Consider the following 111140-nt stretch of genomic DNA (forward strand, 5'->3'; position numbering starts at 1 on the left):
AACCTACGGTCGGCATCCTGAACCGCATCGACGGCAAGCGGACCATCACCATCCAGGCCAACGTGGCAAGCGGCCTTCAGGTTGCTGCGGTGCAGGCCGACGTGGCCAAGGCGGTCGGCGAGATGGCGAAACCGGGCGTGGACTGGAAGCTTGCAGGTTCGAACGAGGACAGCGCCGAGGCTGGCGCGTTCCTGGTCAACGCATTTGGCGCCGCGATCTTCCTGATCTTCATCGTGCTGCTTGCCCAGTTCAACAAGTTCACCAGCGTTCTGATGGTGCTGTCCTGCGTGGTCATGGCCATGATCGGCGCGTTGCTGGGCATGCTGGCAACCGGACAGGCTTTCGTCATCGTGATGTCCGGCATCGGCATGATTGCTCTCGCGGGCGTGGTGGTGAACAACAACATCGTGCTGATCGACACCTACGACCGGTTGCGCGAAGAAGGCTGGGACAAGCTGGAAGCGGTGCTGCAGACCTGCCGCGAGCGTGCGCGCCCGGTCGTGCTGACGGCACTGTCGGCTATCCTCGGGGTGCTGCCGATCGCCTTTGGGCTTGGGCTGGAAATCTTCCACCGGGAGACGACGATCAATGCACCCTCGACGCAGTGGTGGATCGCGCTGTCTTCCGCAATCGTGTTCGGCCTGGCCTTTGCGACCGTGCTTACCCTGATAGTGACGCCGTCGATGCTGATGATCTTCACCAGAAGCAAGGACAGTAAATTCTACGCGTACTGGCGACGCCTGTTCCGTCGGGACAAGAAGCAGCCTTCCACAGATGCTACTCTCCCTGCCGCCAAGGGCGATCTGCCGGTTGCCTATCCGAAGGCTGCGGAATAGCGTTTGACATGAATTTTGATAGCGAGGCCGTCCGGGAACAACCGGGCGGCCTTTTGCATTGTGATGGCATGAGTTTCAACAATGCGAGGCTGTCGCCATGCCACTCACGACACTGCTGATCATTATTTTGATCCTGATCCTGATCGGTGCGATTCCGAGCTGGCCATATTCTCGTGGTTGGGGCTACGGGCCGTCCGGCATTGTCGGCGTCATCCTGGTCGTGCTCCTGATCCTGCTGTTCATGGGCAGGATTTGACGCTGTCCTTGGTTGTCTATTCGGCTGCTGCCGGGGCAGGCTGGAAGTCGGCGCGCCGCGCAAGGCCGGACATCAGGCACACGACGACCAGCAAGCCGGAAAGGGTAATGAAGATGGGACCAAATCCGGTCCGTTCCGCTACGAAACCGACCGCCGATGGAGCCACCAGAATCCCGCAATAGCCCATCGTGGTGACCACGCTCATGCCGGTTCCCGACGACATGCCTTCCTGGTTGCCGCCGGCCGAAAAGGCGATCGGAACCATATTGGCAATGCCGAAGCCGCAGAAGGCGAAGGCCGCGATGGCGAGCCATGGCGAAGGCGACAAGCCCGCCACCAGCATTCCGGCAGCAGCGACGAGACTTGAAACGCGCAAGGTGGTGACAGCGCCAAAGCGGTTGCGAACGGCGTCGCCGGCAAAGCGCATGAAAGCCATGACGCCTGAGAAGGCCGCGAAGGCCAAGCCAGCGGTGGCGAGATCGGCCCCAAGCTCCTGCTGCAGATAAAGCGCTGCCCAGTCGAGCACCGCCCCTTCGGGGATCATCGAGAACAGCGCCATCAGGCCGATCAGATAGATCACCGGGTTGCGCGGCAGCGTGAAGTGGTGATGGACGCTGGCGACTGATCTGGGTTCGGCGACGAGGTTACGCAGGGCCAGCATGACGGCAGCGAACGCAACGAGCGTTACTGCTGCAGCATGGGCGAGATGGCCGAAATTCTGGATCGCCAAGCCACCCAATGCACCACCGGCAAAACCGCCGAGGCTCCAGAATCCATGCGAAGACGACATGATGGCGCGCGACAGCTTGCGTTCGACGGCGACAGCGTTGGCGTTCATGGCAACATCCATGCCGCCGATCAGCCCACCGAACAGGATCATGGTGACCGCGGCTACCGGAACGTTCGGCGCCAGCGCTACCAACAGAAGCCCGAACGCGGCGGCTACGCCGAACCAGCGCACCACGGAACGTGAGCCGTACCTTGAAATGAGATGTCCACACCATGTCATGGCGACGACTGCGCCGAGGCCGAACAAAAGAATCAGCAGTCCGAGCGTGAACTTGCTGATGTCGAGACGGATCAGGAAGACTGGAATCTGGGGCGCCCAGCTTCCGGTCAGGAAGCCGTTGACGAAAAACATGGTTGCAACGGCCCAGCGGCCACGAACAGCGCTCGCGACGGAGCTCGCTTCAGTCATCGGATCGAATCTCATGCGGAAACTGGAGAATATCTCCTTTTAAATCGTTTTATCCCGCAGTCAAAGCGCAGCCGGCCGCAAGCGTTTGGGCCAAGGATGGGAGATATGTCAGTGGTCTTTAGGGCGGTTCACTTCGAAGGCGGCTTTCTTGGCATCCGATGCCTCGGTCTGGTGGAGTCCCTGCCACTCGGCATAGGGCATGCCATAGATGATTTCGCGCGACTGTTCCTTGGAGAGATCGACGCCTTTTGCGCCGGCTGCTTCGCGATACCAGTTCGACAGGCAGTTACGGCAGAAGCCGGCCAGGTTCATGAGATCGATGTTCTGCACATCGGTACGCTGGCGCAGGTGTTCGACCAGCCGGCGGAAGGCTGCCGCCTCGAAATCCCGCTGCTGATCCTGGCTGAGTTCGGTCATGGTTGTCTCCTGCGTTATAGCGGTCCGGTCCGGGAACCGAATTGGTGGACCTCGTGTATATCGGGACGCCGGTTGATGGCGTCAACGATCGGGGCAAGCCTGCCGGCCCAGGTGGCGGCGTCGCCGGGTCTTGCGATCAGGTCCTGCCGGATCTCTATCAGCGCGTGGGCAAAGCCGTTGACGATGGCGTGCTTGAACATGGTGTCGCCGCGCAGGGCGCCGTCATAGGGTTCGTTGTCGCCGACGGTGAGAGAGGCGTCCGCAGCTAGCATGTCGATCAGTGGACGGGGTGCCCTGTCGTCGAGATCCCACAGCACGCCGACATGCCAGGGCCGTTGGGTGCCCTGCATCGATGGCGTAAAGGAATGAACCGAGAAGATGAAAGGGGCATGGCCAGAGGCTTCCGCCACGGATGCGACCAAAGCGGCGACGGCGTCGTGATAAGGCCGATAGAAGCGATCGAGCCGCTTTTCGCGCTCTTCCGGTGAGAGCGGATAATTGGCGGGAATGACGGTGCCATCATAAAGCTGGCGAACCAGCGTCGGGTCGTCTTCGCCGCGATTGGGGTCGATCAGCAGGCGCGAAAAGGTCGCCAGCACCGCCGGTGCGCCAAGCAGCGCGGCGAGTTCCCGGGTAACCGTTTCGACGCCGATATCATAGGCGATGTGGCGCTCGAATTCGGCCGGCGGGAGGCCGAGATCGCCATACTCCTCGGGTAAATCGCGTCGGGCATGGTCTGCGACCAGCACAAGGCCTCGCTTGCGATCGCCCTCGATCAGATCGAAAGGGGCGAAAACTGTGGATCGGGTCATGAGCGGGAAGATTGGTCCGTTTTTCGTTCCTGGCAGGGTGCTACCGTCATTCCACGAAGAGGGCGTCCGCGCAATGCCGTGGTTTGGACAAGGTTTTTACCGAAATCTGCCCCAAGGGCGACGAAACACCGCGCCACCCATTTTTAAATCGATTGGAATTCTGTGCGGCGGCGCGTTGACATGCGCCGGCAGTTTGCCGAAAAGGGGCGTCAACAGATGATGAAAACGATGCTGAGGGGATTGAAGAGGGTATGTGCTGGCTCTTTGCGCGCCCGCCGCGTGAGTGCCATGCTGTTGCCGTTTCTCGTCGCACCTTTCGTCACGCTCGCCCTCGCGGTGCCGGCCCATGCCGATTTTCGTGTGTGCAACGCGACGCAGAATCTGGTGGGCGTCGGCATAGGCTACCGTGCCAAGGCCGGCTGGATCACCGAGGGCTGGTGGCACATCGAGGCATCGAGCTGCAAGACGCTGATCGAAGGGCCGCTGTCATCAAGGTTTTACTATCTTTATGCAGAAGACGCCGAGCGTGGCGGCCGCTGGGATGGCCCGATCAGCATGTGCGTCGCTGAAAAGGAATTCAAGATCGCCGGCGTCACTGACTGCGTCGCACGAGGTTTTCAGCGCGCCGGATTCCAGGAATACGACACGGGCGAGCAGGCAAGCTGGATGGTCCAGCTGACCGAGCAGCCGACAACGGATGGCGGCGCCGCCGCCCCAGGAAGCAATAGTCAATGAGACGCAGCCGCAAGGTCAAGATTCTCGCCACCATTGGCCCAGCCTCCTCCGAGGAGGCGATGCTGAGGAAGCTGTTCGAAGCGGGAGCCGATGTCTTCCGCATCAACATGAGCCATGCGGATCATGACCTGATGCGAACCCTGATCGGCCGCATTCGCTCCGTCGAGGCAGCGGTGGGCCGTCCAATCGGCATCCTTGCCGATATCCAGGGGCCGAAACTGCGCGTGGGCAAATTTACCAACGGCAAGGAAACGCTGGCCGTCGGCCAGACATTTAGGCTCGACGACAGCCAGGAACCTGGCGATTCAACGCGTGTCTACCTGCCGCATCCGGAAATCCTGACCTCCGTGGAGCCGGGGCATCGCCTGCTGATCGACGATGGCAAGCTGGAATTGAGAGCCGTCAAGACCGACGGCCATTCGATCGAATGCGTGGTGGTGGCCGGCACCTCGATTTCCGACAAGAAGGGCGTTTCGCTACCCGATACCGAACTTCCGGTCGGAGCCCTGACGGAAAAGGACCGAGCCGACCTCGACGCGGTCCTAGCGGCTGGCGTCGATTGGGTGGCGCTGTCGTTCATCCAGCGTCCGGAAGATCTCGCCGAGGCGCGCAAGATTGCGCGCGGGCGGGCCTTGATCATGTCCAAGATCGAAAAGCCACAAGCGGTCGCCCGCCTTTCCGAAATAATGGATCTGTCTGACGCGCTGATGGTTGCACGCGGCGATCTTGGCGTGGAGATGCCGCTTGAAGCCGTGCCAGGCATCCAGAAGCAGATTACGAGGGCGGCGCGTCGCGCTGGCAAGCCGGTAGTCGTCGCCACGCAGATGCTGGAATCGATGATTTCGGCTCCGGTTCCGACCCGCGCCGAGGTATCCGACGTGGCAACCGCCGTCTTCGAGGGCGCCGACGCCATCATGCTGTCGGCGGAATCGGCGGCTGGCGCCTATCCGGTCGAGGCGGTGTCGACAATGAGCCGCATCGCAGAGCAGGTGGAGCGCGATCCTACCTATCCGGACATCATCAACGCCCAGCGCTCCGCCCCTGAAGCGACGGGTGCAGACGCTATTTCGCTTGCGGCACGTGAGATCGCCGAGACGCTCAAGCTGTCGGCCATCGTTACCTACACGGCATCTGGCGCCACGGGCTTGAGGGCAGCACGCGAACGGCCGCAGGTGCCGATCATTGCGCTGTCGCCGATCCTGAATACCGCGCGGCGGCTGTCACTCGTGTGGGGCACGCATTGCGTCGTTTCTCCCGACGCGGTTGATCTTGACGACATGGTCAACCGGGCCTGCCGCATTGCGCATGAAGAACGCTTCGGCACGGAAGGCGATCGCATCATCATCACGGCCGGCGTGCCGCTGAGAACGCCGGGCTCTACCAACATGCTGCGCATCGCCAACATCGACTAGGGTGCATTTAGGTTCAGGTGATGACGGCCTGCAAATGGCGCGTTTCCGCGCTTCCGGTGCTCACGTACCAATACGTACATTGCGCTCCGGTTCTCGAAACCCGCCAGTTTGGACGCTACGCGCCCATCTTCGATTCCAGCTCCTGACCTGAAACTCAAAACACCCTGGACCACAACCTACGGGCCTTTGCGGCTGTTCGGCGGGGCGGGGTTGTCGACGCACCTGCCTTCGCCGAATCTGTCGCCTGCGATCCGGGCTTCGACAATGCGGGCCATGGCCTGCAGGTCGAGGGGCTTGCCTGAAACTTTCTCGAGTGCCGCCACCGCCAGATCGGGAGCGATCCAGTCCGGCTTGTGGCCGAGGTTTTTTACCCAGACCAATCCGGCACCCGGGATGTCACGCGCAAGACCGGTGGAGTGGATTTCCTCGTAGACGACTGTGTCGTGGTCTCCTGATATGACGACCGTCGGCGCGTTTATCTCATGGTAGCGAGACTGCGCCTTCAGCACATAACGATAGAGGCCCTCGACATCCGTGGCGTTGGCGCGGAACGCGGCCGGGCGTAACACGAGCGGGATCGACGTGGCGGAGAGATAGCCGTCGGGCACCTTGTTGGGAGCGAAGACGCATTCGGTGCTCGACTTCATCTGGAGCGAGCCAACGGGATAGACAAGCGTTTCGGAAAACAGCTGCCCGATAAAGGGGGTCGTCGTCAGGCGGTAGTACCAGGATGTGTCGCCGCCCGGCCAAGGGTGCGTTGCAGCCGACAAAAACACCAGTCCGAGCGTTTTTTGCGGGTAGTCGCGGGCGAAGGTTGCAGTCGTCGCCCCGCCGAAGGAGTGGCCGACGATGATCGCCTGCGCGATGCCCAGCTTTTCCATGAGCTTGGCCAGCGTTCCAGCCTGGGCGGCGGGGTCGTCGTTGCCATGTCCGCGCTCCGACCAGCCGTGCCCCGGTCGGTCGAAGAAGAGCATTTCGGCCCGCCCTTCGAGCAGAGGCCGCAAGGGAAGCATCTGGTCCTTCAGATTGGCGCTGGCGCCGTGGATGAAAACGATGGCGGGCAGATCCGGATTGGCTGGCCGGGGCACGTGGACGTAGTGAATTCGCGCGCCATCAATGTCGATAAAGGCGCCTACGGACGGATTGCGTCGCTCGACAAGCCATGCCCCGCCGCGCGTGACCGCAACGAGCGCGAACAAAATCGCCAGGAACAGGGCAAGCGCGGCATAGACAAGATTCATCGGCGGGTGGCGGTTATCGGAAACAAGGAAGGAAGAATTGGACCGGCGCGGGGAAATTCCGTCGCCGGGGTATCAAATGCTTTCGCCTGCGAGCTCTTCGGAAATGGTCGATACCTGGTCCTGTGCGTTGCGCAGCATGGGATAGATGTCGAGCACGCGCTGCCATGCCCTGAGCGCCGCTTCCTTGCGATCGGTATCCATCATGATCTGGGCGAGGCCGGAGAGCGCGCCGAAATGGCGGGGCTCCAACTGGAGGGTGCGTTCGATGTCGGCCATCGACTTCCCGTAGTTCTTCATCAAGTAGTGGACGGTTGCGCGGCGGTTCCAGCCTTCCGCGTAGGTCGGGTCAAGGGTCACGACCTGGTCGAGGAAATCGAGCGCGACGTCAAATTTCTTTTCATCGACCGCCTTTTGCACCCAGCCCATCATCAGGTCGACGGATGCGCTGCCCGACTGGGACCATTCCTGCCAGATGCGCTGGGATATGTGAGTGGCAATCTTGTCGTTGCGTTCGCGCTTCAACTCGGCAAACAGCCTGTCGAGGCGTTGCGCGTGGGTTTCAACGACGGCGCTGTTCTTGCCCAGCTCGTCGGGCATCGCGTCGTCGGCCATAGCGACGGATGCGGAGGTACCCGCGATAAGCACGACAGCGAGGGCAACGAAAATGCGCATGGCAAGAGTCTAGTCTCGCCATGCGCAAGGTCAAACTGAAATTAGCGTGAGCGCACCGGCCAGCCGGCGATCACAAGAAGACGCGGGAGCAAAAGGCTCCGGCCGCAGCTCAGCCCTGGCGGGCCTTGTAGCGCGGGTCGGTCTTGTTGATGATGTAGATGCGGCCCTTGCGGCGAACCAGGCGGTTATCCCGGTGACGCGCCTTCAACGCCTTGAGCGAGTTCTTGATCTTCATGGTCTTGCCCGTCAATTTGGCCCTTCACGGGCGTAACTGAAAAGCGCGCCCCAGGAGCGCGCTCAATTCGTGACAGGCTCATAAACGAGGACACTTGTTCGTGTCAACCTTCGCTTGGTGTCCAAACCGCAGGTCGCTTAACAGTCAGCCTGCGGACGGAAGCGGGCCAAGGCGGGTGAAATGCCCCATCTTACGCCCTGGCCGGGGTTCGGCCTTGCCATAGAGATGAACCAGCACGTCGGCTTCGGTTAGCAGGACGGGAACCCGGGCAAGGTCGTCGCCGATCAGGTTTTCCATGACGCAATCGCTATGGCGACGGGGATCGCCCAAGGGCAAGCCGGCAACCGCGCGAATGTGCTGCTCGAATTGCGAGACGATGCATGCGGCTTCCGTCCAATGGCCGGAATTGTGGACGCGTGGCGCGATCTCGTTGGCCAGCAGGGCGCCGTCGCCCAAAACGAAGAACTCGACGCCGATGACGCCGACATAATCCAGGGCACCCAAAATTTTTGCCGTGGCATCGCGGGCGGCGTCGGCGGTAGCAGCGGACACGGCCGCCGGTACGGTCGACGAGCGCAGGATGCCGTCGCGGTGGATGTTCTCGGCCGGCACATAGGTCGCGATGTTGCCGTCGGGGGCTCGCGCACCAATCACCGAGATTTCGCGCTCGAAGCCGACCAGCGCTTCCAGGATCAGCGGAACGTTGCCCATCGTTTCGCAAACGCCAGCGAAGCCGCCGCTTTCCATGTTGCGGAACACGCGCTGGCCCTTGCCGTCATAGCCCATGCGGCGGGTCTTCAGGACACCGCTGCCGTTGAAGGTATTGAGCGCGTTGGCGAGATCGCCGTCGTTGTCGACGGGCTGGAATCTCGCCGTGGCTATGCCGATGCCGTTGAGGAACTGTTTTTCGGCGATGCGGTCCTGCGCCACTTCAAGGGCGCGCGCCGGCGGGTAGACCGGCACGGTTGCTGCCAGAATGCTGGCTGCGGCGACGGGGACGTTCTCGAATTCATAGGTGACGACGGCGGAAGCCGCAGCAAGTTCGGCAAGCGCTGCCGGATCGTCATAGGCGGCGGTGATCTGGCGATTGGCGACCTGCGCAGCCGGGCAATCCGCCTGCGGCTCGAGCACCACGGTGCGGTAGCCGAGACGTGCTGCGGCCATCGCCAGCATGCGGCCAAGCTGGCCGCCGCCGATGATGCCGATGGTCGATCCGGCTGCGAACATCAGCGCTGATCCTCCGGTTCCGCGGCAACCTTGGCTGTCTGGACCTCGCGCCAGGCGTCGAGCCGACCGGCCAGCGCCGCATCGTTGAGTGCGAGGACGGCGGCGGCCAAAAGGGCTGCATTGACGGCGCCGGCCTTGCCGATGGCGAGCGTTCCGACCGGAATGCCGGCTGGCATCTGAACGATGGAGAGCAGCGAATCCTGTCCGGACAGCGCCTTCGATTCGACGGGAACGCCGAAAACCGGCAGCGGCGTCATGGCGGCAGTCATGCCGGGAAGATGAGCTGCGCCGCCGGCGCCTGCGATGATCACCTTATAGCCCGCCGCGCGCGCGCCCTTGGCGAAATCGTACAGGCGATCAGGCGTGCGGTGCGCGGAGACGATCAGCCGCTTGTGGGAAATGCCGAGCCCGCCAAGCGTCTCGGCGGCATGCCGCATGGTTTCCCAGTCCGACTGGCTGCCCATGATGATGGCGACATCGGCGCGTTGGTCGCTCAAGGCCTTGCTCCCGTCAACAAAGCGGCGACGTAGCGGAATTCGCTTGCTGCCGCAAGAACGCTCTGTCCGGTAGCGGGAGGATTGCGATTGCCGGCTGCAAGCGGCGCTTTGACGCAACCTCGCTATTGGGCAGCGCTGGTGGAATTGACAGCGCGCCTTGGCAGCAGATAGCGTTGTTGCCGGAACTGGTTCCGAAGACGGATCAAAAGGGAACACGGTTGGCCGAACGATCGGCCCAAGCCGGACTGCCCCCGCAACTGTAACCGTAGAGCCTTCTTCCACGATGCCACTGGCGGTAATGCCGGGAAGGCGGAAGGAAGCGACGACACGGAAGTCAGGAGACCTGCCTGTTCCCGTCACCCATGCATGACCACGGGGTGTGGTCAGGCGCGGCCGTCCGTTGCGGTGACACAAGTGTGTGTTGCCGCGCGCCGGAACGGCCGCAGGGGGATTGTTTGCATTCCAGCCTGCCCCGACCAGCCCGCGGTTCGAAATGAACCTTGGGCGAAGCTTCGCCCCGAGACTTTGGGGACTGGAATGAAGAAGACACTATTTGCCGCAAGCGCATGCGCGCTTGCCTTGACCGGGGGCGCTTTTGCCCAGCAAGCCGAGAGCGAGGCTGCCACCAAGCTCGACCGCATCGTGATCACCACGCCGTTGCGGCGGGCATCGTCGCTCGAACGCTCGACTTCGTCGGTCGCGGTCATCGAGACGAAGGACATCGAGAAATCGCCGGCGGTAGACCTGCCGGCGCTGTTGAAGACTTATGCCGGCGTGACGGTGACATCAAATGGCGGCCTCGGAGCCGATTCCAGCGTGTCGTTGCGCGGCACCAGCGCCAACCAGACGCTTGTTCTGGTCAACGGCGTGAGGGCATCTTCGGCCACTTCCGGCACCTTCAACCTGTCCAGCATTCCGCTGTCGTCGATCGAGCGCATCGAAATCGCGAAAGGCGGCCACTCCGCACAGTACGGCGCCGATGCGATCGGCGGCATCATCAACATCATCACCAGACAAGGCGGCGGTTGCGAAAATGGCAGCAGCACCTGCGGCAGCCTGACGGCCGGCATCATGCATCCCTGGGGAGGCACGCTTTCCGGCGATATCCGGGGAGAGACCGGGAACGGCGGCAGCTATGCCTTCGGCGCCAGCCTGCTCGGCACGCGCGGCTATGATTTTACGCTGCCGACGACCTATGGCCACGAACCGGATGATGACGGGTTTGTCCGGGGAACGGCCAATTTCTCGCTATCCAAGGATCTGGGCTGGGGAACGATCTATACGGACGGCATTTTTGCGCGCGGCAGGAACCAGTACGACCGAGCTGCCGCCAACGAGGCCGACACGACGAATTTCTCCGGTCGTCTCGGTGCCCGTCTCAAGCATTCCGACACGTGGGAATCCACGGTGGAGTTGACTGCGGCGCTGGACAGTTCCTCCAATTTCAGGGGAGCGACCGATGGCGATGATTTCGACACAAGCCGCTATGGCATGTTGGCCTCGACCCAAAAAACGTTCGAGACAGACACCGCGAGCCACATTTTCCAGCTTGGGGCGGAAGCCTATCGCGATTCTGTAGATGGAAGTTCGGTCTCCGGTGTCGACTACTCGAAGAAGCAGCGCGATCTGCAGGCGGTGTTTGGCCAGTATTCCCTCGAATATGACCGGCTGACCTTGGATAGCGGCGTCCGCTACGACCATGACGGACAATTCGGCAGCCAGACGACTTACAATCTCGGCGCAAGCTACGAGTTGCTGGACGGCCTTGTGGCGCGGGCTTCCTACGCCACCGGGTTCCGTGCTCCGACCTTCAACGATCTTTACTATCCCGACCCCTGGACGCCCGGTAATCCGAACTTGCGCCCGGAGCGCTCGCGCTCATACGAGGTCGGCGTCAACTGGCAGGCAGGCGAGGATACAAGCCTCGACGCGGCCCTCTACCAGATAAAGGTCGAAGACCAGATCAACTGGGCCGAGACTTTTCCGGGAAGTTTCATCTGGCAACCCTCCAACGTCGAGAACGTAACCATCACCGGCTTCGAAGCGACGCTGCAACACCGCTTCAGCGACGAATGGTCCGGCAAGGCGTCGGTCGATATCCGCGAGCCGCTCAACGAGAGCCCCGGAACGCATGGCAAGTATGTTGCTTATGGCGAACGCTTCCGGGGAACGGCGGGGCTGACCTATACGCCGAACGAGAAACTGAGCCTGACCGGCGCACTGCTCTACGTAACGTCACGCTTTGCCAATGGCGGCAACACGGTCAAGCTGCCGGCCTATGTGACCGCGGATTTCAGCGCGCAATATGCCTTTGACGAACAGTCCCAACTCAAATTCTCGGCCCAGAACATCTTCGACGAGAAGTATGAGACAAAGGCCGGGTTCCGTTCTCCGGGTCGAACGCTTAGCCTGACTTTTACAAGGTCATTCTAGGAGAGCTGTCGGGCAGGCGATGGAGGCAAGTTTGAACTGCTCAAGGGCTGGATTCATCGGCTGCTCTATCGGAGCTGCCCTCGTCGCGGCGCTGATGGCGCCGCCCGCGCTTGCCGCCGAACCGGCTCCCCGGCGCGTGGTGTCGATGAATGTTTGCACCGACCAGCTTGCCATGCTCATTGCCGGCAAGGGGCAGCTACATTCCGTTTCAGCGCTGGCGCGCGACGCCAATTCCTCGGCGATGGCGAAGGAGGCGCAAGGCTTCGCCATCAACCACGCGCTGGCTGAGGAAATCTTCCTGATGGAGCCTGATCTCGTGCTGGCCGGCACGTTTTCGTCGAGGGCAACGGTCAACCTGTTGCGGGAACTCGGCGTGAAGGTCGAGGAGTTCGCGCCGTCGCGGTCGTTCGAGGATATTCGCGACAGTATCCTGCGTGTCGGCGAACTCTTGCAGCGGCAGGAGCGCGCCGGCGAACTTGCCGGCGAACTGGATGCGGGCCTTGCGGCACTCAAGGCGCAGAAGCCGTCGGGGCGGTCGATCGCGCTTTACGATGCCAATAGCTATACGACCGGCGGGGGTACGTTGGCCAACGAGATCTTCAAGGCCGCCGGTCTCGTCAACATCGCCGAGAAGCTTGGCATTGTCGGCAGCACCAGACTGCCGCTGGAACTTCTGGTCACCGAGCAGCCGGACATGATCGCGACCAGCTTCCGTTCCTATGGCGGAGCGCCGGCGTTGGCGCAGGAGAATTTCGTGCACCCAGCGTTCAAGACGCTTGAGGCGCAGAAGCAGGGTGTCGGCGTGCCGGTGCCGAACATGATCTGCGGGGCACCGTTTACGCTTGAAGCGGCATTCGTGCTGCAACGGGCGGCTTTGCAAGGGCAAGTGCGGCCGTGACGGGAAACTCGTCCTATCGATTGCTGATCGTCTTGCTGGTAGCTGCCACGCTGGTTCTGTTCGTACTGTCGCTGACGGTCGGACCGGCGGGGATAGCGTTCGGCGACAGCATCGCCGCGCTTTTTTCGAGCAAGGCGGATGCCGTTGCCCTGATCATGCGCGAGATCAGGCTGCCGCGCGCGTTGCTCGGCCTGATGATCGGCGCGACGCTCGGGCTTTCAGGCGCGGTGCTGCAAGGCTATTTGCGCAATCCTTTGGCGGAGCCCGGACTGCTCGGCATCAGTTCGATGGCGTCGCTGGGGGCAGTGCTTGCCATCTATACCGGGCTGTCCGCCGCCTTTGCCTTGGCCCTGCCGCTGGCGGCGCTGGCGGGCGCTGTGCTGGCAGTCGTCGTCGTGCAGGCGATGGCAGGGACGCGCGGCAATTCGCTGCTCATCATCCTTGCCGGCATCGCGGTGACCAGTTTTGCCGGCGCAATGACCTCGCTGGCGTTGAACCTTTCGCCCAATCCGTTTGCCACGCTGGAGATCATGTTCTGGATGCTGGGCTCGCTGACGGACCGTTCGATGACCCATGTCAGGCTGGCGGGACCCTTCATGATCCTGGGCTGGGCGATGCTGGGCTCGCTCGGGCGCTCGCTCGATGCGCTGACGCTCGGTTCGGAAACGGCGGCCAGCATGGGCGTCGAATTGCGGCGTGTGCAGTTCCTCGCCGTGTTCGGCACTGCCGCTTGCGTCGGCGCGGCGACCGCGGTGTCGGGGGCGATCGGTTTCGTCGGACTGGTCGTGCCGCATATACTACGGCCGCTGGTCGGCTCGAAGCCGTCGCGCCTGCTTTTGGCCAGTGCGCTTGGCGGCGCCTGCGTGGTGCTTGCCGCCGACATACTGGTACGCCTTATCGCGCCTGAACGCGACCTGAAGCTCGGCGTCCTGACGGCAATCGTCGGAGCGCCCTTCTTCCTTTGGCTGGTATTCCGTGCGCGCCGGAGGCTGACATGACGCTTTTGTCGGTAGCGGGTCTCGCCGTCAGCCTTGGTGGCAAGCAGGTCTTGCGCGAGGTGACCTTTTCCGTCGGTAGCGGGGAATTCGTCGGCCTGATCGGCCCGAACGGCGCCGGCAAGTCGACCCTGTTGCGCTCGGTTCTCGGTCTGCTGCCAACTGACGGTGCGCTCCAGCTCAATGGGCAGGCCATAGCGGCGATGAGCGCGAAGCAGCGCGCCGCCAAGGCCGCCTATCTGGCGCAGGAACGCGAAATCGCCTGGGCGGTGCCGGTCGAAACCGTCGTGGCGCTGGGCCGTTCGCCGAATCGGCCCGGCTTTGCGGCGCTCGGCGATACCGACCGGAGCATAATCGACGAGGCGATGCGGCGCATGGATGTGGAGGCGTTCCGCAATCGCATCGCGACGGAGCTTTCCGGCGGTGAGAAGGCGCGGGTGCTGGCCGCTCGGGCGCTGGCGCAGGATACGCCGCTGCTTTTGGCGGACGAGCCGACCGCCGGGCTCGATCCATCGCACCAGATCGCGCTGATGCGGCTGTTCGGCGATCTGGCGCGCGACGGCAAGAGCGTGGTTGCCTCGCTGCACGACCTTGGCCTCGCGGCGCGCTGGTGCTCGCGCCTTATTCTGCTCGACCGTGGCCGGATTGTTGCGGACGGCTCGCCCGAAAATGTGCTGACACGCGAGACGTTGCGCGCGGTCTATGGCGTCGAGGCGTTTTTCGGAGAGGCGGACGGCGCGCGCATCGTGCATCCGCTCGATCTTGCCGGCCCGCCTCGTGCTGCAACGTAAGCTCTGGCCGCATTCCCGCGTGCAAAGCCGCTGCACACTTTGCTGGAAATGCCCTAGTTTCGGTGGGATGCGACGGCCGGCGGCGTCTTGCGCGTGGCCAGAAATTCGCGGACGCGCTTGCCAAGCGCCGGTCCGTGTGCCGGTTTGAGGCCGTCATCCAACTGGCCTGACAGGTCGAGCGTCGCGCGCTCTCCTATTGCGTCGAAATTGTTTTCCAGCCAGTCGCCGGCGGCGCTGCGGCCAAGGTCGCGCAGATATTCGAGGAAGGCCCATTCGGCGTTGATCTTGGACGAGGCCGAGAGGTCCTTGAAGGCTTCATCGGCGTCGATGCGGTGCATGCGGATGTCGCGGTATTCGCCATGCGGAAGCCGCCCGGCGGCGATCAGTTCCTTGACGAAGGCAATGGCACGGAACTCGCGCAGCAGGCCGGCATTGAAGGTGATCTCGTCGATGCGGTTCTGGATCTCGTTGGCGCTGGTGGGCGTACCCTCGCGCACCACCGGATTGATCTGCACCAAAAGGACGTCTTCCGTCTGAGCGGCCTTGAAGAAGGGAAACAGGGCGGGATTACCGCCGTAACCACCGTCCCAATAGGGGATGCCTTCAATCTCCACGGCACGGAACAGTTGCGGCAGGCAGGCCGAGGCCATCACGGAATCAAGCGTGATTTCCCCGGCGGAGAAGACACGCAACTGGCCGGTCTCGACATTGGTGGCCGAGATGAACAATTGCAGGGCCTTGCAGTTGCGGACATTGCCGAAATCGATCTCCTGCTCGACGGCATCGCGAAGGGGATTGAGGTCAAGCGGATTGGCGACATAGGGCGAGAAAACCCGTGACATGGTGTCGAACCAGACGAAACCCGGCGTGTTTTCGACCGACCAATTGCCCCAGAGCATGTCCCAGGGCGTGCGCTGGACCGGGCTGAAGCGGCCCTTGCGCGCCACTGCGCGCCAGAAGTCGGACAGCTTCTGCCTTGCGCCGTCCACGCCGCCGCGCACGAAGCCGTCGGCAAGCGCAACCGCATTCATGGCACCGGCGCTGGTGCCTGATACAGCAACGATGTCCAGCCGGCCATCCTCGAGAATGCGGTCAAGTACGCCCCACGAAAAAGCGCCGTGCGAGCCGCCGCCTTGCAGCGCGATATTGATCTTCTTGCGCTGGCTGGCCTTGCTGTCGATCGTCATGGCGATGTCTCTTGCGCCTGGCCTATTCGGCGGTCCAACCGCCGTCGACGGAAATGTGGGTTCCGTTGATTTGCGCGGCAGCGGGCGAGCACAGGTAGACGGCGGCAGCGGCGATCTGTTCGACGGTGACGAATTCCTTGGTCGGCTGCTTGTCCAGCATGACCTCGCGAATGACCGTTTCCCGGTCCATCTTGTGCGTTTTCATCTGGTCTGGGATCTGCGCTTCGACCAGCGGCGTCAGAACATAACCCGGACAGATCGCGTTGCAGGTGATCCTGTCGCGCGCCACTTCCAGCGCCACCGTCTTGGTGAGGCCCATGATGCCGTGCTTGGCGGCGATATAGGCAGACTTGAATGGCGAGGCGACAAGGCCATGCGCAGAGGCGATGTTGACGATGCGTCCGCCGCCATTCGCCTTCATCAGCGGAATTGCTGCCGCGATTGTGTGGAAGGCCGAGGACAGGTTGATGGCGATGATGGCGTCCCACTTGCCGACGGGAAAATCTTCGACCGGGGCGACGTGCTGGATGCCGGCATTGTTGACGACGATATCCACCGAACCGAAGCGCTCCGCCGCTTTTGCGACCAGAGCGCGGCACTCATCCGGCTTCGACATGTCGGCCTTGATGTAGGCCGCACCGGCCTTGTGCTTTTTTGCAATCTGCTCGGCGATCGCGTGGTCTTCTGGCGTATCGGAAAAGGAATTGACGACGATATTGCAGCCGTCTGCGGCCATGGCTTCGGCGATGGCCAGCCCGATGCCCGAGGTGGATCCGGTGACGATGGCGGTTTTCCTGACGGCCATGAGGGTAGTCCTTTCGGTATTATGCTGCATTGCAATATATGCAATGTGCACTGCAAAACCAGTGGTATGTCCGTTCCGATGGGGCAAGTTTTGCGGCAGGCCTCGTTCCGTCCGTTCACAAGGCTGTGACATTCTGGTCCGCCGTCCGAACATGGCTAATAAATGTTGACTGGCAAAATCATGTATGACTAGTCCATCCGGTACCTGAAAAAGCCTAGCTTTAGGAGTCGCTCATGAAGTCCGTCCTTTCCACCCTTGCCGGCGTTCTAGCCCTGGCGGCGTTTGCCGTGGCCCCGGCAATGGCGCAGGAAAAAGAGATCATCGTCTACAACGCACAGCACAAGAGCCTTGCCGAGGAATGGGTGAAAGCTTTCACCGAGGAAACCGGGATCAAGGTGACGCTACGCAATGGCGGCGACAGCGAATTCTCGAACCAGATCGTGGCAGAAGGCGCGGCTTCTCCGGCAGATGTGTTCCTGACGGAAAATTCTCCGGCCATGACGCTGGTCGAGCAGGCTGGGCTGTTTGCGCCAGTGAACCCTGACACGCTGGCGCTGGTGCCGAAGGAATACCAGCCGTCCAGCGGCAAATGGCTCGGTATCGCCGCGCGCAGCACCGTGTTCGCCTATGACAAGACCAAGCTCAATGCGGATCAACTGCCGAAGTCGCTGCTTGACCTGGCCGATGCAAGCTGGAAGGGCCGTTGGGGCGCATCGCCTGCCGGCGCTGATTTCCAGGCCATCGTCAGCGCTTTGCTGCAGTTGAAGGGCGAGGAGGCCACCGCCGCCTGGCTGAAGGCGATGAAGGAGAACTTCAAGCCTTTCAAGGGCAACGGCACCGTGATGAAGGCGGTCAATGCCGGCGAGATCGAAGGCGGCGTGATCTACCACTATTACTGGTTCGGCGATCAGGCCAAGACCGGCGAAAACAGCAAGAACGTGGAATTGCATTATTTCAGGAACGAGGATCCGGGTGCATTCGTTTCGGTTTCCGGCGGTGGCGTGCTGGCCTCGAGCAAGCATCCCGAGGAAGCGCAGGCTTTCCTGAAGTGGATCGCAGGCAAGGGCGGCCAGGCGGTTTTGCGTGACGGCACCTCGTTCGAATACGCGGTGGGCAATGGGGAAGCTGCGAATTCGAAGCTGGTTCCGCTGGCCGATCTGCAGGCCCCGAAAATCGACCCAGCAACCTTGAACTCGAAGAAGGTAACCGACCTGATGACGGCGGCTGGCTTGCTTTAGCCGTTAATCCTCCTAAAAAGACTCAAGTTCCGCTCCTGCGGGGTCCCCCGCAGGAGCTTTGTATTTCAGGCACGGCATTTGCCATGACAGAAAGCTCGACCTTGCGTTTGTCGGCCCGGCACAAGAACAGACGGCCTGGCGCTTGATGCAGTCGTCGCCGGATTTCGCTCGTCCAGTCGCACTGGCCTCGCCTGCCGGCCACAGGATGCGGCTGGTCCGGCTCCCGTGGATTGCGCTTGCCGCGATCCTGGTTTCGCTGTTTGCGCTTATCCCGCTAGGTTTCATCATAGCCGTGGCCGTCCAGATCGGCTGGACGACGGTGGTCGAACTGGTGTTTCGACCACGTGTCGGTGACCTGCTGGTCAACACTTTTTTTCTGGTGGCGTTGACGGTTCCGCTGTCGATCGCCCTTTCCGTGGCGCTTGCCTGGCTGACCGAACGCAGCGATTTGCCTGGAGCGCGTTTATGGGCATGGTTGGCGGTTGCGCCGCTGGCGGTTCCGGCTTTCGTCCACAGCTATGCCTGGGTGACCATGGTTCCCGGCGTGCATGGGCTGGGGGCCGGCGTTTTCATCTCCGTCATCGCCTATTTCCCGTTCCTTTACCTACCGGTCTCGGCGGCGCTGCGGCGCCTCGATCCCTCGCTTGAGGATTCCGCCGCCTCGCTTGGCCTGGGGCCGTGGCGGGTGTTTTTTCGCGTCGTGCTGCCGCAACTGCGGCTCGCCATCTGCGGCGGATCACTGCTGGTCGGCCTGCATCTGCTGGCCGAGTACGGGCTTTATGTCTTCATTCGCTTCGACACGTTCACGACGGCGATCGTCGATCAGTTCCAGTCGACCTTCAACGGGCCGGCCGCCAATATGCTGGCGGGCGTGCTGATTGCCTGCTGCCTTGCCCTGCTGGCGCTGGAAATACTGGTGCGCGGAGAGGAGCGCTATGCGCGCGTCGGTTCCGGCGCAGCGCGGCAGGCGCCACGCGCGCGGCTTGGCAGGGCCACGCTGCCCTGTCTGTTGCTGCCGCTTCTGGTTGCCGTGCTGGCGATCGGGGTGCCGTTCGTCACCATCGGGCGCTGGCTTGTGGCCGGAGGCTGGGAGGTCTGGCGGCTGGACGAGATTTCGGCCGCACTTGGCCAGACGATTTTTCTTGCAGTCGCAGGCGCCTTGCTTGCGACCGTCGCGGCGATCCCGATGGCATGGCTTTCCATTCGCAAGCCGGGCCGCCTGCAGCGCGTTCTGGAAGCCACGAATTACACGGTGGGCTCCCTGCCTGGTGTGGTCATCGCGCTTGCGCTTGTGACGCTTACCGTGCGCTTCATGCTTCCCCTCTACCAGACGCTCGTCACTATCCTGATCGCCTACGCGCTGATGTTTTTGCCACGCGCCATCATCAGCCTGCGCGCCTCGATTGCCCAGGCGCCGGTTGAACTGGAGCGGGCGGCAAGCAATCTTGGCCGCAGCCCCGCCAACGCCTTGTGGTCGACCACCATTCGCCTATCTGCGCCGGGAGCGGCTGCCGGCATGGCGCTGGTGTCGCTCGGCATCCTGAACGAACTGACCGCCACGCAGATGCTTGCGCCGAACGGCACGATGACGCTGGCGCTTGCCTTCTGGTCCTATAGCGGCGAAATCGACTATGCCGCAGCCGCGCCCTATGCGCTGATCATGGTGGCGGCGTCCCTGCCGTTGACTTGGTTGCTCTACGTGCAGTCGAAGAGGATGGCCGGGCAATGAGCTTTCTCGAACTTCAGGGCTTGCGCAAGAGCTACGGTCCGGTCAGGGCGCTGGACGGCATCGATCTTGCCGTGCCAGCCGGCTCGCGCACTGCCATCGTTGGCCCTTCGGGATGCGGCAAGACAACATTGCTGCGGCTGATCGCCGGCTTCGAGCCGCCCGACGAAGGTCACATAAAGCTCGACGGACAGGTGCTTGCCAATGGCGGCGAAGCGGTGCCGGCACACAAGCGCGGTATCGGGCTGGTTGCGCAGGACGGTGCGCTGTTTCCCCATCTCAGCATCGCCGAGAACATCGGTTTCGGCATGGGCCGCAACGAGGACAAGCGCACCGAGCGGATAGCGGAACTTGCCTATATCGTTGGCCTCGACAAGGCGATCCTGCGGCGGCGTCCGCATGAATTGTCGGGCGGCCAGCAGCAGAGGGTGGCGCTGGCAAGGGCGATGGCCAAGCAACCCCGGCTGATGCTGCTGGACGAGCCGTTTTCGGCGCTCGACACCGGGCTTCGCGCCTCGATGCGCAAGGCGGTTGCCGAACTGCTGGAAGCGGCGGGTATCGCCACGATCCTGGTAACGCACGACCAGGCGGAGGCGCTCTCGTTCGCCAGCCAGGTCGCGGTGATGCGGGATGGCAGGTTTTCGCAGGTTGGAACGCCGCGCGATCTCTACCTGCGCCCGAAAGACCGGATGGTCGCGGAGTTCCTCGGCGATGCCATCATCCTGCCAGCCAGGACCGCCGGAGGTTTCGCGCAATGCTCGCTTGGCACCATCGCGATCGACAGCAAGGAGCGCCGGGACGTGGCCCGCATCATGCTGCGGCCCGAGCAGATCCAGCTTCAGCGGTCGTCGCGCCAGGAATTGGCCGGAAGCATTACCTCCGGCGTTCTCTTCGGCGAGGTGACGGAAGCGGAGTTTGCCGGTTCGACCTGTTCGGTCGCGGTGCGGCTTTTGAACAGTCCCGATCCGCCGGACGCTGCCGCCATCGGCAACTCGCCGTTGATCGTGCGGCAACCGGGCATGGGTGCGCCTGTGGTCGGCGACGTCATGCGGGTGACCGTTACCGGCGCGGCCCATCTCCTGGCCTGACTCTGGCTGAAGTCACCGGACGAAACAAAAACAACGCGGGACAGGCCCGCGCCGTTTTCAGCAAGTGCATCAGCGATTGCGGGCGGCCAGCGTGCGCAACCGCAAGGCGTTGAGACGGATGAAGCCCTCGGCGTCCTTCTGGTCGTAGGCGCCGCGATCGTCCTCGAAGGTGACGAGGTCGTTGCGGTAGAGGGACTTCTTCGACTTGCGCCCGGTGACGATGGCGTTGCCCTTGTAGAGGTTCAGCCGCACCGTGCCTTCGACGTCTTCCTGGCTCTTGTCGATCAGGGCCTGCAACATGACGCGCTCCGGCGAGAACCAGAAGCCGTTGTAGATGAGCTCGGCATAACGCGGCATCAACTCGTCCTTGAGATGAGCCGCACCACGGTCCAGCGTGATCGACTCGATGCCGCGATGGGCGGCGAGCAGGATGGTGCCGCCGGGCGTCTCGTAGACGCCGCGCGATTTCATGCCGACGAAACGGTTCTCGACCAGGTCGAGGCGGCCGATGCCGTTGTCGCGGCCAAGATCGTTGAGCGCTGCCAGCATCGAGGCCGGCGACAGCTTCTTGCCGTTAAGCGCAATCGGATCGCCCTTGAGGAATTCTATCTCGATCTCGGTCACCTTGTCGGGCGCATCCATCGGCGAGACGGTGCGCTGGTGGACGAATTCCGGCGGCTCGCTCCACGGGTCTTCCAGAACCTTGCCCTCGGAGGACGAGTGCAGAAGATTGGCGTCGACGGAAAACGGGGCATCGCCCTTCTTGTCCTTCGGCACCGGAATCTGGTGTTTTTCGGCGAAGTCGAGCAGGTCGGTACGCGATTTGAACGACCAGTCGCGCCATGGCGCGATGACCTTGATGTCGGGGTTCAGCGCGTAGGCCGACAGCTCGAAGCGCACCTGGTCGTTGCCCTTGCCGGTGGCGCCGTGGGCGATGGCATCGGCGCCGGTTTCGCGGGCGATATCGACAAGGTGCTTGGAGATCAAGGGCCGCGCGATCGACGTGCCGAGCAGATAGAGGCCTTCATACTGGGCGTTGGCGCGGAACATCGGGAAGACGAAATCGGAGACGAACTCCTCGCGCACATCCATCACTCGGATGTCCTTGATGCCGAGCAACTCGGCCTTCTTGCGCGCCGGCTCCAGTTCGCCGCCCTGGCCAAGATCGGCGGTGAAGGTGACCACCTCCGCTCCCAGTTCGGTTTGCAGCCATTTCAGGATGATCGAGGTGTCGAGGCCGCCCGAATAGGCGAGCACGACCTTCTTGACGTCTTTCAGCTTGGACATGGGTGTTTCCGGTGTCTTTTCGATTGGTGGCGTGACGTGAAATTCGTGCGCACTCATAAGCAGGAAAGCGCTGCCGGACAAGCGTTGCGGACAATTGACGAAAGGTGTCGCCCCTGTGGTCCAAGCGAACGGCGGGATAAGACGAAAATCGTATGCTCCGGGAAATAAAGTTTCATTGGGCATTGCCCAATTTTTATGCAATGGAAAGCCCGTCCACCCCAGCACGCAAGTATCATCAAGCCAGACAGGAACTCATGATGCCCGAAGACAGCCTACTTGATAGCGCCCTTGTTCGTCTCGACGAAGCCGCCCGGCACATCAACGTCGATGCAGATGTTATCGAGAAGCTGAAATATCCGCGAGAAACGACCAAGGCGCGCTTGATGATCCGCATGGACGACGGCTCGCGAAAATCTTTCCTGGCATGGCGATGCCGCTACGACGACACGCGCGGCCCGACCAAGGGCGGCATTCGTTTCCACCCAGATGCCTCGGCCGACGAGGTCGAGATGCTGGCGTTCTGGATGACGTTTAAGTGCGCCGTCATGAACCTGCCCTACGGCGGCGGCAAAGGCGCGGTCCAGGTTGACCCGCGCAAGCTTTCCAAGGCGGAGCTGGAACGCCTCTCGCGCTCCTACATGCAGGCGTTCTCGCGCATCATCGGACCGGACCGCGATATTCCGGCGCCGGATGTCTACACCAACGCCATGATCATGGGCTGGATGGCTGACGAATACAGCCAGATCGTCGGACACGCCTCGCCGGCTGTCATCACAGGCAAGCCCCTGGCTCTCGGCGGTTCTGTCGGTCGTGGCGACGCGACGGCGCGTGGCGGCTATTATCTGGTGCGGCATCTGTTCGCCGAGCTCGGCCTCAAGGGCAAACTCCGCATCGCGATCCAGGGTTTCGGCAATGCCGGCCAGCATATTGCCTCACTGTTTGCGGCTGACGGGCACAGCATCGTTGCAGTTTCCGATTCCGGCGGTGCGGTGCAGGCTTCGGGCGGACTTTCCCTGGCAGCTCTGCTTGCTGCCAAGCAGGAAAACAATTCCGTCATCCACACCATCGGCAAGGACGGCCATGAAGCCTTGAGCGCGGATCAACTGGTGGGCGTTGAATGCGACGTGCTGGTGCCGGCGGCGCTGGAGAACATGATCCGCATCGACAATGCCGAGACGATCAAGGCGCGCGTGGTGCTGGAACTGGCCAACGGCCCTGTTACGCACGACGCCGACGAGATCCTCGCTAAGCGCAATGTCGTTGTGCTTCCCGACATTCTAGCCAATGCAGGTGGCGTCACGGTCTCCTATTTCGAATGGGTGCAGAACAAGCAGGGCTATTACTGGGAACTGCCGGAAATCCACGAGAAGCTGCGCGTCATCATGGAGCGCGAGGGCCGTGCCATCTGGGAACTGGCGTCTTCGCGCGACGTTACCGTGCGAACCGCTGCGTATGTCCATGCGCTCAGCCGTCTTGCCGAAGCGATCGAGGCGCACGGTACGCAGAGCTACTTTGACAGCTAAGCGGCGTATTCGGTAAATGGAGCAGACCGACGGCAAAAGCCGCCGGTCGCGTTACAACCATTCCTGGGCGCCGTGTTAAGCGGCGCCCTTTCCAATGAAAGCCGGGCGGACCAACAGATGTCCTTCGTTCCAGACCTTTCCGTGCTGATCCAGTTCTCCATCGCCACGATCATCCTGGCGATAACGCCCGGGCCGGACATGACGTTGTTCGTCAGCCGCACCCTGAACCAGGGGAGGGTGGCGGGTTTTGCCTCGATGGCTGGCGCGCTATGCGGGACGCTGGTTCACACGACACTGGTCGTTGTCGGTATCTCTGCCCTGATCGTCGCTTCGCCGACCGCGTTCTTTGCACTCAAGATTTTCGGCGCCGGCTATCTGGTATTCCTGGCCTGGCAGGCGCTCACCAAGGGTTCGGCCTTTTCGCCGGAGCAGAAGGGTGGACCGCAGGTTTCTCTGTTTCGTGCCTGGGCGGCGGGTCTTGGCGTCAACCTGCTCAACCCGAAGATCATCCTGTTCTTCATGACGTTCTTGCCGCAGTTCGTCTCGGCGCATGACCCGCATGCGCCCGGCAAATTGTTCTTCCTCGGCTTCATGTTCGTGGTGCTGTCGATCCCGGTAACCGCACCAATGGTGTTCGCTGCGGAAAAATTCTCGGTGGCAATGAAAGCCAGCCCGAAGATCACGCGCGTCGTCGACTATATGCTGGCAGGCGTATTTTCCGCCTTTGCGCTCAAGATTCTTACTGCTCAGGCGAAGTAGGCAGGCGTGGCGGAGGTTCGGAGCGCCAGCTTCCAGCCCAGCGGCCAGCGGTCAGCCAGTAGGCAATGCCACCGACCATGCCGCCGCCAATAATGCCAAGCGCAATCGGGGTGGCCGTCAGGTCGTAGCCGGCATCGACATTGCCTGACGCCGTTGCGATGAAGGCAATGCCGACGCCTGCGCCGAGCAATGCGTAAGAGAGCCAGTCCCGGCGGCCCAGTAATTCCGCCACGCCGATTGCGATGACGGACGGGACAAAGACGAAGTAGGCCACGAAAAGCGCGACGAAGGGGACGGAAAACAGCATGGCCGCTCCTGCCACGGGCCGCACGTCTTCTTCAAGAAATCCGGCGGATCCAAGAAAAAGCAGATGGATGAAAGCGCTGGCCGCCAAAACGGCTGCGACAAATCCAACGAGGATGACGGCGAAGCGGAGCAGATAGGCGAATATCCGCCCCATCATGCCTCGCCGTGGCCGGCGATCATCATCGCTTCAAGCGCCAGCCGGTCCACCTTGCGCATGCGCTCCGATTCAGACTTAAGCTGACCGCAAGCGGCGAGGATATCGCGGCCGCGCGGGGTGCGGATCGGCGAAGCGTAGCCGGCATTGTTGATGTAGTCGGCAAACTTCTCGATCGTTTCCCAGTCGGAGCACTGGTAGTTGGTGCCGGGCCACGGATTGAACGGGATCAGGTTGATCTTGGCCGGGATGCCCTTCAGCAGTTGAACCAGGGCTTTGGCGTCATCGAGGCTGTCGTTGACGTCCTTCAGCATCACATATTCGAAAGTGATGCGGCGGGCGTTGGACAGGCCCGGATAGGCGCGGCATGCGGCGATCAGTTCCTTCAACGGGAACTTCTTGTTGATCGGCACCAGAAGGTCGCGCAGATCGTCATTGGTCGCGTGCAGCGAGATTGCAAGCATGACGCCGACCTCTTCGCCGGTGCGGGTGATTTCCGGCACGACGCCGGAGGTGGAAAGCGTGATGCGGCGCTTCGACAGCGCAAGCCCGTCGCCATCGGAGGCGATCAGCAGTGCCTTCTTCACCGCCTCGAAATTGTAGAGAGGTTCGCCCATGCCCATCATGACGATGTTCGAGACCTTGCGGCCTTCCGAGGGCACGATGGCGCCGGCAGGCGTGTCGCGGTCTGGAAAATCGCCGAGCCGGTCGCGTGCCGTGAGCAACTGGGCGAGGATTTCTTCCGCGGTCAGGTTGCGCACGAGCTTCTGGGTGCCGGTGTGGCAGAAGGAGCAGGTCAGCGTGCAGCCGACCTGCGAGGAGATGCACAGCGTGCCGCGTCCTTCTTCGGGAATGTAGACGGTTTCGATCTCGACCGGACGGCCGGCGCCGCGCGGCGGAAACCGGAACAGCCATTTGCGCGTACCGTCGGTTGAAATCTGCTCTTCCACGATTTCAGGGCGGGAAACGCTGAAATGCCGGTCGAGAGCGGCCCGCAAGTCCTTCGAGATGTTGAACATCTCGGCAAAGTTGGAAACGCCGCGCACATAGAGCCAGTGCCAGAGCTGGCTGGCGCGCATCCTGGCCTGCCGCTCGGGCACGACGCCGGCGGCAACCAGCGCCTCGGCAAGCTCGGAGCGAGTAAGGCCGACAAGCGACGGCTTTTCGGGCATGGCGGCGCGTGCGGCCAGAGCGGCGCGGGTCGCGTCAGAGGTTAGATCGATAGATAGTGCCATTACGGTTCGTTTAATCGGTCCCGGGACCGGCTACAGACAGGATTTATCGGCCACATATCACAGGTGCGCCGCGCCGTCACCGGCAGCTAGCGCAGTTCGGTCAGCAGGCCCGGCAGTTCACCCAGATGGGCAAGCTGCCTGAAGCGCAGCTCGTCGAGCGGCGTTTCGGCGTGCTCCAGAACCCAGGTCAGGTCATGCGGGACGTAGACGCCCCATCCGCCGGCTTGCAACACGGGAACCACGTCCGACTTCAGCGAGTTGCCCACCATCATGCTTTTTTCCGGCCCGTCGCCGTGACGGCTGAAGATGCGGCTATAGGTATCCGGTTGCTTGCCGCTGACGATTTCCACCGCGTCGAACAGGTCGCCAAGCCCAGATTGGGCGAGTTTGCGTTCCTGATCGAAGAGGTCTCCCTTGGTGATCAGCACCAGCCGGAACCGGCCAGCGAGCTGCTCCAGGGTTTCACGTGCATATGGCAATGTCTCAATGGGATGGGAAAGCATTTCCCGGCCGGCCTTGACGATGCTTGCGATGATTTCCGCCGGCACCTTGCCTTCCGTGACTTCAATCGCCGTTTCGACCATCGAGAGGGTGAAACCCTTGATGCCGAAGCCGTAGAGCTGGAGATTTCGCCTCTCGGCGTCGAGAAGCCGCTGCTTGATGCCATTCGCCTCGGCGTGACCGGCAAGCAGGGAAACGAAATGATCTTCCGCCAGCCGGAAGAACTGCTCGTTCTGCCACAACGTGTCGTCGGCGTCGAAGCCAATGGTGGTAAGTCTTGGGTTGGCGAGAGACATGTCCGTGTGAGCCAGCAGGCTATCTGGTAGCCCTTGCGATATCATGCGGCAGCCGCCACGTCACGCCATAGGACGGCATTTGCGGCTTGTTAGCCGGTTGGGGTTCAGGATGCCGCCATGATATCCGTTCCCCAGCTGGTATTCGTCTTGCTCGCGGTCAACTGCGCCGCGTTCGTGGCCTTCTGGTGGGACAAGCGGCTGGCGGAGGCCGGCGCAAGGCGGATCAGCGAGCGGACATTGCTGGGTCTTGCATTGGTTGGCGGCAGTCTGGGCGCTATTTCAGCGCAGCAGATCTTCCGGCACAAGACCCGCAAGGAACCTTTCAGGAGCCTGCTTTACCTGATCGTGTTGCTGCAGATAGTCGCCGGCGCAAGCTGGCTGCTTGCGCCGAATAGCATGACCGATCTCGTTCGCCAGTTGGCGAGTTGACCTCAAGATAGCTATTTGCAGTTGGCTATGGAGCTCAACGCCGCCGAAATGCCTTTCAGCGAGAACACGTAGTTGGTGGCATTGCCGCGGCCCGACTTGGCCTGCACCTTCATATCCGAACCGCCTTTCATGGCGGCGATCAGCACCGGTTCCTCAGCGGCATTCTCGACCCACGCAGATTTGCCGCGCGTGAACATGGTGAAGGACTTGTCGCCAACCGAAACGGTGACCTTGGAATTTTCCTGAAAATTATAGCCGGCAATGAATTGCGGCTCGTAGGAAACCTGCTGGCCGGGCCGCTGGCTGACGAAGAAGAACATGTCGCCGTGATCGAGCGTCGGCGGCTGCTTGTCGGTCGGCACGGTCAGCACATAGCACACCTTGCCGTTGGCTGCCTGATAGCTGTAGGTGCCCCAGGCATTGTGCTGCCCGATCTTGGTTGCCTGCTGGGCGAGCGCTGGCGTCGCCGCGGCGATCAGCACCAAGCTTGAAATTGTAGCAATCAATCCGCGCATCGTGTTTCCCGTATTCCAAATGGTGCGGGGGCAGGCCGGCGTCTCGTCCTGCCCGTTCGCTTTATTTTGATTTAATCTGGGTTACCAAAGGATGAAGTTCTGCAAGAAAGCACTTCGCCATAGGAAACCGCCGCCATCTCGGCGCCCTGCCGTTTCCATCCGGCTCAGGCACCATGTCCCTGGCGCGACTTGGAAAGCAGGAAAAAGGCGAGAATTTGACTGGCGAGGCCAGGAACAGCTCGGCCATCAGCCGTTGTCGGCGATGGCCTGACGTGCGGCGAGCCTATGCGCCGGAGTGATGTGGGCACGAACTGCCGTGATCGCCGCCGTCAGAACGGCAATGTCGTCGGTGAAGCCCAGCCCGAGAATTACATCGGGAATGGTGTCGACGGGCAGGATGAAATAGCCGAGCGCCGCCAAAAGGATGCCCTTGGCGCGCAGCGGCGTGTTCTTGTCCAGCGCGCAGTAGTATGCGGCGACGACATCTTCCATGAACGGGATCTGCCGCGCCGCCTGTTTGGCCTTGCGCCAGAATTTCGCACGCACTTCGCTTTCGTTGGCGGGCTTCTCGCCAAGTTCGATGAAATCGAAGTCGTTGTCCTTTGCCATCGTCCGCCGTCTCCTTGCGGGCCTGCCTTCCAGGGATGCCCACATGCAAAATGTGGTAAAGGTCGACTGCCACTGCAAGATGAAACCGGTTCAACCGCCGAAGATGCGATTGATCTTCTTCGCCAATTCCATGTCGAGCGCGGTCAGTCCGCCGGCGTCGTGGGTATTCAAGGTGATGTTCACGGTCTTGTAGACGTTCGACCAGTCGGGGTGGTGGTCCATCTTTTCCGCCGCAAGCGCCACGCGCGTCATGAAGGCGAAGGCTTCGGAAAAGTTTCGCAAGGTGAAGACGCGGTTGATGGACCCGCTGTCGGCGGCGAGTGTCCAGCCTTGCAGACCGGCCAGTGCTTCCTTGATTGCGTCCTTGTCGAGTTTTTCTCGTCCCATGCGGTCCATCCATGCTATCGGCAATTGGTGCATGCAAACATAGCGCGGGATCGATGGACGCGAAGCCCAAAAAATCAATCCTGTTCGTTTGTCTCGGCAATATCTGCCGCTCGCCCCTGGCCGAAGGCGTGTTCGCCGCGGTCCTGGAGGAAAAGCGGCTGAGCGAACATTTCGAACTCGATTCGGCAGGCACCGGCGGATGGCATGCCGGATCGGCGCCTGATCCAAGATCGGTAGCGATCGCCGCCAGTCATGGCATCGACATTTCGGGGCAGAAGGCGCGCAAGGTCAACGCGGACGACTTCTCGCGCTTCGATCTCATCTTGGCCATGGACCGCAGCAATGTCGAGGAGCTTCAGCGCCTTGCGCCGGCGGCCGCCCGCGAGCGCATTCACCTCTTCCTCGAATTCGCCGATGGCAATGTGCGCGACGTGCCCGACCCGTACTATGGCGGCCCGGATGGCTTTGCCGCCGTCTACCGCATGATCCGCGATGCGTCGGATGTGCTTTCGAGCCGGTTGGCCGAGCGCATGTCGGTGTCCAGGAGCGGCCACGCCTCCTCGACGATGTAAGGGCCGCCACCAACGGAATCGCGCGACGACATCAGGACGAACCTGCCGACGCGGAAGGGCGTTGCGGCGAAGTTGCCGCGCTCCGACAAGTAGGAAGCGACTTCCAGCGGGCTGGAATTGCGCAGTCTTGCCAGCGTGACGTGCGGCATGAATTTGCGCGGATCGGCCGGGATGCCCATACGATGACAGATGCGGTCGATTTCAGCCTGCAGGGCCGTCATGTCCGGCGAAGCGGTTACCCCGGCCCAGACCGCATGCGGCTTCTTCTGGCCGAAGGCGCCGACACCGGACAGCGCCAGCGTGAACGAGGGCCGCCGCACACGGTCGAGATCATTGGCGATGTCGTCGGCTATGTGGCCGGCCACATCGCCGATGAAACGCAAGGTGATGTGGTAGTTTTCGACATCGATCCAGCGGGCGCCTGGCAGACCTCCCCTAAGAAGCGAGAGAGAGAGGGCAGCGTCACGCGGAATTTCGAGGGCGGTGAAAAGACGTGGCATTGGCAGCCTCCTGTCCCCGAATCGAACTCTCTTGATCTAGCGAATCACCGATGGCAGGCCGGGGCAAGCAGTTTGTTGTCCGCAGGAGCGCCCGGCGCTTTCCCTGACGGAAGCTGTGACTATTGTGCTACTGGGCCGCCGGCAGGCCGGCGATGGCCTTTTCCATTGTCGGCAGGAAGCGTTCGACCATGCGTTCGACACCTGCCGCATTTGGGTGCATGCCATCCTCAAGCTGCATGGATTTGTCGCCGGCTACGCCATCGAGGAAGAATGGATAGAGCGTAGCGCCGTATTTTTCCGCCAGTTTGGGGTAGATGGCGCCGAATTGTTCGCCATAGGCGTGACCGAGATTAGGGGCCGCGACCATGCCGACGAGCACAACCGGAATGCCGCGCGCTTTCAGGCGTGACAGCATGGCGTCAAGATTCTGCTCGACCAGAGCAGGATCGACGCCGCGCAGCATATCGTTGGCGCCGAGTTCAAGGATAACGAGCTTGGTTCCATCCGGAACGGACCAGTCGAGGCGGGCGAGACCGCCGCTGGTGGTGTCGCCGGAGACACCGGCGTTGGCGACGTCGATGTCGTGGCCTTTGGCGCGGAGCGCGGCCTGCAACCTGTCGGTGAAGCCTTCGCCGGGGCCAAGGCCGAAGCCTGCCATCAGGCTGTCGCCGAATCCCACGACCGGCAACGGCTCGGCCCGGACGGAAGCCGCTGGCGCAATCGTGAACGCCGAGAGCGTGACAATCAGGGCAACGATGTGTTTGAAAGCCATCAGGCAGGCCCCATATGACGAGGGTAATTTCAGGACGTTTTCCCCATATAGGATGAATCCGCTTTGACAGAAGCCGTCATCGAACTGAAAGACGTGTCGTTGACGCTGGGAGAGGGGGCTTCGTCAGTCCATGTGCTGAAGGGCGTCAGCCTCTCCATAGAAGCAGGCGAGGCAACCGGCATCGTGGGCCCATCCGGGTCGGGCAAGTCGACCCTGCTGATGGTTGTGGCCGGGCTGGAGCGGGTGGACCAAGGCACCATACGCATCGCCGGCGAATTGCTTAACGGCAAGAGCGAAGACCAGATCGCGGCCTTTAGGGGCCGCAATGTCGGCATCGTATTCCAGTCGTTTCACTTGATCCCCAACATGACTGCGCTTGAAAACGTGGCGGTGCCGCTCGAACTGGCCGGTCATCCGGACCCGTTTGCTGTCGCGGAAAAGGAACTGGCTGCTGTGGGCCTGAGCGATCGCGTCACTCATTATCCGGGCGAGTTGTCGGGCGGTGAACAGCAGCGCGTGGCCATTGCCCGTGCGCTTGCCCCTTCGCCATCAATCCTGATCGCGGATGAGCCGACAGGCAACCTCGACCAGGTAACCGGAAAGCAGGTTGCGGATCTTCTGTTCACCAAGGCCGCCGAACGCGGCATGACGCTCGTACTGGTGACACACGATCCGGCTTTGGCGGCACGCTGTGCACGCCAGATCGCCATGCGCTCGGGGCGCATCGAACCAACACCCGCCGTCAAGGCGATTGCCTAATGACTTTGGCCAGGACGCTTGCTCTCGCTTTGCGGTTTTCCTTGCGGGAAATGCGCGGCGGACTGTCGGGCTTTGCCGTATTCCTTGCCTGTATCGCACTTGGCGTGGCAGCGATCGGTGGCGTCAATTCGGTTGCACAGTCGATTTCCGATGGTGTTGCCAACCAAGGCCAGCCGTTGCTGGGCGGCGATTTGCGCTTCCAGCTCAACCAGCGTGAGGCGAGCGCGGAGGAGCTTGGCTATCTCGAAGGAATGGGGACGGTGTCCCGCAGCGCCAACATGCGGTCCATGGCGCGACTGGTAGACGGCTCGGATCAGGCGCTGGTCGAGGCCAAGGCCGTCGACTCCGCATATCCGCTCTACGGGTCGCTGGAGACGCAGCCCGTCCTTTCCAGAAGTGAATTGTTTGACGAGCACTCGGGTGTATTCGGGGCGGCAGCACCGGAGCTTCTTCTCGAGCGGCTTGGGTTGAAGCCGGGCGACAGGATCATGCTGGGCGAGGCCACGTTCGAACTGCGGGCCGTTCTGACCACCGAGCCGGATGCCGTTTCGGACGGTTTCGGCTTTGCTCCCCGCCTGCTCGTGTCGATGGAAGGGCTGAGCGCTTCCGGTCTGATCCGACCGGGCAGCCTGGTCGAGCATTCCTACAAGGTGAGGCTGCAACCGGGAGCAAACGAAGCCGAGGTAAAGAGGCTGGAGGAGCAGGCACGCGCAGCCTTCCCGCAAGCGGGCTGGTCGGTGCGCACGCGCACGAACGCCGCGCCGGCGCTGTCGTCGAACATCGAGCGCTTCTCGCAGTTCCTGACGCTGGTCGGCCTGACCGCACTGGTCGTTGGTGGTGTTGGCGTGGCCAATGCGGTGCGCGCCTATCTCGACGGCAAGCGCTCAGTCATCGCGACCCTCAAGAGCCTTGGCGCATCGGGCGGCTTTGTCTTCACGGTCTATCTGGTGCAGATCCTTGTGATTGCGGGGCTGGGTATTGTCGTCGGCCTTGTGCTTGGAGCGCTGATGCCGTTCGCCGCCAGCGCGGCGTTGCAATCGGTGATCCCGGTCCCGGCTCAAGCTAGCGTCTACCCCGGTGCGCTTGGGCTTGCCGCGGCTTTCGGCGTTCTGGTCACGCTGGCCTTTGCGCTCCTGCCGCTGGGGCGTGCGCGCGACGTGCCCGCAACTGCCCTGTTTCGTGAAATGGGTTTCGCAAGCCGCGGCATGCCGCGCGCAGTCTATGTTATAGGCGCGCTGGTGATTGCACTTGCCCTTGCCGGCTTGGCGATCTTCAGCGCCGATGATCGCCGCATAGGCTGGATCTTCGTCGGTGCGACGGTGATTTCCTTCCTCGTCCTGCGGGTTGTCGGCTTTCTGGTGCAATGGCTGGCGAGGAAAGCGCCCCGTATCCGTTCGACGGTGCTGCGGCTTGCGGTCGGCAATATCCATCGCCCCGGCGCACTGACGCCATCGGTGGTTCTGTCGCTCGGCCTTGGGCTGACGCTTCTGGTAACGCTCGCGTTGATAGACGGCAATTTGCGCCGTCAGATTGCCGGCAGCTTGCCGCAGATGGCCCCGAACTTCTTCTTCGTCGATATTCAGGCCAGCGATGTCGATGCGTTTTCCAAGCTCGTTGCTGCCGAGGCTCCTGATGGAGCGTTGGTAAAGGTGCCGATGCTGCGCGGCCGCATCATGGTGCTGAATGGCATCGATGTGGCCAAGGCCAATATCCCCGCCGCAGGGGCGTGGGTATTGCGTGGAGACCGCGGGCTTACCTATGAGGCCAACCTGCCGGCCAATGCGACGCTGAGCGAGGGAAGCTGGTGGCCTTCGGATTATTCCGGCGAACCATTGGTGTCGTTTTCGGCGCATGAGGCGCAGGAACTGGGTCTCAAGCTGGGCGATACGGTGACCGTCAACGTGCTGGGCCGCAATATCAGTGCCCGGATCGCCAGTTTCCGGCAGGTTCAATGGGAAACGATGGGCATCAATTTCGTCATGGTGTTCTCGCCAAACACTTTTGCGGGTGCGCCACATAGTTGGCTGGCGACGCTGGCGGACAAGGGGGCGACCCCGGCTGAAGACGCGCGCGTGCTCAATGCCGTTACCCGTGCCTTTCCGGCGGTGACCACCGTTCGGGTCAAGGATGCGCTGGACATCGTCAACCGGTTGGTTGGCGAGCTTGGCGTCGCCATCCGGGCTGCGGCTGCCGTTGCGCTCGTTGCTTCCGTGTTGGTGTTGGCGGGAGCCCTTGCCGCAGGCAACAGTGCCCGCATCCACGATGCGGTGGTGCTGAAGACACTCGGTGCGACGCGCAAGACGCTGATAGCCGCGTTTGCGCTGGAGTATATGCTGATCGGGTTGGCCACGGCAGTATTCGCGCTGGCAGCAGGCGGGGTCGCGGCATGGTTCGTGGTGAGCGAAATCATGACGTTGCCTTCGCAGTTCTCCGCCGAGGTTGCGCTGACGACGATTGTCGTTGCCCTGGTGCTTACGGTCGGGATCGGACTGGCGGGAACATGGCGGGTGCTGGGACACAAGGCAGCGCCCGTGTTGCGCAATCTTTGATCTCCGAGAACGTGCCCGACCCCAGGAATTTCGTTAATTCTTGGTAATCTTTAGCCAAATTGCGCCCGATACCTGCATTTTTATGCTTTCACGAAGCGTTGCCGGTGGTTACAGGTCTTGTTCTGGAGGCGAAGAACCCTCATATTTTGCCGTAGGCATGCTGGAGCCCCGCCAGCGGCGCCTGGGTTGGAAAGAACCCGACACCCGACGGGGCAGAAGCAACAGAGGAATTCCATGGCTGAACCCCTACGCAACTACCAGACGCGCACGGTTCCCTATGGCCGCACGGATGCGGCCATCGACGAGGGCCTGCGCGCATACATGATCCGCGTCTACAACCTGATGGGCATGGGCCTTTTGATCACCGGCCTTGCCGCCGTCGCCACCATCATGATGGCTACAACCAATGACCCGTCGGCTGCCGTCGCCACGCTGCCGAGCGGCCAGATGCTGACTTCCTTCGGCTACGCGATCTTCGCTTCGCCGCTGAAATGGGTGGTCATCCTCGCCCCTCTCGCTGCCGTGTTCTTCCTGTCGTTCCGCGTGCAGTCGATGAGCGTGCCGGCTGCCCAGACTACTTTCTGGGTCTATGCCGGGCTTGTCGGCCTGTCGCTGTCGTCGATCTTCCTCGTCTACACGACCGCGAGCGTGACGCAGACCTTCTTCGCCACGGCCGCCGCTTTCGGCGCACTGTCGCTCTACGGCTATACGACGAAGCGTGACCTGACCGCGATGGGCTCGTTCCTGATCATGGGCGTCTTCGGCCTGATCATCGCGATGGTCATCAATATCTTCCTGGCGTCTTCGGCGCTTTCTTTCGCCATTTCGGCGATCGGCGTGCTGATCTTCGCTGGCCTTACCGCCTACGACACGCAGAAGATCAAGGAGATGTACTTCGAGGGTGACGACCAGGCTGTTGCCGGCCGCAAGTCGATCATGGGTGCGCTTACCCTCTACCTCGACTTCATCAACCTGTTCATGTTCCTGCTGCAGTTCATGGGCGACCGCCGCTAAAAACGGCTGGACCAGATGAATGCCAAGGGCGGCCCAACGGCCGCCCTTTTCATTTGCTGCGATTTTTGATGTAATAAAAGGCATAAAATGAAAATGCCTATTTATTGAGCAAAATGATGATACGGGAAGCAACGGTAACGGATATCGACAGGATCACGGAGATCTATTCGGATGCCGTTCTAAACGGCACTGCGAGCTACGAGCTTGAGCCGCCGGCGCTAGCCGAAATGCGGGTCCGTTATGACACGCTGCGCGCTGGCGGTTTCCCGTATCTGGTTGCCGTGGACGGATCGGGTGCCGTTCTCGGTTATGCTTATGCAGGGCCATTCAGGACGCGTCCGGCCTACCGCTTCATCGTCGAGGATTCGGTCTATGTGGCACCGGAAGCGAAGGGTCGGGGAGTTGGCATCGAATTGATGCGTGCGCTGATCGAGGCAGTGCGGCAACTCGGCTTTCGGCAACTGGTTGCGGTGATCGGTGACGGCAGTCCCGGCAGCGCGTCCGTTCGCCTGCACGAGAAACTGGGTTTTTGCCATTGCGGCCGGCTGCAAGGCTCCGGCTACAAGCATGACCGCTGGCTGGATACGGTGTTCATGCAACTGGAGCTGAATGGTGGCATATCTCGTGAGCCTGATGCCCACTCGTTGCCCGAGCGAAAATTCCGCCAAGGCGTTTGAAGCTCAGTCGGCCACCGGTTGCAAGTCTGCGCTAACGCTTTGATTTGGCATGGAGAAAGCGGGACACAGCTTTTTGTATTCTGCGCTGTTCTAGGCCTTTACGAGCCTGAGGCTGCTGTCGAAGACGCCAAGCACGCGCGCAAGTTCATGACCGCGCTTGAGGATGCGGCCACCTGCCGCCACAACCGAAAACGCGCCCTGCCGCCGGGCCAGCCGGGGGTCCTTGACGATCTGGAACAACGGCACCTCGCTGGCGCGCCGGAACACCGAAAACACCGCGCGGTCGGACAAATGGTCGATGGCGTAGTCGCGCCACTCGTTGGCGGCGACCATGCGTCCGTAAAGCCTCAGGATCAGATCGAGCTCACGCCGGTCGAATGCGACCGGCATATCGAGGCGCTCGCGGCGCGCCTCGTGAAGTGGGATCAATATTGCGGATGCGTCTGGGTCCCCCGTGCCTCCGCCGCCTTCAGTCATGCCTCAATCCTTCGAACAGGCCAACGCTGATATGGAGGTTCGCGCTTTCATGGGTGAAATGCAAGGGCAAGACCGGGGGCGGTGTCATGCCGTGGCGCGCACGGCTGTTGTCACGTTTATGAACGAGGTGTTGGAATTGGTGATGCGCTGCCACATTTTCGCCGTTTTTTATCCGCGCTAACGCCCCAATGTCCGACGAGTTTACCCATGTTGCCTGAGACGGTTCGGTCCGGCACTGGCTCGTAACCCCCAAGCCCCCCGCCCACGGGTCTGAGTCGGATCGAACCAACCTCGCCACGAGCGAGGCAAAGGGGCAGTTTCCTCGCTTCTTGCCAGTTTGATCGGCTCGACCTATCGAGGTTTTGGGCGTGTCACAAACGCCGCTCCGATGATCGGCCCGGGCAGGCCGTCTTTGGCGACAGATTGCAAAAGCACGGCACAGCCACCCTTCTTCGTGACCTCGCTGGCAGGCAGTTCGTAACGTTGCGCCTTGCCGTGCCACATGCCAGCGGTCTGGATGCCCGTCACCGCATTCCAGTAGGTCATCTTGCGGCCGCCATTCTCGCCTTTGCCGATCTCGATCGTCTGCGGCGGGTCGAAATAAACGATCACGACATGCGCCATGGCTGTCTCGGACGCGCTCGGGGCAGTCGCGTCCCCGGCCTCGATGATTATGCCGTCGCCGTCGCGCTTGACCTTGATGGCGACCTGCATGCCGTCGCCTGATTTTCGCAGTTCCGCCAGCGCGCCGTCGACCGCCGTGCGGCTGGCTCCATTGACGTGGGTTCTTCCGTTGATGATCGCTTGCGGCGTATAGACCGAGCGGCCACCGAAGGCCCGCATGTAGTCATACTGGCGTTCGGTGTTTTCCTTGCGGCTCAACGTGTCGCGCCAGCCGAGATAGTCCCAGTAGTCGACATGGTAGGCCAGCGCCACGATGTCTTCCTTGCCGGCAAGTTCGGTGAACAGCTGGTCGGCGGGCGGGCATGAATTGCAACCTTGGCTGGTGAACAATTCAACCACACCTAAAGGCTTGTCGATTTCCGCAGCAAAAGAGGCTCCGGCACATGCCGACAATGCGAGCGCAAGGGCCGCCAGCCGCAATGGTTTTCCAGATGCCATGGCACTTCCGAATCCGCCGGCTTGCCCGACTTTTTTCTCGTTGACGACCTGTTTGGCAGAAGCGGCAGTCAACGGGAAGTCACGTTGCGGTGAAATTTGTGTGCCATAGGTAACAAAGCCGCCGGAGTTTCCTCCGGCGGCTTTGGCTGTTGGTCTGGTGGTGTCGCGGTGATCAGGCGACCAGGTCGCGCAGCACGTATTGAAGGATTCCGCCGTTCTTGAAGTAGTCGAGTTCGTCAACCGTATCGATGCGGCACAGGATCGGGATGGACTTCACGGTGCCGTCGCCATAGGTCACCTTGGCAGCCATCTTCTGGCGCGGCTTGATCGTTTCAAGCCCGTCGATCTCGACCATTTCGTCGCCCTTGAGGTTGAGGGAGGCCCATGAGGTGCCTTCCTCGAACACGAAGGGAATGACGCCCATGCCGACCAGATTCGAGCGATGGATGCGCTCGAAGGACTGGGCGATAACGGCACGCACGCCGAGCAGGTTGGTGCCCTTGGCAGCCCAGTCGCGCGACGAGCCGTTGCCGTACTCGACGCCTGCGAAGATGACCAGCGGCACGCCTTCCTTGCGGTATTCCATGGCGGCGTCGTAGATCGACATCTCCTCCTTGGACGGATAGTGGATGGTGTAGCCGCCCTCGCGCCCGTTTTCGCCCAGCATGTGGTTGCGAATACGGATGTTGGCGAAGGTGCCGCGCATCATCACTTCATGATTGCCGCGGCGGGTGCCGTACTGGTTGAAGTCGGCAACCGCTACGCCATTGTCGGTCAGGTACTTGCCGGCGGGCGAAGCAGCCTTGATCGAACCGGCCGGGGAGATGTGGTCGGTGGTGATCTTGTCGCCGAACAGGCCAAGCACGCGTGCGCCCTTGATATCGCCGATCTTGCCCGTGCCGCTTTTCATCCCGACGAAGTAAGGCGGGTTCTGCACATAGGTCGACTTGTTGTCCCAGGCGTAGGTCTGGCCTTCCGGAACCTTGACCTTCTGCCAGTTCTCGTCGCCCTTGAAGACGTCGGCATATTTGCGGGCGAAGAGTTCGCGCGTCACGTTCTTTTCGATGAACTCCTGGATTTCCGCCGAACTCGGCCAGATCTCCTTGAGGTAGACGGGCTTGCCATCGCGGTCTTCGCCAAGCGGCTCGGTAGTCAGGTCAAGCGTCACGGTGCCGGCGAGAGCGTGGGCTACGACCAGCGGCGGCGAAGCGAGATAGTTCGCCTGCACGTCCGGCGAGACGCGGCCCTCGAAGTTGCGGTTGCCGGAGAGAACGGCAGCGGCGATCAGGCCCTTGTCGTTGATGGTCTTGGAAATCGGCGCCGGCAGCGGGCCAGAGTTGCCGATGCAGGTGGTGCAGCCGAAGCCGACCAGGTTGAAGCCGATCTGGTCCAGTTCCTTTTGCAGGACGGACTTTTCCAGATATTCGGCGACAACCTGCGATCCGGGCGCCAGCGAAGTCTTGACCCAAGGCTTCTGCTTGAGACCGCGACGGTTGGCGTTGCGTGCCAGAAGGCCGGCGCCAATCAGCACGCTCGGGTTGGAGGTATTGGTGCATGAAGTGATGGCCGCAATCACCACGTCGCCGTGGCCGAGATCATGCGAGGTGCCCTCGACTGCGTAGCGCTTGTGGATTTCGGCTGCCTTCTTGTACTCGATATCCATCGCCTTGGCGAAACCGGCCGGAATGTCCTGCAGCGACTGCCTGCCTTCCGGACGCTTGGGCCCGGCCATCGACGGCACGACATCGCCGAGATCGAGTTCAAGCGTGTCCGTGAAGACAGGGTCGGCGGAGCCGTCGTCGCGCCACATGCCCTGGGCTTTGGAATAAGCCTCGACCAGTTCGATGCGGCTTTCGGCACGACCGGACATGTTGAGGTAGCGCAGGGTTTCGCTATCGACCGGGAAGAAGCCGCAGGTTGCGCCATATTCGGGACCCATATTGCCGATGGTGGCGCGGTCAGCCAGCGTCATGTTGGAGAGGCCGGGGCCGAAGAACTCGACGAACTTGCCGACGACGCCCTTCTTGCGCAGCATCTGGGTGACGGTGAGCACGAGATCGGTGGCCGTGACGCCTTCCTTCACCTTGCCGGTGAGTCGGAAGCCGATCACTTCAGGCAGGAGCATGGAAACCGGCTGGCCGAGCATGGCAGCCTCTGCCTCGATGCCGCCAACGCCCCAGCCGAGAACGCCGAGGCCGTTGATCATGGTGGTGTGGGAATCGGTGCCGACGCAAGTGTCGGGATAGGCGACCGTCTCGCCGTCGTCCGAGTTGGTCCAGACGACCTGGCCGAGATATTCGAGATTGACCTGGTGGCAGATGCCGGTGCCGGGCGGCACGACGCGGAAGTTTCGGAACGCCTGCTGGCCCCATTTCAGGAACTTGTAGCGTTCCTCGTTGCGCTGGTATTCCAGCTCGACGTTGCGCGAGAACGCCATTGGCGTGCCAAACTCGTCGACGATGACCGAATGGTCGATGACCAGGTCCACCGGCACCAGCGGATTGATTTTCTGCGGATCGCCGCCAAGTGCTGCGATGCCGTCGCGCATCGCGGCAAGATCGACGACAGCAGGCACGCCGGTGAAGTCCTGCATCAGGACACGCGCCGGGCGATAGGCGATCTCGACGCCTGCGGTACCCTTGTCGGTCAGCCATCCGGCAACTGCCTGGATACTCTCCTTGGTCACCGAGCGACCGTCTTCGTTACGCAGGAGATTTTCCAGCAGCACCTTCATCGAATAAGGAAGCTGGGCGATACCAGTCAGGCCATTCTTTTCGGCTTCGACCAGATCGTAGTAGACATATTCGGCGCCACCGGCGGTGAGAGTGCGGCGGCAGTTGAAACTATCGAGAGATTTGGACACGTGCGATCCCATCCTAAAGTCGGTTCAGCCTGAATGGGAACGGACTCCGATGGCATGCTTATCACGCGCAAAGGTGCGGGTACGGCCATTTCCGCTGTCCACCCCCAAGCGTCCGGGCCGTTAAAGGCGGCTCGCGCGCTGGTTCGGCGCAAATTGGGTTCCCAAGCCGACCGCTGGCTCGGTTGCCACGCATATAGAGAATTTTCTGGAATAGTTCTAGACACGGAATCGCCATTTTTGCCGCAGCCCAAAGCCGCAGCACTCAGACTTTGGACGGAGGAATATCCATGCGGCTGATCGCCGAAAATCTTGGCGGCGAGCGCGGCGGCGAAATCGTGTTTTCCAGCGTCGGTTTCGAACTCCATGACGGGCAGGCATTGATCGTTACCGGTCCTAATGGCTCCGGCAAATCGACGCTTTTACGCATCGTGGCCGGGCTTTTGCCGGCAGCGCAAGGCAGTGTGCACCTTGCGGATGCCGGTGAGGCGTATCCGTCGCCGGCTTCGGCCTGTCACTATCTGGGTCACCAGAATGCGATGAAAACGGCCCTGACAGTGACGGAGAACCTCGATTTCTGGCAGCGGTTCACCGGCGAACCGCGTCTTGCGATTGGCGAGGCGCTCGATGTCGTGGGGCTCGGCGGCATCGGGCATTTGCCCTACGGCTATCTTTCGACAGGCCAGAAACGTCGTATCTCGATTGCCAAGCTTTTGATCAACCATCGGCCGATCTGGCTCCTGGATGAACCCACCGCCGGTCTGGACAAGGCGTCGGAAGAGCGGTTTGCGGCGCTAATGACGACACATTGCGCTGCCGGGGGCATCGTAGTCGCCGCCACCCACTTGCCGCTCGGCATCGAGGCGCAGGAATTGCGGATGGGGGAGGCTGCGGGTGCGTAGCATTATGTATTGCCTTCAACCCGTTCGCTCCAAATGGCATCAATCGATGCCGAGTAATGTCGGCGGGGACCAATCACAGCCATGCTAGCGCTCTTCACCCGCGATCTGCGCCTTGGCGTACGTGCCGGTGGCGGAGCGCTGACCGGCGTCATCTTCTTTCTGGCCGTCATAGCTACAATTCCGTTCGGTGTCGGGCCCGATCTCAATCTGCTGGCCCGCATCGGGCCTGCGATACTTTGGATCGGGGCATTGCTGGCCTCGCTGCTCGGTCTCGACCGATTGTTCCAGGCTGACCGGGAAGACGGTTCGCTCGATCTTATGGTGCTTGCCGATGATCGCCATTTCCTCGCGCTGACGGTGCTGGTCAAATGCGCGGCGCATTGGGTTGGCGGCGTGCTGCCATTGGTGATTGCCGCGCCATTGCTCGGCCTGTTCATGAACATGGAGCCGCTGGCGATCGGCGCTACCGCCCTGACGTTGCTGGTCGGCACGCCTGCCATCACCTTTATCGGAGCCGCTGGTGCGGCAGTGGCAGTTGTTTTACCGCGTGGCGGGCTTCTGATTTCGGTTCTGGTGTTGCCCCTGACCATTCCCGTCCTGATATTCGGCGTTTCGGCCAGCTACGGCGCGCTGGCAGAGCCAGATCCGTTCCTGCAACCTTTTCTCATCTTGAGCGCGCTGACGCTGTTCCTTGCCGTTATCGGCCCGGCTGCAGCTGGTTTGGCGCTACGCCACGGCAGCGATTGATCACATTTGGTTCATGCGTATGTCTGCGGCGCGGTGGCCAATTGCGTGACCATCAGGCGAAGGCTAAGGGAAGGCATGATGGCGCAACATAGCGTGGTTCAGGCAATTGCAGGACGGGTGGCGGAGATCTGTACATGAGTACGCATGATCTTTATGTCGCTGCCGCTTACGCCGCGACCGCAGTCGTTCTCGTGGCGCTGGTGGGTTGGATTCTGCTTGATCGGCGTGCACGCCAAAAGGAACTTTCCGAACTTGAGGCATCCGGCATTCGCCGCCGGTCGGACCGGACGGGGGCCGCCAAATCGTGAGCAGTGAAGCGCAAAGGCCGGCTCGGCGCAGGCTCATGCCGCTGCTGCCATTGCTGGTTTTTCTTGGCCTGGCTGGCTTGTTCCTGTCGCAACTGATGTCGGGTCGCGACATTTCGGAAGTGCCGTCGGTGCTGATCGGGCACATCGCGCCCAATACCGAACTTCCGCCCCTCGAGGGCAGCGGGCTTGCCGGGCTCAAATCCCAGGACTTCATTGGCAAGGTGACGCTGGTCAACGTCTTTGCGTCGTGGTGCGCGCCGTGCCGGGAGGAACATCCCTTGCTGGTCGATCTGGCCAAGGACGATCGTTTCGTGCTGGCAGGCATGAACTACAAGGACAAGGGCGAGAATGCGCTCAAGTTCCTTGCGGAACTTGGCAATCCCTACAAGGCGATAGGCGCCGACGAGAATGGCCGCACCGGCATCGACTGGGGCGTTTACGGCGTGCCGGAAACCTTCGTCGTCGGCAAGGATGGCAAGATCGCCTACAAGCATGTCGGTCCGCTGACGCCGGACTCGCTGCGGACCAAACTGATGCCGGAAGTCGAGAAGGCGTTGGCCGCTCAAGCCTCTTCCTAAGGATAGACGCCTAGCCGAAGAATTGCTGGCGGACCTGGTAGAGCATTTCCGAGCGGCTGGCGCGCATATCGGCGAGGTCGCGGTCGGTCAAGTTGTTGATCTCGTCGACGATCCGGTTGTAGTCGTTGCGCCTGGCGATGCCGTTGCGGGCACGGGCGATGAGGTTGTCCAGGAACATGTTGTTCTCCATTGGCACCTCACAGGCGAGATGCGTTGTTCCTCCCTCAATTACGGAGTGTGACATGGTGATGCTGCGCTGCAAAAGCTAGATATTGCAGGGCAGCATTGTGTCCTGTGCATATGAGCCGATTTTGCGCTTAGGTGGTGGTCGGAGCTATTTCTTTTCCGTTTGCGCGTCGAGCGAATGGCGCATGATCAGGGGCATCTGGCTGGCCGTGAACAGTATGGTGATGGGTATGTTGGCCCATACCTTGAACGTCACCCAGAAGTCGGTCGAGAAATTGCGCCAGACAACCTCGTTGACGACGGCCATCAACAGGAAGAACAAGCCCCAGCGGAAGGTGAGCTTGCGCCAGCCTTCGGCGTCGAGCCTGAAAGCTGAATCGAAGACATAACCCAGCAGGGATTTGCCGAAGAACAGGCCACCGAGCAGGATAAAGCCGAAAAGGGCGTTGACGATGGTCGGCTTCATTTTGATGAAGACATCGTCCTGCAGGTAAAGGGTCAGCGTGCCGAAGATGAGAACGACGATGCCCGAAACCAGCGGCATGATCGGCAAGGTGCGGGTGAGCAGCCATGACACGATGAGCGCAAGCGCCGTCGCGATCATGAAAAGACCGGTGGCGATGAAGATAGGCCCCCCGAATTCCGTCAGGGCCGGAAACTTTTCCGCCAGCCACGCGGCTCGCGTATTGGCAAAGAAAAACACCAGGAGGGGGCCCAGCTCGAGCGCGAGCTTAAGCCCCGGATTGATAGCTGCCTTCTTTGCCTTTCGAGGGTCGGAAGGGTCGCTTTCGAAGATTGGGGCGTTCATGATGGCTCGCTACCGATGAAACTGATGGCTGGCGCCGAGTGAGATGAAGGAGACGTTCTATCCTACGCCAGCGATCGCCTTGGCGAAATCGCTGGCTGAAAATGGTTCGAGGTCATCGACCTGTTCGCCGACGCCGATAAAATAAACCGGCAGCTTGTGCTTTGCAGCGATGGCGACAAGAATGCCGCCGCGCGCGGTGCCGTCGAGCTTGGTCATGACCAGGCCGTTTACCCCGGCAATATTGCGGAAAATCTCGACCTGGTTCAGCGCGTTCTGGCCGGTGGTGGCATCCACGGTCTGCAACACGGTGTGCGGCGCTTCCGGATCGAGCTTGCCAAGTACGCGCACGATCTTTTCCAGTTCCGCCATCAGTTCAGCCTTGTTCTGCAGCCGGCCGGCGGTGTCAATGATGAGTACGTCCGAGCCTGCCGCCTTGGCCTTCTCGAAGGCGTCGTAGGCGAGGCCCGCGGCATCCGCACCAAGCTTGGTGGCGACAACGGGCGAACCGGTGCGTTCGCCCCAGATCTTGAGCTGCTCGATGGCGGCGGCGCGGAAGGTATCTCCGGCCGCCAGCATCACCGACAGGCCGCCTTCGGTCAGCTTGGCCGCCAGCTTGCCGATCGTGGTGGTCTTGCCGGTGCCGTTGACCCCGACGACCAGCACGACATGGGGCTTGTGCGACAGATCGAGTTCCAGCGATCGGGCGACCGGCGCCAGCACCTTTTCCACCTCCGCCGCCATGACGGCGCGGACTTCGGCGTCGGACACGTCCTTACCGTAGCGACTGGAGGCGAGCGAGTCGGTGACACGAAGCGCGGTCTCGACGCCGAGATCGGCGCGTATCAGCACGTCCTCCAGATCCTGAAGCGTTTCATCGTCCAACTTGCGCTTGGTGAAAACGCCGGCGATGTTCCCGGACAGCTCGCGCGACGAGCGCGCCAGCCCGTCCTTCATGCGCTGGAACCAGGAGAGTTTCGGCGCAGGCTCGGCGGGCGCAACCGGCTGAACCTCGGTCTTCTCCTCGACCTTTTTGGCGACGGTCACCTTACCGGCGGCGGGTTTTGGCGCAGGCGGGGCGGGTGGCGAAGTAGGTGCCGGCTCCGGCGCGATCTCGACCGGCAGCGGGTCGGCTTCGATTGGAGGCTGACGAACTGGTAGTGCAACCTCGGCGACGGGTGCGACTTCCGGCTGTACGGGCTCGAGCCTTTCAGGAGCGGTCGGTGCGATATCAGCCGGGGCCAAAGGTTCGGGCTCAGCTTCGTTCTGTCTTTCGACGGCAGCTTCTTCAACCGGTGAGATTTCCGGCCGAGGGGATACATGCAGGACCGGTTCCTGCTCCGCTACCGGCTCCGGTTCTTCCGTTTTTTCTACGGGCGCGGGCTCAATTTCGGGCTCCGGCGCGGATGGCGCTTCCTGTAGAGGCTCCGCTACGGAATCGACAGCCGGCTCGGCCGGTATCGTCTCCGGTGAGGGAAGCTCGTCTGAACGAACCTCGATGACAGGTTCGACCACCTGCGGCTGAGGCGATTCTTGAGTCGGTTGCTCGGAAAGCTGTGGTTCGCTTTCAGGCTCGGGAGCCGCAGCCTGCTGAATCTCGTCAGAGGCTGGCTTCAAGGCGTCGAAGTTAAGCGGCGGAAGCGGGGCCGTCTCGTCGATCTTTTCCTCGACGACTTCCTTCCTGCCGAAGGAGAATACTTTCTTGATGAAGCCGAAGGCCATGCGGTCTCTCTACTTCAAGCTGCCTGGGCGGCCAGCGGCGCGGCAACAAGCCGTTTGCCGTCATGGCCGGTAATGACCGCATCGATGATCTCGCCCGGCTCCCCGGCGTCGATGGCCGCCAGGGTAAAGCCTTCGGTACGACCAAGGCCCTGGCGCTCGACCAGGATCGACTGGCTGCTGCCTTGCAGGCGTTCGAGATGGCGGCGATAGGCGGCTTCGCCGGCAGCGCGCAATCGTCCGGCGCGTTGCTTGACGACGTCGCGCCTTACCTGGGGCATACGCGCGGCGGGCGTGCCTTCCCGTGGCGAGAACGGAAAGACGTGCAAGTGCGTCAGGCCGCATTCTTCGACAATTTTCAGCGAACTCTCAAACATCTCGTCGGTTTCGGTCGGGAAGCCGGCAATGATGTCGGCGCCGAAAACGACATCGGGGCGCAGCTTGCGGACCTCCGAGCAGAAGCGAATGGAATCGGCACGCAGATGCCGGCGCTTCATGCGCTTCAGGATCATGTCGTCGCCCGATTGCAGTGAAAGGTGCAGGTGCGGCATCAGCCGCCTTTCGGTCGCGATTGCTTCCAGAAGCTCGTCGTCGGCTTCGATTGAGTCGATTGAGGATAGTCTTAGCCGTTTCACCTCCGGCACCTGCCGCAAGATGGTCCTTACCAGACGCCCAAGCTTTGGGCTGCCGGGAAGATCAGCGCCGAAGCTGGTCATGTCGACGCCTGACAGCACCACTTCCGCATAGCCATTGCCCGCGAGCCGCTTGATCTGCTCGACGACGGCCCCCATCGGAACTGAGCGCGAATTGCCGCGCCCGTAGGGAATGATGCAGAAGGTGCAGCGGTGGTCGCAGCCGTTCTGCACCTGAACGAATGCGCGGGCGCGTCCTTCGATGGCATCGACCATGTGCGAGGCGGTTTCGCGAACGGAAAAGATGTCGTTGACCCGCGCCTTTTCGAAGTCGTTGACGCCGAAATCAGGTAATGCCCGATAGGAATGCGCCGTGAGCTTTTCCTCGTTGCCAAGGATAAGGTCGACCTCGTCCATGGCGACGAAGTCCTGCGGGCCGGTCTGGGCGGCGCAACCGGTCACTATGATGCGGGCATCCGGATGTTCGCGGCGTGCCTTGCGCACTGCCTGCTTGGCCTGGCGCACGGCTTCGCCGGTTACAGCACAGGTGTTGAAGATGATCGCGCCGCCGGCAAGTTCACCAAGCCCCGCCTTTTCGGCCTCGCGACGCATGACTTCCGACTCGTAAGTGTTGAGCCGGCAGCCAAAGGTAACGACCTCAATGCCCTTGGTTTCTTCTGCACTCATCAGGCCGCGCTTTCCGTGTCGCGCTGCCACGCGCCGGTAGCCGGGTCAAACGTGCCGGAGAACTCCCACTCGGCGGCGCCAGTCAAGACCACATGGTCGTCTTCGCGCCATTCGACGTGCAAAGGGCCTCCCGGAGCAGTCAGATTGACGTTTCGTCCGGTCCGGCGGGTACGGGCCGCCGCCACCGCGGCTGCACATGCGGCAGATCCGCATGCCCTGGTCAGGCCAGCGCCACGCTCCCAGGTTCGGATCGTCAACGCATCAGGTCCGGTTACTTGCGCTATGGTGATATTGGCGCGTTCGGGAAACAGCGGATGGTTTTCCAGCATCGGGCCGAAACGGTCGAGTTCGTAGGACCAGACGTCGTTGTCGACCCAGAAAATGGCGTGGGGGTTGCCCATCGACACGGCGGATGGCGAATGCAGCACGGGCGCATCGATCGGCCCGACCTGCAGTTCGATCATGCGGGTGTCACGGAATTCCTCGGCCAGCGGAATCTCTTGCCAGCCGAAACGGGGCGTTCCCATATCCACGGAAATCTGGCCGTCGGCATGTTCGGTAGCGTTGAGGATGCCGGCCAGTGTCTCGAAAGTGAAAGCCTTGCGGCCTGTTTCGGCGGCGAGCGCCTGTACGACGCAACGGGTGCCGTTGCCACAGGCCTGGGCAGACGTTCCGTCGGAATTGAGGATGGCGATGTAGTAGTCGGTGCCGGGCGTCCGCGCGTCGTGGATCGCCATGATCTGGTCGAACTTGGTCGCCGCATCAGCATCGAGCGCCAACGCCGCAGCCGTGCTTACAGTGTCGGCGCGACCGCGCATGTCGGCGACGATAATCTCGTTGCCGATGCCGTTCATCTTGGCGAAGGGAGCCGCGCCTGCCATTGATCCGTTCGTTTCCGCCACAGCAATTCCCGGAAAAGTGACTGGCGGTTTTCCGTGCGGAACTGCGAAGTTCAAATATCTGGCGCTATATGGCGGAAACGGGCGGCAATTACCAGTGCAACCGGTCTCAGGCAACGGCGAAAAGGCCCAGCACAACCAACAGGAATATGATCAGCACTATGCCTATCAAGATACGCGCGCCTGTCGCCGCCGCTCCGGCAAGGGCCGGCATGCCGAGCAGGCTCGCCGCCGCAGCGACGATGAGAAGAATGAGAATCCATTTGATCATGACGGGCCTCCGACACGGCAAGATACGTGCCGGGAAAATGCGTGCCGTGGCGTTGAGTTCCTTCTACCGGCGCGCGAACCGCACCACTGCTGCAGTTTTGCAACAAATCTGAAGTCAAAACCCTATTTTAACCATATCCGGTTGAAATTCTGCCACCTTCACCATCTTGGTAGGGGTATCCATTTTTCGAACGGCGCCCATGAAAGGTCCCGTGGAGGTTGCGATGGCACATTTGAGAACCGGCCTGATTGCTGCATTCGGAGCCGTGTTGCTGGTGAGCGGATGCTCAAGCACACGCTTCTCCTCCATGGATTCGACACAGCCGGAGCCGTTACAAGCTTCGCCTTCGGGCACAGTTTCATCCAGCCAGTTGCCGCCGCCGGCAACGCCAGCGCCGACCGATCCCTCGCAGTTCCCGGCGGCTCCACAGAATACGCAAGTGGCCGCGCTGCCTACCGATGGAAGCGCGCCTGCAGGCGCAGCGGACCTGACCGCTTCGAGCGTTGCCGGTGTCTGGACCGCCAATGTCGCCGGCCAAAGCTGCAAGGTAGCAACCCCGCAGACCAAGTTCGGCCAGGGTTATCGCGCCGGACCTTTGCGCTGCCCGGCGCCGGTCGATGGCGTCAAGTCGTGGAACGTAGCGGGCAAGCAGCTTACCCTTTACGATCAGGATGGTGGCACGCTGGCACGGCTCTATTCTTCGGGAGCCGGCAAATTCGACGGCCAGACTTCCAATGGGCAAGCCATTTCGCTAACACGCTAAGCCGGACAGGGCTTATTCGGCGAAGAGACAGATGCACCTGCGTGACGGCCTCCAGACCCACGCGACCGTCAGGCAGCGCTACGACCATCTGGTCGAAAGCGGCGCCGTGGTGCGCGATACCGAGCAGTTGCGCATCGCTGCGCGGCTGGACAAGCTGATCGACACCATTTCGGCAAAGCGGGTCGCTCAAAAATCGAGCGCGCTAGGCTGGCTGTTCGGGCGCAAGCGCGAGGTGCGCGAAGTGGTCAAGGGCCTGTACATCCATGGTGGCGTCGGGCGCGGCAAAACCATGCTGATGGACATGTTTTTCGAACTCGTTCCGGTCAGGCGTAAGCGCCGTGCCCATTTCAACGACTTCATGGCCGATGTGCACGACCGTATCCAGAAGCATCGCCAGGCGCGCAAGGAAGGGACGGTCAAGGAGGACGACCCCATTCCACCTGTGGCCCGTGCGCTCGCCGAAGAAGCCTGGGTTTTGTGCTTCGATGAGTTCACCGTTACCGATATTGCCGATGCCATGGTGCTTTCACGCCTGTTTTCAGCGTTGTTTGCAGATGGCGTGGTTCTTGTCGCCACCTCCAATGTCGCGCCGGTCAATCTCTATCGAGACGGGCTGAACCGGCAGCTTTTCATACCGTTCATCGGCATATTGGAACGGCATACCGAAGTTCTGGCGCTGGACAGCGACAAGGACTACCGGTTAGAAAAGCTGAACAACCTTCCGGTCTATGTGACGCCGGCAGATGCGAGCGCCGATGCAGCGCTCGATACGGCATGGTCGACCATGACCGAAGACCTGCCGGAGAAAGCTGTAGAGATCAGGATCAAGGGCCGCACGGTGGAGGTGCCGCGCGCCGTGGAACGCGCGGCCCGTTTCTCATTTGCCGAACTTTGCGACGCGCCTCTCGGTGCCCGCGATTATCTGGCGATTGCGGAACGCTTCGACACGATCTTCATCGACCATGTTCCCGTTCTCGATCAGACCCGGCGCAATCCCACCAAGCGCTTCATTCTTTTGATCGACACGCTCTACGATACGCACAAGCGGCTTGTGATCAGTGCCGAGGATCGGCCTGAGAGGCTCTATGCGGGCAGACCAGGCGTGACTGAGGCTTTCGAGTTCGACCGTACGGCTTCAAGATTGATCGAAATGCAAAGCCGCGACTGGCTGGATGCATGGGCGGAACGGCACGAGGCGAATGAGGGCGACGTTATTGGTGGGAGCGAAATGACAGCGCGAGCCATCTCTTGATTGCGGACGTGGCCGCTCCGCTCATGATTTCCAGTTTCCGAAGCGTCAACAAACCTGTCCATCGGGAAAGTTATTTGACGTTTACGTAAATCAAACCGTTTATAACCGATTGAAATTTCAGGCGTGGAAATAATCGTTTGAATTTTTTTAAGGCCGGGTCTATGGGGTGCGGCGAATTCTCGCGGGTTCACCGCACCCTACCGGCCTCACCTTCGACGCCGTCGTGGCGCCGTCACAGAAAAAGGGAATTGATCCTGACATGGCACGCAACAAGATAGCGCTCATCGGCTCGGGCATGATCGGCGGCACGCTCGCCCATCTGATCGGTCTCAAGGAACTCGGCGATGTCGTCTTGTTCGACATCGCTGAAGGCATTCCGCAGGGCAAGGGCCTGGACCTGGCGGAGTCTTCGCCGGTCGACGGTTTCGATACGCGCTATGTCGGCGTCAACGACTATGCGGGCATCGAGGGCGCGGATGTGTGCATCGTCACCGCCGGTGTGCCGCGCAAGCCCGGCATGAGCCGCGACGACCTTTTGGGCATCAACCTGAAGGTTATGGAGCAGGTTGGCGCCGGCATCAAGAAGTATGCTCCCAAGGCGTTTGTCATCTGCATCACCAATCCGCTCGACGCGATGGTGTGGGCGCTGCAGAAGTTCTCCGGCCTGCCCAAGAGCCATGTCATCGGCATGGCCGGCGTGCTGGATTCCTCGCGCTTCCGTTATTTCCTGGCTGAAGAGTTCAAGGTGTCGGTGGAAGACGTCAGCGCCATGACGCTCGGCGGCCACGGCGACGACATGGTGCCGATGACGCGTTATTCCACCGTTGCCGGCATTCCCCTTCCCGATCTGGTGAAGATGGGCTGGACCTCCAAGGACAAGCTCGACGCCATCGTCGAGCGTACCCGCAAGGGTGGCGGCGAGATCGTGGCTCTGCTCAAGACCGGTTCGGCTTACTATGCTCCGGCGGCCTCGGCGGTTGCCATGGCCGAGGCCTACCTCAAGGACAAGAAGCGGGTCCTGCCCTGCGCCGCGCACCTCAACGGCCAGTATGGCGTCAAGGACACCTATGTCGGCGTGCCGGTCGTGATCGGCGCCGGTGGTGTCGAACGCATCATCGAACTCGATTTCAGCAAGGCCGAGCAGAAGATGTTCGAGAAGTCCGTCGGCGCAGTGCAGGCGCTCACCGAGGCTTGCGTCAAGATCGCCCCGCAACTCGCCAAGAAGTGACCGGAGGCATATCGGATGAACATTCATGAGTATCAGGGCAAGCAGCTCCTGAAAGGCTTTGGTGCGCCGGTCGCCGATGGCGTTCCGGTGTTCAAGGCAAACGAGGCGGAAGCCGCCGCGAAAGCTCTGCCAGGCCCGCTTTATGTCGTGAAGAGCCAGATCCATGCCGGCGGACGCGGCAAGGGCAAGTTCAAGGAACTGCCGGCGGATGCCAAGGGCGGTGTCCGCCTTGCCAAGTCGGTGGCCGAGGTGGTGGCCAACGTCAACGAGATGCTGGGCGCGACGCTGGTCACCAAGCAGACCGGCCCGGCCGGCAAGCAGGTCAACCGTCTCTACATCGAGGACGGCGCCGATATCGACCGCGAGCTTTATCTTTCGCTCTTGGTCGACCGTTCGGTCGGGCGTGTTGCCTTCGTCGTTTCGACCGAAGGCGGCATGGATATCGAGACGGTGGCGCATGACACGCCGGAAAAGATCGTTACGGCTGCGATCGACCCCGAAAAGGGCGTCACCGCCGATGACGTCAGGAAGCTCAATGCGGCGCTGAAACTTGGCGGCGAAGCGGCGAAGGACGGCGAGACGCTGTTTCCTCTGCTCTACAAGGCCTTCGTCGAGAAGGACATGAGCCTGCTCGAGGTCAACCCGCTGATCGTGATGAAGAATGGCCGGTTGCGCGTGCTCGATGCCAAGGTGTCGTTCGACAACAACGCGCTGTTCCGTCATCCGGACGTTCTTGAACTGCGCGACACCACCGAAGAGGACGAAAAGGAAATCGAGGCGTCGAAGTACGACCTCGCCTACGTCGCGCTCGACGGCAATATCGGCTGCATGGTCAATGGCGCGGGCCTTGCCATGGCGACGATGGACATCATCAAGCTCTATGGTGCCGAGCCGGCGAACTTCCTTGATGTCGGCGGCGGCGCCTCCAAGGAGAAGGTGACGGCAGCCTTCAAGATCATCACCAAGGACCCGGCCGTCAAAGGCATCCTCGTCAATATCTTCGGCGGCATCATGAAATGCGACGTCATTGCCGAAGGCGTGGTCGCGGCGGTCAAGGAAGTCGGCCTCAAGGTGCCGCTGGTGGTCAGGCTCGAGGGGACCAATGTCGAACTCGGCAAGAAGATTATCCGCGAAAGCGGACTGAACGTGACGTCGGCCGACGATCTCGATGACGCTGCGCAAAAGATCGTCAAGGCCGTGAAGGGGAACTGAGCCGTGTCCATTCTCATCAACAAAGACACCAAGGTTCTCGTCCAGGGCCTGACCGGCAAGACGGGCTCGTTCCATACCGAACAGGCTCTGGCCTATCACGGCACCAAGATGGTTGGCGGCATCCACCCGAAGAAGGGTGGAGAGAAGTGGGACGGCTCGGTGCCGTTGCCGATCTTTGCTACCGTTGCCGAAGGCAGGGAGAAGACCGGTGCCACCGCGTCCGTTGTCTATGTGCCACCGGCAGGTGCTGCCGCCGCTATCATCGAGGCGATCGAAGCTGAAATGCCGCTGATCGTGTGCATTACCGAAGGCATTCCGGTGATGGACATGGTCAAGGTAAAGGCCCGGCTCGACAAGTCGAAGTCGCGGCTGATCGGGCCGAATTGCCCGGGCATCGTCACGCCCGACGAATGCAAGATCGGCATCATGCCCGGTAACATCTTCCGCAAGGGGTCGGTTGGCGTTGTTTCCCGCTCGGGAACGCTTACCTATGAGGCTGTGTTCCAGACCACCAATGCGGGCCTTGGCCAGACCACTGCGGTCGGCATCGGCGGCGATCCGGTCAAGGGTACGGAGTTTATCGACGTGCTGGAGATGTTCCTGGCCGACGAGGATACCAAGTCGATCATCATGATCGGCGAGATCGGCGGTTCGGCGGAAGAAGACGCTGCCCAGTTCCTCAAGGACGAGGCCAAGCGCGGGCGCAAGAAGCCGATGGCGGGCTTCATCGCCGGCCGTACTGCGCCGGCAGGCCGCACCATGGGCCACGCGGGCGCCGTCATCTCCGGCGGCAAGGGCGGAGCGGAAGACAAGATCGCTGCGATGGAAGCTGCCGGCATCAAGGTTTCGCCGTCGCCGGCACGACTGGGAACGACACTGGTCGAAGCGATCAAAGGCTGATTGACGCGCCGGGCGGTTTTCTGCCCGGCGCGTATTACCAGGAAGGGTGGACGTTTACACGGCGGCGACGGCCGCAGGTCACGAAGCGGCGGAGAGCCGCAAACGCAAGGAGACGAAGCCCGAGGCTTCGAGCGCGACATGGCGAGACAAGATCAAACCAACGACCAATTCTCCCTCACATCTTTCCTCTATGGCGGCAATGCCGACTATATCGAAGCCCTTTACGAGGCTTACGAAGACGATCCTGCCTCGGTTGATCCGCAATGGCAGGACTTCTTCGCTGCACTGAAGGACGATGCAGCCGACGTCAGGAAGAACGCCCAGGGTGCGTCCTGGGCGAAGCCAACTTGGCCGCTTCAGGCCAATGGCGAACTGGTTTCGGCGCTCGACGGCAACTGGGGCCTAGTCGAGAAGGTCATCGAAAAGAAGATCAAGGACAAGGTGGTTCCGAACGGCATCGCGCTGTCGGACGCCGATGTCCATCAGGCGACACGCGATTCCGTTCGCGCCATCATGATGATCCGCGCCTTCCGCATGCGCGGCCACCTTCATGCCAAGCTCGATCCGCTCGGCATTGCTGGTGAACTCGAAGACTACAACGAATTGTCGCCGCAGAACTACGGCTTCACCGAAGCCGATTTCGACCGGCCGATCTTCCTCGACAATGTGCTTGGACTGGAGTTCGGAACGGTCCGGCAGATGCTGGAAATCCTTACCCGCACCTATTGCTCGACGCTTGGCGTCGAATTCATGCACATCTCGGACCCCGAGGAAAAGGCGTGGATTCAGGAACGCATCGAAGGCGCCGACAAGGAGATTTCATTCACGGCCGAGGGCAAGAAGGCGATCCTGCAGAAGCTGATCGAGGCCGAGGGCTTCGAACAGTTCATCGACGTGAAGTACAAGGGCACCAAGCGGTTCGGCCTCGACGGCGGCGAATCCCTGATCCCGGCGCTTGAGCAGATCGTCAAGCGCGGCGGCCAGCTTGGCATGAAGGAAATCGTGCTGGGAATGGCCCACCGCGGCCGCCTGAACGTGCTCAGCCAGGTGATGGCCAAGCCTCACAGGGCGATTTTCCACGAATTCAAGGGTGGCTCCTACGCGCCCGACGACGTCGAAGGCTCCGGCGACGTGAAGTATCACCTTGGCGCTTCGTCCGACCGTGAGTTCGACGGCAACAAGGTGCATATGTCGCTGACCGCCAACCCATCCCATCTCGAGATCGTCGATCCGGTTGTGATGGGCAAGGCGCGGGCCAAGCAGGATCATCTCTACGGGCGAGCCCGCGAGGAAATCGTACCACTTGAAGAGCGCGCGAAAGTCTTGCCGCTGCTTCTTCATGGTGATGCCGCCTTCGCCGGCCAAGGCGTGATCGCCGAGATACTCGGCCTTTCCGGCCTGCGCGGCCACCGTGTTGCCGGCACGTTGCATTTCATTATCAACAACCAGATCGGGTTTACGACCAATCCACGTTTCTCGCGCTCGTCGCCCTATCCGTCCGATGTTGCGAAGATGATCGAAGCGCCGATTTTCCACGTCAACGGCGACGATCCGGAAGCGGTCGTTCATGCCGCCAAGGTGGCGACGGAATTCCGCATGAAGTTCCATAAGCCCGTGGTGGTGGATATGTTCTGCTATCGCCGGTTTGGACACAATGAGGGCGACGAGCCTGCGTTCACGCAGCCGATCATGTATCGCTCCATTCGAGCGCATAAGACGGCGGTGCAGCTCTATGCCGAACGCCTGATTGCCGAAAACCAGATCACCCAGGCCGACTTCGACAAGATGAAGGCTGACTGGCGCGCGCATCTCGAAGCCGAATTCGAGGCTGGACAGTCCTACAAGCCCAACAAGGCCGACTGGCTGGATGGCGCATGGTCGGGTCTCAGAACGGCGGACAACCAGGACGAACAGCGGCGGGGCAAGACCGCGGTGCCGGTGAAGGTGCTGAAGGAAATCGGCAAGAAGCTGACTGAGGTGCCGAAGGGTTTCGAAGCGCACCGGACGATCCAGCGCTTTCTCGAAAACCGTCGCAACGCGATAGAGACGGGAGAGGGCATCGACTGGGCGACGGCTGAGGCGCTGGCATTTGGCGCCATCTTGCTGGACGGCAATCCGGTGCGGCTGTCTGGACAGGACAGCGAACGCGGCACGTTCTCGCAGCGTCATTCGGTGCTTTACGACCAGAAGGATGAAACCCGCTATATTCCGCTGAATAATCTTTCGGCGGCTCAGGCCGGTTACGAAGTGATCAACTCGATGCTGTCGGAAGAGGCGGTACTCGGCTTCGAGTATGGCTATTCGCTGGCCGCACCAAAGGCGATCACCTTGTGGGAAGCGCAGTTCGGCGATTTCGCCAACGGCGCACAAGTGGTGTTCGACCAGTTCATTTCGTCCGGCGAACGCAAGTGGCTGCGCATGTCGGGCCTTGTCTGCCTGCTTCCCCATGGGTATGAGGGCCAGGGTCCGGAGCATTCTTCGGCGCGTCTTGAGCGATTCCTGCAACTTTGCGCCGAAGACAACATGCAAGTTGCCTATTGCTCGACGCCGGCAAACTATTTCCACATCCTGCGCCGGCAGCTGAAGCGCGACTTCCGCAAGCCGCTGATCCTGATGACGCCGAAATCGCTTCTGCGCCACAAGCGCGCGGTTTCGACGATTGCGGAAATGTCGGGCGAAAGCGCCTTCCACAGGTTGTTGTGGGATGATGCGCAGTCGGCAGGAGCCGGCAGCGATCTTGTGCGGCTGGTCAAGGATTCCAAGATCCGCCGCGTCGTTCTTTGCACGGGCAAGGTCTACTACGACTTGCTGGAAGAGCGCGAGAAGCGGGGCATCAACGACATCTACCTCCTGCGTGTCGAGCAGCTTTATCCATTCCCGGCCAAGGCGCTGATCACCGAACTGTCGCGGTTCCGCGGCGCTCAGATGGTATGGTGCCAGGAAGAGCCGAAGAATATGGGAGCGTGGTCGTTCATCGACCCCTATCTGGAATGGGTCCTTGCCCATATCGACGCCAAGCATCAACGGGTGCGCTACACTGGCCGTCCCGCTGCCGCTTCTCCGGCAACCGGCCTGATGTCCAAGCATCTGGCGCAGCTTTCCGCCCTGCTCGAAGACGCGCTCGGCGAATAGACTCTGGAAGAGAAAGAACGGACAGGCACAATGGCTACCGAAATCCGCGTTCCCACTCTCGGCGAATCCGTCTCCGAAGCAACGATCGGCAAATGGTTCAAGAAGGCAGGCGATGCAATCGTCGCCGACGAACCGATCGTCGAGCTTGAAACCGACAAGGTGACGATCGAGGTACCGGCACCCGCTGCCGGCACATTGATCGAGATTGCCGCAAATGAGGGCGATACGGTCGGTGTTGGTGCGCTGCTCGGCACCATTGGTGCTGGAGCGGGCAAGGCCGCGGCGCCTCAACCCAAGCAGGAAACTGCGGTGGCCCAGGCTTCTGCGCCTACGGCTGCCTCGACCACCAAGGAAGCTGCGGCCCAGCAGGCCAAGATCGCGGGCGAATCTCCGATTGAACCGCGAACCATGCCTCCGGCACCGGCCGCGGCCAAACTGCTGGCCGAAGCAAATCTTTCGGCCGACCAGGTCTCCGGGTCCGGCAAGCACGGCCAGGTGCTTAAGGGCGACGTTCTGGACGCCATCGCCAAGGGTGCGCCCTCGCAGCCGGCCGAAGCGCCTCGTGCTCCTGCCGCTCCGATTGCCGTTCGCGCGCCATCTTCAGCCGATGACGCACCTCGCGAGGAGCGCGTTCGCATGACCAAGCTGCGCCAGACCATTGCGCGCCGCCTCAAGGAAGCCCAGTCCACTGCTGCCATGCTGACCACCTTCAACGAGGTGGATATGAAGGGCGTGATGGATCTGCGCGCCAAGTACAAGGACGTGTTCGAGAAGAAGCATGGCGTGAAGCTGGGTTTCATGGGCTTCTTCACCAAGGCGGTTACGCACGCGCTGAAGGAAATCCCGGCGGTCAATGCGGAGATCGACGGCACCGACGTCATCTACAAGAACTACGCCCATATCGGTGTGGCGGTGGGTACCGACAAGGGCCTCGTCGTGCCGGTGGTGCGGAATGCCGATGCCATGTCGATTGCCGAGATCGAAAAGGAGGTCGGCAGGCTGGGGCTTGCGGCGCGGGACGGCAAGCTCTCCGTCGCAGACATGCAGGGTGGTACCTTCACCATTTCCAATGGTGGCGTCTACGGTTCGCTGATGTCGACGCCGATCCTCAATGCGCCGCAGTCGGGCATTCTCGGCATGCACAAGATCCAGGATCGGCCAGTGGTCGTCGGCGGGCAGATCGTGATCCGGCCGATGATGTATCTGGCGCTATCCTACGATCACCGCATCGTCGACGGCAAGGAGGCCGTGACCTTCCTGGTTCGGGTCAAGGAGAGCCTGGAGGATCCGGAGCGGTTGGTGCTGGATCTTTAAGGATCAGGCACCATGGCAGCAGGCAGCGCCCGCTTGCGAAGAACGCTGGCTTTATGGACCGGTTTGGTGCCGGCGCTACTTTCAGCCGCGCCGATATCTGCCTATGCCGCTTGTCCGATGGAACTTTCCGTCTATGGCGATCGCGACGACGCGGCGTGGATCGACTTCAGGCCGACCGGTGAGTCGGCCGTGGTTACCAACAGTTTCAAGATGGTGCTCGAAAAGGGCGTCGTCCTCGACGGCATCGTGATGTGGAGCGAAGGGGTCAAGCGTCCCCATGCTTCGCTCATGTACCAGTGCCCGGAAGGCGACGTGACGGGCGAAGAGATTGCGGCCTGCACGCTTTGGGAGGGTGTCATCTATGCGGCGGACACCAACGGCAAGGTCGACTTGATTCCGGCTGAAGGCGAAGCTGCCCCTCCGACGCTGATCTTCCCTGATCTTGGTCCGACCCTGCGCATGTCCGCGGCTTACGGAGAGGATGGATTTTCCAAGTTGCCTTGGGACGTTTTTGCATTGAAGGGTTGCCAGGAATAGTTGGCTCACGGGTGGCGAAGCCGTTTCGCCCTGCATAAATCGAAGATGCCGGAAGGCCGGCAAGAAGGATTGAAATCATGGCTTATGATGTCGTCGTCGTCGGGTCTGGTCCGGGCGGATATGTTTGCGCCATCAAGGCAGCACAGCTTGGCCTGAAGGTCGCGGTTGTGGAGAAGCGCGAGACCTTCGGCGGCACCTGCCTCAATATCGGCTGCATTCCTTCGAAGGCGTTGCTTCATGCCTCGGAAATGTTCGCCGAGGCGGGCCATTCCTTCGATGCGCTGGGCGTAGAGATCGCAGCCCCCAAGCTGAATCTGAAGAAGATGATGGCGCACAAGGATGCGACCGTGGCCGCCAATGTCAGTGGCGTCGCCTTTCTGTTCAAGAAGAATAAGATCGATACCTATCGCGGCACCGGCAAGGTGGTCGCGGCGGGCAAGGTCATGGTCACCGGCGAGGATGGCAAGGGGCAGGACATTGAGGCGAAGAACATCGTCATCGCCACCGGTTCCGACGTGGCGGGAATTCCGGGTGTCAAGGTCGACATCGACGAGAAGGTGATCGTGTCTTCGACCGGTGCACTGTTGCTGGACAAGGTGCCGAGCCATCTGGTGGTCGTCGGCGGCGGTGTTATCGGCCTTGAGCTTGGCTCGGTTTGGGCGCGTCTTGGCGCCAAGGTCACGGTGGTCGAGTTCCTTGATACCGTCCTCGGCGGCATGGATGGCGAAGTGTCGAAGCAGTTCCAGCGCATGCTCGGCAAGCAGGGTTTCGAGTTCAAGCTCGGTGCCAAAGTGACGGGTGTCGCCAAGGCCAAGAAGGGCGCAACGGTTACGTTTGAGCCAGTAAAAGGTGGTGCTGCGGAAACCGTCGAGGCGGATGTCGTGCTGATCGCCACTGGCCGCAAGCCCTATACCGATGGTCTCGGGCTCAAGGAAGCCGGTGTCGAGATGGACGAACGCGGCCGCGTCAAGACGGACGGCCATCTTCGAACAAACGTTGCTGGCATCTATGCGATCGGGGACGTGGTCGCTGGGCCGATGCTGGCCCACAAGGCTGAAGACGAGGGCGTCGCGGTGGCCGAGATCATCGCCGGGCAGGCCGGGCATGTAAACTACGATGTCATCCCGGGCGTCGTCTACACCAGCCCGGAGGTGGCTTCGGTCGGCAAGACCGAGGAAGAACTCAAGAAGGCCGGCATTGAATACAAGTCGGGCAAATTCCCGTTCACGGCCAATGGCCGGGCTCGCGCGATGCTGCACACCGATGGCTTCGTCAAGATATTGGCCGATAAGGCAACCGATCGGGTGCTTGGCGTCCATATCGTAGGCTTCGGGGCTGGTGAGATGATCCACGAAGCGGCGGTGCTGATGGAATTCGGCGGCTCATCGGAGGATCTCGCCCGCACCTGCCACGCGCATCCGACGATGTCCGAGGCGGTCAAGGAAGCGGCGCTGGCTACGTTTTTCAAGCCGATCCATATCTGACCGGCTTGAACCGAGTGGTCATGTAAAAGCGGCCCGCCGATTGGCGGGCCGCTTTTCGTTGATGGCCGATGTCAGTTGGCCGGTGCCGGAGCGGGTTCAGCCGGGGCTGGTGCCGGGGCAGGCTCAGCTGGAGCTGGCTCGGCAGGCGCGGGTTGGGTCTCCGTCGGCGCAGGAGCAGGTGCTGGTTCGGCTGGAGTTGGTGCAGGTTCCGCTGGTGCAGGTTCCGCTGGGGCCGGAGCCGGCGCGGGCTCGGCAGGCGCTGGAGCAGATTCTGTCGCGGCGGGTTGCTCGGCAGGAGGAGCGGCCGGCTCACCCCTTACGAAGAGGTAATAGGCGGCTATGGCCAAGACGATAACGATCAAGGCGATCAGCCACGTGCTGCCGCTGCCGCGTGGCTCCATCGGTCGCGGACTGGCAATTCGCGGATCTGATGTTGAATGCGGTGGTACAGGGTTCAACGGATCCGTAAGCCGTGGATCGTTCGGGTCCGGCTTGTTTGGGTCGGCCATACTGTCCTCCTGGTGAAATGGATCAGCCGAAATTGATCGGCTAATGCCCATTAACGCACGAGTGGGGAATGGGTTTCATTGCCCGTGACATATCCTCCCCGCACCTTGAAAACTGGGGGAGTTCACAGATGGAAAAGCGGCGACAACAGCCTTCCCCGATCCCTACGAATCGGGTTGTGTGTCGGGTCAGAACCCTGGCAGCCTATTGCGCGGGCTGTGCCGGCGTGGCCGGCGATGGCAACGGCAAGACGGTCTGTTCGTCCGGCACCGACATCGGGGGCGGCTGATCTTCTGAAACACTGGCGACGATGGCCGTCTTGTCTACGGCAGCGTTATCGGCCGATTTCATGAAATCGCAAGCATGGGCCGCCGATACCGAAAGGCCGAAAGATGCTGCCAGGATAAGCGCCTTTGTCATGCTCTTCTCCTTCCATTTCACGTGGACCGGGGAAAGCTAGCAGATTTTGCAAAGATGGCCCAATCACGCTTTGCGTGAGCGGCGGCTTGACCAACGTCGACGGTTTTAGGGAAGGGGCCGGCTAAGCGGCAAACATCAAAACGGCCAGGAACGACAGGAAGAACAGCAGGTTTACTGCTGCGAGCAACTTCATGCCGAAAAGGGCGGTACTGTCTGCGATGGCAAAGGCGCGTTTCATAGCATGGAGCGTAATTTCAAATCGCCGCCAAACCGTTAATGAATGCAGAAAAATTGTCAGAATATCGCGGAAAACAGCGCCTTCAGGCGCGAGGGTGCGCCGATTGATAGATTTCCAGCAGACGTGCCGTGTCCACCCCGGTGTATATTTGCGTCGTCGAAAGGCTGGCGTGGCCGAGCAGTTCCTGGATGGTGCGCAGATCGCCCCCGCGCCCTAGCAGGTGGGTGGCAAAGGAATGCCGCAGCGCATGCGGCGCTGCCGAGTCGGGAAGGTTCAGGGCGGAGCGCAGTTTTACCATCTCCCGCTGGATGATGGCGGGGTTGAGCGGGCCGCCACGCGCGCCGCGAAACAGGGGATCGCCTGCCTCAAGATGAAAGGGGCAGAGCCGCCGATATTCCAAAACCGCCTGTAGCGCGACGGGCAGTACCGGCACCAGCCTGGTCTTGCCGCCCTTGCCGGTTATCCGCAGCACCTTTTCGTTCGGATTGATGAGATCGCTGCCGGTCAGCGCGAGCGCTTCCGAAATACGAAGACCGGAACCGTAGAGAAGCGTCAGCAGGGCGGCGTTGCGCGCCGCGATCCATGGCTCTTCGGCCAATTGCTCGACGGTCGAGACGACGCGTTTGGCGTCGGCGGCCGTGAGCGGCTTTGGAAGCGACTTCGGTTGCTTCGGGGCCCGTAGGGCGGCAGCTCCCGCCGCATTGACGAGGCCTTGCCGCTCCAGAAACCGCAGCAGCGAGCGGATGCCGGCAAGGCCGCGACCCAGGGTGCGGGCGCCGGCACCGCCGTTCCTGCGCGAGGCGAGAAAGCCGCGCAAGTCTGCAGGGCGAAGGTTTGCGATGTCGGCGATGCCCGGCGGCCCGCCACAGTGGCCGGTGAGGAATTGCAGGAACTGGCGGGTGTCGCGCTCATAGGCTTCGACGGTGAGCATGGACAAACGGCGCTCGCCTGCCAACACCGACAGCCAGCGCTGCCTGGCATCGTTCAGGTCGGGTTTCGCCGAAATCAGGAACTGTTCCTGCATGATCGTTTCCATCTTCGTCTCGCCATCTTGCTTAAGCGAGGTTAGGAAGCGGTGAAGGGTGCTTGTAATGCAATTCTTCCAAATCTAGGACATGATCAAGCCCGTAGGATTTTCAATTGATGCCGAAGCTCAACAATCCCGTCCAGATGGCAGTGATAGGTGCAGCGCATGGCATCAAGGGCGAGTTGCGCGTCAAAACCTTTACCGGCGCGCCGGAGGCGCTTGGCGACTACGGGCCATTGTCCACAAGGGACGGCCGCATCTTTGAGGTTCTCAGCATCAGGCCCGCAGGCAATGTCGCCGTCGTGCGCTTCAAGGGCATCGATGGCCGTACGGCGGCAGAGGCGCTGACCGGCACCGAGCTGTTTGTCGATCGTTCCGCGCTTCCCGAATCCATCGAGGAAGACGAATTCTATCAGGCAGACCTGATCGGCCTTGCCGTCAAGGACGATACCGGCGCAATTATCGGCAAGGTGCTGGCGGTGCAGAATTTCGGCGGCGGCGACATACTCGACCTGATGGTGGGTAGCCGCAAGGGCGTGCTCATTCCCTTTACCCAGGCAGCAGTTCCGGAGGTTTCCATTGCCGGCGGCTTCGTACGTATCGATCCGATTGCGGCAGGGTTGGTGGAGGATGAGGACGGCGATGGCGAGCCTGACATCGAAACGGCCCCGGGCCGCGATGGTTTCGATGCCAAACGCCGCCCGCGCGGACCGAAAGACGCCGGAGGCAACCGGTGAGCTTTGCCGCATCGGTTCTCACGCTTTACCCGGAGATGTTTCCGGGTGCGCTCGGCGTTTCGCTTGCCGGCCGGGCGCTGGAAGCCGGCACATGGTCGCTCGACACGGTCCAGATCCGCGACTTTGCCACGGATCGTCATCGGACGGTGGATGATACACCGGCTGGTGGCGGCGCCGGGATGGTCATGCGCGCCGACGTGTTGGCCCGTGCCATCGACAGCGCGGCCGCTGAGGGCGATCCGCGACCTCGCCTCCTGATGAGCCCTCGCGGCAAGCCGCTGACCCAGGCGAAGGTGCGAGAACTGGCTGCGGGCCCCGGTGTCGTCCTTTTATGCGGACGCTTCGAAGGTGTCGACCAGCGCTTGATCGAGGCGCGCAACCTCGAAGAAATCTCGATCGGCGACTACATACTCTCAGGCGGCGAACCGGCAGCGCTGGTATTGCTCGACGCCATTGTGCGCCTGTTGCCGGGGGTCATGGGAAACGACCAGTCGGGCGAAGAAGAGAGTTTCGAAAACGGGCTGCTGGAACATCCGCATTATACGCGACCACAGGAGTTCGACGGGCGGCTCATTCCCGAGGTTCTCGTCTCCGGCAATCACGCCAAGATTGCGCAATGGCGGCGAGAGCAGGCGGAGCGCCTGACACGGGAACGCCGGCCGGATTTGCTTGACGGGGTTAAGTGACGGCGGGCCTGTTCAGGCGGCCAGAAACTCCGGATTCTGTTTCACCAGAGCGACCTTGAGCTTTTCCATGGCGCGGGCTTCGATCTGGCGAACCCGTTCCTTTGAGATGCCGAGCTTGCCGCCAAGCTCTTCAAGCGTAACGCCTTCGTCCTTTAGCCTGCGTTCTTCGATAATCCTCAACTCGCGGGCGTTCAGCGCCCTGAGCGCGATCCTGAGCCACCCTGAACGTCTTTCGACGTCGATTGTCGTGGAGGCGATTTCGTCGGGCCAAGGCTCGTCCGACACCAGAAAGTCCATTCGCTCCGTGGAATCGGATTCACCGGTCAGTGGGGCATTCAGCGATCTGTCGGGCGTGGACAGGCGGGCGTCCATGGTGGCAACGTCTGATGTCGAAACGCCAAGCGCTGCCGATATTTCCTCATAGAGCGCGGTGCTGGAAAGCGTTTCATTGCCATTTGCCAGCCGGGCCCTGAGCCGCCGCAAGTTGAAGAACAGCGATTTCTGCGCAGAACTGGTGCCGCCGCGTACGATAGACCAGTTGCGCAGAATGTAGTCCTGCATGGAGGCGCGTATCCACCACGTCGCGTAAGTCGAGAAGCGTACCTCGCGCTCGGGCTCGAAACGCGCGGCGGCTTCGAGGAGCCCGACGTGACCTTCCTGGATCAGGTCGCTGGCGGGGAGCCCGTAGTGGCGAAACTTGGCGGCCATGGAAATGACCAGCCGCATATGCGCGACGACTATCCGGTTCAATGCGTCCTGGTCATGATGTTTGCGCCAGTTGAGGGCCAGCTCCTGCTCTTCCTCGCGACCGAGATAGGGGGCAGCCATCGCGATGCGGATGAAGTCGCGCGAGGTAGTGTCCTGCATCATGGCGGTGCTCCGACCTTCGACAGCCTGCATGTGCCAACGCGCTTGCGAAAGGCACTTTATGACCGTCAGGAACGTTCGAGATCGGAAGTTGGTTCCGGCTCATTCCATTGCTCGAAGACGAGCCTTTCATGCGGGCAACGAACCCCGGCAGGGCCCGCCATTCATTAGCAATCAATTCCTGATAGCCGCCAATTTTCGGATTTTCCTTCCTTATTTTATGCCTAAAGTTCTGCGAGATTGCCTGCCTCTACAAAAAGCGCCCGTTTCGGGCTCAACAGGATCACAGAAAAATGAACTGGCTTAAATCGCTTATCGTTGCCGGCACGTTGCAGGCGCTGGCCATCACGGCTGCCGCTGCGGGCGCCAATCTCGACCAGATCAAGGCAGACGGCGTGCTCAAGATCGGCACCGAAGGCACCTACGCACCCTTCACCTACCACGATGCGTCGAACGAACTTGTCGGCTTCGACGTGGAGATCGGCAAGGCAGTCGCGGCAAAGCTTGGCGTCAAGGCCGAGTTCCTTGAAGGCAAGTGGGACGGCCTGATCGCTGGCCTCGATGCCAACCGCTATGACGCGGTCATCAACCAAGTCGGCATCACCGAGGAGCGCAAGGCGAAATACGACTTCTCCGATCCGTATATCGCTTCCAAGGCAGTGCTGATCGTCAAGGGCGACAACACCGACATCAAGGGCTTCGCCGACCTGAAGGGCAAGAAGTCGGCCCAGTCGCTGACCTCCAACTTCGGCAAGCTGGCCGAGAAGAACGGCGCGGAACTCGTCGGCACCGATGGCTTCGACCAGTCGATCCAGCTGCTTTTGACCGGCCGCGCGGACGCGACCATCAATGACAGCCTGTCCTTCCTCGACTTCAAGAAGCACAAGCCCGATGCCGATGTGAAGATTGCCGCGCAGGAAGAAAATGCAGACTATTCCGGCGTCATCGTGCGCAAGGGCGACCCCGAACTGGTCGCGGCGATCAACAAGGCGCTGGCCGATATCAAGGCCGACGGCACCTACCAGAAGATCGCCGACACCTATTTCGGCCAGGACGTTTCAAAGTAACAACCGGGCTGGCGCTCCAGCCAAACCGAACAAGCGGCGGCCGCCAGATATCGGCCGCCGCTTTCCGCTTGATGGGTAGGCGCGCTATTGTGCGCCTGCTCGATACAAGCGACGATTTCCGGAGGTTTTCCGTGCCGCACTGGCTTCAATTGATGCTGGAATCACTCGGCCCGCTGTTGTGGGCCGCGCTGGTTTTCACCACGCCGCTGACGCTTCTTTCCTTCACCTTCGGCCTGATCGTCGGTTTGGGCGTGGCGCTGATCCGCCTGTTCGGGCCGAAACCGCTGGTTGCCGTGGTGCGCTTTTATGTCTGGATCTTTCGCGGTACGCCACTGCTGGTGCAGCTTTTCCTGATCTTCTACGGCCTGCCGTCTGCGGGCATCCTGCTGGACGCCTTTCCGGCAGCGCTGATCGGTTTCACCCTCAACATCGGCGCCTACAGTTCCGAAATCATCCGTGCCGTGATCGGTTCGGTGCCAAAGGGCCAATGGGAGGCGGCCTATTCGATCGGCATGACGTGGAGCCAGGCCATGCGCCGCACTATCCTGCCGCAAGCAGGCCGCGTTGCGGTGCCGCCGCTTTCCAATACTTTCATCTCGCTGGTGAAAGACACCTCGCTCGCCGCCGCCATCACGGTGCCGGAGATGTTCCAAGCAGCGCAGCGGATAGTCGCCGTTACGTATGAGCCGTTGATCCTCTATGTCGAGGCAGCGCTGCTCTATCTTGCCATGAGTTCCGTGCTATCTGCATTGCAGACCCGGCTGGAAACGCGGCTCAACCGCTATGGCGGCTTCCTGGAGGCGCGGGCATGATCGGCCTCACCGATATCGAAAAGCGCTTCGGCGACAATGTCGTTCTGAAAGGCGTGTCTGTTGCCATTGCCGAAGGTACCGTTACCGCACTGGTCGGCCCATCGGGCGGTGGCAAGAGTACGCTTTTGCGCTGCATCAACCTGCTTGAAATCCCTACGTCCGGTACTCTGCGTATCGGTGAAGAAACGCTTGCCTTCAGGCCTGGCGAGAAGGCTGCGTCCAAGGATGTCCAGCGGTTGCGCCGCCAGACCGGCATGGTTTTCCAGAACTTCCAGCTCTTCCCGCACCGCACAGCGATCGAGAATGTCATGGAGGGGTTGGTCACCGTTCTGAAATGGCCCGCCGAGCGGGCGCGTGAACGGGCGCTGGCCTTGCTCGAGAAAGTCGGCATGGCGCACAAGGCGGATGCCTGGCCAGCCACGCTATCCGGCGGCCAGCAACAACGGGTGGCGATTGCCCGTGCCTTGGCGCCTTCGCCAAAGGTGCTGCTGTGCGACGAGCCGACTTCGGCGCTGGACCCGGAACTGGCGCAGGAAGTGGTCGATGTTTTAGGACAACTCGCAAGCGAAGGCACGACGATGGTGATGGCTACGCACGACCTGCGCCTTGCCTCCAAGATCGCCAACGAGGTGGTGTTCCTCGAGGCGGGCGTCGTGGTAGAGAGCGGGCAAGCGGCAAGCCTGTTCGCCAATCCTCAGCGCGAACGCACCAAGCGGTTCATCGCCACCTTGCGCCATGAACAGGAAAGCGGCGGAGCCGCCTGAGGAGCGCCGGAACAAGGCTTCAGGACTTTTCCTTCAACCTTGCCAGACGCCTTCCTTGCGCAGGTCGTCCATGGTGCGCGAAATGCCCTCGCGCAGTATGGACACCATATCGTCGATCTGCTCGCGACTGATGGTCAGCGGCGGCGACATCACGCACATGTTGATCAGCGGCCGCACCAGAAGACCAAGCTCGTGGCAATGCGCGTCGATGCGTGCGCCGACATTCTTGTCCAGTTGCAGCGGGTTCTTGCTTTCACGGTCGGCAACGCATTCGACGCAGGCCATCAAGCCGATGCCGCGCACCTCGCCGACCAAAGGCAAGTCTTCCAGCGTCTTCAACTGTGCCTGGAAATATGGCGCGACATTTCGGGCGTGTGCCAGAACGCCGTCCTCGAGGATATCGAGGTTCTTGAGCGCCACGGCACAGCCGATGGGATGGCTGGTATAGGTCAGGCCATGGCCGAATAGCGCGTCGGGGTGGTTTGAGCGACGCAGATCCTGGAGCAGGCGTTCGGAAATTACCACGCCGCCGAGCGGAAAATAGCCAGAGGTGACGCCCTTGGCAAAAGTTATCATGTCGGGGTCGAGGCCGAATACCTGTCCCGAGGCAAAGACGTGGCCGAGACGACCAAAGGCCGTGACAACTTCGTCCGAGACATAGAGGATTTCGTTGGCGCGGCAGATTTCGCGGATGCGCTGCAGGTAGTTGTCGGGGGGTATGATGACGCCGCCGGAGGCCTGAACCGGTTCGCCGACGAAAGCGCCAATGCGTTCGGCTCCAACGCGCGCCACGGTTGCGCTGAATTCCTCCACGAGGAAATCGCTGAACGCCTCACTCGTCATGTCCTTGGGTCGGCGGAAGGGATCGGGAGACGTCATCTTGACGACCAGTTCGTCGGCACCGTCCATCCAGTCGCGGTCGCGAGGCCGGCCGTTTAGCGAGGCCGACAGATAGGTGGAACCGTGATAGGCGCCTCCGCGGCTCAGGATCAGCTTCTTTTCCGGCCTTCCGCGCACGTTGTTGTAGAATTGCATGAAGCGCAGTGCCGTCTCCACCGCCGACGAACCACCCGTAGTGTAGAAGACGTGATTGAGATCGCCGGGTGCATGGGAAGCGATGCGCTCCGCAAGCTCGGCTGACGGCGCATTCATGGTATACCACGGCGTATTGTAGCAAAGCTGCATAGCCTGGTCGTACATCACGCGCGCCAGTTCTTCGCGACGATGACCGATGTTGATGCACCACATGCCTGCTGGCCCGTCGATCAGTCTTTGACCGGTGCTGTCGGTGATGTAGATGCCATCGCCTTCGCCGATCAGGGCGCGTGCCTCCTCGCCAACGGAACCGGCATAGGGCCACGGCTGGACCAGGTGCCTCCTGGCCTGTTCGACGGCGTCGAGCTCGTCGTTTCCACCGGCCTGATCCCTCGATAGGTCGCGTAATGCCGCCATTGCTGCCTCGCTTTCGGTCTCGCCCGGCTTGCCGCCGCTCCGAGCCTGATCATCACTTCATTTTGAATGTCCGTTCAATCAATATGGCAGAATTAACGCTTGATTTCAATCTGCGGATGCGCTCATGATTGGAAGACAGCGGGCAAGCCCACGGGGAACGGGCGCTCGCATGACCGATGGGATGGCAGCATGGCAGGCAAGTTCAGGCCCGCGACTGCATACGAACCCCAAGCCCTGCACGGGGTTTTGCCATGACGGCGGCTGTGGCGGACAGTCCGGGGGTCGGTTCGAGACGAACGCGTCGCGATGTTCTGCTGCAATCGGAGGCCGTCCAAGGTCTTGGCCTGATCAGCCCGACATTTCTTTACGCGGTCGTCTTCCTGCTTGCGCCGATCATCGTCGTCATCGCCCATTCCTTCTGGACGCAGCACTACCTCACGATAGATCGTACCTTCACGTTGGAGAACTACCGCATCGCGCTGACCGAGCCGATCTATCGCGACCTGTTGTGGCGATCGCTCTATATCTCGCTGACAGTGAGTTTCCTGACGGTGGTGTTTGCCTATCCCATCGCCTACTTCATCTCGTTCCATGGCGGCCGCCACAAGGGACTGTGGCTGTTCCTCATCACCATCCCGTTCTGGACCAGCTACCTGCTGCGCGTGATGGCCTGGAAGGTGATTCTTGGCTACAATGGCGTGCTAAATTCCGGCCTGATGGGGCTTGGCATCATCGATGAGCCGTCCACCGCGCTGCTTTATAATTCCAGCGCGGTCATCATCACGCTGACGCATGCGTGGGCGGCTTTCGCCATCTTGCCGATCTTTGTTTCGCTGGAAAAAGTCGACCGCACGCTGGTCGAGGCGGCAACCGATCTTGGTGACGGTCCGCTGCGCTCGTTTCTGCGTGTGACGCTGCCGCTTTCCATTCCAGGCGTGATTGCGGCGCTGCTCATCGTCATGATCCCGACCGTCGGCGACTATGTGACGCCGAAATTGGTCGGCGGCAAGGACGGCGTGATGATCGCCAACGCCATCCAGGTTCAATTCGGCAAGGCCGCCAACTGGCCGCTTGGTGCCGCGCTCTCGGTAACGACCATGGTGATCGTCACGCTGATGGCGCTTGCCAGCGTCTTCATCATTCGCTCGGCCGCGAGGATGGCGCGATGAGCGGATTGAGGCGGTTTCTACCCGGCAGGTCGTGGCTTGGCGCCTATGCCGCCATCTATGTCGGTTTCCTCTATCTTCCCGTCGTCTTCCTGCCGATCTTTTCCATCAACACCGCAGCGACACCGAAATTCCCACTCTCAGGCTATACGCTGAAGTGGTACGAGGAATTGCCGCATACGCCGGCCCTGCTCGACGCTGCATGGAACAGCCTCGTAGTCGGCATCTCGGCCTCAGTCCTTGCCACCACGCTAGGCATCCTCGCCGCGCGCGCCATAACCCGCTACCGGTTTCCGGGCCGACGTACGATCAACGGGCTCATCATGGCGCCGCTGGTGCTGCCGGAGATCATCGTCGCCATTTCGATGCTCCTGGTAATGCTGCAACTGGGTCTGAGCCTTTCGCTGTTCACCGTTGTGCTCGGCCATGTGTTGATCTGCATTCCCTATTCGATGACGGTGCTGATTTCCGGCTTCGAAGGGTTCGACCGCAGTCTGGAGGAAGCGTCTGCCGATCTGGGTGAAAGCGCCTTTGGAACGTTTCGCCGCGTGACATTGCCGATGGTGATGCCCGCCATCATCTCCAGCCTGCTGGTTTCCTTCACCATCTCGCTGGACGAGTTCATCATCGCCTTCTTCCTCACCGGAACGGAGGCGACGCTGCCGATCTACATCTGGGGACAGTTGCGGTTTGCGGCCAAGCTGCCCGGCGTGCTGGCACTTGGAACGCTGCTGCTCGTGCTGTCCTTCGTCATGTTGTCGATCGCCGAGGTGCTACGCCGCCGTGCTGCGCGCCGTACCAGCAATGAGGGAGGCCTTTATGCCTGAACGCCCCGTCGCCGATCGGCCCATGATCGAGATCACCAACGTCACCCGCAGCTATGGAGCTTTCAAGGCTCTCGACGACGCCAATCTGGTCATCAGGGAAGGTGAGTTCTTCTCGCTGCTCGGGCCTTCCGGGTGCGGCAAGACAACATTGCTTCGCATGATTGCCGGTTTCGACAACCCGACCACCGGAACCATCGCCGTCGATGGGCAGGCGATGGAGGGCATCCCGGCCAACCGGCGACCGACCAATATGGTGTTCCAAAGCTATGCAATCTTTCCTCACCTCAATGTCGAGCAGAATGTCGCCTATGGGCTAAAGCGGCTGAGACTCGATTCTGCAGAGGAAAAGCGGCGGGTCGAGGAAGCTTTGGGGCAGGTTTCGCTGAACGGTCTCGGCAAGCGCGGGGCGACAGAGCTTTCGGGTGGCCAGCGGCAGCGCGTCGCATTGGCGCGCGCGCTCGTCATGCGTCCGAAGGTGCTTTTGCTGGACGAACCGCTATCGGCGCTGGACAAGAAGCTGCGCGAGCAGATGCAGGTTGAACTGCGCCGGCTGCAACAGGCGGTCGGCATCACTTTCGTCCTCGTGACGCATGATCAGTATGAGGCGCTGGCCATGTCGGATCGCATTGCCGTCATGTTTGGCGGGCGTATTGCGCAAGTCGCTTCGCCGAAGGAAATCTACCAGCGCCCGGTCAACCGCCAGGTTGCGGACTTCCTTGGCGGCATGAATTTCGTCAAGGCAGAAATCGTCGAGGAACAGGGTGCTTCGCTGGTGGTCGACACACTCGGCTTCGGGCGGATAAAGACCGACAAGCCCAAGGCCTTTGTCCGCAACGGCAGTGGCGCGACGCTCGGTATCCGGCCCGAGCGGCTGCGCGTGCTTTGGGACGATTCGAGCGCAAAATTCGAAGTGTCCGGCAAGGTGGTGGAACGCCATTATTTCGGCGAGATCACCCACCTGATCGTCGAGATACCGGGTTTGGAAAAGCCGCTTTCGGTGACGGAAACCAATGATTTTGGCGCCGACGACATACCGGTCGGGTCATCGATCAGGCTAGCTTACGACCCCGAGGCTTTGGTGGCGCTGGCAGATTGAGGCCCGCTTGAGATTGACTGCCGGCCAGCACTTGTTCGACGGGCCGGCAGTTCTCCCGATTGCCTTTTAGTAGCCGGCCTTGATCTTCTCGAATTCGGCAATCATCTTCAACTTCAGGTCGGATGGAACCGGCGATTGGAAAAGCGTCTTGTCGACGAATTTCTCCACGTCGTCATAACCCTTTTCCTTCATTACCTGCGGATCGACGGACTCCATGCCCTTGGCATTGGCCTGGCCGTAACCCCAATCGCCGACCAGCACCTTTGCCACTTCGGGGTCGTTGATCGCATTCAGGTAGTCGTATGCCTTTTCAGAGTTGCCGGGCGCATCCTTGAACAGGACATAGCCGCATACCCAGGTCGAAATGCCCTCGTCAGTGTCCTTCTTCGACTTGATCGGCGCGCCGGCAGCTATCGATTGAACTGCCGCGTCGTTCCACGCCCAGGCGAGGTCCACTTCGCCGCCCGACAGCGCCTGGACGATATCGGTGGTATCGGTCCAGTAAAGCCGCACGTTCTTGTGAACCTGGCGCAGAAAGTCGGAAGCCTGTTTGAACTGGTCTTCGGTCATCGTCGTCCAGTCCTTGATGCCAAGGACGAGACTTGCCAGCGCATAGGCGTCGTCGACGTTGTCGCCTATCGAGACGCGGCCTTCGAATTTCGGGTCGGCGAAGGCCTTCAGCGATTGTACGTCCTTTTCGTCGACCTTTTCGGTGTTGTAGGTCACCAGTGTATTGCCCCAGTCCCACGGCATGAACCACGCCTTGCCGTCCGCTGTGGTGGCGAGGTCCTTCATCGCCATGATGCCAGGGTTCAGGCTGTTCCAGTCGGTGATCTTCGAGGTGTCGAGCGGTTGTAGAAGGCCAGCTTCGCGCCATTTCACCACGCTTTGCGAGCAGGGGTGACCGAGATCGGCCTTGAACCCGGAGCGGATCTTTTCGAATGCCTCGTCTTCATCGCCGAAGAAAGCAAATGTCGGGGAATCGCCGTTCTTGTCGAGATATTTCTGATGGAAGGAAGGGTCCTCGTACCCTGACCAGTCAAAGACGATAAGCTCGCTGTCGGCAGCTATCGCCAGTGCCGCAACCGAGGCGGCCAAAGAACCGGCCAGAGCCAGCGTCAGGGTCAAACGTCGGGAAATCGTCTTCATCGTTCCATCCTCTGTTTGGTGTTAAGCGGTTTTCCGGTCGGCCGCCTCCCGCGGGTAATGATCCGGAAATACCGAAGCCAGGAAATCATAGGCCGAGGTGAGCGCGGTTTCGCGCGTGACGCCTTCTGCGCCGATCATCAGCCTGAGCCAGAGACCCTCAAGAAGGGCGCTGAGAGCAAGCGCCGTCGCGTCAACGTCATAGCCGTAGCCTGCTTGTCTTTTCAGTTCGGCGCAAAGCTCGACGATGGTGCCCTGGTAGTCCTGGTCGCGCGCACCGCTGAGAGCTTGATATGTAGGGCGCGACTTTGCTTCGCCCCAGAAGGCGCACCAGGCGGCGAGCTTGCGCTTGTTGCATACGGTACGGTCAAAATCTGCGGCGACGAGCGCCTGCAACCGGCGGGCCGGGTCGCTGCCTGCTTTGGTCAGCGCCGTGCGCCAGTGCGCACCATATTCGTCGTACATGTGCTGCAAGGTTGCGATCAACAGCTTTTCCTTGCTCTCGAAATGGAAGTTGACGATGCCACGAGACAGGCCGGCGCCATCGGCAACATCGGCCATGGTCGTATCGGAGTAGCCGCGCTTGGCCAGTGAATCGATGGTGGCCTCGATCAGCTGAAGGCGGCGCACTTCCTTGGATGCCTTGCGGCCCCGCTTTTCTGGCTCGGCTTTCGCTGCCAGGCTTTCCGCTTCGTCTTCCGATATTCCTGCCTTCATCGGGTGAGTCGCTTCCAACATACCCCGCTATCCTGTCGTGCCGGGCTTCCACCCGCGCAGATGAGTGGGACGGTGCTCGCCGCTGTCAAGCACTACCTGCATGGCTTCCCATGTCTTGATGTTCTTATCAACATAGGCGGCGCCTACGGCCGATGCGACGTGGTGGTAAAGTGGACCCTTCAATCTTGCCAGCTCGGTTCTGGCGACCTCACGATACCAGGGGTTGCGGTCTCTCTTCTCAATGCCAGTGAAACCGGCCCGCCCCATCGCCTCGGCATATCGTGCGGGCGAAGCCATGGCAAAGGATAGCCCCTCGGCGGCAATGTAGGCTTTCATTTCCGGTGAAGGTTCGCCGTCATGCGAGATCATCCAGTTCGACGCGGCGAACACTCCGCCTGGCTTCAGCACCCTGTAGATGTCCGCAAACAGCGCGTCCTTGTCCGGAACGTGCAGCAGGGCATCCTTGGAAAAGACGACGTCGAAGGAATTGTCCGCGAACGGCAGCCGGCCGGGGGCAGCCTGCACGAAACTGGCACGGTTGGACAGATTGCGTTCGGCGGCATGGCGGCGGGCGGCTTCTATGACCGGTAGTTCGACATCGAAGCCCGTAGCCGTGGCGAGCCCATGCGCTTCCAGAAGATGCAAAGTTACGCCGCCAGCGCCACATCCGACATCCAGAAGCGCCTTGTCCTTGAGGTCCAAACCTTCCACGACCCGGTCGACTTCGTCCGGGCCGCCGGGGGAAAGATATCCGTCACCCCACAGCGCCTCCAGAAAGCGGATGGCGGTGTCGTCATATTCGGGTTCTGCCGTTGCCGTCTCGATCATCGGATCACAGATTTTCAAGTCCCGGAGACCAATGGAAAGCTAACCCATTCACAGCAAAATGCAACCTCATTTGTTGAACATTCATTCAATATGGCTGGACAAAAATGGGATTGTCGTGGCAAATTTGAAGAAATCGGGGCCTGATCATGCAAGCAGAAGGTCGGCTGGAATGAAGAGCTGGGACGCGATCATCATCGGCGGCGGCCACAATGGGCTTGTCAATGCCTGCTATCTGCAGCGCGCCGGGCTTGACGTGCTTGTGGTCGAGAAGAATGGCTGGGTGGGCGGGGCCGCTACCAGCCGTGAACTGACACCCGGTTTTGCCTATTCAAACTGTTCCTATGTCTGCTCGCTGTTTCGCCCGGAGATCATGCGCGATCTCGAACTGCCGCGGTTCGGCCTCCAGGTTATTTCCTATGAAGGCGGGGCGGTGTTGACCCGCGACGGCGACTATCTCGCCAACTATCGCGACCATGATGCGCACCGGCGCGAGTTCGCCCGTTTCTCCAAACGTGATGCCGAGGCCTATGACCGCTATGCCCGGGACGTGACGCGTCAGTGCCGCTTCATCCAGCCCTTGCTGATGCGCACCGCGCCCGATCCGACCAGTCTCAAGCCGCGCGACCTTGGCGAACTCGTCTACCTCGCCAAGAAGTTCGGGGAACTTTCCGCCGCAGAAATATCGCTGATGCTGCGCTTCTGGACGATGTCGATCTCGGATTTCCTCGATGAATATTTCGAGACCGATGTCATCAAGGCAAACTTCGCCATATCAGGCATCATCGGCACCGCGCTCGGGCCGATGTCTCCCGGCACCGCCTATGTGCTTTTGCATCATTACATGGGCGAGGTGGACGGTTCTGTCGGCGCGTGGGGCTATGCGCGCGGCGGCATGGGAGCTGTAACCAAGGCGCTGGCCGCTTCCTTCGAGGCTTCGGGCGGTACGATCAGGACCGGCGCAGAGGTCGAGCGCGTGTTGGTCAAGGGCGGCAAGGCCAAGGGAATCGTTCTTGCCGGCGGCGAGGAGATTTACGGCAAGCTGGTCGTTTCAAACGCCGACGTGAAACGGACATTCCTCAAGCTGGTCGATGACAAGGACCTGCCGGATATTTTCTTGCGACGGGTGCGGAACTTCAAGATCCGCGGCTCGTCCGGCAAGGTCAACATTGCGTTGGATTCGTTGCCCGAATTTCCAGCGTTGCCGAAGAATTCGCCCTGCTACCGTGGTGACCTTCACTTCACCGATACGGTCGAGCGCATGGAGCGAGCCTATGACGACTGGAAGGCCGGGCGTTGGTCTGCCGATCCCTTCCTCGACATGATGATCCCGACAACGCTTGACCCGACCATGACTGCGCCTGGAAAGCATTTCATGAGCTGCTTCGTGCAGTACGCGCCACCCAAGATCGAGGGGCGCGAGTGGACTGACGCCGACCGGGACGGTTTTGCCGAATCGGTGATCTCGCAGATCGCCGATTACTCGCCCGGGTTCCGCGAGCGGATCGTTCACATGGAGGTGCGTACGCCCCGCGAACTGGAAGCCGAGGTCGGACTGACAGAGGGTAATATCTTCCAGGGCGAACTTACCTTCGACCAGTTGTTGTTCAACCGCCCGGTGCCGGGATATGCGCAGTACCGCTCGCCTATCGGCGGGCTCTACATGTGCGGCTCGTCCACACATCCGGGTGGCGGCGTGATGGGCGCCCCCGGTCGCAATGCCGCCGCTGAAATCCTTCGCGATCTCGCCAAGCCCCGCCTTCATATGAGCCCGGCCCATGACATCATTTGATTGCATCGTCGTCGGCGGTGGCCACAACGGTCTGGTTGCAGCGGCACTGCTGGGCAAGAGCGGCCGCAAGGTTCTGGTGCTGGAGGCTGCTGCCGAGGTTGGGGGTGCGGCCCGCACGGAAGAATTCGCACCCGGCTTCCGTGCTTCCTCGCTCGCGCATATCCTAAACCGGCTGCATCCAGACGTGGTCAAGGATCTGGATCTTGAGAGGCAAGGCCTGCGGCTGAAGCGAGATGCTTTCATTCCCTCAATCGCGCTTGTGAGAGAGGGTACGCCGCTTATTTTGCAGGGGGCATATGGTGAGACCCTTACGGGAGCTAGCGCCAAGGAACAAACGGCATGGCTAGAGATGCGAGCCCAGTTGCTGCGCTACGCCGATATCCTGAAGCCCTTTCTTTCGCGCCGCCCACCCGATCTCGGAGGCCTGTCTCTTGGCGAAACAGCGGCGCTTGGCCAGATGGCGTTGACCTTGAAGCGTCTCGGCAAGGAAGACATGCGCGATTTCCTGCGCGTTCTTCTGATGAACGTGGCGGATCTGCTTGACGAGCAACTGACGGATGACCGGTTGAAAGGCCTGCTTGCCTTCGATGCCGTGCTGGGAGCGCATCTCGGTCCGCGCTCGCCAACGTCGCTGCTTGGTTTGTACTATCGCCTGGCAGGCGAGCTATCCGGCGAAGCAGGTGCTCAGCTTTTGCCGGCAGGCGGCATGGGCGCGGTCGTGTCCGCTATCGCGGCGGCAGCTGCCAAGGCGGGTGTAGCGGTGCGCATGAATTCCCCTGTCGCGCGCATCGTTGTCGAGAACGGCCGTACGACCGGCGTTGTGCTTAAAACAGGCGAGGAGATAGGTGCTGCCATCGTCGTCTCGGCGACGGATCCGGCAACGACCTTCCTTGATCTGGTTGGTCCGCGCGACCTCGACACCGGCTTCGTGCGCAAGGTGAGCAATATCCGCATGAAGGGCGACACGGCCAAGCTCCATCTCGCCCTCGACGCACCGCCTGCATTCGCAGGTCTGGACGCAGCCGGGCACAAGGGCCGCCTTGTCATCGCGCCCTCTACGAACCATGTCGAACGGGCCTTCAACCCCTCGAAGTATGGCGAGTTCTCGCCTGAACCGGTCATGGAAATCACCTTGCCGTCGCTCTCCGATGCCTCGCTTGCGCCAGATGGCGCGTGCGTGCTTTCGGCGGTTGTACAGTATGCACCCTATGCGCTGAAGGAAGGTTGGCAGGCCGGCAAGGCAAAGTTCCAGGCCACGATCATGGCGCAACTCGAAGCCTATGCTCCGGGCATCGGCAGAACGGTTCGGCATGCCGAGCTTCTTACGCCGGCTGATATAGAGGCTCGCTATCGTATGCGTGGAGGCCATTGGCACCATGGCGAATTGCAGGCCGACCAGATGCTGGTGTCACGGCCGGTCGCTGGCTGGTCAGGCTACGATACGCCGATCACCGGCCTTTACCTTGCCTCTGCCGGTTCGCATCCCGGCGGCGGCGTCTCCGGAGCGCCGGGGCTGAATGCCGCCCGGCGGATATTGCAGAGGCGGAAGGAGGCGTGATGGATACGGCAGCTGACAAGGTTGCGCTTCGCCGCGCTGCTCAGGGACATTTCAGTGCCTGGCGGATCGATACGCCTTTCCAGCCGAGGCTTGCGGAGCTGTCGAGGACAGACGACTGGTATAGCTGGGCAGGCTATCGGGCGCCGCATTCGCTTCGGGATGAGGAGCTTGAATACTTCGCTATCCGTAGCCAGGCGGCACTGTTCGACATTTCGCCGATGACCAAATATCGGGTCGAGGGACCAGATGCCGAAGCGTTCCTAAACCGGTTGACCTTGCGCGACGTGACGAAACTGAATCCGGGTCGGGTCCACTATACGGCCTGGTGTGACGACGAGGGCTTTGTCCTGGACGATGGCACGCTGTTTCGCCTCTCTGCGGAAAGGTTCCGCCTGTGTTGCCAGGAACGCCACCTGCCCTGGCTGCTCGATAGCGCCGTCGGGTTCCAGGTTTCAATCGACGAGGAGACAGAACAGGTCGCAGGTCTTGCGTTGCAAGGGCCGACGTCCTTTGCCGTGCTTCGCGAAGCAGGTTTTGCCGGTATCGAAAAACTGAAGGTTTTCGACCTTGCCGAGTTGGATCATGAAGGCGGCAAGGTGGTGATTTCGCGCACCGGCTTCACCGGCGACCTCGGCTATGAGCTTTTCGTGGAGCGGGCTCTGGCGCTCAGCCTTTGGGATCGGCTGGTCAAGGCGGGCGAGCTTCGCGGCATACGCGCCATCGGCTATACGGCGTTGAATCGTGCTCGCACCGAAGCCGGGCTGATCGTCGCCAACGCTGATTTTGTTACCTCCGAACATGCCATCCGTGCCAATCGGTTGCGCATGCCCGACGAGATCGGCCTTGGCTTCATGGTCGATGCGACCAAGGGCCATTTCAATGGCCGCCGTGCTATTCTTGAGGCGAGGACGCGGGGCAAGTTGCGCCATGTCCTTGTCGGGCTGGAGATCGAGGGCAACGTGCCGGCCGAGCATGCCATCGTCTACCACAAGAAACATAAGGAGATCGGGCTTGTGAGTGCGGCGCTATGGTCGCCCATGGCCAAGAAAAATATCGCAATCGCATCGCTGGAAAGACCTTTCGGGGATACAATCAGCGACGATCTCTGGGTCGAAATCTACGCCATGCGTGAATTGCAGTACCAGAAACTGATGAAGCGGGCGAAGGTGGTACAGCGGCCTTTCATCAAGCTTGACCGGCGCACCGCCAATCCTCCGGCGGATTTTTGACGTGGCTGACGAATCTGGCACACCCCTTGATGACGAGGCTGGCGAGCAATGGGTGCTGGTCAATACCCCGCTCGGCGAACCATGGTCGGGGCGCTCCCGCTATGCTGCGGCGATGTATTTTTTCAAACGCGGCGACATGGATGCGGAGACGCTTGAAGTCTACCGTATCTGCTCGAGGCTCGACTCGGAAGACCCATTGCCGATCATCCGCGACCGTGGCGCCGGCCAAGGCTGGCTGAAGCGCATGGGATTTGGCGCCTAGACCCGGTCATGGCTTTCGTGCCGCGATCTTGCGGCCGCTATGTTCGGCGATCAACACGCCGCCAAGCACCAAAACCAATGCTACCGCGTGGTAGGATTGAAATGCTTCGCCAAGGAGCAAGACCGCCAGCAGTGCGCCCCATAGCGGCAGGAAGTTGATGAACAGGCCGGCACGGTTTGCGCCAATCAGTTCGACGCCGCGAATGTATGTGGCTTGAGCAATCAGAGACGGAAACAGCACGACGTAGGCGATGATCGCCCAGCCTTTGGGGTCGGGCAGGATCGTCGCGCCGATTGCAGCTTCGGCCGCTACGAAGGGAACCGCGCTCAAGAAAGCGCCGAGGCACAAGCCAACCATCAGCGTTATCCAATGTACCTGCGGCTTTCGGCGCAGGACGACGGTGTAGATGCCCTGGGTCGTGATCGCTACAAGCATCAGCGCATCGCCGAAGTTCATTTCAAGATGAACGAGGCGCTGGATCTCGCCATGCGTGGCCGCAACGATGACGCCGCAGAAGGAAAGTGCAAAGCCTGCTATCTGGCCTCGCGTGGTTCGGGTCCTGAACAGAAGGAACGACGTGACAAAGACGACCAGTGGTATGCCGCCCTGCTCGATGCTGACATTGGTTGCCGATGTGTAGAGCAAGGCGCAGTACATGGCGACGCTGAACAAGGTAAAGCCGAGCGTGCCGGCGATGAGAAGAAACCAAGAGTACTTGCGGATCACTTGCCAGTCGGCCACGAGATGGCGCCAGCCCACAAATGCCAGGATAACAACGGTGAAACCCCAGCGTGCGGCGGTGAGGATCATGGGGGAGACATGTCCCACCGCCATCTTGCCGGCAATTGCGTTGCCGGCCCAAAATAGCGTGGTCAAAAGCAGGAGCAGGTAGGCATTTCGGAACATGGCAAGCTTCGGTATTTCAGATTGAGGCCGGCCTAATGTCCCTTGCTGGACAAGTAAATGATGCCAAAGGCGAAAATTGTTGTGCTAGGGGTGCTTGCAAGCGGCAAAGAATGGTCGCATCGGCGTTTGCTTGCCGTTATAGAGGCCTGTCATTTTGCGGGTCCCCCGTTCTGCGCGACCCGAACTGAAGGGAAGAAAATATGGCCAATGTGGTGGTCGTCGGCTCACAGTGGGGCGACGAAGGCAAGGGCAAGATCGTCGACTGGCTGTCGGAGCGCGCCGACGTCGTGGTGCGTTTCCAAGGTGGCCACAATGCCGGCCATACGCTGGTTGTCGACGGCAATGTCTACAAGCTCTCGCTTTTGCCTTCGGGTGTCGTACGAAAAGGCAAGTTGTCGATCATCGGCAATGGCGTCGTATTCGATCCGCACGCGTTCGTGGCCGAGGTGTCCAAACTCAAGGCGCAAGGAGTGGAGGTTGTTCCCGAGCGCCTGAAAATAGCCGAAAACACAGCGCTTATCCTCTCCCTGCACCGCGAATTGGATGGATTCCGTGAAGATGCTGCGTCCAATTCCGGAACGAAGATTGGCACGACCCGGCGCGGTATCGGCCCTGCCTACGAGGACAAGGTTGGTCGCCGCGCGATCAGGGTGATGGATTTGGCGGATTTGGAAACGCTTCCCGCAAAGGTCGACAGGCTGTTGACCCATCATAATGCCTTGCGGCGCGGCCTCGGCCACAGCGAAGTGGCGCATGATGTGATCATGCAGGAACTCACCTCCGTTGCCGGTGAGATTCTGCCCTACATGGATCGGGTCTGGAAGATACTCGACGACCGTCGCCGTGGCGGCGAGCGTATCCTGTTCGAGGGCGCGCAAGGTACGCTGCTCGACATCGATCATGGCACCTATCCGTTCGTAACCTCGTCCAATACGGTTGCCGGACAGGCTTCCGCGGGTTCCGGTGTCGGGCCGGGGGCGCTGAGCTATGTGCTGGGGATCACCAAGGCCTACACGACCAGGGTGGGCGAAGGGCCGTTTCCGACCGAGCAGCAGAACGAGATCGGGGAATTCCTCGGTACCAAGGGGCACGAGTTCGGGGTTGTTACCGGACGCAAGCGGCGCTGCGGCTGGTTCGATGCGGTGCTGGTGCGCCAGGCAGTTGCCGTCAATGGCATCAAGGGCATTGCGCTGACCAAGCTGGACGTGCTCGACGGATTGCCCGAGATCAAGGTATGTACCGGCTATACGCTGGATGGCGAATTGATCGACTACCTGCCTGCGAGCCAGGGTGCCCAGGCCCGGGTTGAACCGGTGTACGAAACGCTTGAGGGCTGGCAGGAAACCACGGCTGGGGCCAGGAGCTGGGCGGACTTGCCGGCGCAGGCGGTCAAGTATGTGCGCCACATCGAGGAGTTGATCGGTGCGCCGGTGGCGCTGCTTTCAACCAGCCCGGAGCGGGACGACACGATACTTGTGACTGATCCGTTTCAAGACTAACTATCCCGATCTGCCGACCACAGACCCGATTGGGCGGCCGGCAAGGAAGTAACAGGTCAACCGAAGCATGGCAGATTTCGTTGCGGTTCTGAAAAAGACGATCGACGGTCTCGGCGAAACTACGCCGCAGATGCGCGCGAAGGTCTATGACAAGGCGCGCTCGACGGTTGCAGCCAAGCTGGCGGCTATCCAGCCTGCGCCGCCTGCCGCGGTTGCTGAGCGTCAGACGCGTGCGCTTGAAGATGCCATAGCAACGGTGGAGAGCGGCTATGCCGCGCCTGTCACGGCAGAGGTCGATCCGCTGGCCGAACTCGACGACATCTTCTCTTCGATCGACAAGAACAAGAACCAGTCCACTCACGTCCGGCCAACTGCCAAGACCGAAACCTCGTCGCCCAATCTCCAAGCCAAGCCGGACCCGTCGTGGCGCAATGCCGACCAAGCTGTATGGACCGAGCCTGCGCCGCCCGAGCTCGCGCCCGCCGAAGGTGGGCCGGTCTATCCGGCAGGAGATGAGTTCGAAAGTGAGGCGGGCTGGCGTGGTGACGTATTTGCCAATGTCGATGAACCGGACAGCAAGCGCAGCTACAAAAGCTTGATCGCTGCGGTCATTGCCGCGCTGGTGGTCGCCGGCGGCGCTTATGGCGTTTGGTTGAACAAGGATGCCTTCCAGGGCATGTTCGCGTCCACCGACGAGCCGAAGCCAGTTGTGGTCAAGCCGGTGAAGGTCGCGCCGACTGCTGGCACTGAAACCGCCGCCACCGAGCCTGCCGCTGCGCCGACCCCAGCCCCAAGCCCGGCAAGCGGAACCGATACTGGCGAGACGACCAAGTTCACACAGCGCCTGCTGCCGGATGGCAACGAGACCGATCCCGGCCCGGCAGCGGGCGAAAGTGGCGTTGGTGAAGGTACCTCCGTCGTGGCGCTGACCACGCCTCCTCCGGCGGTGGCGCCTACGACGCCTCCGGCTACGGACAACACGGCAACACCACCTGCCGCCAGCGAACAAACGCCGCCCGCCGCTCCCGAGGCGCCGGCTGCCGTGCCGGTTGGGCAAAAGGCAATTTTCTACGAGGAGCGCACCAGCGTTGCACAGGGTTCCGCAGAACCCGGCAATATCGTCTGGTCACTGGTCCAGGAATCGCCCGGAGGCGATGCGCCGCCTGAACCGGCGATCCGAGGCGAGGCCACAATTCCCGGCAGGGATGTCCAGCTACGCCTGACCATCCGCCGCAATGCCGACCAGACGTTGCCGGCCAGCCATATCGTCGAGATGATCTTCCTGACGCCCGATGGCTTCGAAGGCGGCGGCATCGAGAACGTACTTCGTATCGCCTTGAAGACAGCGGAACAGGATGCAGGCAGTCCACTGATCGGCATTCCTGCCAAGATCGCCGACGGCTATTTCCTCGTCGCGCTCAACGATACCGCAGCCGACGAGAATGCCAACATGACACTGTTGCGCAATCAGGAATGGATCGATGTGCCGGTGATCTACAAGTCGGGGCGCCGGGCACTCTTGACGATGGAAAAAGGTATTCCGGGCGACAAGGTGTTCGACGAAGCGCTGAAGGCCTGGCAGGCCAAGTCGGCGGGTTAAGGCCGCCTCGGCGCATACGCGGTGGCAGTTGCAACAGCATATGCTAATATCGCTTTGCGAACCGGACGACCCGCGGAGGGTTTTTGCGGATCGCCTGTCGCTGTTTCGCATCGGGCTGATTTGAAATTTCCCGACTTTACGGTTCGATGCCTTTGAGCTTTCGGAGCACCCTGCATGTGGGCTGCAAAGGTCGATCCAAGGGAACTGGGTGAAACCGTTCTTCTCACCGACGGTGGATTGGAGACCTCGCTCGTTTTTCTCGACGGAATGGAATTGCCAGGCTTTGCCGCATTCCCGCTGCTTGACGATGCATCCGGCCTGACACGGCTAGACGACTATTTCCGGCAATATCTGGACATCGCCGAACGAAACGGCGTGGGCTTCGTACTCGACACGCCGACGTGGCGAGCTAATCTCGATTGGGGCGAGAAGCTTGGCTACCCGCGCGAGGCGCTGGCCAGTATCAACAGCCGTGCCGTTCTACATGCGCGGACGCTCGCCGAACCATACGTGGTGCGCGGCATGGCGGTTCTGGTCAACGGCGTCATTGGCCCCCGCGGCGATGGTTACCGCCCCGATGCACTTATGACGATTTGCGAGGCGGAAGACTATCACTGCGATCAGGTCACAGCCTTTCGCAATGCCGGGGCCGACATGATAAGCGCGGTCACCATGAATTATACCAACGAAGCGGTTGGCATCGCCTGCGCGGCAATGAGCGTCGGTCTGCCTTTGGTGATTTCATTCACCGTCGAAACCGACGGTCGTCTCCCTTCGGGGGAGAGCCTGCAGGAGGCGATCGAACTGGTCGATGACGAGACCGACGGTGCGCCGGCCTATTTCATGATCAACTGTGCTCATCCGAGCCATTTCGAAGAGGTTCTGGGAGACAACGCGCGCTGGGTGAATCGCATTCGCGGAGTGCGAGCGAACGCCTCGACAAAGAGCCACGCGGAACTAGATGAGGCAACGGAACTCGATCCCGGCGATCCGGCCGATCTCGGTCGCCGTTACCGCGCCATGCGCGATCGTTACAAGCATATTTCTGTATTGGGTGGCTGCTGCGGTACGGATTGCCGCCATATCAAGGCAATCTGCGAGGCTTGCCTATAAGGCTGTTAGCCCTCAAGTTCCTCGCGCAGCATCTCCAATTCCAGCCATTCCTCCTCAAGGGCGGTGAGCGTGGCGCGCTCCTTGCCGAGTGCTGCGATTGTCTTCTGGAAGCCCTTGGGGTCGCGTTCATAAAAGGCAGGATCGGCAATATTGTTTTCAAGTGTCGCGATCGATGAAGATACGGCCGCCATCTTCGTTGGCAGATTCTCCAGCGCAAACTTCTGCTTGAACGAGAGTTTTCTTGCCGAACTTTTGGGCTCGGACTGAATAGTGCGCTCCGCTGCCGGCACCTCTTCATCAACGGCCGTGCGCGCGCGCAGCTTGCGATCGTCGAGCCTGTCTGCGCCGCGTTGCGCAAGCATGTCGGAATAGCCGCCAGCATACTCGACCCAGCGGCCATTGCCGTCCGGCGCTATGGTGCCGGTCACTGTGCGGTCGAGGAAATCGCGGTCGTGGCTGACCAGAATGACTGTTCCCGCGAAACCGGCGACCAATTCCTGCAATAGTTCCAACGTTTCCATATCAAGATCGTTGGTCGGCTCGTCGAGAACCAGGAGATTTGCCGGGCGGGCCAGAACGCGCGCCAACAACAGCCTTGCCCGTTCTCCACCGGAGAGTTCGCGCACGGGAGTGCGTGCCTGTTCCGGCTTGAACAGGAAATCCTTCATGTAGGAAACGACGTGGCGCTGCTCGCCATTGATGACGAGGTTCTCGCCGCGACCATCGGTCAGGTAGTGTGTGAGCGTCTCATTGGGATCGACCGCCTCGCGCTTCTGGTCGAGCGTGGCAATCTCGAGATTGACGCCGAGGCGGACGGTGCCAGTATCGGGAGCGAGCTCCCCGGTCAGCATTTTCAGGAGCGTCGTCTTGCCCGCTCCATTGGGCCCGACGAGGCCGATGCGGTCGCCCCGCTGGATACGGGTGGAGAAATCCTTGACGACGGTGAGGTCGCCGAAGCTCTTGCCGATACCCTTGGCTTCGACAACCAACTTACCGGATTCGGCTGCATCGCTTGCCACCATGGTTGCCGTGCCTTCGGCCCCCTTGTGGCCTCGGAAGCGCTGCCGCATGGTTTGCAATTCGCCGAGCCTGCGCATGTTACGCTTGCGGCGCGCCGTGACACCGTAGCGCAGCCAATGTTCCTCGCGCACGATCTGGCGGCCGAGCTTGTGCTGCTCGCGCTCTTCTTCCTCCAGAACCTTGTCGCGCCATTCCTCGAAGTGGCCGAAGCCTCTATCCAACCTGCGGGTCTGGCCGCGATCCAGCCAGACGGTGGCCCGGGAGACGCGCTCGAGGAAGCGGCGGTCGTGCGAAATCACGATCAGGGCCGAGGAGGTGTGGGCTAGTTCTTCTTCAAGCCATTCGATGACTTGCAGGTCGAGGTGGTTGGTTGGTTCGTCAAGCAGGAGAATATCGGGCTCCGGGGCCATGACGCGGGCAAGAGCCGCGCGGCGGGCTTCTCCGCCCGAAAGCTCGTCAGGCCGCTCGTCCCCACTGAGGCCCAGATGTTCCATCAGATAGGTTGCGCGATGTGGATCGTCGGCGGGGCCGAGACCTGTGTCGACGTAGGCGCGCACGCTGGCGAACCCGTCCATATCAGGCACCTGGGGCAAGTAGCGGATGGTTGCTGAGGGCTGGCGGAATGCTACGCCATCCTGCGCCTCGATCAGGCCGGCGGCAATCTTCAACAGCGTCGACTTGCCGGAGCCGTTGCGGCCGACCAGCGCGATCTTGTCGCCTGCTGTGACGGTCAATTCTGTTCCATCGAGCAGCGGCGTGCCGCCAAAGGTCAGCTTTATGCCAGTGAGATTGAGCAGGGGCGGGGCCATGTCAGCTTCCGGAAATCGGGAAGGGATGGGCAATGAGCAATGCCCGGCCACTGGCAAGTTCGATACGCAGCTTTCCCGCGACCACATTGGAGATGGTAAGCGACGAGCCGAATGGCACTTTGATATTCCTGAGCGGCCAACTGGCGCCTTCCACCGTCAGCCCGTCAAGATCCGAGAAGCCGAGGATCGAGAACATGGTGCCTTCGGCGTAATCGAACTGGGTGGATCGAGCGAGCAGCGGAACGCCTTCCTGCGATCCACTTGTGAGCATGACTGAGATGCCGACATGTGCGAGACGCACCGCCAGTGCCAAATGCAGGAATGCGTGGTCGGCGCGTAGTCCACCAAATGCCCCGGCGAGGATCAACTCGGTAGCACCTTTCTCGCGGGCAATGTCGATTGCCAGTTCTCCGTCGGTCTTGTCTTTTTCAGCGGGAAATTTCTGCGTCGGCACGGATCTCAGGTGGTGCGGAAGGTCGTCCGGCACGGAATCGAAATCCCCTACCCAAAGTTCAGGTGTCAAGCCGAGCAATTCGGCATGACGAATACCCGAATCGGCCGCGATGACGCGCGTTCCCGCGACCTGATCAACGAGTACCGGAGTTCGGACGAGGTCGCCGCCCAGCAAGATGGTGAATTTGCTCATGGGCGACGCCCTTAGCAGCACCCATGCCAGAACGGAAGTGCGGTGCCTGCAAGCTCACCCTTGCAAGGCCGCCCTTCCCGGACTATGTGTCGAAACGCTCTAACGGGGTGCCGGACGCGTCATGCGGACCGGCTGAGAGGCAAATGCCAACCCGCTGAACCTGATCCGGTTTGTACCGGCGGAGGGATTAGATGCTTTCGGGAACTCCCGGCGCCTCAATTCCCCTGATTGCTCGAATGAAGGAGGCGCCGATGCGCACAGTGCTTTTATCTTTTCTCACTGCGACCACGCTTGCCCTGATTGTCCCTGCTGCTGCCAAGGACAAGCTTACCGTCTACACCTATGAAAGCTTCACTGCGGAATGGGGTCCCGGCCCGCAGGTAAAAAAGAACTTCGAAGCCGAATGCGGCTGCGAGGTCGATTTCGTCTCGGTCGCCGATGGCGTTGCCCTTTTGAACCGCGTCAAGCTGGAAGGAGCTTCGACCAAGGCTGACGTGGTTCTTGGGCTCGACACTAATCTTACCGCCGAAGCAAAGGCAACCGGGCTGTTCGCGCCGCATGGCGTCGTTGGCGACACCAAGGTGCCGGGTGGTTGGAGTGACGATACCTTCGTGCCGTACGACTATGGCTACTTCGCTGTCATCTACGACAGTGAAAAACTGAAGACCCCGCCGAAGAGCATGAAGGGACTGGTCGAGGGCGATGCCGAGCAAAAGATCGCCATTCAGGACCCCCGCACATCCACCCCCGGCCTTGGATTGCTTTTGTGGGTCAAGTCTGTCTATGGCGACAAGGCAGGCGAGGCATGGTCCAAGCTCAAGGGCCGCGTGCTGACGGTGACGCCGGGCTGGAGCGAAGCATATGGGCTGTTCACCAAGGGTGAAGCACCCATGGTACTCTCCTACACGACCTCGCCCGCTTACCACATGGTGGCCGAAAGCAGTGAACGCTACCAGGCCGTGGCCTTCGAGGAAGGGCACTATCTGCAGATCGAGGTCGCCGGCATTACGAGCCCCGGCGCCAAGAATCCGCTGTCAGAAAAATTCATGACCTTCATGACCGGGCCCGGCTTCCAGGACGTCATTCCTGAGACGAACTGGATGTTCCCGGCAGGCAAGACCGACAAGCCGCTCAACCCGGCTTTCGGCAAGCTGGTCAAGCCGGCCAAGACCCTGTTGTTCAGCCCGGAAGAAGTGGCTCAAAACCGCAAGGCCTGGGTGGATGAGTGGCTCGGTGTGATGAGCAAATAGGGTTTGGCAGCCCTGCAAGAACGCCCCTCTCCGTCAACTGGGGAGGGGCAGTTTCAGTAAACTGGATATTGGTGTTCAAAACCCAATGCGCCCGACTCGTACAACAGATATTCGCATTCTGGCGGGCATCGTGGCGCTCGGCGCCATTGCGCTTCTGATCGGCGGTGCGTTTGCCGGGCTGATTGCCGAGGGCGCGCGCGACCTGTCGGGCGCTTATGCCGCCTTTGACGGCTATCTGCTACGAATTGCCCGCTTCACGCTGTGGCAAGCGATCCTGTCCACTTTGCTTTCCGTGCTGCCGGCTCTGTTCGTTGCCCGCGCGCTGGCGCGCCACCCACGCTTTTTCGGAAGGGAATTGATCCTGCAACTGTTCGCGGTGCCGCTGGCGCTGCCGGCAATTGTTGCTGCGCTCGGCATTCTGACGCTTTACGGACGCGCCGGCTATTTTGCGGATTTACTGGGCGGCCTGGGTGGCGGTCCATGGCCGGGCATCTATGGATTGTCCGGAATTCTCGTGGCGCATGTGTTCTTCAACCTGCCACTTGCGACACGGTTGTTTCTGGAAGCCTTGCAGACCGTGCCCGCCGATCAGTGGCGGCTGGCAACCCAACTCGGTATGCGCGCGCGTCCGGCTTTTCGACTTATCGAATGGCCAGTGCTGAGGCAGGCGCTGCCGGGCATTGCCGGGCTTGTCTTCATGCTGTGTATCACCTCCTTCACCATCGTTCTGACGCTTGGGGGAGGGCCGCGCTCGACCACGCTTGAAGTGGCCATCTACCAGGCGCTGCGCTTCGACTTCGATCCCATCCGCGCCGTGGCGCTCACCCTACTGCAGATCGGGTTGACGCTTGTTGTCGTGCTCGTTCTTACCCGTCTTGGCGCAAACACTGTTGGCGATGCGAATCTGCCAATTGCGCCACGCCGCTATCTTTGGGTTGGAATGGGTGAGGCAGGGTTCAATGCAGCGCTGATTGCTTTCTCGCTTGTATTTGTCGCAGGGCCGATGGCCGCGACGGTTGCGGCGGGCCTTCATGCAGATCTTGGGCGACTGGTCATGGAGCGTGCGGTGCGCAGCGCAGCGCTGACCAGTGTTGTGCTGGCATTCATGTCTGCTGTTTTGTCCGCCGCTGTTTCCCTTGCGTTGATCATGGCGCGTCGCGCATTGTCGCTGAGACGCTCTGAACAAGGCAAAACCCTGCTCGAATACGCCATGGATACCGGTGCCGGTTTCGTGCTGGTTGTTCCACCCATAGTCATAGGCGCGGGCTGGTTTATCCTGTTGCGCCACGTGGGAGACGTATTTGCACTGGCGCCGGTTATGGTTGTGACGGTGAATGCTGTCATGGCCATGCCGTTTGCGATCCGTGCGCTTCGCCCTGCCTATGATGCGTCCAGCGAGCGCCATGAGCGGTTGTGCGCGTTCCTCGGCATTTCAGGCTGGAACCGCCTGAAATTGATCGATTGGCCACCGCTGCGCCGACCATTGGCGACGGCCTTCGCCTTTGCCATGGCGCTGTCGCTGGGCGACCTCGGCGTGATTGCACTATTCGGCAGCGAATCCGTGCAGACCCTGCCCTATCTACTGCTGTCGCGGATGGGCAGTTACCGCACGGAGGATGCGGCCGGTCTGGCGCTGATCCTGGGCGTTGTCTGCCTTGGGTTGATGTTTGCAGCCACTCGTTTCGGAAAGGGTGCTTCCGCATGAATGACGGTGGGCGAGCGGGCGCGTCAGTAAAGCTGGAAGCTGTCGAGTTCAGCTATGGAGAGGCGGCTTTCAAATTCGACGTGGCTTTTACGCCGGGAGGGATTACCGCAGTGATGGGTCCAAGCGGATCGGGCAAGTCGACCCTGCTCAATCTCGTCGCCGGCTTCGAAATTCCTCGAGCCGGCAATGTCGTGATCGGCGGCAAGAACGTAACGTCGGAGGAACCCGCAGTCCGGCCTGTTTCGATGGTATTTCAGGAAAACAATCTGTTCGCGCACCTGTCGATCGAGGACAATGTGGGATTGGGCTGCTCCCCTTCGCTCAAGTTGACGCCTCTTCAACGGGATGCGGTTGGCGAGGCTTTGACGCGAACAGGGCTCGACGGCAAGCAACGCCGCTTGCCGCGCGAGTTGTCAGGCGGCGAGCGCCAAAGGGCGGCACTTGCGCGGGTCCTGGTTCGTGATCGCCCGGTCTTGTTGCTTGACGAACCTTTTGCGTCGCTCGGGCCGGCTTTGCGCGACGACATGCTGGACCTTGTGGCCGACTTGCAGGCCGAGCAGCGCATGACCGTCTTGTTCGTGACCCATCAGCCGGAAGACGCTCGGCGAATCGCCAAGAACATGGTGTTCGTCGAAAATGGAACTGTGGCGGCGACTGGACCAGCTGAGCAATTCTTCAGCGCGGGTGGACCGGAGGCGTTCAGGCGCTATATCGGCTTCGAGAGTGAATCACACGATGTTGCCCGGAAGCGGACATAATTTACGGCCAAAGCGGCATCGGCAGTCGGGGCTTGTTCTTGCTATGCAAGGTTGAGTGTGGCTAGGTCCGCGCAAGGATGGTTGGGTAGCCCTGATTTGCCCATACGAACGGGAAAGGACGCCGATCTGTCGACCGGCCTTTATCATCTCAGCAAATCGAAGCTGCCGCGCGCACTCGTGCTGGCGGGCGTCGCATTTGTGTTGGCCTCTTGCCAGGCGATCACACCGCCGGATGTACAGGAATCGGCATTCCGACCTTCCGACAAGCCTGTAACGGTCGACAACGTCACTGCCAACAACAAGCTGGCTGAACTGGCGCGCGCTCAGCATCCGCGCATTCTGGCTACTTATGGTGGGGAGTATTCCGATCCCAAGCTCGAACGCATGGTTGCCAAGGTCATAGGCAGCCTGACTACGGTTTCGGCCAACCCGACGCAGAATTATCGCATCACCATCCTCAATTCGCCGAACGTGAACGCTTTCGCGCTGCCGGGCGGCTATCTCTACATCACCCGCGGTCTGCTCGCGCTGGCTAACGATTCGTCCGAACTTGCCGCCGTGGTTGCGCACGAAATGGGCCACGTGACCGCCAATCATGGGTTGCAACGCCAGCAACTCGAGGCGGAAGAGGGCCTGGCTACCAAGGTTGTTTCGGATGTGCTCGGCGACAGCCCGACCGCCAAGGTTGCGTTGATCCGGGGAAAGCTCAGGTTGGCTCAGTTTTCGCGTAACCAAGAGCTTGAAGCCGACGCCATCGGCATCAAGTCGGTGGGCGAAGCAGGCTACGATCCCTATGCTGCCAGCCGCTTCCTGCAGTCCATGTCTACCTATACCGATTTCCGGTCGGTCAGCGGCGCGACAGATGCCAGCCTCGATTTTCTGGCAACACATCCGAATACGCCGCAACGTATCGAACTGGCTCTGCGCCATGCGCGCCAGTTCGGCCCGCCGGGTGTCGGCACCCGCGACAGGGACAGCTTTCTTGCTGGCATAGACGGCCTGCTTTACGGCGACACGCCGGAAGAGGGCTATGTGCGCGGCAATACTTTCCTGCATCCGGGTCTCGGCGTCTCTTTCTCCGTGCCGGACGGCTTCATCATCGACAATTCGGCAACGGCGGTCACCGCGACCGGACCGGGCGACATGGCCGTGCGTTTCGACGGGGTGTCGGTTGGCAAGGATCGTTCGCTTACTGACTACATCCGAAGTGGCTGGGTGGCTGGCCTCGATGACGCCAGCGTGCGTCAGGAGATGATCAATGGCAACGAGGCCGCTATCGCCAGCGCGAGTGCTGAAGGCTGGCGTTTTGACGTTACGGTTATCCGTGCCGGCGGGCAGGTCTATCGGCTTTTGACTGCGGCCCCTGCGGCAAGCACCTCGCTTGACAGCGTTGCCCGTTCTGTGGGTGGCAGTTTCCGTATCTTGTCGCCGGCCGAGAAGGCCGCGCTGAAACCGCTTCGTATCCGTATCGTCACCGTGAAGCCCGGCCAGACGATGGGTACGCTTTCCGCGCAGATGGTCGGCGTGGACCGCAAGCTGGACCTTTTCAGGGTGCTCAACGCGCTTGCACCGGGAGCCACCGTTTCCGCCGGCGACAAGGTGAAGATCATCACCGACAAATAGCCAGAGGCGTTGCAGTTTCAGGCAATGATGTCAGGAATGATACGGTCTTCCAGAGACCTTAGCCTGTCCTTCAGGGCGAGCTTCTTTTTCTTCATGCGCTGGATCTGAAGAGGGTCGCAACCGGTTTCGAGCATTGCATTGATGGCTGCGTCGAAGTCGGCATGATCCTGCTTCAAGCGCGCGAATTCTAGGCGGATATCGGCCTGTTCCTGTTCGGACATTATTTACCGTCTGCACTATTGCGGCGCCCACAGTGTGCCTTGGGTGGGAACCCTGATGGGCGAAAACAATGGCTCGCAGCCACTGACGCCATGCAGTTATCACATTTCAGCCTGTGGTGGAATGCGACGCTCGTATGTCGAAACTGAAATTCGTTCACAGCTCTTGATCCTGATGCGACAAATTTGAAATCCGGTGCACTAGTTCATTCGACATCCGCTACAGTTGATGGCAGACTGTCATCGTGCCGTCACAGTGTGAGCCTGCGGTGGACATTGCGGCGGCGGCAGTCGAGGAAACCATGAAAGGGAGAACCAATCATGTCTCTTGCGTCCCATCTTGACGAATTGCAGAGGAAACACGGCGACATCGAGCGCGAGATTGACAATGCCATGCTGCATCCGTCGGTCGACGATCTTGAAATAGCCGCCCTCAAGCGACGCAAGCTGGCTATCAAGGACGAGATTGAGAAGTTGAAGGGCCAACCCACCACCCATTAAAATTACGTCTGATATATAACCACGCAAGAGTGGTCCCATTGTCTCGGCGGCTGCAAGCCGCCGGGAAGCAGTGTTTTTGGTGTTAGCGGTTTTACACTGCTGCTTTGCGCACGGTGCCGCTAATGTGGCTCGCCGATCAAAAGTCTGCGTTGCCCGGATGCAATCGCCGCATTGACAAGTCGAACGCTCTCCTCCACCTCATGCGATGACTTTGCGCACCTGCCAGAATGATTTCACATTTCTTGGGCTATGGTGTGCGCGTTTGATGCAGTGGGGCGCCCAGACGTATCCAGCCGGATGCGCGACGTCTCGGAAAAATTCTAGAGGCGACCGGGCATGACCGGGTACTATTCCTCACCATTCGAACGCCGCGTGTCGGTCGGCGTTGATGTCGGCGGCGTCATGGTCGGCGGGACTGCGCCTGTCGTCGTCCAGTCGATGACAAACACCGATACCGCGGATATCGACCAGACCGTTGCGCAGGTAGCTGCGCTACACCGCGCCGGCTCAGAAATTGTTCGCATTACCGTCGATCGGGACGAGAGTGCCGCTGCAGTTCCGTTTATCCGTGATCGGCTGGCCCGGCTTGGCGTGCATGTGCCTCTGGTGGGTGACTTCCATTATATCGGCCACAAGTTGCTTGCGGATCATCCGGCCTGTGCCGAGGCGTTGGCGAAGTATCGCATCAACCCCGGCAATGTCGGCTTCAAGGACAAGAAGGACAAGCAGTTTGCGGCCATCGTCGAGATGGCGATCCGTCATGACAAGCCGGTGCGCATCGGCGTCAACTGGGGCTCGCTCGACCAGGAGCTTCTAACCAGGCTGATGGACGAGAACCAGTCGAACGGCTCACGACTTACCGCGCAAGAAGTGACGCGCGAAGCAATCGTGCAATCGGCGATCCTGTCGGCCGAACTTGCCGAAGAGATCGGGCTCGGTCGCGACAAGATCATTCTCTCCGCCAAAGTCAGCGGCGTGCAGGATCTGATCGCCGTCTACGCTGAACTTGCGACGCGCTCCAACCATGCGTTGCATCTAGGCCTTACTGAGGCCGGGATGGGCTCCAAGGGCATTGTCGCCTCTTCGGCGGCGATGGGCATATTGCTCCAGCAGGGTATCGGCGACACCATCCGCATTTCGCTGACGCCGGAACCGGGCGGCGACCGCACTCGTGAAGTGCAGGTTGCGCAGGAGCTTCTGCAAACGATGGGTTTTCGCCAGTTCGTGCCGATTGTGGCGGCGTGCCCGGGTTGTGGGCGCACGACATCCACCGTGTTTCAGGAACTGGCGCAGTCGATCCAGGACGATTTGCGCAAGAACATGCCCGTGTGGCGAACCAAATATCCGGGCGTCGAACAGCTTAAGGTTGCAGTGATGGGCTGTATCGTCAACGGCCCCGGCGAATCCAAGCATGCCGATATCGGCATTTCCTTGCCTGGGACGGGCGAGATGCCGACCGCGCCGGTATTTATCGACGGCAGGAAGGCTGCAACCCTGCGCGGACCGAACATCGCTTCCGACTTCGAGAAGATGGTTGCCGACTACATCGAACAGCGCTTCGGCCACGGCAGCAGGGCCAAGGCTGCGGAGTAGCCGATGCGGGCGCGGCAAGCGGCTCGGCTCATTGCAATCCCAATCGTTCTGCTTGCTGCTGGCGGATCGGCGGAGGCCGATCCACCGAAGCCGGCCAAGGAGCGGCTTGTCAGTCGCGTCTGTGAACTGATCGAAGTTCACGCAGAGCGCGCCGGTTTACCCAAGGAGTTTTTCGCTCGCCTGATCTGGAAGGAAAGCCGCTTCGACCCAAATGCCATCAGCCCTGTAGGTGCAGAAGGCATCGCGCAGTTCATGCCGGGGACGGCCAAGATGCGCGGCCTTACGGATTCCTTCGATATCGAGCAGGCCATACCCGCATCGGCCCGATATCTTGGCGAACTGAAGACAGGTTTCGGCAATCTCGGTCTTGCGGCTGCGGCCTACAATGCCGGTGAAAATCGCGTGTCGCGCTGGCTGCAATCGGGTGGTTTCCTGCCATTGGAAACCGAGGACTATGTGCTCGACATCATGGGCGAACCGGTCGACAACTTCACCAACGAGGCACACGCCGGCTCGATTGCACCGCTGGACAAGACGCAGAATTTCGCGGTTGCCTGCCGCAGGCTGCCGGTAATCATGTCGACGACAGTGGCAATGGCCAGCGTGCACGTGAAACCCTGGGGCGTACAGGTTGCCGGTACCTTCCAGCGCAGTGCGGCGAGCCGGCAATGGCAACGCCTGAAGGCGCGGTTCCCCGCCGTGCTTGGCTTGCACGATCCCGTCGTTAGCCGGGTCCGGTCGCCGCTGGGCAGGCGGGGCATCTATGCCGTGCGTATCGGTGCGGAGAGCAGGGGCGAGGCCAATGCCATTTGCCGGGACCTGAACCGTGTTGGCGGTGCCTGTGTCGTGGTCAAGAACCGCTAAGCCGGGGGCCTCATGATCGACGATCCGCTTTACTGCGACCCCGACCTTGTCCAGTTCTACGACCTGGAGAATGTTGGTGGCTTGGACTTTGAATACTGCCTGCAGTTCGCCGAAGGTGCCGGTTCTGTGCTTGATCTGGGTTGCGGCACCGGCCAGTTAGCGACTGCTTTGGCCGAAGGCCGTTCTGTTTATGGGGTCGATCCGGCAGGAGCCATGCTTGCCATCGCCCGAACTCGGCCGAATGGCAATCGAGTGAGATGGATCGAAGCAGACGCGAGAACCGTGCGCCTGGATCGGAAGTTCGATCTCGTGCTTTTGACCGGGCATGCCTTCCAGGTGTTTCTCACCAGAGATGACCAACGGGCTGTGTTGAACACGATCGAGTACCACCTTGACCGTGGGGGCCGGTTTATTTTCGATATGCGCAACCCGGTAATGGAAGAATGGCGGGAATGGACCCCGGGTCAATCGCAACGCCCGCTCCATCACCCCACACACGGTGAAATTCTGGCTTGGAACGATGTCGTTTTCGATCCGGCTACCTGTGTCGCGACATACGCGACATTTTACCGGAAGGTCGCTACTGGAGAGATATTCGAAGCGTCTTCGAAGATCGTGTTTGTTGGGCAGGCCGAAATTTCCGCCATGCTTGAGGAGGCCGGACTTGCGGTGGATGAATTGCTGGGAGACTGGAAGGGCGCTCCCTACCGACCTTTATCTCCCGAAATCATTCCCGTTGGCCGTCTAGCGTGATTTTCAGGCAGTTCTGGCGGCCACCGTTTCGCTCAGCCAACTGCCGATCTTAGTGCCTAGGCGATCGGGCGAGATTGGCTTCGGCAGGTAGTCGTCCATACCTGAATCGAGGCACTTGTCGCGGTCGCCCTTCAAAGCATGAGCGGTGACGCCGATGATCGGAATATGCTCGCCCTTGCCTGCTTCATAGGCGCGGATGGCCCGTGTCGCCTCGTAACCGTTCATTTCCGGCATCGAAACGTCCATCAGGATCAGCTTCGGCTTCAAGGCACGGTGCATTTCGACCGCCGTGCGGCCGTTGCCTGCGATACGGTAGCTAAGGCCCAATCCGTTGAGAATCTGGCCGAAAACCAGCTGATTTACCTCATTATCCTCGGCGATGAGGATATCGATCGAGGTGTTGGTGGTAGTCGTCGCCTCTGGTGCGGTAGTCGTCGCCGACGCAGGGTGGCGAAGGATCGCCGGGGCCGGGCGTACCGGTTGCGGGGCCGATGCGGGTTCACGCACGAATTGCGCCGTACCTACCTGTGTGCGCGCCTTTTGGATGACGGAGATGACGGTGCCCAGCAGGATCGCCGAGCGTGCCGGCTTGGTGAGGTGAGCGGCGATGCCGAAATCAATGACCAGCTTGCCGAAGTCGACCTGATCGACCGACGTCAGAAGTACGACCGGAATGCCCGCAAGCCGGCTGTCCGCCGCGATGGCCTTGGCGACGTCGGCGCCGCTCATGCCGGGCATCTGGTAGTCGAGGATGATGCAGTCGACGGAAGCGCCGAGCTGGAAGGCGCGATCGAGGAAGGCGAGACCGACCGCCCCGCTCTCCGCTGCGGCGCAATCGAAACGCCAGCTCTTGAGCTGTTCCAGCAGGATTTCGCGATTGACGGGGTTGTCGTCGATGACCAGTACGCGCGCGCCGGTGACGTCGCCGGGGATGATTTCGTCGCGCGGTTGAGCCTCATGTACCGGCAGCGGCACGGTGAACCAGAAGATCGACCCGCGTCCGATCTCGCTCTCCACGCCGATCTTGCCGCCCATCAGATCGACAAGCCGCGCCCCGATGGCAAGGCCGAGGCCGGTACCTTCATGGCGGCGGGTCGAAGATGAATCCACCTGTGCGAATTTCTCGAACACGCTTTGCAGCTTGTCGGCCGGAATCCCGATGCCCGTATCTTCGACGCTGACCTTTATCTGGACGATGCCGTTCGCAACTTCCCCCGAAACGTCGATCAGGACATGACCTTTTTCGGTGAACTTGATGGCGTTGCCGAGCAGGTTGGTGACGATCTGGCGGAAACGGCCGGCATCGCCGACGACGAAGGCCGGCAGGCGCGGATCGACGCGCACGATCAGTTCCAGGTTCTTTTCGGCGACCCTGGCCGAAACCAGCGTGGCGACGTCCTCGACGGCTTCTGTCAACCGGAACGGTGCCGGATCGAGCGTCAACTGGCCCGCGTTGATCTTCGAAAAGTCGAGGATGTCGTTGATGATGGTCAGCAACGCATTGCCGGATTTGACGATCACATCGGTGAACGTCTTCTGGCGCGGCGTAAGATCGGTCTTGGCCAGAAGTTCGGCCATGCCGAGCACGCCGTTCATCGGAGTACGGATTTCGTGGCTCATATTGGCCAGGAATTCGGACTTCGCACGGTCGGCTGCCTCGGCCTTGAACAGCGAAGCCGAGGTTTGGGCAAAGGCACGACGTATCGCCTTTTCCATCGGGCGGAAAATCCAGAAGGCGACGGCAGCCAGGGCCGCGGCAAGCAGAAAGGTTCCCCACAAAAGCAGGCGGTCGGCACGCGCATCGGCAAGCCGGCGCTCGCTGTCGACGGCAGCGCGCGCGCGCACCAGCATCGGCTGCGCGAACAAGTCGTTCTGGTTGCGGATTTCCCGATAGCTCCAGTCGTCGATCGACTTTGCTTCGGACATCAGGTTGAGGTTGCGCACCATGTCGCGCGCCGACCACAACAGATATCCGTTGATCGAGGCCGACTTCAACTCGTCTACGGTTCGGGTTGTCAGGCGCGGCATGATGCCGGCGACTTCGCCGGTAAGCGCCTCCATGCCTTGCGTCAGTTTCTGCGCATGGCCGTAAGCGGCGGTGGCGAGCTCGTCGCGTGTGTCGGGACGCCATGCCGTGACCGCCGTCTCGGCGAAGCTCGCGGCATTGTTGAGATCGCGTGAAAAGGCGACGAACTGAGCGCTCAGCGTATCGACCTGATGGCGATATGAATTGGCGTAGTTCAGCGTGGCGATAACGCCGCCGACGGACAGTGCGAGAATCAGCAGGCCGGACAGGTAACGAATCCGAATCGACCGGAAGAAGGACATATACTCCGGCATGCGTAACCCCCAACACATACGCGCAATTGTAACGATGGGGATCACACTGCATTAACATTAAGAATTCGTTGGTATAGCCGACCTTTAGAGCGTTTCATCCAGCCATGAGACGCTCCAGGTCGTGCCTATCTGGTGCGATTGGCAACAAATGTCGCGGCGGCTTTCAGCATGGCCGCCTGCTCGCCATAGGGCTCAAGCAAGGAGTGCGCCTGCTCGACCAGGCCGTTCAGTTGCCGGCGTGCCCAGTCGGCGCCGTGAAGTGCCGTCAGCGTCGCCTTGCCGGCGGCGGCATCCTTTCCGGTAGCCTTGCCGATCTGGCTGGCATCCGCCGTCATGTCGAGCAGGTCGTCGGCGAGTTGGAAGGCCAGCCCTATGGCCGATCCGAATTCGGCCAACCGCTCCCGGTCCGACGGAGGCGCGTTGGCGAGGATCGCGCCGGCCTCGCAGGCAAAGCGGATCAGGGCGCCGGTTTTCATCGCTTGCAGGCGGATGATGCCGGCCTCATCGGGTGAGGCGTGTTCCGCCGCAAGGTCGAGCATCTGGCCGCCCGTCATGCCGCCTAGACCTGCTGCACGCGCCAGACCCTTGACGAGGGCAAGGCGCGTAACTGCGGTCGACGGCGTTTTGCTTCTGCCTTGAGGTTCATTGGCAAGGATGTCGAAGGCAAGCGTGAGCAGGCTGTCGCCCGCGAGAATGGCCGTCGCTTCATCATAGGCTTTGTGAACGGTCGGCTGACCGCGCCGCAAATCATCGTCGTCCATCGCCGGCAAATCGTCATGAATGAGGGAGTAGCAGTGGATGCATTCCAGGGCTGCAGCCACCTCAAGCGCTACATCGGTTTCAGCATCCGGGGCAAACAGCGCCGCGCTTTCCATGACGAGGAACGGGCGCAACCGCTTGCCACCGTTAAGAACGCCGTGACGCATGGCCGCCAGCAGCCGCTCGGGCCTTGCAATCTCGCCCGAAAGCGGACGGTCGTCGAGAAGACGCCGCAACTTTGCTTCAACGGCGCTTGCTTGCTCGGATAGCCGGGTTTCAAAGGCAATTTCGGCATCTGTACTCATGGCGGCGAGCGGTAGCCGACACTCAGACATTGCGCAAGCAGTCTGGCGCCGTTATGCCGAAAGGTGATTGGCAGGGGCAAGCCAGGTGTCGGAACCGATCATCGAGCAAGAGACTGAGGGATTGGTTCATGGAACCGAGGGACATCTCATGTCGCGAGCGAAAAGGGGCGGTCTGACCGTCCTGCGCAAAGGCTGGCTCCGCGCCGTCGCGAAAGGTGCGGCTGTACTCGCGCTCGTTCCCGTGGTTTTGACCTTTCTGTATCTGCCGTCCTTCGTGCATCCGGTTTCAACATTCATGTTGAAGGATCTCGCGACATTCTCCGGCTACGACCGGCAATGGGTCAGCATCGATGATGTCGCCCCGGTCCTCGCCCACTCGGTCATCATGTCGGAAGATGGCCAGTTCTGCTCGCACTACGGTGTCGATCTGGGTGAATTGAAGGGAGTGGTGAGCGATGCAATGGCCGGCGAGGCAACGCGGGGCGCCTCGACCATCACCATGCAGACGGTCAAGAACCTCTATCTTTGGCAGCGGCCGTTCACCACTTTGCGCAAGGTGGTCGAGCTGCCCCTGGCGGTCTATTTCGACCTCGTCGTGCCGAAACGGCGGATCATGGAAATCTATCTCAACATTGCCGAGTGGGGGCCGGGCATCTATGGCGTGGAGGCTGCGGCGCGGCATCATTTCGGCATTTCCGCCAGCAAGCTTTCACGCCGGCAAGCCGCCCTTTTGGCTGTAACCTTGCCCAATCCCGCCGTGCGCAATCCCGGCAAGCCTGGCCGTGGGTTGCGGCAACTGGCAAGCATCATCGAGCGCAGGGCTGCAAGAGCCGGAGGCTATGTCGGCTGCCTCGACTAAGGCGACCTCGACGTGGCCGAGATCATGAGCGATAGCGAGTTTTCCTGTCGCGTTTCGGCGGCAAGCCTTCAATCTCGTGAAAGTCAAAGCCGCCGGCGCAAAAAATCTCGCCATAGTGCTGGTCAAAGTGCCGTGGGCCGTGTATAGGCACGCCACTTTCTTCTAGAATTCGGCCCGCACACGGCCCTTTCACGAGGGCAATGCGGGCTTTTGAACAGTTAAGTGGAGCATATCCATGGCCGTACCGAAACGAAAAACCTCTCCCTCGAAGCGCGGCATGCGCCGTGCGGCCGATGCGCTCAAGGCACCGACCTATGTCGAGGACAAGAATTCCGGCGAAATGCGCCGTCCGCACCATATCGATCTGAAGACCGGTATGTATCGCGGCCGTCAGGTGCTGACGCCCAAGGAAGGCTGAGCTCAGCTTCAGCCCTTGCAGTGCATTGAGGCCGCCTTCGGGCGGTCTTTTGCTTTTCGGATCTGCGCCACGCCAAAAATCCGAATGTGCACCTTCCGGGACTTGACGGGCAAGGTGGCCTCTATTCTACAACTACAGGCGGTGTGGTGCTCACACCAGCCGCATTGAAGTTGACCTACTGCCCTGCCCGGAGAGATGTCATGCTGGCCAGCCTTCCGCTGCTGATTGTGCCCTTCATTATCTACAATCTGGGCCTTGCCGGATTTTTCGGCTCCGGCATCAATGGCGATCCCTGGGCCTCGGAGATACTCTCCATCGGCATGATGTCGGGTGGGGTCTTTTCGATGACACTGGGCGACCTGATGGTCGTGATCGGGCTGATCTTCTTCTTTATCGAAATCCTCAAATCGACCCGCACCAGCAACGCCTCGGTGATTGATCACCTTTTATCGACTTTTGTATTCGTCGCTTTCCTGGTGGAGTTCCTGCTGGTCAAAGGCGCGGCGCACTCCGTGTTCTTCACGCTGATAATCATTACGCTGATCGACGTTCTGGCCGGGTTCTCGGTGTCGATCCGCGCAGCAGGGCGGGACGTTAACCTGAACTGACAGATCAGGACGGCTGTGCGTCCCAGAACTGATCCAGCCAGATGTTCAGCTTGAGGAAGCCTGAATTGGTTACCGTGTAGACGCGGCGCGTGCCGTCTGCCCTTGCGCTGACCAGGCCGGCATCAAGCAGGACCTTGAGATGTTGGGAAACGGCCGGACGCGAGACCGGCAGGCCGGCTGCCAGCTCGTTAACGGTTTTCGGCCCCCGCCGAAGCTCTTCGAGAAGATGTCGCCGGTTTGGATCGGCGATGGCCGTGAACGCATCGATCAGCATCATGGCCTAGTTGTGCTGTAAAGTTGTCTAAATCTCAACCATCGGTTTCATTTTTTGTCCGCGGATCGAGCCGCAGCGATTCCGGTGTTATCGAGCGTTCCACGGGCAAGGTCTTGAAAGCATCACGGTCTTCAATAGGAACCGGCGCGCGGCGCTTGATGCGCAGCATGGTGTAGCCGGCTAGGCAGATGTGCGCGAGCGCGGTTGCAAGAAACAGGCTTTCCGGACGCATCCATTCCATCAGTGCGGCTGCGACCAGCGGGCCGATGATGGTGCCGAAGCCATAGAGCAGCAGCAGCCCGCCCGAAACCTTGACGAAATCCTCTGCTCTGGCGTGGTCGTTGGCGTGGGCGACCGCGATCGAATAAAGCGTGTAGGCGAAGGCACCGTAAGCCGCCGTGGCCGGCAGTACGAACAGGCCGGAGCGCGGTTGCACCAAAAAGACGATCAAGCCGAACAATGCCGCGCCGAATGCCGCCCCAGCCAGCACGTAGCGCCGGTCGGTCCGGTCCGAGAGCCTGCCTGCGGGAAGCTGCATGACCGCCCCGGCGACGACGACGAGGCTCATCATCAGCGCGATCTGCGCCGTCGAGATGCCGACACGCGCGCCGTAGACGGCGCCAAGCGTGCCCCAGGCCCCGTTGGCGATGCCGATCAAGAGGCAGGCGATCGCTGCGACAGGCGAGTTGGCGTAGAGACCTTTCAGGTCGAGTTTCACGTCCTGCAGCGGTTGCGGTGTGGATTGGGTGGAGACTGCGGTGGGAATAAGCGACAGGCAAAAGAAGATGCCGGTGATCATGAACAGCGAGGCGGACTGCACGTCCCCGGCGGCGACGATCATCTGGCCGCCCATGATGGAAGCATAGGTGACCATCATGTAAAGGCCGAAGACGGTGCCACGGTTCTCGTTGGTGGCCTTTTCGTTCAGCCAGCTTTCGATGATCATGAACGCGCCGGCCATGACGAAGCCGGTAAATGCACGCAGCGCTATCCAGGCATATTCGTCGATGATGAGCCCCGTGAGCAGGGCGATGATGGCGCCCGAGGCCGCAAACGTGCCGAAGGCCCGCACATGGCCGGCACGGCGAACGATGCGTGGAGCGAAATAGCAGCCGGCGACAAAGCCGGTCGCCCAGGCGGTTCCCATCAGGCCGAGCGAAGCGGTTGAAAACCCTTCCATCTGGCCCCGAAGCGGCAACAACAGGCCATGCAGACCGGATGCAGCCAGCAAAAAGGCGGTGCCGCGCAAGAGAGACAGGATAGGTCTGTAAGCTGCAAACATCTACACTGTCCGGCGGAGGAATCGAAGCTGGCGGAAATTGCCTGGAACAGTTTGTTTCAGGCTTTTCAGGGGCATATGCTGCTGTCTGCGACCTAACCTCGTCGGAAAAGCGCTTCCGCTGCGGATTTGGTCGAACCCTTGGCTTGCAACTCGGCCTCGATGCGCTCGATCTCGGCACGCAGGATACCTATGCGTTCCTCAAGTTCTCCCACCGAGAGCAGAGCCAGATCCTGGCCGATCTCATGCGGCTGGGGCTTTCTCCTGGGCTCGTCGTCGAAGATCGCCATGTCGCTCCCCGATAAACAGTTGGTAGCCTGCATCAGGCGGTTTGCCTGACTCGTCAGTCAGCATACATAGGGCAGGGGCTGCGATGCAAACAGTCGGCACGTGCCGCAAAGAGGAGACGGGACAATGGCGAAGGGACAAAAGATTCCCGAGAAGATGACGGCAGTTGCCATTTCGGAGCCGGGCGGTCCGCTGGTGCTGAAAGCGGAAAAGCGCGATGTTCCCCAGCCAGGGCCGGGAGAGATACTGATCAGGGTCCACGCCGCCGGCGTAAATCGACCCGATATATTGCAGCGCAAGGGGGCCTACCCGGCACCGCCCGGCGCATCCGACCTGCCAGGGCTGGAAGTGGCGGGTGAGGTTGCGGCGCTTGGCGAAGGCGCCCTGCGCTGGCGCATCGGCGACCAGGTCTGTGCGCTGACGCCGGGTGGGGGCTATGCGGAATATGCGGTGGTTCACGCAAGCCATGCGCTGCCGGTGCCGGCCGGCTTCACCTATACGGAAGCAGCCGCGGTTCCCGAAACCTACTTCACCGTGTGGCACAATGTGTTCGAGCGCGGCGCACTGAAAGCTGGCGAGACGCTGCTGGTGCATGGCGGGTCGTCGGGTATCGGTACGGCGGCGATCCAGCTTGCCTCGGCTTTCGGCGCGCGCGTCATCGCAACCGCCGGCTCGCCGGAGAAATGCGATACCTGCCTCAAGCTCGGCGCCAGCCGCGCGGTGAACTATCGCGAGGAGGATTTCGTGCAGGCGGTCAAGGACGCGACCGATGGCAAGGGCGCGAATGTCATCCTAGACATGGTCGGCGGCGACTATGTCGGCAGGAATTATTCGGCAGCGGCCGTCGAGGGACGCATTGTCCAGATCGCCACGCAGGCGGGAGCGGTGGCCAGCGCCGACTTTTCCAAGCTTATGGTCAAGCGACTGGTCCATACGGGCTCGACGCTGCGGCCGCGCAGCATCGAGTTCAAAGGCGCGGTGGCGGCCGCGCTCGAGGTGCAGGTCTGGCCGCTGCTTGCCGCGCGCAAGATCGCGCCGGTGATGGATATGATCTTTCCGCTCAAGGAAGCCTGGCGGGCACACGAGCGAATGGAAGAAGGAGACCTCATCGGCAAGATCGTGCTCGACGTCGGCTAAGGCGCTTCGAGGGAAGTTTTCGAGTCTTTTACCAGTCGTTCATGTTGCAATGCAGCAAGCGCATTCCCGCTATGCAAAAGCGTCTGTTCAATGTTCGCGCGAGAAAGCCTATCTGAGCGTCATCGAATTCAACCGAACTTGCTGGAGGCAAACATGAACCTGATCCGCTCTTACAAAAACTGGCGCCGCTACTCGGAAACCGTCCGTGAGCTGAACCGTCTCAACACCCGCGAACTCAACGATCTCGGCATCAATCGCGCCGACATCGCCAAGGTTGCCCGCGCCGCTCTCTAAGCGACGTTGGATTGAAAGCAGAACCGACGCCTGGCGCAACCATCGCGCCTCCGGTTCCGAGCCCGCTGGACCCCGTCCGGCGGGTTTTGTTTTAGATGGCCGGAAATTCTTGCCCCGAACGGCGAACCCGGTTATACAGGCCTCGATTTTCCCATTTTGGTGGCTCTAGAAACCACCGCCCGCGCGGGAACGCGGGCGAACGAGAAGGGTTTTTTCGATGGCAAATACGCTTCTGATGCCGAAGGCGACCGCAGTCTGGCTGGTCGACAACACGGCGCTGTCATTCGACCAGATCGCGCAGTTCTGCGGGTTGCATCCGCTCGAGGTCAAGGCGATCGCCGACGGCGAGTCGGCGCAGGGCATCAAGGGCATGGATCCTGTGATGACCGGCCAGTTGACGCGCGAAGAGATCGCGCGCGCCGAAAAGGACCAGAACCATCGCCTCAAGCTGTCCGAGCCAAAGGTGAGGGTGCCGGAATCCAAGAGAAAGGGTCCGCGCTATACACCGCTTTCCAAGCGTCAGGACCGGCCCAATGCCATTTTGTGGCTGGTTCGCAACCATCCGGAACTGAAGGACGCCCAGATATCGCGCCTAGTCGGCACTACCAAGTCGACCATCGAGCAGATCCGCGAGCGCAAGCACTGGAATGCCGCCAACCTTGTGCCGATGGACCCGGTGACACTCGGCCTGACGTCGCAGATCGATCTCGATATCGAAGTGCAGCGCGCCTCGCGCGGTCGCGAACAGGCACAGCCGGTGGGTGATACTCTGTTGCCGGCATCCTTGACCGAGCGGCTGACGCCGGAAGTCGAAAAGCCGAAGGACGAGGACGCAGAACTCGACGCCAATGCCGTGTTCGCCAAGCTCTCGGCGTTGAAGTCGAGCGATCAGGATCAGGACGACGAATGATCTGATGGCGCGCCCGCCGACCCGCTTTTGCGGGCCGGATCGGCACCTCGATCAGAAATGCGCTCTATCCCTTTATTTTAGCCGCATTTCCGGGCGCAAAACCGTTTCACACTTTTGCTGGAAATGCTCCTAAAGCGTTTTGCGATCTTTCAGATTCGCTTAACACGCTTTAGCTCCTTGATTTTATGCATGTCTTTATCCGGAAACCGGTTCCCACTTTCGGGAGACATGCATTAGGCTCCGAGCGTGCGTTCGATCACGTTGACCCAATTTTTCCAGGCAATTTTCTCGATCAGCTCGCGCCCGTAGCCATGCTGCTCGAATGCCGCGATCAGCTTCGGCAATCCGGCGACGTCGCCGATTGGGGCGGGGATCATGGCGCCGTCAAAATCGGAGCCCAACCCGACCCCGTCCTCTCCGAGCGCTTCCAGGAGCGCATCGACATGGCGAACCATGACATCGAGCCCTGTATCGGCATTCATCCGGCCATCCTCGCGCAAAAAACCGGTGGCGTAGTTCAGCCCGACCATGCCTTTCGTTTCCCGTATAGCGCCGAGCTGCCAGTCGGTCAGATTGCGTGCGTGCGGACATATGGAATGGGCGTTGGAATGGGTGGCAACCAGCGGTGCATCGCTTATGCCCGCCACGTCGCGAAAGCCCTTTTCGTTGAGGTGAGACAGGTCGATCATCACCTTGAGATCGTTGCAGGCCCTGACCAGCGCTTTGCCGGCATCGGTCAAGCCGGGGCCAATGTCCGGGGAGGACGGAAAGCGGAAGGGTACGCCATGGCCGAAAGCGTTGGGACGGCTCCAGACGATGCCGAGAGAGCGCAGGCCGGCAGCATGGAGTACATCGAGCATGGCAAGATCGGTGTCGATCGCTTCGGCTCCCTCGATATGGAAGACGGCGGCAAGCGAGCCTTTTGCCATGGCTGTCCGTATATCGGCCGCACTGCGGCAAACGGACAACGCGCCGGCACGCTCCAGCCGGAACAGGATGGACGCCATGCCAAGGGTGGATGCCCTGGCCTCCTCCATGGAAAGTTGGGGGGCCATCGGTTCGTTCGCGCCGGAACTTGCCGCATGCTTTTTCGGCTTCTCGACCGGTGGCGGGAAGATGGCAAACATGCCGCCCGCAAAGCCGCCTTTTCTCGCTCGAGGCAAATCGATGTGCCAATCGGCCGGGCTGCCGTCGATAAACAGCTTTTCCTTGCCGGCATCCTGCGTGACGTAAAGCTTGAGCAGCGTATCGTTATGGCCGTCGAAAACCGGGACAAGGGTTTGGTCTGTCATGGGACACCATTTGGAATGATTGAATGCGGGCGCCGGGAATCGCTATTGTCGGTCCTGTGGAACGTCCTGTTTAGGCAAGACCAGTGTTCACCGCAAATACCAGCATGCCGTTTGCTGTTGTGGCTGCACATAGGTGAGGCAGCCAAGGGCGTCAGAATTTGTCGTGGAAGAGGCGGATGACCAATACCCTTTATGATGCGCTTTTGCTGCCCCACCAAGGCAGAGAGAAGACTTTCCTGACCCTGAAGGATGGTAGAACGATCACTTACGACGCGTTCTTGCGCATAGCCGCGCGGTTCGCCAATGCGATGACAAAACTTGGCATCGGCTCCGGGGATCGCGTCGCCGTTCAGGTGAAGAAATCGCCTGAGGCCCTGGCTGTTTATGCCGCGTGCCTTGGCTCTGGCGCGATCTTCCTGCCGCTCAATACAGCCTATACGCCTGCAGAGGTCGAGTACTTCGTGACCGATGCCGAGGCAAAACTGCTCATATGCGACGGATCGAGTGCCGAAGCGCTGAAGCCGGTTGCCAACAAGGCCGGCGCTCTACTGCTGACATTGAATGCGGACGGGTCCGGCAGCTTCGCCGAGCTTGCCGAAGGCATGCCGCAAATTCTCTCGCCGGCTCCGCGCGGACCGCACGATCTCGCTGCATTCCTCTACACATCGGGAACAACAGGCCGCTCGAAGGGGGCCATGCTTACCCACGACAACCTGCTGTCCAATGCCGAGGCGCTTGCAAAGGCGTGGCGGTTTACGTCCAGCGACGTGTTGCTGCACGCGTTGCCGATCTTTCACACGCACGGCCTGTTTGTCGCCACCAACACCATCCTGCTTGCCGGCGCGTCGATGGTTTTCCTGCCGGGCCTTGACCTCGACGACCTTGTCGCCTGGATGCCGCAAGCCACCACCATGATGGGCGTGCCGACTTTTTACACGCGGCTTCTGTCAGACGCTCGTCTCGACCGCGATTTGACCCGCCACATGCGCCTGTTCATATCCGGGTCTGCACCTTTGCTTGCCGAGACCCATCGGGATTTCGAGGCGCGCACGGGCCATCGCATCCTCGAGCGCTACGGCATGACCGAGACCAACATGAACATCTCGAACCCTTACGAGGGCGAACGCCGCGCCGGTACTGTCGGCTTGCCTCTGCCCGGTATCAGCGTGCGCATCTGCGATCCCGAATCCGGTGCGGAGGTCCCAGCAGGTGAAATCGGCGTGATCGAGATCAAGGGGCGCAACGTCTTCAAAGGCTATTGGCGCATGCCTGAAAAGACGGCGCAGGAATTCCGGCCGGATGGCTATTTCATTTCCGGCGACCTGGCGACAAAGGATGCCGACGGCTACGTCACCATCGTCGGCCGTGCCAAGGACCTCATCATTTCGGGTGGCTACAACATCTATCCCAAGGAGATCGAGCTTCTGCTCGACGAGCAGCCCGGTGTGCTCGAATCGGCGATAATCGGCGTCGATCATCCCGATCTCGGCGAGGGTGTCGTCGGGGTGGTCGTTGCCAAAGCCGGTGTACGGCTTGAGGAGACCATCTTGCTTGCCGGCATTGCCGGCAGCCTTGCCCGCTTCAAGCAACCCCGCCGCATTTTCATCGCTGACGAATTGCCTCGCAACACGATGGGCAAGGTGCAGAAAGCGATGCTGCGCGAACGCTACGCCACCACCTTTATGAGTTCATGACCTAGGACAAGGTATCAAGCTTGCGCTGCATCGCAGCGATCTGTTCCTTCAGATCCTGAAGATCGTCTCCCTTTTCGGCAGGCTCCTTGCGTGCCGGCGCAGGCTCTGGCGCCGGCGTGGGAGATGCGCCTGCAGTGGGGAACGGCGTGAACATGCGCATCGCGTTCTGGAACATCTCCATGTTGCGGCGCGTCTGTTCTTCCAGCGCCTTCATCGGCGTCATCTTCATCACGTCTATCGGCGATTTGCCGATGGCACCTTTCATCTGTTCGCGAAAACGTTCCTGTTCCTTGGAAAAGGCAAGCATCGACTGCTCAAGAAAGGAAGGAACGATCATCTGCATCTGGTCGCCATAGAAGGCGATGAGCTGGCGAAGGAAGGATATGGGCAACATGTTCTGCCCATCCTTGTTTTCGAGTTCGAAAATGATCTGGGTCAGCACCGGGTGGGTGATGTCGTCGCCCGTCTTGGCGTCCAGGACGGTGAATTCCTCGCCCTTCTTGACCATGTCGGCCAAGTCCTCGAGCGTGACGTAAGTGCTTGTGCCAGTGTTGTAGAGGCGGCGGTTGGCGTATTTCTTGATCACCACCGGTTCGTCTTTCGCGGCCATCAGTTTCCTCCCGCAAAGCCCTGATATTTTTCGTAAGCCTCTGCTTACAATCTAGTGTTTTCATCAGGATATGCGCAAACCGAGTGGAATTCCAAGCAATTTGTGCAGTGCGGAAGGATTGATGCTGCTTTCGGCGTCGCAAAATGCTGCGCAGCATAAGCGAGCCGGCTCTTGGCAAGAAGTCGAAGCCCTCGATTTCCGGTTTGACTCAGGTTCTGGAAAGGGCAACAAAAGTCGTCACAACCTTATCGGGAACTTATTTTCCGCAGAGTCTGGAGAAGAAAATGTCCGCTTCCAACGCCATCGTTGTCGCCAGTGCCGCACGCACGCCTGTTGGCTCTTTTAACGGCGCTTTCGCCAATACGCCGGCGCATGAGCTGGGTGCGGCTGCGATCAGGGAGGTGTTGAGCCGGGCCGGCGTCGACGCCAAGGAGGTCGATGAAGTCATTCTCGGACAGATCCTGACGGCTGGACAGGGGCAGAATCCGGCGCGCCAGGCGGCAATGGCGGCAGGCATTCCGCAAGAGGCGACGGCATGGGGGCTCAACCAGCTTTGCGGCTCCGGCCTGCGCACCATAGCCATCGGCATGCAGCAAATTGCGCAGGGTGATGCCAAGGTCATCGTTGCCGGCGGGCAGGAATCGATGTCGATGGCTCCGCATGCCCAGCATCTGCGCGGTGGCACCAAGATGGGCGATCTGAAGCTTATCGATACGATGATCAAGGACGGCCTGACCGATGCGTTCTACGGCTACCACATGGGCAACACCGCCGAAAACGTCGCCCGCCAGTGGCAGTTGACCCGCGACGACCAGGACAAGTTCGCTGTCGCATCGCAAAACAAGGCCGAAGCCGCCCAGAAGGCCGGCAAGTTCAAGGACGAGATCGTTCCGTTCACGGTCAAGACCCGCAAGGGCGACACTGTCGTCGATCAGGACGAGTATATCCGCCACGGCGCGACGTTGGACGGCATGACCAAGCTGAAGCCTGCCTTCGACAAGGAAGGCACGGTGACGGCGGGCAACGCTTCCGGCATCAATGATGGCGCGGCGGCAGTCGTGCTGATGACCGAGGCGGAGGCCACGCGTCGCGGGATCACACCGCTGGTGCGCATCGTGTCGTGGGCGACGGCCGGCGTCGACCCGCAGATCATGGGCACAGGCCCGATCCCGGCATCGCGCAAGGCGCTGCAGAAGGCCGGCTGGTCGGTGGGCGATCTCGATCTGGTCGAGGCGAACGAGGCATTCGCCGCGCAGGCCTGCGCCGTCAACAAGGACATGGGCTGGGATCCGGCAATCGTCAACGTCAATGGCGGTGCAATTGCCATCGGCCATCCGGTCGGCGCCTCCGGTGCGCGCATCTTCAACACGCTGGTGTTCGAAATGAAGCGCCGTGGCGCGAAGAAGGGCCTCGCCACGCTGTGCATCGGTGGCGGCATGGGCGTTGCCATGTGCGTTGAGGCGATGAATTAGGCTGCTGCCGTGAGGGTGGCGGCTATGGCAAGAATGAAAGACTGAACCTGACAACAGTCTGTATTGCCGCTGCTCTCGGCGCTAGCTTCTCTGTCATTCATTGAAGGAGGACTGGAATGAGCAAAGTGGCAATCGTGACCGGCGGCTCGCGCGGCATAGGGGCGGCGATATCGATCGGCCTGAAGAATGCCGGCTATCAGGTTGCGGCCAACTATGCCGGCAACGATGAGGCCGCGCAGAAGTTCAAGGCCGAGACAGGCATTCCCGTCTACAAGTGGTCGGTCGCTGACTACGACGCTTGCGCGGCGGGGATCAAGCAGGTCGAGGCCGACCTCGGGCCGGTAAGCGTATTGGTCAACAATGCGGGCATCACCCGGGACGCTATGTTCCACAAGATGACGCCCCAGCAATGGAACGAGGTTATAGGCACCAACCTCAGCGGCGTATTCAACATGACGCATCCGCTGTGGAGCGGCATGCGCGATCGCAAGTTTGGCCGCATCGTTACGATTTCATCGATCAACGGGCAGAAGGGGCAGGCCGGACAGGTCAATTATTCTGCCTCGAAGGCCGGCGATATCGGCTTCACGAAAGCTCTGGCGCAGGAAGGCGCGCGCGCTGGAATCACGGTCAACGTGATTTGCCCGGGTTATATCGCGACAGATATGGTGAAGGCGATCGACGAGAAGGTGCTCAACGAGCGCATCATTCCGCAAATTCCTGTCGGCCGCTTGGGTGAGCCGGAGGAAATCGCGCGTTGCGTCGTTTTCCTGGCCTCTGAGGAAGCTGGCTTCATTACGGGTTCAACGATTTCAGCCAATGGCGGCCAGTATTTCGCCTGATCCGATATGCAGTGTGCAAGAATGGCCCGGGAGACCGGGCCTTTTTTGTGTGCCTCTCCCGAGAAAATGGTTCCGGTTTGGACCGATGAGAGCCAATTGCAGCGTCTCATCCAATCTTTGCCTTTGATTGGCCTTGGTCGGATCGAAT

The 111140-nt window shown here is 61.0% G+C and carries 110 protein-coding genes and 2 riboswitches (1 of these 112 cut by a window edge); of the genes, 64 read left to right on the plus strand and 46 right to left on the minus strand.

From position 1 onward, the window contains the following. Positions 1–836, plus strand: partial view of an efflux RND transporter permease subunit gene (locus ASD50_RS06850; RefSeq protein WP_056237927.1) — the 3' end only. Its footprint begins 2338 nt before the window's first position; 836 of the gene's 3174 nt are visible here — the last part of the coding sequence; the start codon falls outside the window, past its left edge; it ends in the stop codon at positions 834–836. Between the two features lie 97 nt (positions 837–933). Next, a complete protein-coding gene (locus tag ASD50_RS22335) occupies positions 934–1092 on the plus strand; it encodes a DUF3309 family protein (protein WP_082549525.1) in 159 nt (52 codons plus the stop codon). A 16-nt stretch (positions 1093–1108) separates the two neighbouring features. Here the strand turns inward: ASD50_RS22335 and ASD50_RS06855 are convergent, their stop codons facing one another. From ASD50_RS06855 to ASD50_RS06865, 3 genes are all read right to left on the minus strand, one after another. Beyond that, complete coding sequence (locus ASD50_RS06855; protein ID WP_056238720.1) at positions 1109–2290, minus strand: MFS transporter; 1182 nt, start codon at positions 2288–2290, stop codon at positions 1109–1111. Between the two features lie 108 nt (positions 2291–2398). Beyond that, positions 2399–2707 carry a DUF1244 domain-containing protein gene (locus ASD50_RS06860; protein ID WP_056237930.1) on the minus strand — a complete coding sequence of 103 codons (309 nt, stop codon included), beginning with the start codon at positions 2705–2707 and terminating at the stop codon, positions 2399–2401. Positions 2708–2721: 14 nt separating this feature from the next. Then, positions 2722–3519, minus strand: a complete 798-nt coding sequence (locus ASD50_RS06865; RefSeq protein WP_056237934.1) for an N-formylglutamate amidohydrolase — start codon at positions 3517–3519, stop codon at positions 2722–2724. Positions 3520–3807: 288 nt separating this feature from the next. On the opposite strand from ASD50_RS06865, the gene ASD50_RS06870 reads away from it, so the two are divergent. Together ASD50_RS06870 and pyk are read left to right on the plus strand one after the other, a co-directional pair. Further along, entirely contained in the window at positions 3808–4254 is a 447-nt protein-coding gene (locus ASD50_RS06870) for a DUF1036 domain-containing protein (RefSeq protein WP_056238724.1), read from the plus strand. Then, on the plus strand, positions 4251–5666 hold the full coding sequence (gene pyk, locus ASD50_RS06875) for a pyruvate kinase (RefSeq protein WP_056237938.1): 1416 nt from the start codon (positions 4251–4253) through the stop codon (positions 5664–5666). The genes ASD50_RS06870 and pyk overlap by 4 nt, the downstream gene beginning before the upstream one ends. Positions 5667–5842: 176 nt before the next feature. Here pyk and ASD50_RS06880 read toward each other — a convergent pair whose 3' ends face one another. The 5 genes from ASD50_RS06880 to purE all read right to left on the minus strand — a co-directional run bounded on the left by ASD50_RS06880 (position 5843) and on the right by purE (position 9538). Then, on the minus strand, positions 5843–6907 hold the full coding sequence (locus ASD50_RS06880) for an alpha/beta fold hydrolase (protein WP_056237941.1): 1065 nt from the start codon (positions 6905–6907) through the stop codon (positions 5843–5845). A 72-nt stretch (positions 6908–6979) separates the two neighbouring features. After that, positions 6980–7579 carry a tetratricopeptide repeat protein gene (locus tag ASD50_RS06885; protein WP_056237943.1) on the minus strand — a complete coding sequence of 200 codons (600 nt, stop codon included), beginning with the start codon at positions 7577–7579 and terminating at the stop codon, positions 6980–6982. A gap of 109 nt (positions 7580–7688) precedes the next feature. Next, on the minus strand, positions 7689–7814 hold the full coding sequence (gene ykgO / locus ASD50_RS06890; protein ID WP_035022199.1) for a type B 50S ribosomal protein L36: 126 nt from the start codon (positions 7812–7814) through the stop codon (positions 7689–7691). Positions 7815–7958: 144 nt separating this feature from the next. After that, positions 7959–9041 carry a 5-(carboxyamino)imidazole ribonucleotide synthase gene (locus ASD50_RS06895; protein ID WP_056237945.1) on the minus strand — a complete coding sequence of 361 codons (1083 nt, stop codon included), beginning with the start codon at positions 9039–9041 and terminating at the stop codon, positions 7959–7961. Then, positions 9041–9538: a 5-(carboxyamino)imidazole ribonucleotide mutase gene (gene purE, locus ASD50_RS06900; RefSeq protein ID WP_056237948.1), complete on the minus strand. Its 498-nt coding sequence runs from the start codon at positions 9536–9538 to the stop codon at positions 9041–9043. The genes ASD50_RS06895 and purE overlap by 1 nt, the downstream gene beginning before the upstream one ends. Before the next feature lie 169 nt (positions 9539–9707). After that, a riboswitch (cobalamin riboswitch) is annotated at positions 9708–9904 on the plus strand. A gap of 171 nt (positions 9905–10075) precedes the next feature. Here purE and ASD50_RS06905 point away from each other — a divergent pair. The 4 genes from ASD50_RS06905 to ASD50_RS06920 all read left to right on the plus strand — a co-directional run bounded on the left by ASD50_RS06905 (position 10076) and on the right by ASD50_RS06920 (position 14655). Further along, positions 10076–11971: a TonB-dependent receptor plug domain-containing protein gene (locus ASD50_RS06905; RefSeq protein ID WP_056237953.1), complete on the plus strand. Its 1896-nt coding sequence runs from the start codon at positions 10076–10078 to the stop codon at positions 11969–11971. A 94-nt stretch (positions 11972–12065) separates the two neighbouring features. Then, positions 12066–12869, plus strand: coding sequence for an ABC transporter substrate-binding protein (locus ASD50_RS06910; RefSeq protein ID WP_413813880.1), 804 nt, complete (start codon positions 12066–12068; stop codon positions 12867–12869). Next, a complete protein-coding gene (locus ASD50_RS06915; protein WP_056237956.1) occupies positions 12866–13867 on the plus strand; it encodes a FecCD family ABC transporter permease in 1002 nt (333 codons plus the stop codon). Before ASD50_RS06910 ends, ASD50_RS06915 begins: the two co-directional genes overlap by 4 nt. Continuing rightward, complete coding sequence (locus tag ASD50_RS06920) at positions 13864–14655, plus strand: ABC transporter ATP-binding protein (protein WP_056237960.1); 792 nt, start codon at positions 13864–13866, stop codon at positions 14653–14655. The genes ASD50_RS06915 and ASD50_RS06920 overlap by 4 nt, the downstream gene beginning before the upstream one ends. A gap of 53 nt (positions 14656–14708) precedes the next feature. Here the strand turns inward: ASD50_RS06920 and ASD50_RS06925 are convergent, their stop codons facing one another. Together ASD50_RS06925 and ASD50_RS06930 are read right to left on the minus strand one after the other, a co-directional pair. After that, positions 14709–15842: a patatin-like phospholipase family protein gene (locus tag ASD50_RS06925; protein WP_056237962.1), complete on the minus strand. Its 1134-nt coding sequence runs from the start codon at positions 15840–15842 to the stop codon at positions 14709–14711. A gap of 22 nt (positions 15843–15864) precedes the next feature. Next, on the minus strand, positions 15865–16647 hold the full coding sequence (locus tag ASD50_RS06930; RefSeq protein ID WP_082549526.1) for a 3-hydroxybutyrate dehydrogenase: 783 nt from the start codon (positions 16645–16647) through the stop codon (positions 15865–15867). 233 nt (positions 16648–16880) lie between these two features. Here ASD50_RS06930 and ASD50_RS06935 point away from each other — a divergent pair, with 233 nt between their 5' ends. The 3 genes from ASD50_RS06935 to ASD50_RS06945 all read left to right on the plus strand — a co-directional run bounded on the left by ASD50_RS06935 (position 16881) and on the right by ASD50_RS06945 (position 20699). Next, the gene (locus ASD50_RS06935) at positions 16881–17885 is read left to right on the plus strand and encodes an iron ABC transporter substrate-binding protein (RefSeq protein WP_056237969.1); all 1005 of its coding nucleotides are present in this window, start codon (positions 16881–16883) and stop codon (positions 17883–17885) included. 145 nt (positions 17886–18030) lie between these two features. After that, positions 18031–19614 (plus strand): ABC transporter permease, encoded by a 1584-nt coding sequence (locus tag ASD50_RS06940; RefSeq protein WP_056238727.1) that lies wholly within the window; start codon positions 18031–18033, stop codon positions 19612–19614. Then, positions 19611–20699, plus strand: a complete 1089-nt coding sequence (locus tag ASD50_RS06945) for an ABC transporter ATP-binding protein (protein WP_056237971.1) — start codon at positions 19611–19613, stop codon at positions 20697–20699. The genes ASD50_RS06940 and ASD50_RS06945 overlap by 4 nt, the downstream gene beginning before the upstream one ends. A gap of 69 nt (positions 20700–20768) precedes the next feature. Here ASD50_RS06945 and ASD50_RS06950 read toward each other — a convergent pair whose 3' ends face one another. Continuing rightward, positions 20769–21986 carry an argininosuccinate synthase gene (locus ASD50_RS06950; RefSeq protein WP_056238730.1) on the minus strand — a complete coding sequence of 406 codons (1218 nt, stop codon included), beginning with the start codon at positions 21984–21986 and terminating at the stop codon, positions 20769–20771. A 257-nt stretch (positions 21987–22243) separates the two neighbouring features. Between ASD50_RS06950 and ASD50_RS06955 the strand changes: the two genes are divergently transcribed. Next, positions 22244–23509: a Glu/Leu/Phe/Val family dehydrogenase gene (locus tag ASD50_RS06955; protein WP_056238734.1), complete on the plus strand. Its 1266-nt coding sequence runs from the start codon at positions 22244–22246 to the stop codon at positions 23507–23509. A 117-nt stretch (positions 23510–23626) separates the two neighbouring features. Further along, positions 23627–24268 carry a LysE family translocator gene (locus ASD50_RS06960; protein ID WP_056237975.1) on the plus strand — a complete coding sequence of 214 codons (642 nt, stop codon included), beginning with the start codon at positions 23627–23629 and terminating at the stop codon, positions 24266–24268. Here the strand turns inward: ASD50_RS06960 and ASD50_RS06965 are convergent. The 3 genes from ASD50_RS06965 to ASD50_RS06975 all read right to left on the minus strand — a co-directional run bounded on the left by ASD50_RS06965 (position 24249) and on the right by ASD50_RS06975 (position 26760). Next, positions 24249–24728: a hypothetical protein gene (locus tag ASD50_RS06965; protein WP_056237977.1), complete on the minus strand. Its 480-nt coding sequence runs from the start codon at positions 24726–24728 to the stop codon at positions 24249–24251. The two genes, ASD50_RS06960 and ASD50_RS06965, sit on opposite strands and share 20 nt — an antisense overlap. After that, complete coding sequence (gene rlmN / locus ASD50_RS06970) at positions 24728–25963, minus strand: 23S rRNA (adenine(2503)-C(2))-methyltransferase RlmN (RefSeq protein WP_056237982.1); 1236 nt, start codon at positions 25961–25963, stop codon at positions 24728–24730. The genes ASD50_RS06965 and rlmN overlap by 1 nt, the downstream gene beginning before the upstream one ends. An 86-nt stretch (positions 25964–26049) precedes the next feature. Continuing rightward, on the minus strand, positions 26050–26760 hold the full coding sequence (locus tag ASD50_RS06975; protein WP_056237986.1) for an HAD family hydrolase: 711 nt from the start codon (positions 26758–26760) through the stop codon (positions 26050–26052). Between the two features lie 117 nt (positions 26761–26877). On the opposite strand from ASD50_RS06975, the gene ASD50_RS06980 reads away from it, so the two are divergent. Continuing rightward, the gene (locus ASD50_RS06980) at positions 26878–27189 is read left to right on the plus strand and encodes a DUF1294 domain-containing protein (RefSeq protein ID WP_056237994.1); all 312 of its coding nucleotides are present in this window, start codon (positions 26878–26880) and stop codon (positions 27187–27189) included. Between the two features lie 11 nt (positions 27190–27200). Here ASD50_RS06980 and ASD50_RS06985 read toward each other — a convergent pair whose 3' ends face one another. The 3 genes from ASD50_RS06985 to ASD50_RS06995 all read right to left on the minus strand — a co-directional run bounded on the left by ASD50_RS06985 (position 27201) and on the right by ASD50_RS06995 (position 28700). Next, complete coding sequence (locus tag ASD50_RS06985) at positions 27201–27704, minus strand: invasion associated locus B family protein (RefSeq protein WP_056237999.1); 504 nt, start codon at positions 27702–27704, stop codon at positions 27201–27203. A 246-nt stretch (positions 27705–27950) separates the two neighbouring features. Next, positions 27951–28313: a YkvA family protein gene (locus tag ASD50_RS06990; RefSeq protein ID WP_056238002.1), complete on the minus strand. Its 363-nt coding sequence runs from the start codon at positions 28311–28313 to the stop codon at positions 27951–27953. A gap of 90 nt (positions 28314–28403) precedes the next feature. Next, positions 28404–28700, minus strand: coding sequence for a 4a-hydroxytetrahydrobiopterin dehydratase (locus tag ASD50_RS06995; protein ID WP_056238736.1), 297 nt, complete (start codon positions 28698–28700; stop codon positions 28404–28406). Between the two features lie 53 nt (positions 28701–28753). On the opposite strand from ASD50_RS06995, the gene ASD50_RS07000 reads away from it, so the two are divergent. Further along, the gene (locus ASD50_RS07000) at positions 28754–29272 is read left to right on the plus strand and encodes a low molecular weight protein-tyrosine-phosphatase (RefSeq protein WP_056238006.1); all 519 of its coding nucleotides are present in this window, start codon (positions 28754–28756) and stop codon (positions 29270–29272) included. On the opposite strand, the gene thpR is transcribed toward ASD50_RS07000, so the two are convergent. Together thpR and ASD50_RS07010 are read right to left on the minus strand one after the other, a co-directional pair. After that, entirely contained in the window at positions 29176–29772 is a 597-nt protein-coding gene (gene thpR, locus ASD50_RS07005) for an RNA 2',3'-cyclic phosphodiesterase (RefSeq protein ID WP_056238010.1), read from the minus strand. The two genes, ASD50_RS07000 and thpR, sit on opposite strands and share 97 nt — an antisense overlap. A 127-nt stretch (positions 29773–29899) precedes the next feature. Then, complete coding sequence (locus ASD50_RS07010) at positions 29900–30544, minus strand: arylesterase (RefSeq protein WP_056238014.1); 645 nt, start codon at positions 30542–30544, stop codon at positions 29900–29902. 63 nt (positions 30545–30607) lie between these two features. Here ASD50_RS07010 and ASD50_RS07015 point away from each other — a divergent pair, with 63 nt between their 5' ends. The 4 genes from ASD50_RS07015 to ASD50_RS07030 all read left to right on the plus strand — a co-directional run bounded on the left by ASD50_RS07015 (position 30608) and on the right by ASD50_RS07030 (position 35543). Next, positions 30608–31303 carry an ABC transporter ATP-binding protein gene (locus ASD50_RS07015; RefSeq protein WP_056238016.1) on the plus strand — a complete coding sequence of 232 codons (696 nt, stop codon included), beginning with the start codon at positions 30608–30610 and terminating at the stop codon, positions 31301–31303. Continuing rightward, on the plus strand, positions 31303–33852 hold the full coding sequence (locus ASD50_RS07020; protein WP_056238018.1) for an ABC transporter permease: 2550 nt from the start codon (positions 31303–31305) through the stop codon (positions 33850–33852). Before ASD50_RS07015 ends, ASD50_RS07020 begins: the two co-directional genes overlap by 1 nt. Before the next feature lie 234 nt (positions 33853–34086). Then, the gene (locus ASD50_RS07025) at positions 34087–34866 is read left to right on the plus strand and encodes a Bax inhibitor-1/YccA family protein (protein WP_056238021.1); all 780 of its coding nucleotides are present in this window, start codon (positions 34087–34089) and stop codon (positions 34864–34866) included. A 104-nt stretch (positions 34867–34970) separates the two neighbouring features. Further along, on the plus strand, positions 34971–35543 hold the full coding sequence (locus ASD50_RS07030) for a GNAT family N-acetyltransferase (protein WP_056238023.1): 573 nt from the start codon (positions 34971–34973) through the stop codon (positions 35541–35543). Positions 35544–35633: 90 nt separating this feature from the next. Here ASD50_RS07030 and ASD50_RS07035 read toward each other — a convergent pair whose 3' ends face one another. The 3 genes from ASD50_RS07035 to acnA form a co-directional block, all read right to left on the minus strand. Further along, positions 35634–36020, minus strand: a complete 387-nt coding sequence (locus tag ASD50_RS07035; protein WP_056238026.1) for a DUF2794 domain-containing protein — start codon at positions 36018–36020, stop codon at positions 35634–35636. Between the two features lie 351 nt (positions 36021–36371). Continuing rightward, the gene (locus tag ASD50_RS07045; protein WP_056238740.1) at positions 36372–37142 is read right to left on the minus strand and encodes a DUF1223 domain-containing protein; all 771 of its coding nucleotides are present in this window, start codon (positions 37140–37142) and stop codon (positions 36372–36374) included. A 172-nt stretch (positions 37143–37314) separates the two neighbouring features. Further along, a complete protein-coding gene (gene acnA, locus ASD50_RS07050; protein ID WP_200952386.1) occupies positions 37315–40017 on the minus strand; it encodes an aconitate hydratase AcnA in 2703 nt (900 codons plus the stop codon). Positions 40018–40292: 275 nt separating this feature from the next. Here acnA and ccmA point away from each other — a divergent pair, with 275 nt between their 5' ends. The 4 genes from ccmA (at position 40293) to ASD50_RS07070 (ending at position 42537) form a co-directional block, all read left to right on the plus strand. Beyond that, the gene (gene ccmA / locus ASD50_RS07055) at positions 40293–40904 is read left to right on the plus strand and encodes a heme ABC exporter ATP-binding protein CcmA (protein ID WP_056238031.1); all 612 of its coding nucleotides are present in this window, start codon (positions 40293–40295) and stop codon (positions 40902–40904) included. Positions 40905–40985: 81 nt separating this feature from the next. After that, positions 40986–41651 (plus strand): heme exporter protein CcmB, encoded by a 666-nt coding sequence (gene ccmB, locus ASD50_RS07060; RefSeq protein WP_056238033.1) that lies wholly within the window; start codon positions 40986–40988, stop codon positions 41649–41651. A gap of 134 nt (positions 41652–41785) precedes the next feature. Then, positions 41786–41959: a heme exporter protein CcmD gene (ccmD, locus tag ASD50_RS07065; protein ID WP_056238038.1), complete on the plus strand. Its 174-nt coding sequence runs from the start codon at positions 41786–41788 to the stop codon at positions 41957–41959. A gap of 35 nt (positions 41960–41994) precedes the next feature. Then, the gene (locus ASD50_RS07070; RefSeq protein WP_413813878.1) at positions 41995–42537 is read left to right on the plus strand and encodes a DsbE family thiol:disulfide interchange protein; all 543 of its coding nucleotides are present in this window, start codon (positions 41995–41997) and stop codon (positions 42535–42537) included. 10 nt (positions 42538–42547) lie between these two features. Here the strand turns inward: ASD50_RS07070 and ASD50_RS23490 are convergent, their stop codons facing one another. The 6 genes from ASD50_RS23490 to ASD50_RS22340 form a co-directional block, all read right to left on the minus strand. After that, positions 42548–42715, minus strand: a complete 168-nt coding sequence (locus ASD50_RS23490) for a hypothetical protein (protein ID WP_164480440.1) — start codon at positions 42713–42715, stop codon at positions 42548–42550. Between the two features lie 156 nt (positions 42716–42871). Beyond that, positions 42872–43531 carry a septation protein A gene (locus ASD50_RS07080; RefSeq protein ID WP_056238050.1) on the minus strand — a complete coding sequence of 220 codons (660 nt, stop codon included), beginning with the start codon at positions 43529–43531 and terminating at the stop codon, positions 42872–42874. 57 nt (positions 43532–43588) lie between these two features. Then, positions 43589–45250 (minus strand): signal recognition particle-docking protein FtsY, encoded by a 1662-nt coding sequence (ftsY, locus tag ASD50_RS07085; RefSeq protein ID WP_056238052.1) that lies wholly within the window; start codon positions 45248–45250, stop codon positions 43589–43591. 14 nt (positions 45251–45264) lie between these two features. Continuing rightward, a complete protein-coding gene (mtaB, locus tag ASD50_RS07090; protein WP_056238746.1) occupies positions 45265–46566 on the minus strand; it encodes a tRNA (N(6)-L-threonylcarbamoyladenosine(37)-C(2))-methylthiotransferase MtaB in 1302 nt (433 codons plus the stop codon). Beyond that, entirely contained in the window at positions 46566–47447 is an 882-nt protein-coding gene (dapF, locus tag ASD50_RS07095; protein ID WP_056238054.1) for a diaminopimelate epimerase, read from the minus strand. The genes mtaB and dapF overlap by 1 nt, the downstream gene beginning before the upstream one ends. A 127-nt stretch (positions 47448–47574) precedes the next feature. Further along, the gene (locus tag ASD50_RS22340) at positions 47575–47736 is read right to left on the minus strand and encodes a DUF1328 family protein (protein WP_082549527.1); all 162 of its coding nucleotides are present in this window, start codon (positions 47734–47736) and stop codon (positions 47575–47577) included. Between the two features lie 223 nt (positions 47737–47959). Between ASD50_RS22340 and ASD50_RS07100 the strand changes: the two genes are divergently transcribed. From ASD50_RS07100 to lpdA, 9 genes are all read left to right on the plus strand, one after another. Beyond that, complete coding sequence (locus tag ASD50_RS07100) at positions 47960–48499, plus strand: protease inhibitor Inh/omp19 family protein (protein WP_056238749.1); 540 nt, start codon at positions 47960–47962, stop codon at positions 48497–48499. 31 nt (positions 48500–48530) lie between these two features. Continuing rightward, positions 48531–49751 carry a cell division protein ZapE gene (gene zapE / locus ASD50_RS07105; protein ID WP_056238058.1) on the plus strand — a complete coding sequence of 407 codons (1221 nt, stop codon included), beginning with the start codon at positions 48531–48533 and terminating at the stop codon, positions 49749–49751. 259 nt (positions 49752–50010) lie between these two features. Continuing rightward, the gene (gene mdh / locus ASD50_RS07110) at positions 50011–50979 is read left to right on the plus strand and encodes a malate dehydrogenase (RefSeq protein WP_056238061.1); all 969 of its coding nucleotides are present in this window, start codon (positions 50011–50013) and stop codon (positions 50977–50979) included. 15 nt (positions 50980–50994) lie between these two features. After that, positions 50995–52191 (plus strand): ADP-forming succinate--CoA ligase subunit beta, encoded by a 1197-nt coding sequence (sucC, locus tag ASD50_RS07115; RefSeq protein ID WP_056238064.1) that lies wholly within the window; start codon positions 50995–50997, stop codon positions 52189–52191. 3 nt (positions 52192–52194) lie between these two features. Continuing rightward, positions 52195–53091, plus strand: coding sequence for a succinate--CoA ligase subunit alpha (gene sucD, locus ASD50_RS07120; protein ID WP_056238070.1), 897 nt, complete (start codon positions 52195–52197; stop codon positions 53089–53091). 138 nt (positions 53092–53229) lie between these two features. After that, the gene (locus ASD50_RS07125) at positions 53230–56223 is read left to right on the plus strand and encodes a 2-oxoglutarate dehydrogenase E1 component (RefSeq protein ID WP_056238073.1); all 2994 of its coding nucleotides are present in this window, start codon (positions 53230–53232) and stop codon (positions 56221–56223) included. Between the two features lie 30 nt (positions 56224–56253). Then, positions 56254–57537 carry a 2-oxoglutarate dehydrogenase complex dihydrolipoyllysine-residue succinyltransferase gene (gene odhB / locus ASD50_RS07130; protein WP_056238074.1) on the plus strand — a complete coding sequence of 428 codons (1284 nt, stop codon included), beginning with the start codon at positions 56254–56256 and terminating at the stop codon, positions 57535–57537. Between the two features lie 117 nt (positions 57538–57654). After that, positions 57655–58074: a hypothetical protein gene (locus ASD50_RS07135; RefSeq protein ID WP_413813881.1), complete on the plus strand. Its 420-nt coding sequence runs from the start codon at positions 57655–57657 to the stop codon at positions 58072–58074. A 77-nt stretch (positions 58075–58151) separates the two neighbouring features. Further along, complete coding sequence (gene lpdA / locus ASD50_RS07140; RefSeq protein WP_056238079.1) at positions 58152–59558, plus strand: dihydrolipoyl dehydrogenase; 1407 nt, start codon at positions 58152–58154, stop codon at positions 59556–59558. A 711-nt stretch (positions 59559–60269) separates the two neighbouring features. Here lpdA and ASD50_RS07150 read toward each other — a convergent pair. After that, on the minus strand, positions 60270–60485 hold the full coding sequence (locus ASD50_RS07150; RefSeq protein WP_056238084.1) for a hypothetical protein: 216 nt from the start codon (positions 60483–60485) through the stop codon (positions 60270–60272). Between the two features lie 320 nt (positions 60486–60805). Next, positions 60806–61747 (minus strand): tyrosine recombinase XerC, encoded by a 942-nt coding sequence (locus ASD50_RS07155; RefSeq protein WP_056238753.1) that lies wholly within the window; start codon positions 61745–61747, stop codon positions 60806–60808. Positions 61748–61866: 119 nt separating this feature from the next. Here ASD50_RS07155 and rimM point away from each other — a divergent pair, with 119 nt between their 5' ends. Continuing rightward, complete coding sequence (rimM, locus tag ASD50_RS07160; protein ID WP_056238087.1) at positions 61867–62487, plus strand: ribosome maturation factor RimM; 621 nt, start codon at positions 61867–61869, stop codon at positions 62485–62487. Beyond that, entirely contained in the window at positions 62484–63173 is a 690-nt protein-coding gene (gene trmD, locus ASD50_RS07165) for a tRNA (guanosine(37)-N1)-methyltransferase TrmD (RefSeq protein WP_056238093.1), read from the plus strand. Before rimM ends, trmD begins: the two co-directional genes overlap by 4 nt. 12 nt (positions 63174–63185) lie before the next feature. Here the strand turns inward: trmD and ASD50_RS07170 are convergent, their stop codons facing one another. Further along, positions 63186–64043: an RNA polymerase factor sigma-32 gene (locus tag ASD50_RS07170; RefSeq protein WP_056238757.1), complete on the minus strand. Its 858-nt coding sequence runs from the start codon at positions 64041–64043 to the stop codon at positions 63186–63188. Positions 64044–64333: 290 nt separating this feature from the next. Here ASD50_RS07170 and ASD50_RS07175 point away from each other — a divergent pair, with 290 nt between their 5' ends. The 3 genes from ASD50_RS07175 (at position 64334) to ASD50_RS07185 (ending at position 66683) form a co-directional block, all read left to right on the plus strand. Further along, positions 64334–65107 carry an amino acid ABC transporter substrate-binding protein gene (locus ASD50_RS07175; protein ID WP_056238095.1) on the plus strand — a complete coding sequence of 258 codons (774 nt, stop codon included), beginning with the start codon at positions 64334–64336 and terminating at the stop codon, positions 65105–65107. A gap of 131 nt (positions 65108–65238) precedes the next feature. Further along, positions 65239–65919 carry an ABC transporter permease subunit gene (locus ASD50_RS07180; protein ID WP_056238761.1) on the plus strand — a complete coding sequence of 227 codons (681 nt, stop codon included), beginning with the start codon at positions 65239–65241 and terminating at the stop codon, positions 65917–65919. Next, positions 65916–66683, plus strand: a complete 768-nt coding sequence (locus tag ASD50_RS07185) for an amino acid ABC transporter ATP-binding protein (RefSeq protein WP_056238099.1) — start codon at positions 65916–65918, stop codon at positions 66681–66683. Before ASD50_RS07180 ends, ASD50_RS07185 begins: the two co-directional genes overlap by 4 nt. A 33-nt stretch (positions 66684–66716) precedes the next feature. Here the strand turns inward: ASD50_RS07185 and ASD50_RS07190 are convergent, their stop codons facing one another. Then, positions 66717–68135 carry an aminotransferase gene (locus ASD50_RS07190; protein ID WP_056238102.1) on the minus strand — a complete coding sequence of 473 codons (1419 nt, stop codon included), beginning with the start codon at positions 68133–68135 and terminating at the stop codon, positions 66717–66719. Positions 68136–68386: 251 nt separating this feature from the next. Here ASD50_RS07190 and ASD50_RS07195 point away from each other — a divergent pair, with 251 nt between their 5' ends. From ASD50_RS07195 to ASD50_RS07205, 3 genes are read left to right on the plus strand one after another with little or no spacing between them, the layout of a single operon-like run. Next, positions 68387–69304 carry an ABC transporter permease gene (locus ASD50_RS07195; protein WP_056238105.1) on the plus strand — a complete coding sequence of 306 codons (918 nt, stop codon included), beginning with the start codon at positions 68387–68389 and terminating at the stop codon, positions 69302–69304. Beyond that, positions 69301–70128, plus strand: coding sequence for an ABC transporter permease (locus tag ASD50_RS07200; protein ID WP_056238107.1), 828 nt, complete (start codon positions 69301–69303; stop codon positions 70126–70128). The genes ASD50_RS07195 and ASD50_RS07200 overlap by 4 nt, the downstream gene beginning before the upstream one ends. A 22-nt stretch (positions 70129–70150) precedes the next feature. Next, the gene (locus ASD50_RS07205) at positions 70151–71224 is read left to right on the plus strand and encodes an ABC transporter ATP-binding protein (protein ID WP_056238764.1); all 1074 of its coding nucleotides are present in this window, start codon (positions 70151–70153) and stop codon (positions 71222–71224) included. Positions 71225–71290: 66 nt separating this feature from the next. Here ASD50_RS07205 and ASD50_RS07210 read toward each other — a convergent pair whose 3' ends face one another. Genes ASD50_RS07210 through ASD50_RS07220 form a run of 3 tightly spaced genes read right to left on the minus strand, consistent with a single transcriptional unit; the run spans position 71291 to position 73933 of the window. Then, a complete protein-coding gene (locus ASD50_RS07210) occupies positions 71291–72373 on the minus strand; it encodes an ABC transporter substrate-binding protein (protein WP_056238110.1) in 1083 nt (360 codons plus the stop codon). A 21-nt stretch (positions 72374–72394) separates the two neighbouring features. Then, the gene (gene betI / locus ASD50_RS07215) at positions 72395–73108 is read right to left on the minus strand and encodes a transcriptional regulator BetI (protein ID WP_056238115.1); all 714 of its coding nucleotides are present in this window, start codon (positions 73106–73108) and stop codon (positions 72395–72397) included. 6 nt (positions 73109–73114) lie between these two features. Continuing rightward, entirely contained in the window at positions 73115–73933 is an 819-nt protein-coding gene (locus ASD50_RS07220) for a class I SAM-dependent methyltransferase (protein WP_244484454.1), read from the minus strand. Between the two features lie 151 nt (positions 73934–74084). Between ASD50_RS07220 and ASD50_RS07225 the strand changes: the two genes are divergently transcribed. The 4 genes from ASD50_RS07225 to ASD50_RS07240 are packed head-to-tail and all read left to right on the plus strand — an operon-like array spanning position 74085 to position 78753. Continuing rightward, positions 74085–75704 carry a phytoene desaturase family protein gene (locus ASD50_RS07225; protein WP_056238121.1) on the plus strand — a complete coding sequence of 540 codons (1620 nt, stop codon included), beginning with the start codon at positions 74085–74087 and terminating at the stop codon, positions 75702–75704. Beyond that, positions 75691–77262 carry a phytoene desaturase family protein gene (locus tag ASD50_RS07230; RefSeq protein WP_056238123.1) on the plus strand — a complete coding sequence of 524 codons (1572 nt, stop codon included), beginning with the start codon at positions 75691–75693 and terminating at the stop codon, positions 77260–77262. Before ASD50_RS07225 ends, ASD50_RS07230 begins: the two co-directional genes overlap by 14 nt. Beyond that, positions 77262–78491 (plus strand): aminomethyltransferase family protein, encoded by a 1230-nt coding sequence (locus ASD50_RS07235; RefSeq protein WP_156464967.1) that lies wholly within the window; start codon positions 77262–77264, stop codon positions 78489–78491. Before ASD50_RS07230 ends, ASD50_RS07235 begins: the two co-directional genes overlap by 1 nt. Before the next feature lies 1 nt (position 78492). Beyond that, positions 78493–78753 (plus strand): hypothetical protein, encoded by a 261-nt coding sequence (locus tag ASD50_RS07240; protein WP_056238770.1) that lies wholly within the window; start codon positions 78493–78495, stop codon positions 78751–78753. 6 nt (positions 78754–78759) lie between these two features. Here ASD50_RS07240 and ASD50_RS07245 read toward each other — a convergent pair whose 3' ends face one another. Then, entirely contained in the window at positions 78760–79659 is a 900-nt protein-coding gene (locus ASD50_RS07245; protein ID WP_056238125.1) for a DMT family transporter, read from the minus strand. Positions 79660–79859: 200 nt separating this feature from the next. Between ASD50_RS07245 and ASD50_RS07250 the strand changes: the two genes are divergently transcribed. The 3 genes from ASD50_RS07250 (at position 79860) to ASD50_RS07260 (ending at position 83871) form a co-directional block, all read left to right on the plus strand. Next, positions 79860–81158 carry an adenylosuccinate synthase gene (locus tag ASD50_RS07250; RefSeq protein WP_056238129.1) on the plus strand — a complete coding sequence of 433 codons (1299 nt, stop codon included), beginning with the start codon at positions 79860–79862 and terminating at the stop codon, positions 81156–81158. A 67-nt stretch (positions 81159–81225) separates the two neighbouring features. After that, positions 81226–82758 carry a hypothetical protein gene (locus ASD50_RS07255; RefSeq protein ID WP_056238136.1) on the plus strand — a complete coding sequence of 511 codons (1533 nt, stop codon included), beginning with the start codon at positions 81226–81228 and terminating at the stop codon, positions 82756–82758. Positions 82759–82932: 174 nt separating this feature from the next. Then, positions 82933–83871 carry a homocysteine S-methyltransferase family protein gene (locus tag ASD50_RS07260; protein WP_056238139.1) on the plus strand — a complete coding sequence of 313 codons (939 nt, stop codon included), beginning with the start codon at positions 82933–82935 and terminating at the stop codon, positions 83869–83871. A 5-nt stretch (positions 83872–83876) separates the two neighbouring features. On the opposite strand, the gene ASD50_RS07265 is transcribed toward ASD50_RS07260, so the two are convergent. Together ASD50_RS07265 and ASD50_RS07270 are read right to left on the minus strand one after the other, a co-directional pair. After that, a complete protein-coding gene (locus ASD50_RS07265; protein WP_056238141.1) occupies positions 83877–85700 on the minus strand; it encodes an ABC-F family ATP-binding cassette domain-containing protein in 1824 nt (607 codons plus the stop codon). 1 nt (position 85701) lies between these two features. Further along, positions 85702–86346, minus strand: coding sequence for a thiamine diphosphokinase (locus ASD50_RS07270; RefSeq protein ID WP_056238145.1), 645 nt, complete (start codon positions 86344–86346; stop codon positions 85702–85704). A 93-nt stretch (positions 86347–86439) separates the two neighbouring features. Continuing rightward, positions 86440–86550, plus strand: a riboswitch (TPP riboswitch). A gap of 47 nt (positions 86551–86597) precedes the next feature. Between ASD50_RS07270 and thiB the strand changes: the two genes are divergently transcribed. The 4 genes from thiB (at position 86598) to ASD50_RS07290 (ending at position 91682) form a co-directional block, all read left to right on the plus strand. After that, positions 86598–87596 (plus strand): thiamine ABC transporter substrate binding subunit, encoded by a 999-nt coding sequence (gene thiB / locus ASD50_RS07275; RefSeq protein ID WP_056238772.1) that lies wholly within the window; start codon positions 86598–86600, stop codon positions 87594–87596. Positions 87597–87681: 85 nt separating this feature from the next. Further along, positions 87682–89301: a thiamine/thiamine pyrophosphate ABC transporter permease gene (gene thiP, locus ASD50_RS07280; protein WP_056238149.1), complete on the plus strand. Its 1620-nt coding sequence runs from the start codon at positions 87682–87684 to the stop codon at positions 89299–89301. Then, positions 89298–90059: a thiamine ABC transporter ATP-binding protein gene (gene thiQ / locus ASD50_RS07285; protein ID WP_056238152.1), complete on the plus strand. Its 762-nt coding sequence runs from the start codon at positions 89298–89300 to the stop codon at positions 90057–90059. Before thiP ends, thiQ begins: the two co-directional genes overlap by 4 nt. Before the next feature lie 102 nt (positions 90060–90161). Next, positions 90162–91682: a M48 family metalloprotease gene (locus tag ASD50_RS07290; protein ID WP_413813882.1), complete on the plus strand. Its 1521-nt coding sequence runs from the start codon at positions 90162–90164 to the stop codon at positions 91680–91682. Positions 91683–91699: 17 nt separating this feature from the next. Here ASD50_RS07290 and ASD50_RS07295 read toward each other — a convergent pair whose 3' ends face one another. Beyond that, positions 91700–91903: a YdcH family protein gene (locus ASD50_RS07295; RefSeq protein ID WP_056238157.1), complete on the minus strand. Its 204-nt coding sequence runs from the start codon at positions 91901–91903 to the stop codon at positions 91700–91702. Between the two features lie 318 nt (positions 91904–92221). On the opposite strand from ASD50_RS07295, the gene ASD50_RS07300 reads away from it, so the two are divergent. The 4 genes from ASD50_RS07300 to ASD50_RS07315 all read left to right on the plus strand — a co-directional run bounded on the left by ASD50_RS07300 (position 92222) and on the right by ASD50_RS07315 (position 95611). Further along, positions 92222–92401 (plus strand): YdcH family protein, encoded by a 180-nt coding sequence (locus tag ASD50_RS07300; protein ID WP_056238161.1) that lies wholly within the window; start codon positions 92222–92224, stop codon positions 92399–92401. A 336-nt stretch (positions 92402–92737) separates the two neighbouring features. Then, on the plus strand, positions 92738–93994 hold the full coding sequence (gene ispG, locus ASD50_RS07305) for a flavodoxin-dependent (E)-4-hydroxy-3-methylbut-2-enyl-diphosphate synthase (protein WP_056238164.1): 1257 nt from the start codon (positions 92738–92740) through the stop codon (positions 93992–93994). Between the two features lie 3 nt (positions 93995–93997). After that, positions 93998–94858: a lytic transglycosylase domain-containing protein gene (locus ASD50_RS07310; protein ID WP_082549528.1), complete on the plus strand. Its 861-nt coding sequence runs from the start codon at positions 93998–94000 to the stop codon at positions 94856–94858. Between the two features lie 12 nt (positions 94859–94870). Next, positions 94871–95611: a class I SAM-dependent methyltransferase gene (locus ASD50_RS07315; RefSeq protein ID WP_156464969.1), complete on the plus strand. Its 741-nt coding sequence runs from the start codon at positions 94871–94873 to the stop codon at positions 95609–95611. A gap of 3 nt (positions 95612–95614) precedes the next feature. Here the strand turns inward: ASD50_RS07315 and ASD50_RS07320 are convergent, their stop codons facing one another. Both ASD50_RS07320 and ASD50_RS07325 read right to left on the minus strand, forming a co-directional pair. Further along, positions 95615–97951: a response regulator gene (locus tag ASD50_RS07320; protein ID WP_056238166.1), complete on the minus strand. Its 2337-nt coding sequence runs from the start codon at positions 97949–97951 to the stop codon at positions 95615–95617. A 125-nt stretch (positions 97952–98076) separates the two neighbouring features. Further along, complete coding sequence (locus tag ASD50_RS07325; protein WP_056238168.1) at positions 98077–99015, minus strand: polyprenyl synthetase family protein; 939 nt, start codon at positions 99013–99015, stop codon at positions 98077–98079. A 148-nt stretch (positions 99016–99163) separates the two neighbouring features. Between ASD50_RS07325 and ASD50_RS07330 the strand changes: the two genes are divergently transcribed. From ASD50_RS07330 to ASD50_RS07340, 3 genes are all read left to right on the plus strand, one after another. Then, the gene (locus tag ASD50_RS07330) at positions 99164–99874 is read left to right on the plus strand and encodes a transglycosylase domain-containing protein (protein WP_082549529.1); all 711 of its coding nucleotides are present in this window, start codon (positions 99164–99166) and stop codon (positions 99872–99874) included. 235 nt (positions 99875–100109) lie between these two features. Next, positions 100110–100292 carry a 50S ribosomal protein L32 gene (rpmF, locus tag ASD50_RS07335; RefSeq protein WP_056238174.1) on the plus strand — a complete coding sequence of 61 codons (183 nt, stop codon included), beginning with the start codon at positions 100110–100112 and terminating at the stop codon, positions 100290–100292. A gap of 200 nt (positions 100293–100492) precedes the next feature. Next, on the plus strand, positions 100493–100900 hold the full coding sequence (locus ASD50_RS07340; protein ID WP_056238177.1) for a hypothetical protein: 408 nt from the start codon (positions 100493–100495) through the stop codon (positions 100898–100900). 4 nt (positions 100901–100904) lie between these two features. On the opposite strand, the gene ASD50_RS07345 is transcribed toward ASD50_RS07340, so the two are convergent. The 3 genes from ASD50_RS07345 to ASD50_RS07355 all read right to left on the minus strand — a co-directional run bounded on the left by ASD50_RS07345 (position 100905) and on the right by ASD50_RS07355 (position 102743). Continuing rightward, positions 100905–101177, minus strand: a complete 273-nt coding sequence (locus ASD50_RS07345; RefSeq protein ID WP_056238180.1) for an ArsR/SmtB family transcription factor — start codon at positions 101175–101177, stop codon at positions 100905–100907. Between the two features lie 31 nt (positions 101178–101208). Beyond that, complete coding sequence (locus ASD50_RS07350) at positions 101209–102456, minus strand: MFS transporter (protein WP_056238182.1); 1248 nt, start codon at positions 102454–102456, stop codon at positions 101209–101211. A 92-nt stretch (positions 102457–102548) separates the two neighbouring features. Continuing rightward, positions 102549–102743, minus strand: a complete 195-nt coding sequence (locus ASD50_RS07355) for a DUF1192 domain-containing protein (protein ID WP_056238185.1) — start codon at positions 102741–102743, stop codon at positions 102549–102551. 124 nt (positions 102744–102867) lie between these two features. On the opposite strand from ASD50_RS07355, the gene ASD50_RS07360 reads away from it, so the two are divergent. The 3 genes from ASD50_RS07360 (at position 102868) to ASD50_RS07365 (ending at position 105082) form a co-directional block, all read left to right on the plus strand. Continuing rightward, positions 102868–103878, plus strand: coding sequence for an NAD(P)H-quinone oxidoreductase (locus ASD50_RS07360; RefSeq protein ID WP_056238188.1), 1011 nt, complete (start codon positions 102868–102870; stop codon positions 103876–103878). 153 nt (positions 103879–104031) lie between these two features. Then, entirely contained in the window at positions 104032–104172 is a 141-nt protein-coding gene (locus tag ASD50_RS22350) for a DUF1127 domain-containing protein (RefSeq protein ID WP_082549530.1), read from the plus strand. Between the two features lie 217 nt (positions 104173–104389). Further along, complete coding sequence (locus tag ASD50_RS07365) at positions 104390–105082, plus strand: DUF1013 domain-containing protein (RefSeq protein ID WP_056238193.1); 693 nt, start codon at positions 104390–104392, stop codon at positions 105080–105082. Between the two features lie 233 nt (positions 105083–105315). Here the strand turns inward: ASD50_RS07365 and ASD50_RS07370 are convergent, their stop codons facing one another. Further along, entirely contained in the window at positions 105316–106374 is a 1059-nt protein-coding gene (locus tag ASD50_RS07370; protein ID WP_056238195.1) for a dipeptidase, read from the minus strand. Positions 106375–106550: 176 nt separating this feature from the next. Here ASD50_RS07370 and ASD50_RS07375 point away from each other — a divergent pair, with 176 nt between their 5' ends. Continuing rightward, positions 106551–108068 (plus strand): malonate--CoA ligase, encoded by a 1518-nt coding sequence (locus tag ASD50_RS07375; RefSeq protein ID WP_056238203.1) that lies wholly within the window; start codon positions 106551–106553, stop codon positions 108066–108068. 1 nt (position 108069) lies between these two features. Here the strand turns inward: ASD50_RS07375 and phaR are convergent, their stop codons facing one another. Beyond that, positions 108070–108678 (minus strand): polyhydroxyalkanoate synthesis repressor PhaR, encoded by a 609-nt coding sequence (gene phaR, locus ASD50_RS07380; protein ID WP_056238204.1) that lies wholly within the window; start codon positions 108676–108678, stop codon positions 108070–108072. Between the two features lie 284 nt (positions 108679–108962). Here phaR and ASD50_RS07385 point away from each other — a divergent pair, with 284 nt between their 5' ends. Continuing rightward, positions 108963–110150: an acetyl-CoA C-acetyltransferase gene (locus ASD50_RS07385; RefSeq protein ID WP_056238788.1), complete on the plus strand. Its 1188-nt coding sequence runs from the start codon at positions 108963–108965 to the stop codon at positions 110148–110150. A 116-nt stretch (positions 110151–110266) separates the two neighbouring features. Next, complete coding sequence (gene phbB / locus ASD50_RS07390) at positions 110267–110992, plus strand: acetoacetyl-CoA reductase (RefSeq protein ID WP_056238207.1); 726 nt, start codon at positions 110267–110269, stop codon at positions 110990–110992. The last annotated feature ends 148 nt before the right edge of the window (positions 110993–111140 follow it).

It is taken from the genome of Mesorhizobium sp. Root552, from assembly GCF_001427285.1.
GTDB lineage: Bacteria > Pseudomonadota > Alphaproteobacteria > Rhizobiales > Rhizobiaceae > Mesorhizobium.

Excerpts from the sequence above, each read along its gene's own strand:
- ASD50_RS07230 (WP_056238123.1), top strand. The coding sequence starts at position 75,691 with ATGACATCATTTGATTGCATCGTCGTCGGCGGTGGCCACAACGGTCTG.
- ASD50_RS07310 (WP_082549528.1), top strand. The coding sequence starts at position 93,998 with ATGCGGGCGCGGCAAGCGGCTCGGCTCATTGCAATCCCAATCGTTCTG.
- ASD50_RS07360 (WP_056238188.1), top strand. The coding sequence starts at position 102,868 with ATGGCGAAGGGACAAAAGATTCCCGAGAAGATGACGGCAGTTGCCATT.
- lpdA (WP_056238079.1), top strand. The coding sequence starts at position 58,152 with ATGGCTTATGATGTCGTCGTCGTCGGGTCTGGTCCGGGCGGATATGTT.
- ASD50_RS06910 (WP_413813880.1), top strand. The coding sequence starts at position 12,066 with ATGGCGCCGCCCGCGCTTGCCGCCGAACCGGCTCCCCGGCGCGTGGTG.
- ASD50_RS07325 (WP_056238168.1), bottom strand. The coding sequence starts at position 99,015 with ATGAGTACAGATGCCGAAATTGCCTTTGAAACCCGGCTATCCGAGCAA.
- ASD50_RS06865 (WP_056237934.1), bottom strand. The coding sequence starts at position 3,519 with ATGACCCGATCCACAGTTTTCGCCCCTTTCGATCTGATCGAGGGCGAT.
- ASD50_RS07340 (WP_056238177.1), top strand. The coding sequence starts at position 100,493 with ATGCTGGCCAGCCTTCCGCTGCTGATTGTGCCCTTCATTATCTACAAT.
- dapF (WP_056238054.1), bottom strand. The coding sequence starts at position 47,447 with ATGGCAGGCGCGGCTCCCTTCGCCAAGATGAACGGCATCGGCAACGAG.
- ASD50_RS07150 (WP_056238084.1), bottom strand. The coding sequence starts at position 60,485 with ATGACAAAGGCGCTTATCCTGGCAGCATCTTTCGGCCTTTCGGTATCG.
- ASD50_RS07370 (WP_056238195.1), bottom strand. The coding sequence starts at position 106,374 with ATGACAGACCAAACCCTTGTCCCGGTTTTCGACGGCCATAACGATACG.
- ASD50_RS06885 (WP_056237943.1), bottom strand. The coding sequence starts at position 7,579 with ATGCGCATTTTCGTTGCCCTCGCTGTCGTGCTTATCGCGGGTACCTCC.
- ASD50_RS07320 (WP_056238166.1), bottom strand. The coding sequence starts at position 97,951 with ATGCCGGAGTATATGTCCTTCTTCCGGTCGATTCGGATTCGTTACCTG.
- ASD50_RS06960 (WP_056237975.1), top strand. The coding sequence starts at position 23,627 with ATGTCCTTCGTTCCAGACCTTTCCGTGCTGATCCAGTTCTCCATCGCC.
- thiQ (WP_056238152.1), top strand. The coding sequence starts at position 89,298 with ATGAATGACGGTGGGCGAGCGGGCGCGTCAGTAAAGCTGGAAGCTGTC.
- ASD50_RS06995 (WP_056238736.1), bottom strand. The coding sequence starts at position 28,700 with ATGGGACGAGAAAAACTCGACAAGGACGCAATCAAGGAAGCACTGGCC.
- ASD50_RS06920 (WP_056237960.1), top strand. The coding sequence starts at position 13,864 with ATGACGCTTTTGTCGGTAGCGGGTCTCGCCGTCAGCCTTGGTGGCAAG.
- zapE (WP_056238058.1), top strand. The coding sequence starts at position 48,531 with ATGCACCTGCGTGACGGCCTCCAGACCCACGCGACCGTCAGGCAGCGC.
- ASD50_RS06965 (WP_056237977.1), bottom strand. The coding sequence starts at position 24,728 with ATGGGGCGGATATTCGCCTATCTGCTCCGCTTCGCCGTCATCCTCGTT.
- ASD50_RS06870 (WP_056238724.1), top strand. The coding sequence starts at position 3,808 with ATGCTGTTGCCGTTTCTCGTCGCACCTTTCGTCACGCTCGCCCTCGCG.
- ASD50_RS07195 (WP_056238105.1), top strand. The coding sequence starts at position 68,387 with ATGACGGCGGCTGTGGCGGACAGTCCGGGGGTCGGTTCGAGACGAACG.
- ASD50_RS07070 (WP_413813878.1), top strand. The coding sequence starts at position 41,995 with ATGCCGCTGCTGCCATTGCTGGTTTTTCTTGGCCTGGCTGGCTTGTTC.
- ASD50_RS07250 (WP_056238129.1), top strand. The coding sequence starts at position 79,860 with ATGGCCAATGTGGTGGTCGTCGGCTCACAGTGGGGCGACGAAGGCAAG.
- ASD50_RS07000 (WP_056238006.1), top strand. The coding sequence starts at position 28,754 with ATGGACGCGAAGCCCAAAAAATCAATCCTGTTCGTTTGTCTCGGCAAT.
- thiP (WP_056238149.1), top strand. The coding sequence starts at position 87,682 with ATGCGCCCGACTCGTACAACAGATATTCGCATTCTGGCGGGCATCGTG.
- ASD50_RS07155 (WP_056238753.1), bottom strand. The coding sequence starts at position 61,747 with ATGCAGGAACAGTTCCTGATTTCGGCGAAACCCGACCTGAACGATGCC.
- ASD50_RS07020 (WP_056238018.1), top strand. The coding sequence starts at position 31,303 with ATGACTTTGGCCAGGACGCTTGCTCTCGCTTTGCGGTTTTCCTTGCGG.
- phaR (WP_056238204.1), bottom strand. The coding sequence starts at position 108,678 with ATGGCCGCGAAAGACGAACCGGTGGTGATCAAGAAATACGCCAACCGC.
- ykgO (WP_035022199.1), bottom strand. The coding sequence starts at position 7,814 with ATGAAGATCAAGAACTCGCTCAAGGCGTTGAAGGCGCGTCACCGGGAT.
- ASD50_RS06980 (WP_056237994.1), top strand. The coding sequence starts at position 26,878 with ATGATATCCGTTCCCCAGCTGGTATTCGTCTTGCTCGCGGTCAACTGC.
- ASD50_RS07265 (WP_056238141.1), bottom strand. The coding sequence starts at position 85,700 with ATGGCCCCGCCCCTGCTCAATCTCACTGGCATAAAGCTGACCTTTGGC.
- ASD50_RS06855 (WP_056238720.1), bottom strand. The coding sequence starts at position 2,290 with ATGACTGAAGCGAGCTCCGTCGCGAGCGCTGTTCGTGGCCGCTGGGCC.
- ASD50_RS06975 (WP_056237986.1), bottom strand. The coding sequence starts at position 26,760 with ATGTCTCTCGCCAACCCAAGACTTACCACCATTGGCTTCGACGCCGAC.
- betI (WP_056238115.1), bottom strand. The coding sequence starts at position 73,108 with ATGTTGGAAGCGACTCACCCGATGAAGGCAGGAATATCGGAAGACGAA.
- ASD50_RS07300 (WP_056238161.1), top strand. The coding sequence starts at position 92,222 with ATGTCTCTTGCGTCCCATCTTGACGAATTGCAGAGGAAACACGGCGAC.
- ASD50_RS06880 (WP_056237941.1), bottom strand. The coding sequence starts at position 6,907 with ATGAATCTTGTCTATGCCGCGCTTGCCCTGTTCCTGGCGATTTTGTTC.
- ccmB (WP_056238033.1), top strand. The coding sequence starts at position 40,986 with ATGCTAGCGCTCTTCACCCGCGATCTGCGCCTTGGCGTACGTGCCGGT.
- ASD50_RS07245 (WP_056238125.1), bottom strand. The coding sequence starts at position 79,659 with ATGTTCCGAAATGCCTACCTGCTCCTGCTTTTGACCACGCTATTTTGG.
- rpmF (WP_056238174.1), top strand. The coding sequence starts at position 100,110 with ATGGCCGTACCGAAACGAAAAACCTCTCCCTCGAAGCGCGGCATGCGC.
- ASD50_RS07270 (WP_056238145.1), bottom strand. The coding sequence starts at position 86,346 with ATGAGCAAATTCACCATCTTGCTGGGCGGCGACCTCGTCCGAACTCCG.
- ASD50_RS07190 (WP_056238102.1), bottom strand. The coding sequence starts at position 68,135 with ATGGCGGCATTACGCGACCTATCGAGGGATCAGGCCGGTGGAAACGAC.
- ASD50_RS06935 (WP_056237969.1), top strand. The coding sequence starts at position 16,881 with ATGAAGTCCGTCCTTTCCACCCTTGCCGGCGTTCTAGCCCTGGCGGCG.
- ASD50_RS07210 (WP_056238110.1), bottom strand. The coding sequence starts at position 72,373 with ATGAAGACGATTTCCCGACGTTTGACCCTGACGCTGGCTCTGGCCGGT.
- ASD50_RS07315 (WP_156464969.1), top strand. The coding sequence starts at position 94,871 with ATGATCGACGATCCGCTTTACTGCGACCCCGACCTTGTCCAGTTCTAC.
- ASD50_RS07135 (WP_413813881.1), top strand. The coding sequence starts at position 57,655 with ATGGAACTTTCCGTCTATGGCGATCGCGACGACGCGGCGTGGATCGAC.
- ASD50_RS07225 (WP_056238121.1), top strand. The coding sequence starts at position 74,085 with ATGAAGAGCTGGGACGCGATCATCATCGGCGGCGGCCACAATGGGCTT.
- rimM (WP_056238087.1), top strand. The coding sequence starts at position 61,867 with ATGCCGAAGCTCAACAATCCCGTCCAGATGGCAGTGATAGGTGCAGCG.
- ASD50_RS22350 (WP_082549530.1), top strand. The coding sequence starts at position 104,032 with ATGAACCTGATCCGCTCTTACAAAAACTGGCGCCGCTACTCGGAAACC.
- ASD50_RS07365 (WP_056238193.1), top strand. The coding sequence starts at position 104,390 with ATGGCAAATACGCTTCTGATGCCGAAGGCGACCGCAGTCTGGCTGGTC.
- ASD50_RS07035 (WP_056238026.1), bottom strand. The coding sequence starts at position 36,020 with ATGACTGAAGGCGGCGGAGGCACGGGGGACCCAGACGCATCCGCAATA.
- thiB (WP_056238772.1), top strand. The coding sequence starts at position 86,598 with ATGCGCACAGTGCTTTTATCTTTTCTCACTGCGACCACGCTTGCCCTG.
- ftsY (WP_056238052.1), bottom strand. The coding sequence starts at position 45,250 with ATGGCCTTCGGCTTCATCAAGAAAGTATTCTCCTTCGGCAGGAAGGAA.
- ASD50_RS06860 (WP_056237930.1), bottom strand. The coding sequence starts at position 2,707 with ATGACCGAACTCAGCCAGGATCAGCAGCGGGATTTCGAGGCGGCAGCC.
- ispG (WP_056238164.1), top strand. The coding sequence starts at position 92,738 with ATGACCGGGTACTATTCCTCACCATTCGAACGCCGCGTGTCGGTCGGC.
- ASD50_RS07025 (WP_056238021.1), top strand. The coding sequence starts at position 34,087 with ATGGCTGAACCCCTACGCAACTACCAGACGCGCACGGTTCCCTATGGC.
- sucC (WP_056238064.1), top strand. The coding sequence starts at position 50,995 with ATGAACATTCATGAGTATCAGGGCAAGCAGCTCCTGAAAGGCTTTGGT.
- ASD50_RS06990 (WP_056238002.1), bottom strand. The coding sequence starts at position 28,313 with ATGGCAAAGGACAACGACTTCGATTTCATCGAACTTGGCGAGAAGCCC.
- ASD50_RS07330 (WP_082549529.1), top strand. The coding sequence starts at position 99,164 with ATGTCGCGAGCGAAAAGGGGCGGTCTGACCGTCCTGCGCAAAGGCTGG.
- ASD50_RS06930 (WP_082549526.1), bottom strand. The coding sequence starts at position 16,647 with ATGGCCGTCAGGAAAACCGCCATCGTCACCGGATCCACCTCGGGCATC.
- ASD50_RS07295 (WP_056238157.1), bottom strand. The coding sequence starts at position 91,903 with ATGTCCGAACAGGAACAGGCCGATATCCGCCTAGAATTCGCGCGCTTG.
- ASD50_RS06905 (WP_056237953.1), top strand. The coding sequence starts at position 10,076 with ATGAAGAAGACACTATTTGCCGCAAGCGCATGCGCGCTTGCCTTGACC.
- ASD50_RS07350 (WP_056238182.1), bottom strand. The coding sequence starts at position 102,456 with ATGTTTGCAGCTTACAGACCTATCCTGTCTCTCTTGCGCGGCACCGCC.
- ccmD (WP_056238038.1), top strand. The coding sequence starts at position 41,786 with ATGAGTACGCATGATCTTTATGTCGCTGCCGCTTACGCCGCGACCGCA.
- ccmA (WP_056238031.1), top strand. The coding sequence starts at position 40,293 with ATGCGGCTGATCGCCGAAAATCTTGGCGGCGAGCGCGGCGGCGAAATC.
- pyk (WP_056237938.1), top strand. The coding sequence starts at position 4,251 with ATGAGACGCAGCCGCAAGGTCAAGATTCTCGCCACCATTGGCCCAGCC.
- mtaB (WP_056238746.1), bottom strand. The coding sequence starts at position 46,566 with ATGAGTGCAGAAGAAACCAAGGGCATTGAGGTCGTTACCTTTGGCTGC.
- ASD50_RS07175 (WP_056238095.1), top strand. The coding sequence starts at position 64,334 with ATGAACTGGCTTAAATCGCTTATCGTTGCCGGCACGTTGCAGGCGCTG.
- ASD50_RS06955 (WP_056238734.1), top strand. The coding sequence starts at position 22,244 with ATGCCCGAAGACAGCCTACTTGATAGCGCCCTTGTTCGTCTCGACGAA.
- ASD50_RS22340 (WP_082549527.1), bottom strand. The coding sequence starts at position 47,736 with ATGATCAAATGGATTCTCATTCTTCTCATCGTCGCTGCGGCGGCGAGC.
- odhB (WP_056238074.1), top strand. The coding sequence starts at position 56,254 with ATGGCTACCGAAATCCGCGTTCCCACTCTCGGCGAATCCGTCTCCGAA.
- ASD50_RS07010 (WP_056238014.1), bottom strand. The coding sequence starts at position 30,544 with ATGGCTTTCAAACACATCGTTGCCCTGATTGTCACGCTCTCGGCGTTC.
- mdh (WP_056238061.1), top strand. The coding sequence starts at position 50,011 with ATGGCACGCAACAAGATAGCGCTCATCGGCTCGGGCATGATCGGCGGC.
- ASD50_RS23490 (WP_164480440.1), bottom strand. The coding sequence starts at position 42,715 with ATGTTCCTGGACAACCTCATCGCCCGTGCCCGCAACGGCATCGCCAGG.
- ASD50_RS06985 (WP_056237999.1), bottom strand. The coding sequence starts at position 27,704 with ATGCGCGGATTGATTGCTACAATTTCAAGCTTGGTGCTGATCGCCGCG.
- rlmN (WP_056237982.1), bottom strand. The coding sequence starts at position 25,963 with ATGGCACTATCTATCGATCTAACCTCTGACGCGACCCGCGCCGCTCTG.
- ASD50_RS07200 (WP_056238107.1), top strand. The coding sequence starts at position 69,301 with ATGAGCGGATTGAGGCGGTTTCTACCCGGCAGGTCGTGGCTTGGCGCC.
- ASD50_RS07100 (WP_056238749.1), top strand. The coding sequence starts at position 47,960 with ATGGCACATTTGAGAACCGGCCTGATTGCTGCATTCGGAGCCGTGTTG.
- ASD50_RS07080 (WP_056238050.1), bottom strand. The coding sequence starts at position 43,531 with ATGAACGCCCCAATCTTCGAAAGCGACCCTTCCGACCCTCGAAAGGCA.
- ASD50_RS06925 (WP_056237962.1), bottom strand. The coding sequence starts at position 15,842 with ATGACGATCGACAGCAAGGCCAGCCAGCGCAAGAAGATCAATATCGCG.
- ASD50_RS06945 (WP_056237971.1), top strand. The coding sequence starts at position 19,611 with ATGAGCTTTCTCGAACTTCAGGGCTTGCGCAAGAGCTACGGTCCGGTC.
- ASD50_RS07260 (WP_056238139.1), top strand. The coding sequence starts at position 82,933 with ATGTGGGCTGCAAAGGTCGATCCAAGGGAACTGGGTGAAACCGTTCTT.
- ASD50_RS07345 (WP_056238180.1), bottom strand. The coding sequence starts at position 101,177 with ATGATGCTGATCGATGCGTTCACGGCCATCGCCGATCCAAACCGGCGA.
- ASD50_RS22335 (WP_082549525.1), top strand. The coding sequence starts at position 934 with ATGCCACTCACGACACTGCTGATCATTATTTTGATCCTGATCCTGATC.
- ASD50_RS06895 (WP_056237945.1), bottom strand. The coding sequence starts at position 9,041 with ATGTTCGCAGCCGGATCGACCATCGGCATCATCGGCGGCGGCCAGCTT.
- thpR (WP_056238010.1), bottom strand. The coding sequence starts at position 29,772 with ATGCCACGTCTTTTCACCGCCCTCGAAATTCCGCGTGACGCTGCCCTC.
- ASD50_RS06940 (WP_056238727.1), top strand. The coding sequence starts at position 18,031 with ATGCAGTCGTCGCCGGATTTCGCTCGTCCAGTCGCACTGGCCTCGCCT.
- ASD50_RS07355 (WP_056238185.1), bottom strand. The coding sequence starts at position 102,743 with ATGGCGATCTTCGACGACGAGCCCAGGAGAAAGCCCCAGCCGCATGAG.
- ASD50_RS06950 (WP_056238730.1), bottom strand. The coding sequence starts at position 21,986 with ATGTCCAAGCTGAAAGACGTCAAGAAGGTCGTGCTCGCCTATTCGGGC.
- ASD50_RS07385 (WP_056238788.1), top strand. The coding sequence starts at position 108,963 with ATGTCCGCTTCCAACGCCATCGTTGTCGCCAGTGCCGCACGCACGCCT.
- ASD50_RS07125 (WP_056238073.1), top strand. The coding sequence starts at position 53,230 with ATGGCGAGACAAGATCAAACCAACGACCAATTCTCCCTCACATCTTTC.
- ASD50_RS07375 (WP_056238203.1), top strand. The coding sequence starts at position 106,551 with ATGACCAATACCCTTTATGATGCGCTTTTGCTGCCCCACCAAGGCAGA.
- ASD50_RS07045 (WP_056238740.1), bottom strand. The coding sequence starts at position 37,142 with ATGGCATCTGGAAAACCATTGCGGCTGGCGGCCCTTGCGCTCGCATTG.
- phbB (WP_056238207.1), top strand. The coding sequence starts at position 110,267 with ATGAGCAAAGTGGCAATCGTGACCGGCGGCTCGCGCGGCATAGGGGCG.
- ASD50_RS07255 (WP_056238136.1), top strand. The coding sequence starts at position 81,226 with ATGGCAGATTTCGTTGCGGTTCTGAAAAAGACGATCGACGGTCTCGGC.
- acnA (WP_200952386.1), bottom strand. The coding sequence starts at position 40,017 with ATGGGATCGCACGTGTCCAAATCTCTCGATAGTTTCAACTGCCGCCGC.
- ASD50_RS07185 (WP_056238099.1), top strand. The coding sequence starts at position 65,916 with ATGATCGGCCTCACCGATATCGAAAAGCGCTTCGGCGACAATGTCGTT.
- ASD50_RS07205 (WP_056238764.1), top strand. The coding sequence starts at position 70,151 with ATGATCGAGATCACCAACGTCACCCGCAGCTATGGAGCTTTCAAGGCT.
- ASD50_RS07235 (WP_156464967.1), top strand. The coding sequence starts at position 77,262 with ATGGATACGGCAGCTGACAAGGTTGCGCTTCGCCGCGCTGCTCAGGGA.
- ASD50_RS07170 (WP_056238757.1), bottom strand. The coding sequence starts at position 64,043 with ATGATGCAGGACACTACCTCGCGCGACTTCATCCGCATCGCGATGGCT.